Annotated in this window: 103 protein-coding genes, 1 tRNA gene, 1 other RNA gene and 1 pseudogene (2 of these 106 only partly in view); 51 read left to right on the top strand and 55 right to left on the bottom strand. The window is 42.0% G+C overall.

The window, feature by feature from the left end; translation table 11 throughout:
• The 14 genes from DIU38_RS09230 to DIU38_RS09165 form a co-directional block, all read left to right on the top strand.
• A protein-coding gene (locus tag DIU38_RS09230) for a heavy metal translocating P-type ATPase (RefSeq protein ID WP_112652497.1) crosses the window boundary here: on the top strand, positions 1-1,427 show its 3' portion. Its footprint begins 694 nt before the window's first position; 1,427 of the gene's 2,121 nt are visible here — the last part of the coding sequence; its start codon lies beyond the left edge, outside the window; the stop codon is at positions 1,425-1,427.
• A gap of 1 nt (position 1,428) precedes the next feature.
• Positions 1,429-2,748: an Nramp family divalent metal transporter gene (locus DIU38_RS09225; protein WP_112652498.1), complete on the top strand. Its 1,320-nt coding sequence runs from the start codon at positions 1,429-1,431 to the stop codon at positions 2,746-2,748.
• A gap of 59 nt (positions 2,749-2,807) precedes the next feature.
• Positions 2,808-3,425, top strand: a complete 618-nt coding sequence (locus DIU38_RS09220; RefSeq protein WP_146750381.1) for a hypothetical protein — start codon at positions 2,808-2,810, stop codon at positions 3,423-3,425.
• Positions 3,422-4,153 (top strand): ZIP family metal transporter, encoded by a 732-nt coding sequence (locus DIU38_RS09215; protein WP_112652500.1) that lies wholly within the window; start codon positions 3,422-3,424, stop codon positions 4,151-4,153. The genes DIU38_RS09220 and DIU38_RS09215 overlap by 4 nt, the downstream gene beginning before the upstream one ends.
• 6 nt (positions 4,154-4,159) lie before the next feature.
• Positions 4,160-4,339, top strand: coding sequence for a hypothetical protein (locus DIU38_RS09210; RefSeq protein ID WP_112652501.1), 180 nt, complete (start codon positions 4,160-4,162; stop codon positions 4,337-4,339).
• Positions 4,340-4,341: 2 nt separating this feature from the next.
• Complete coding sequence (locus DIU38_RS09205) at positions 4,342-4,950, top strand: hypothetical protein (RefSeq protein WP_112652502.1); 609 nt, start codon at positions 4,342-4,344, stop codon at positions 4,948-4,950.
• On the top strand, positions 4,947-6,293 hold the full coding sequence (rseP, locus tag DIU38_RS09200; protein ID WP_112652503.1) for an RIP metalloprotease RseP: 1,347 nt from the start codon (positions 4,947-4,949) through the stop codon (positions 6,291-6,293). The genes DIU38_RS09205 and rseP overlap by 4 nt, the downstream gene beginning before the upstream one ends.
• Positions 6,290-6,919, top strand: coding sequence for an HD domain-containing protein (locus DIU38_RS09195; protein WP_112652504.1), 630 nt, complete (start codon positions 6,290-6,292; stop codon positions 6,917-6,919). The genes rseP and DIU38_RS09195 overlap by 4 nt, the downstream gene beginning before the upstream one ends.
• Positions 6,900-7,514, top strand: coding sequence for a hypothetical protein (locus tag DIU38_RS09190; RefSeq protein ID WP_112652505.1), 615 nt, complete (start codon positions 6,900-6,902; stop codon positions 7,512-7,514). Before DIU38_RS09195 ends, DIU38_RS09190 begins: the two co-directional genes overlap by 20 nt.
• A gap of 98 nt (positions 7,515-7,612) precedes the next feature.
• A complete protein-coding gene (locus DIU38_RS09185; protein ID WP_112683110.1) occupies positions 7,613-8,191 on the top strand; it encodes a hypothetical protein in 579 nt (192 codons plus the stop codon).
• Positions 8,191-8,880 carry a DUF1345 domain-containing protein gene (locus DIU38_RS09180; protein ID WP_167516126.1) on the top strand — a complete coding sequence of 230 codons (690 nt, stop codon included), beginning with the start codon at positions 8,191-8,193 and terminating at the stop codon, positions 8,878-8,880. The genes DIU38_RS09185 and DIU38_RS09180 overlap by 1 nt, the downstream gene beginning before the upstream one ends.
• 20 nt (positions 8,881-8,900) lie before the next feature.
• Positions 8,901-9,488, top strand: a complete 588-nt coding sequence (locus DIU38_RS09175; protein WP_208057542.1) for a D-sedoheptulose 7-phosphate isomerase — start codon at positions 8,901-8,903, stop codon at positions 9,486-9,488.
• 44 nt (positions 9,489-9,532) lie between these two features.
• Positions 9,533-10,423: a bestrophin family protein gene (locus DIU38_RS09170; protein ID WP_112652507.1), complete on the top strand. Its 891-nt coding sequence runs from the start codon at positions 9,533-9,535 to the stop codon at positions 10,421-10,423.
• Between the two features lie 68 nt (positions 10,424-10,491).
• Entirely contained in the window at positions 10,492-10,740 is a 249-nt protein-coding gene (locus tag DIU38_RS09165; protein ID WP_112652508.1) for a hypothetical protein, read from the top strand.
• Positions 10,741-10,759: 19 nt separating this feature from the next.
• Here the strand turns inward: DIU38_RS09165 and DIU38_RS09160 are convergent, their stop codons facing one another.
• From DIU38_RS09160 to DIU38_RS09120, 9 genes are all read right to left on the bottom strand, one after another.
• Positions 10,760-11,518, bottom strand: a complete 759-nt coding sequence (locus DIU38_RS09160; protein ID WP_146752287.1) for a hypothetical protein — start codon at positions 11,516-11,518, stop codon at positions 10,760-10,762.
• A 283-nt stretch (positions 11,519-11,801) separates the two neighbouring features.
• Entirely contained in the window at positions 11,802-14,054 is a 2,253-nt protein-coding gene (locus DIU38_RS09155; protein ID WP_112652510.1) for a S8 family peptidase, read from the bottom strand.
• 11 nt (positions 14,055-14,065) lie between these two features.
• Positions 14,066-15,172 (bottom strand): AAA family ATPase, encoded by a 1,107-nt coding sequence (locus tag DIU38_RS09150; RefSeq protein WP_112652555.1) that lies wholly within the window; start codon positions 15,170-15,172, stop codon positions 14,066-14,068.
• Between the two features lie 282 nt (positions 15,173-15,454).
• Positions 15,455-15,724, bottom strand: a complete 270-nt coding sequence (locus DIU38_RS09145) for a hypothetical protein (protein ID WP_112652511.1) — start codon at positions 15,722-15,724, stop codon at positions 15,455-15,457.
• Positions 15,725-15,789: 65 nt separating this feature from the next.
• Positions 15,790-16,050: a hypothetical protein gene (locus DIU38_RS09140; protein WP_146750382.1), complete on the bottom strand. Its 261-nt coding sequence runs from the start codon at positions 16,048-16,050 to the stop codon at positions 15,790-15,792.
• Between the two features lie 209 nt (positions 16,051-16,259).
• Positions 16,260-16,796: a helix-turn-helix transcriptional regulator gene (locus DIU38_RS09135; RefSeq protein WP_146750383.1), complete on the bottom strand. Its 537-nt coding sequence runs from the start codon at positions 16,794-16,796 to the stop codon at positions 16,260-16,262.
• Positions 16,741-17,331, bottom strand: coding sequence for a hypothetical protein (locus DIU38_RS09130; protein WP_208057544.1), 591 nt, complete (start codon positions 17,329-17,331; stop codon positions 16,741-16,743). Before DIU38_RS09130 ends, DIU38_RS09135 begins: the two co-directional genes overlap by 56 nt.
• 108 nt (positions 17,332-17,439) lie before the next feature.
• Positions 17,440-18,762 carry a phage integrase SAM-like domain-containing protein gene (locus tag DIU38_RS09125; protein ID WP_112652513.1) on the bottom strand — a complete coding sequence of 441 codons (1,323 nt, stop codon included), beginning with the start codon at positions 18,760-18,762 and terminating at the stop codon, positions 17,440-17,442.
• Positions 18,763-18,949: 187 nt separating this feature from the next.
• A tRNA-Ile gene (locus DIU38_RS09120) sits at positions 18,950-19,023 on the bottom strand.
• A gap of 65 nt (positions 19,024-19,088) precedes the next feature.
• Between DIU38_RS09120 and DIU38_RS09115 the strand changes: the two genes are divergently transcribed.
• On the top strand, positions 19,089-19,721 hold the full coding sequence (locus DIU38_RS09115) for an HAD family hydrolase (protein WP_208057546.1): 633 nt from the start codon (positions 19,089-19,091) through the stop codon (positions 19,719-19,721).
• Between the two features lie 25 nt (positions 19,722-19,746).
• Here DIU38_RS09115 and DIU38_RS09110 read toward each other — a convergent pair whose 3' ends face one another.
• Positions 19,747-20,955, bottom strand: coding sequence for a proline dehydrogenase family protein (locus DIU38_RS09110; RefSeq protein WP_112652514.1), 1,209 nt, complete (start codon positions 20,953-20,955; stop codon positions 19,747-19,749).
• Positions 20,956-21,013: 58 nt separating this feature from the next.
• Here DIU38_RS09110 and DIU38_RS09105 point away from each other — a divergent pair, with 58 nt between their 5' ends.
• From DIU38_RS09105 to DIU38_RS09060, 11 genes are all read left to right on the top strand, one after another.
• Entirely contained in the window at positions 21,014-21,220 is a 207-nt protein-coding gene (locus DIU38_RS09105; RefSeq protein WP_112652515.1) for an RNA-binding S4 domain-containing protein, read from the top strand.
• 2 nt (positions 21,221-21,222) lie between these two features.
• The gene (gene aroB / locus DIU38_RS09100) at positions 21,223-22,281 is read left to right on the top strand and encodes a 3-dehydroquinate synthase (RefSeq protein WP_112652516.1); all 1,059 of its coding nucleotides are present in this window, start codon (positions 21,223-21,225) and stop codon (positions 22,279-22,281) included.
• A gap of 1 nt (position 22,282) precedes the next feature.
• A complete protein-coding gene (locus DIU38_RS09095; RefSeq protein ID WP_112652517.1) occupies positions 22,283-23,209 on the top strand; it encodes a sterol desaturase family protein in 927 nt (308 codons plus the stop codon).
• 42 nt (positions 23,210-23,251) lie between these two features.
• Positions 23,252-24,124 carry a hypothetical protein gene (locus DIU38_RS09090; RefSeq protein ID WP_112652518.1) on the top strand — a complete coding sequence of 291 codons (873 nt, stop codon included), beginning with the start codon at positions 23,252-23,254 and terminating at the stop codon, positions 24,122-24,124.
• A gap of 248 nt (positions 24,125-24,372) precedes the next feature.
• Positions 24,373-25,281: a prephenate dehydratase gene (locus DIU38_RS09085; RefSeq protein WP_090525832.1), complete on the top strand. Its 909-nt coding sequence runs from the start codon at positions 24,373-24,375 to the stop codon at positions 25,279-25,281.
• A gap of 91 nt (positions 25,282-25,372) precedes the next feature.
• Positions 25,373-26,503 carry a chorismate mutase gene (locus DIU38_RS09080; RefSeq protein WP_090525833.1) on the top strand — a complete coding sequence of 377 codons (1,131 nt, stop codon included), beginning with the start codon at positions 25,373-25,375 and terminating at the stop codon, positions 26,501-26,503.
• Positions 26,504-26,511: 8 nt separating this feature from the next.
• Positions 26,512-27,834, top strand: coding sequence for a 3-phosphoshikimate 1-carboxyvinyltransferase (gene aroA, locus DIU38_RS09075; protein WP_112652519.1), 1,323 nt, complete (start codon positions 26,512-26,514; stop codon positions 27,832-27,834).
• Between the two features lie 249 nt (positions 27,835-28,083).
• On the top strand, positions 28,084-29,178 hold the full coding sequence (gene aroC, locus DIU38_RS09070; protein ID WP_112652520.1) for a chorismate synthase: 1,095 nt from the start codon (positions 28,084-28,086) through the stop codon (positions 29,176-29,178).
• A 150-nt stretch (positions 29,179-29,328) separates the two neighbouring features.
• A complete protein-coding gene (locus DIU38_RS33910) occupies positions 29,329-29,919 on the top strand; it encodes an MFS transporter (RefSeq protein ID WP_244311275.1) in 591 nt (196 codons plus the stop codon).
• Positions 29,850-30,560, top strand: a complete 711-nt coding sequence (locus tag DIU38_RS33905; protein ID WP_244311274.1) for an MFS transporter — start codon at positions 29,850-29,852, stop codon at positions 30,558-30,560. Before DIU38_RS33910 ends, DIU38_RS33905 begins: the two co-directional genes overlap by 70 nt.
• Positions 30,561-30,569: 9 nt before the next feature.
• Entirely contained in the window at positions 30,570-31,196 is a 627-nt protein-coding gene (locus DIU38_RS09060) for an HAD family hydrolase (RefSeq protein ID WP_112652522.1), read from the top strand.
• On the opposite strand, the gene DIU38_RS09055 is transcribed toward DIU38_RS09060, so the two are convergent.
• Both DIU38_RS09055 and DIU38_RS09050 read right to left on the bottom strand, forming a co-directional pair.
• The gene (locus tag DIU38_RS09055; RefSeq protein ID WP_112652523.1) at positions 31,183-31,698 is read right to left on the bottom strand and encodes a DinB family protein; all 516 of its coding nucleotides are present in this window, start codon (positions 31,696-31,698) and stop codon (positions 31,183-31,185) included. The two genes, DIU38_RS09060 and DIU38_RS09055, sit on opposite strands and share 14 nt — an antisense overlap.
• Positions 31,698-32,708: a glycosyl hydrolase gene (locus DIU38_RS09050; RefSeq protein WP_112652524.1), complete on the bottom strand. Its 1,011-nt coding sequence runs from the start codon at positions 32,706-32,708 to the stop codon at positions 31,698-31,700. Before DIU38_RS09050 ends, DIU38_RS09055 begins: the two co-directional genes overlap by 1 nt.
• A 225-nt stretch (positions 32,709-32,933) precedes the next feature.
• On the opposite strand from DIU38_RS09050, the gene DIU38_RS09045 reads away from it, so the two are divergent.
• A complete protein-coding gene (locus tag DIU38_RS09045; RefSeq protein ID WP_243770880.1) occupies positions 32,934-34,376 on the top strand; it encodes a L,D-transpeptidase scaffold domain-containing protein in 1,443 nt (480 codons plus the stop codon).
• A 63-nt stretch (positions 34,377-34,439) separates the two neighbouring features.
• On the opposite strand, the gene DIU38_RS09040 is transcribed toward DIU38_RS09045, so the two are convergent.
• From DIU38_RS09040 to DIU38_RS09030, 3 genes are all read right to left on the bottom strand, one after another.
• Positions 34,440-35,231, bottom strand: a complete 792-nt coding sequence (locus tag DIU38_RS09040) for a murein L,D-transpeptidase catalytic domain family protein (RefSeq protein ID WP_112652526.1) — start codon at positions 35,229-35,231, stop codon at positions 34,440-34,442.
• 222 nt (positions 35,232-35,453) lie between these two features.
• Complete coding sequence (locus tag DIU38_RS09035; protein ID WP_112652527.1) at positions 35,454-36,032, bottom strand: nitroreductase family protein; 579 nt, start codon at positions 36,030-36,032, stop codon at positions 35,454-35,456.
• A gap of 70 nt (positions 36,033-36,102) precedes the next feature.
• Entirely contained in the window at positions 36,103-38,538 is a 2,436-nt protein-coding gene (locus DIU38_RS09030; RefSeq protein ID WP_112652528.1) for an alpha-ketoacid dehydrogenase subunit alpha/beta, read from the bottom strand.
• A 136-nt stretch (positions 38,539-38,674) separates the two neighbouring features.
• On the opposite strand from DIU38_RS09030, the gene DIU38_RS09025 reads away from it, so the two are divergent.
• The 4 genes from DIU38_RS09025 to DIU38_RS32975 all read left to right on the top strand — a co-directional run bounded on the left by DIU38_RS09025 (position 38,675) and on the right by DIU38_RS32975 (position 41,335).
• Positions 38,675-39,073 carry a DUF1573 domain-containing protein gene (locus DIU38_RS09025; RefSeq protein ID WP_091168388.1) on the top strand — a complete coding sequence of 133 codons (399 nt, stop codon included), beginning with the start codon at positions 38,675-38,677 and terminating at the stop codon, positions 39,071-39,073.
• A 135-nt stretch (positions 39,074-39,208) separates the two neighbouring features.
• Complete coding sequence (locus tag DIU38_RS09020; protein WP_112652529.1) at positions 39,209-40,438, top strand: pyridoxal phosphate-dependent aminotransferase; 1,230 nt, start codon at positions 39,209-39,211, stop codon at positions 40,436-40,438.
• Between the two features lie 128 nt (positions 40,439-40,566).
• Positions 40,567-40,935, top strand: a transfer-messenger RNA (tmRNA) gene (ssrA, locus tag DIU38_RS09010).
• A 256-nt stretch (positions 40,936-41,191) separates the two neighbouring features.
• Positions 41,192-41,335: an Arm DNA-binding domain-containing protein gene (locus tag DIU38_RS32975; protein ID WP_167516125.1), complete on the top strand. Its 144-nt coding sequence runs from the start codon at positions 41,192-41,194 to the stop codon at positions 41,333-41,335.
• A gap of 421 nt (positions 41,336-41,756) precedes the next feature.
• Here the strand turns inward: DIU38_RS32975 and DIU38_RS09005 are convergent, their stop codons facing one another.
• From DIU38_RS09005 to DIU38_RS08995, 3 genes are all read right to left on the bottom strand, one after another.
• Positions 41,757-42,938: an MFS transporter gene (locus DIU38_RS09005; RefSeq protein WP_112652530.1), complete on the bottom strand. Its 1,182-nt coding sequence runs from the start codon at positions 42,936-42,938 to the stop codon at positions 41,757-41,759.
• A 64-nt stretch (positions 42,939-43,002) separates the two neighbouring features.
• The gene (locus DIU38_RS09000) at positions 43,003-43,458 is read right to left on the bottom strand and encodes a heme-binding domain-containing protein (protein WP_112652531.1); all 456 of its coding nucleotides are present in this window, start codon (positions 43,456-43,458) and stop codon (positions 43,003-43,005) included.
• Positions 43,459-43,467: 9 nt separating this feature from the next.
• A complete protein-coding gene (locus DIU38_RS08995; protein ID WP_112652532.1) occupies positions 43,468-44,169 on the bottom strand; it encodes a VIT1/CCC1 transporter family protein in 702 nt (233 codons plus the stop codon).
• A 237-nt stretch (positions 44,170-44,406) separates the two neighbouring features.
• On the opposite strand from DIU38_RS08995, the gene DIU38_RS08990 reads away from it, so the two are divergent.
• Entirely contained in the window at positions 44,407-44,889 is a 483-nt protein-coding gene (locus tag DIU38_RS08990; protein ID WP_112652533.1) for a 5-fold beta-flower protein, read from the top strand.
• 343 nt (positions 44,890-45,232) lie between these two features.
• Here the strand turns inward: DIU38_RS08990 and DIU38_RS08985 are convergent, their stop codons facing one another.
• Positions 45,233-45,646: a hypothetical protein gene (locus DIU38_RS08985; RefSeq protein WP_146750384.1), complete on the bottom strand. Its 414-nt coding sequence runs from the start codon at positions 45,644-45,646 to the stop codon at positions 45,233-45,235.
• 338 nt (positions 45,647-45,984) lie between these two features.
• On the opposite strand from DIU38_RS08985, the gene DIU38_RS08980 reads away from it, so the two are divergent.
• Positions 45,985-46,887: an ISAs1 family transposase gene (locus DIU38_RS08980; protein WP_149354068.1), complete on the top strand. Its 903-nt coding sequence runs from the start codon at positions 45,985-45,987 to the stop codon at positions 46,885-46,887.
• Positions 46,878-47,105 carry a transposase gene (locus DIU38_RS08975; RefSeq protein WP_149354067.1) on the top strand — a complete coding sequence of 76 codons (228 nt, stop codon included), beginning with the start codon at positions 46,878-46,880 and terminating at the stop codon, positions 47,103-47,105. The genes DIU38_RS08980 and DIU38_RS08975 overlap by 10 nt, the downstream gene beginning before the upstream one ends.
• Positions 47,106-47,192: 87 nt before the next feature.
• Here DIU38_RS08975 and DIU38_RS08970 read toward each other — a convergent pair whose 3' ends face one another.
• Together DIU38_RS08970 and DIU38_RS08965 are read right to left on the bottom strand one after the other, a co-directional pair.
• A complete protein-coding gene (locus tag DIU38_RS08970; protein ID WP_112653641.1) occupies positions 47,193-48,077 on the bottom strand; it encodes a PNPOx family protein in 885 nt (294 codons plus the stop codon).
• Between the two features lie 215 nt (positions 48,078-48,292).
• On the bottom strand, positions 48,293-49,873 hold the full coding sequence (locus DIU38_RS08965; protein ID WP_112653642.1) for a GMC family oxidoreductase: 1,581 nt from the start codon (positions 49,871-49,873) through the stop codon (positions 48,293-48,295).
• 483 nt (positions 49,874-50,356) lie between these two features.
• Here DIU38_RS08965 and DIU38_RS08960 point away from each other — a divergent pair, with 483 nt between their 5' ends.
• Entirely contained in the window at positions 50,357-51,154 is a 798-nt protein-coding gene (locus DIU38_RS08960; RefSeq protein WP_112653643.1) for an alpha/beta hydrolase, read from the top strand.
• A gap of 673 nt (positions 51,155-51,827) precedes the next feature.
• Positions 51,828-52,478, top strand: coding sequence for a Crp/Fnr family transcriptional regulator (locus DIU38_RS08955; RefSeq protein WP_112653644.1), 651 nt, complete (start codon positions 51,828-51,830; stop codon positions 52,476-52,478).
• A gap of 41 nt (positions 52,479-52,519) precedes the next feature.
• Here DIU38_RS08955 and DIU38_RS08950 read toward each other — a convergent pair whose 3' ends face one another.
• The 3 genes from DIU38_RS08950 to DIU38_RS08940 all read right to left on the bottom strand — a co-directional run bounded on the left by DIU38_RS08950 (position 52,520) and on the right by DIU38_RS08940 (position 55,053).
• Entirely contained in the window at positions 52,520-52,981 is a 462-nt protein-coding gene (locus DIU38_RS08950; RefSeq protein WP_112653645.1) for a cupin domain-containing protein, read from the bottom strand.
• A 150-nt stretch (positions 52,982-53,131) separates the two neighbouring features.
• The gene (locus tag DIU38_RS08945) at positions 53,132-53,926 is read right to left on the bottom strand and encodes an MBL fold metallo-hydrolase (RefSeq protein WP_112653646.1); all 795 of its coding nucleotides are present in this window, start codon (positions 53,924-53,926) and stop codon (positions 53,132-53,134) included.
• 251 nt (positions 53,927-54,177) lie between these two features.
• On the bottom strand, positions 54,178-55,053 hold the full coding sequence (locus DIU38_RS08940; RefSeq protein WP_112653647.1) for an alpha/beta fold hydrolase: 876 nt from the start codon (positions 55,051-55,053) through the stop codon (positions 54,178-54,180).
• A gap of 568 nt (positions 55,054-55,621) precedes the next feature.
• Here DIU38_RS08940 and DIU38_RS08935 point away from each other — a divergent pair.
• Complete coding sequence (locus DIU38_RS08935) at positions 55,622-58,078, top strand: M1 family metallopeptidase (protein WP_208057548.1); 2,457 nt, start codon at positions 55,622-55,624, stop codon at positions 58,076-58,078.
• 298 nt (positions 58,079-58,376) lie between these two features.
• Here the strand turns inward: DIU38_RS08935 and DIU38_RS08930 are convergent, their stop codons facing one another.
• The 10 genes from DIU38_RS08930 to DIU38_RS08885 all read right to left on the bottom strand — a co-directional run bounded on the left by DIU38_RS08930 (position 58,377) and on the right by DIU38_RS08885 (position 73,251).
• Positions 58,377-59,951: a S1 family peptidase gene (locus tag DIU38_RS08930; RefSeq protein WP_149354066.1), complete on the bottom strand. Its 1,575-nt coding sequence runs from the start codon at positions 59,949-59,951 to the stop codon at positions 58,377-58,379.
• A gap of 171 nt (positions 59,952-60,122) precedes the next feature.
• Positions 60,123-60,680, bottom strand: a complete 558-nt coding sequence (locus tag DIU38_RS08925; protein WP_112653649.1) for a TlpA family protein disulfide reductase — start codon at positions 60,678-60,680, stop codon at positions 60,123-60,125.
• Positions 60,681-60,689: 9 nt separating this feature from the next.
• Positions 60,690-62,570 (bottom strand): protein-disulfide reductase DsbD domain-containing protein, encoded by a 1,881-nt coding sequence (locus DIU38_RS08920; protein ID WP_112653650.1) that lies wholly within the window; start codon positions 62,568-62,570, stop codon positions 60,690-60,692.
• Positions 62,571-62,576: 6 nt separating this feature from the next.
• On the bottom strand, positions 62,577-63,701 hold the full coding sequence (locus DIU38_RS08915; protein WP_112653651.1) for a TlpA disulfide reductase family protein: 1,125 nt from the start codon (positions 63,699-63,701) through the stop codon (positions 62,577-62,579).
• 148 nt (positions 63,702-63,849) lie between these two features.
• A complete protein-coding gene (locus DIU38_RS08910; RefSeq protein WP_112653652.1) occupies positions 63,850-65,286 on the bottom strand; it encodes a PKD-like family lipoprotein in 1,437 nt (478 codons plus the stop codon).
• An 11-nt stretch (positions 65,287-65,297) separates the two neighbouring features.
• Positions 65,298-66,152 carry a DUF4843 domain-containing protein gene (locus tag DIU38_RS08905; protein WP_167516123.1) on the bottom strand — a complete coding sequence of 285 codons (855 nt, stop codon included), beginning with the start codon at positions 66,150-66,152 and terminating at the stop codon, positions 65,298-65,300.
• A 19-nt stretch (positions 66,153-66,171) separates the two neighbouring features.
• Positions 66,172-67,665: a RagB/SusD family nutrient uptake outer membrane protein gene (locus DIU38_RS08900; protein WP_112653654.1), complete on the bottom strand. Its 1,494-nt coding sequence runs from the start codon at positions 67,663-67,665 to the stop codon at positions 66,172-66,174.
• Positions 67,666-67,674: 9 nt separating this feature from the next.
• Positions 67,675-71,106, bottom strand: coding sequence for a SusC/RagA family TonB-linked outer membrane protein (locus tag DIU38_RS08895; protein ID WP_112653655.1), 3,432 nt, complete (start codon positions 71,104-71,106; stop codon positions 67,675-67,677).
• Positions 71,107-71,328: 222 nt separating this feature from the next.
• Positions 71,329-72,495 carry a FecR family protein gene (locus DIU38_RS08890; protein ID WP_112653656.1) on the bottom strand — a complete coding sequence of 389 codons (1,167 nt, stop codon included), beginning with the start codon at positions 72,493-72,495 and terminating at the stop codon, positions 71,329-71,331.
• Positions 72,496-72,672: 177 nt separating this feature from the next.
• The gene (locus DIU38_RS08885) at positions 72,673-73,251 is read right to left on the bottom strand and encodes an RNA polymerase sigma factor (RefSeq protein ID WP_112653657.1); all 579 of its coding nucleotides are present in this window, start codon (positions 73,249-73,251) and stop codon (positions 72,673-72,675) included.
• 353 nt (positions 73,252-73,604) lie between these two features.
• Here DIU38_RS08885 and DIU38_RS08880 point away from each other — a divergent pair, with 353 nt between their 5' ends.
• Complete coding sequence (locus DIU38_RS08880; protein ID WP_091164385.1) at positions 73,605-73,964, top strand: DUF1304 domain-containing protein; 360 nt, start codon at positions 73,605-73,607, stop codon at positions 73,962-73,964.
• 218 nt (positions 73,965-74,182) lie between these two features.
• Here DIU38_RS08880 and glgP read toward each other — a convergent pair whose 3' ends face one another.
• The gene (gene glgP / locus DIU38_RS08875) at positions 74,183-75,847 is read right to left on the bottom strand and encodes an alpha-glucan family phosphorylase (protein ID WP_112653658.1); all 1,665 of its coding nucleotides are present in this window, start codon (positions 75,845-75,847) and stop codon (positions 74,183-74,185) included.
• Between the two features lie 587 nt (positions 75,848-76,434).
• On the opposite strand from glgP, the gene DIU38_RS08870 reads away from it, so the two are divergent.
• The 5 genes from DIU38_RS08870 to DIU38_RS08850 all read left to right on the top strand — a co-directional run bounded on the left by DIU38_RS08870 (position 76,435) and on the right by DIU38_RS08850 (position 83,557).
• Positions 76,435-76,821 (top strand): DUF302 domain-containing protein, encoded by a 387-nt coding sequence (locus tag DIU38_RS08870; protein ID WP_112653660.1) that lies wholly within the window; start codon positions 76,435-76,437, stop codon positions 76,819-76,821.
• 344 nt (positions 76,822-77,165) lie between these two features.
• Positions 77,166-77,549: a hypothetical protein gene (locus DIU38_RS08865; protein WP_112653661.1), complete on the top strand. Its 384-nt coding sequence runs from the start codon at positions 77,166-77,168 to the stop codon at positions 77,547-77,549.
• A 93-nt stretch (positions 77,550-77,642) separates the two neighbouring features.
• The gene (locus tag DIU38_RS08860) at positions 77,643-81,995 is read left to right on the top strand and encodes a CusA/CzcA family heavy metal efflux RND transporter (RefSeq protein ID WP_112653662.1); all 4,353 of its coding nucleotides are present in this window, start codon (positions 77,643-77,645) and stop codon (positions 81,993-81,995) included.
• 10 nt (positions 81,996-82,005) lie between these two features.
• On the top strand, positions 82,006-83,139 hold the full coding sequence (locus DIU38_RS08855) for an efflux RND transporter periplasmic adaptor subunit (protein WP_112653777.1): 1,134 nt from the start codon (positions 82,006-82,008) through the stop codon (positions 83,137-83,139).
• 34 nt (positions 83,140-83,173) lie between these two features.
• Entirely contained in the window at positions 83,174-83,557 is a 384-nt protein-coding gene (locus tag DIU38_RS08850) for a hypothetical protein (protein WP_091164374.1), read from the top strand.
• Between the two features lie 309 nt (positions 83,558-83,866).
• Here DIU38_RS08850 and DIU38_RS08845 read toward each other — a convergent pair whose 3' ends face one another.
• The 7 genes from DIU38_RS08845 to DIU38_RS08815 all read right to left on the bottom strand — a co-directional run bounded on the left by DIU38_RS08845 (position 83,867) and on the right by DIU38_RS08815 (position 90,595).
• Entirely contained in the window at positions 83,867-84,913 is a 1,047-nt protein-coding gene (locus DIU38_RS08845; protein ID WP_112653663.1) for a response regulator, read from the bottom strand.
• 368 nt (positions 84,914-85,281) lie between these two features.
• Complete coding sequence (locus DIU38_RS08840) at positions 85,282-86,130, bottom strand: universal stress protein (protein ID WP_112653664.1); 849 nt, start codon at positions 86,128-86,130, stop codon at positions 85,282-85,284.
• A gap of 34 nt (positions 86,131-86,164) precedes the next feature.
• A complete protein-coding gene (locus tag DIU38_RS08835; RefSeq protein WP_112653665.1) occupies positions 86,165-87,001 on the bottom strand; it encodes a universal stress protein in 837 nt (278 codons plus the stop codon).
• Positions 87,002-87,341: 340 nt separating this feature from the next.
• Positions 87,342-87,845 carry a DUF3943 domain-containing protein gene (locus DIU38_RS08830; protein WP_167516122.1) on the bottom strand — a complete coding sequence of 168 codons (504 nt, stop codon included), beginning with the start codon at positions 87,843-87,845 and terminating at the stop codon, positions 87,342-87,344.
• A gap of 78 nt (positions 87,846-87,923) precedes the next feature.
• Positions 87,924-88,604, bottom strand: a complete 681-nt coding sequence (locus DIU38_RS08825; protein WP_112653667.1) for a BON domain-containing protein — start codon at positions 88,602-88,604, stop codon at positions 87,924-87,926.
• Between the two features lie 232 nt (positions 88,605-88,836).
• A complete protein-coding gene (locus DIU38_RS08820) occupies positions 88,837-89,259 on the bottom strand; it encodes a helix-turn-helix domain-containing protein (protein ID WP_112683112.1) in 423 nt (140 codons plus the stop codon).
• A gap of 232 nt (positions 89,260-89,491) precedes the next feature.
• Positions 89,492-90,595, bottom strand: coding sequence for a S1C family serine protease (locus DIU38_RS08815; protein WP_167516121.1), 1,104 nt, complete (start codon positions 90,593-90,595; stop codon positions 89,492-89,494).
• A 474-nt stretch (positions 90,596-91,069) separates the two neighbouring features.
• On the opposite strand from DIU38_RS08815, the gene DIU38_RS08810 reads away from it, so the two are divergent.
• Together DIU38_RS08810 and DIU38_RS08805 are read left to right on the top strand one after the other, a co-directional pair.
• Entirely contained in the window at positions 91,070-91,924 is an 855-nt protein-coding gene (locus DIU38_RS08810; protein WP_112653670.1) for a universal stress protein, read from the top strand.
• A 280-nt stretch (positions 91,925-92,204) separates the two neighbouring features.
• Positions 92,205-93,215 (top strand): metal-dependent hydrolase, encoded by a 1,011-nt coding sequence (locus DIU38_RS08805; RefSeq protein ID WP_112653671.1) that lies wholly within the window; start codon positions 92,205-92,207, stop codon positions 93,213-93,215.
• Between the two features lie 108 nt (positions 93,216-93,323).
• Here DIU38_RS08805 and DIU38_RS08800 read toward each other — a convergent pair whose 3' ends face one another.
• A complete protein-coding gene (locus tag DIU38_RS08800) occupies positions 93,324-93,770 on the bottom strand; it encodes a pyridoxamine 5'-phosphate oxidase family protein (protein ID WP_112653672.1) in 447 nt (148 codons plus the stop codon).
• A gap of 344 nt (positions 93,771-94,114) precedes the next feature.
• On the opposite strand from DIU38_RS08800, the gene DIU38_RS08795 reads away from it, so the two are divergent.
• The 3 genes from DIU38_RS08795 to DIU38_RS08785 all read left to right on the top strand — a co-directional run bounded on the left by DIU38_RS08795 (position 94,115) and on the right by DIU38_RS08785 (position 97,344).
• Positions 94,115-95,647: a sensor histidine kinase gene (locus DIU38_RS08795; protein ID WP_112653673.1), complete on the top strand. Its 1,533-nt coding sequence runs from the start codon at positions 94,115-94,117 to the stop codon at positions 95,645-95,647.
• A gap of 481 nt (positions 95,648-96,128) precedes the next feature.
• A complete protein-coding gene (locus DIU38_RS08790) occupies positions 96,129-96,797 on the top strand; it encodes a BON domain-containing protein (RefSeq protein WP_112653674.1) in 669 nt (222 codons plus the stop codon).
• A 55-nt stretch (positions 96,798-96,852) separates the two neighbouring features.
• A complete protein-coding gene (locus DIU38_RS08785; protein ID WP_112653675.1) occupies positions 96,853-97,344 on the top strand; it encodes a hypothetical protein in 492 nt (163 codons plus the stop codon).
• Between the two features lie 306 nt (positions 97,345-97,650).
• Here DIU38_RS08785 and DIU38_RS08780 read toward each other — a convergent pair.
• The 3 genes and pseudogenes from DIU38_RS08780 to DIU38_RS08770 form a co-directional block, all read right to left on the bottom strand.
• Positions 97,651-100,030: pseudogene (locus tag DIU38_RS08780) on the bottom strand (phosphoketolase family protein).
• Between the two features lie 240 nt (positions 100,031-100,270).
• Positions 100,271-100,855, bottom strand: coding sequence for an HdeD family acid-resistance protein (locus DIU38_RS08775; RefSeq protein ID WP_129570057.1), 585 nt, complete (start codon positions 100,853-100,855; stop codon positions 100,271-100,273).
• A gap of 78 nt (positions 100,856-100,933) precedes the next feature.
• On the bottom strand, positions 100,934-101,365 hold the full coding sequence (locus DIU38_RS08770) for an Hsp20/alpha crystallin family protein (protein WP_091164265.1): 432 nt from the start codon (positions 101,363-101,365) through the stop codon (positions 100,934-100,936).
• Between the two features lie 223 nt (positions 101,366-101,588).
• Between DIU38_RS08770 and DIU38_RS08765 the strand changes: the two genes are divergently transcribed.
• Positions 101,589-102,449, top strand: a complete 861-nt coding sequence (locus DIU38_RS08765; RefSeq protein ID WP_112653678.1) for a universal stress protein — start codon at positions 101,589-101,591, stop codon at positions 102,447-102,449.
• 90 nt (positions 102,450-102,539) lie between these two features.
• Here DIU38_RS08765 and DIU38_RS08760 read toward each other — a convergent pair whose 3' ends face one another.
• The 5 genes from DIU38_RS08760 to DIU38_RS08740 form a co-directional block, all read right to left on the bottom strand.
• Positions 102,540-103,727 carry a PAS domain-containing sensor histidine kinase gene (locus tag DIU38_RS08760; protein WP_112653679.1) on the bottom strand — a complete coding sequence of 396 codons (1,188 nt, stop codon included), beginning with the start codon at positions 103,725-103,727 and terminating at the stop codon, positions 102,540-102,542.
• A gap of 28 nt (positions 103,728-103,755) precedes the next feature.
• Positions 103,756-104,487 (bottom strand): LOG family protein, encoded by a 732-nt coding sequence (locus tag DIU38_RS08755; protein WP_112653680.1) that lies wholly within the window; start codon positions 104,485-104,487, stop codon positions 103,756-103,758.
• A 357-nt stretch (positions 104,488-104,844) separates the two neighbouring features.
• On the bottom strand, positions 104,845-105,723 hold the full coding sequence (locus DIU38_RS08750; RefSeq protein WP_112653682.1) for a universal stress protein: 879 nt from the start codon (positions 105,721-105,723) through the stop codon (positions 104,845-104,847).
• A gap of 28 nt (positions 105,724-105,751) precedes the next feature.
• The gene (locus DIU38_RS08745) at positions 105,752-107,116 is read right to left on the bottom strand and encodes a L,D-transpeptidase scaffold domain-containing protein (protein WP_112653683.1); all 1,365 of its coding nucleotides are present in this window, start codon (positions 107,114-107,116) and stop codon (positions 105,752-105,754) included.
• 108 nt (positions 107,117-107,224) lie between these two features.
• The gene (locus DIU38_RS08740; protein WP_091164247.1) at positions 107,225-108,043 is read right to left on the bottom strand and encodes a universal stress protein; all 819 of its coding nucleotides are present in this window, start codon (positions 108,041-108,043) and stop codon (positions 107,225-107,227) included.
• Positions 108,044-108,190: 147 nt separating this feature from the next.
• Between DIU38_RS08740 and DIU38_RS08735 the strand changes: the two genes are divergently transcribed.
• Positions 108,191-109,060 carry a universal stress protein gene (locus DIU38_RS08735; RefSeq protein ID WP_167516120.1) on the top strand — a complete coding sequence of 290 codons (870 nt, stop codon included), beginning with the start codon at positions 108,191-108,193 and terminating at the stop codon, positions 109,058-109,060.
• Between the two features lie 97 nt (positions 109,061-109,157).
• Here DIU38_RS08735 and mgtA read toward each other — a convergent pair whose 3' ends face one another.
• The 4 genes from mgtA to DIU38_RS08715 all read right to left on the bottom strand — a co-directional run bounded on the left by mgtA (position 109,158) and on the right by DIU38_RS08715 (position 114,615).
• Positions 109,158-111,695 carry a magnesium-translocating P-type ATPase gene (gene mgtA, locus DIU38_RS08730; RefSeq protein WP_112653685.1) on the bottom strand — a complete coding sequence of 846 codons (2,538 nt, stop codon included), beginning with the start codon at positions 111,693-111,695 and terminating at the stop codon, positions 109,158-109,160.
• A gap of 337 nt (positions 111,696-112,032) precedes the next feature.
• Positions 112,033-112,581: a hypothetical protein gene (locus DIU38_RS08725; protein ID WP_149354065.1), complete on the bottom strand. Its 549-nt coding sequence runs from the start codon at positions 112,579-112,581 to the stop codon at positions 112,033-112,035.
• A gap of 109 nt (positions 112,582-112,690) precedes the next feature.
• A complete protein-coding gene (locus DIU38_RS08720; RefSeq protein ID WP_112653687.1) occupies positions 112,691-113,941 on the bottom strand; it encodes a sensor histidine kinase in 1,251 nt (416 codons plus the stop codon).
• Positions 113,941-114,615: a response regulator transcription factor gene (locus DIU38_RS08715; protein ID WP_091164237.1), complete on the bottom strand. Its 675-nt coding sequence runs from the start codon at positions 114,613-114,615 to the stop codon at positions 113,941-113,943. Before DIU38_RS08715 ends, DIU38_RS08720 begins: the two co-directional genes overlap by 1 nt.
• A gap of 141 nt (positions 114,616-114,756) precedes the next feature.
• Between DIU38_RS08715 and DIU38_RS08710 the strand changes: the two genes are divergently transcribed.
• On the top strand, positions 114,757-115,343 hold the 5' portion of the coding sequence (locus DIU38_RS08710) for a cytochrome b/b6 domain-containing protein (RefSeq protein WP_112653688.1). Its footprint extends 76 nt past the window's final position; the window shows 587 of its 663 coding nt (coding positions 1-587); the start codon lies at positions 114,757-114,759; its stop codon lies off the right edge, out of view.

Here is a 115,343-nt window from a genome sequence, read left to right as displayed (position 1 = left end):
AAAAGCGTCCAGTGAGTGATGCTGATAAAGATTACAGTTCAGAGAAATCAATCAAACCAGAGTACCGCGTATTCGCCGGCACCATCAATGGTGGTTCAGCATTAGAGGTAAAAGTGATCCGTGAAGCAAAGGATTCAACCATCAGTCGCCTGGTAAAAATGGTGAATGAGGCGGAAAAGCAGAAATCCCCTACTCAGTTGTTCACAGATAAGTTCGAGAAATATTTTGTTCCTGCTGTATTGGTACTGGTAACAGCCTTGTGTTTTGCTTTCCTGGTCATCGATGAACCTTTCAGCAAAAGCTTTTACCGGGCTATGTCTGTGCTCGTTGCAGCGAGTCCCTGCGCTTTGGCAATTAGTACGCCAAGTGCCGTGTTAAGCGGAGTAGCCCGTGCCGCGCGCGGAGGGGTGTTGATCAAAGGCGGACGTCCGCTGGAAGATTTGGGAGAACTGCAAGCCATCGCGTTCGATAAAACAGGTACGCTGACCGAAGGGAAACCCAAACTTACGCAGGTCATTCCTTTTGAAGGGGCCACAGAAGAAGAACTTCTGGAAACTGCTATCGCGGTGGAGCGCCTGAGTGATCACCCCCTGGCCGAGGCAATCGTTAAGGGCGGTATGGAGCGGCTTAAGAAAAACCACAAGATTCCAGATGCCAGCAGTGTAAAAGGTATCGTTGGCAAAGGTGTTCAGGCAAAGGTCGGCAATCATGAAGTATTGATCGGTAATCTGGCCCTATTCGGAAAAACGATGCCCGAGGAATTGATGAAGCAGGTTGAAGTACTGGAAAAAGGTGGTAATACTACCATGACGGTAAAATCTGGCAAAGAGTTCCTGGGAATTATCGCATTGATGGATACCCCGAGAAAAGAAGCCAAAAATGTGATCAGCCAATTAAAAGAACTGGGCATTAAAAAAATGGTGATGCTAACCGGTGATAACCAGCAGGTGGCAGAGGCCGTTGCTAAAGAAGTTGGGGTAACCAATGCCTGGGGTAACCTGATGCCGGAAGATAAGGTTGCAGCTGTTCAAAAACTCGATAAATCAGAGAAAAAAGTGGCGATGGTTGGTGACGGCGTTAATGATGCTCCGGCCATGGCTAAAAGTACGGTGGGCATAGCAATGGGTGCAGCAGGTTCTGATGTAGCATTGGAAACCGCAGATATTGCTTTAATGGGTGACAAACTCGAAAGCCTGCCATTCGCGATTGGCCTTAGCCGTAAATCAAGGGGTATTATAAAGCAAAACCTGTGTATCAGTCTGGGTATGGTCGCTGTACTGATTCCGCTGACCATATTAGGAATTGCATCCATCGGCCCGGCGGTTGTTGCCCATGAGGGATCTACACTCCTGGTAGTTTTTAACGCTCTTCGCTTGCTGGCTTACGATAGTGGTCATAATAATTCGGCAAAAGGAAAAAAGAAATAAGATGTTTAAAAAGATAAGGAAGTTTTTTGGAGCACTGGGGCCAGGTATCGTGACCGGGGCAAGTGATGACGACCCTTCGGGAATAGCTACCTATTCGCAGGCCGGTGCAAAATATGGTTTAACAACCTTATGGACTGTCGTCATTACTTTTCCTCTGATGGCAGCGATCCAGGAAATGTGCGCCAGGATCGGTCTGATTACTTCCTCGGGTTTGACCACAACACTAAAGGCTCATTATGGTAAGCCGGTTTTGTACCTGATGGTGATTTTTAGTGTACCTGCGATAATCCTAAACATCGGAGCGGATATTGCCGCAATGGGTGCTGTAGCAAATTTGCTTGTCCCATCGGTGCCTGCCATTTATTTCAGTATTCTCTTTACTGGTCTTCTGCTCTTTTTTATCGTTTATCTGCCATACCAAAAGTTCGTTGCAGTATTAAAATACCTGTGCCTTACACTGCTGCTTTACATCGCGGTGCCTTTTTTTACAAAACCAGATTGGTGGCAAGTGCTAAAACAAACGATTATACCTACGTTTCGGTGGGACAAGGATTTTATCGGCGTGCTGGTTGCGATACTGGGCACTACTATTTCCCCTTATCTCTTTTTCTGGCAGACGGCAATGGAGGCCGAGGACGTAAAAACTGTAAAACGGCAATTGATCGTCAACAAACGAAGGCTAACGCTGAGTGATGCCCATCCTGATAATGGTGTGAAGCGGGAGCGAAAATTACTTGGTTTGCTTATCCAAAAAATGAGCATCGATGTAAATCTCGGTATGTTCTTATCCAACCTGATTATGTTTTTCACGATCCTGGCAACAGGTACCGCGCTTTATTCGCATGGGGTAAGAAATATTGATACCGTTGAACAAGCCGCTAAAGCATTAGCGCCCGTTGCCGGAAGGCTGTCGTATCTGTTATTTGCAGTAGGTATCATCGGAACCGGTTTTCTTGCTATTCCTGTCTTAAGCGGATCGCTTTCTTATATCGTCACGGAAACTTTCGGTTTAAAAGGCAGTCTTGACAAGAAATTTCATCAGGCAAAAGCCTTTTATGTGATACTGATCATTTCGGTATTGTTGGGACTGGGTATTAATTATTTCGGCATCAACCCGGTAGATGCCTTGCTTTACACAGCAATTCTTTACGGTGTCACCTGCCCTGTAATTATTGGTATAGTAATGCATATTGCCAATAACAAAAACATTATGGGCGAGTACACCAATAAAACATTGTCCAATATTTTGGGAACACTTTGTTTGCTGGTGATGACGGTGGGCGCTTTTTTTTTGATTTACCTTGAATTTTTTAGCAAATGAAGTTCAGTAAATATAATTCAAGAACATTTCAGATCGTTTGCTTGGCTACCATCGGGGCTATGAGCTGTTTTTTAATTTCTGTGCTTTTTACGGTTTTCCATGTAAACCTCGGGGCAGTAAACGGCTGGCTCGAAAAAACAGTACAGCAAATCAGATGGCAGCAAGTTCGGAATATGGCACCCCTTTTTATTAATACGCCCTATTGGATTCCATATTGGTGTGCAGTTATACTGATGTTCCTATACAAAGAGCGCGTACGGTTTATGTTTTGGTTAAACAGGTTTTCCTTATTTGGAATGCTGCTCACGGCAGTTTTGCTTTTGTTTAACCAGGCTTTGCGTTGGTTCTGGCCAGCACTTTGCGGCAGGTCGATCAACTTTGTGCATCCCAAACCCTATGAAAGTTGTCAAATTCTCTTTGTTAGCGGGGCTGTCGTAACGGGTATGTGCCTGTTGGCTTATTTCTGCTTACGTAAACGGCATTGGATGGTAAAGGTGATGCTGACCCTTTGCAGCCTTGGGCTTAACCTGGCCGCCATAATGGAAAAAAAGTTTTTCCCGTTACAAATAATAATTGCTTTAGCAATTGCCGCTGGCGCAGCGGGTATTACCTACGTCAGGGTTACCCTGGCCAGTGAAGAACAGTTTCCGGAATTATATAAGTATATAAAATTATGAACCAATTAGAAAAAGAGATCCTGTTTACCTTAATCCCTGTTGTCCTCCTGATCGCGGGCGGAATACTGGGCATCTTCCGTACAGCCAGCAGCGCCTTTAAAAGTATGACGTTGCATTTCGCGGCAGGTGTAGTTTTCTCGGTCGTAGCTGTAGAGTTGCTGCCGGATATGATCAAGATACATGACCCTTTGCTGATTGTGGTTGGGTTCGTATTTGGTATTGCATCGATGCTGATCGTCAAGCAGGTAACTGAAAAAATGGAAGAAGCGGCTGTTGACAAAGATAAGCCGGGAAAACTACCATGGGCAGCGCTTAGCGCAATTGGTATCGACTTGCTCATCGATGGAATTTTACTGGGCATAGGATTCGCTGCCGGACAAAAAGAAGGAACGTTGCTGGCATTCGCGCTGGCGCTGGAATGTTTTTCATTAGGTATCGCAGTCATTAGTACTATACGATCATCGGAAGTAAGTCGGGGAAAAATGTACCAGGTATTGATAGGCCTCGGAATTGTATTCTTGATTGGAGCTGTAGCCGGATTATTCTTATTACATAATGCGCCTGATCAGGTGATGGAATTTATCCTTTCGTTCGGAGCTGCGGCACTAATGTATTTGGTGACCGAGGAACTTTTGGTTGAAGCGCATGAGGAAAAGGATTCGCCTGTTTATACAGCATTGTTTTTTGCCGGGTTCCTGATCTTTCTGATTCTGGGCATAATCTTATAAAAACTTATGGAACAAGATCAATCAAAAAACGAGCAAACACCACTTAGAGACCTGGAGCCTGAAGTAAAAGCGAAGGTGCTGGAGATCGAGGCTAATTTGAAAGAAGACGACATCCCTGAAGGAAGTACCAGGGAGAAAGAGGCTGTAAAACAAGCTCAACAGTGGTTTTTAGATTTGGAGGGGTAAATATGGATTTTCCGTTTAAAGTAACCCAGGAAGCTGGTACCTACCAATTCCTGCATATTAAAGTCAACCCGGATAACCGGACTATAACGGATAGTAACCTGCAATTGCAGGTTTACCTGACGCTGGCGCGCAAACTTTCACTGGGGCTGAACTGCTATGCCCTGGTTCCTTATTCACCAATCATTGTTGAGTTATGGCCCCAATCTGTCAAGGTGAGTTACCGGTACCGGTTATTGGTGGATGATTTCAATGGAATGGGTATCGACCGAGGGTTTCAACCGGTTAATAATAACACACCTGAAATGGCCCTTGTTGCCCTCAAAGATCTGAAGACCCTCCGTAGTATTTCGGAAGATAGCTTGGGTGAGTATGCCTCCGAGGTATCCATCTTCCTGTTACACCCGGGACGCTTATTAGCGCTGACTAATTTGTTACGGGCAGAGGTGGCACCTTTCATGCCGCGATTCCTTCAAAATAATGAATTATTCATCCATTTAACCTGCGGTAAGGCACAAGGCTATTACGATGGAATTTTGATCCGGTCGTTAACCGATGTGAGCCAGCAAATTAATGGAGCAATTCAATTAACACAAACTGGCAATCTCCTATGAGCATCCTGATCATGATCACGCAATTTCTGGCTGGGCTGAGCCTGCTCGTCTTCATCCACGAGCTGGGGCATTTTCTTGCGGCCAGAGCTTTCGGTATCAGGATCAAAAAGTTTTACCTTTTCTTCGATGCTTTCGATAAGCGATTGTATCGATACAATTATAAGGGAACGGAGTTTGGTATAGGCTGGCTGCCTTTTGGCGGTTACGTTCGGATGGCCGGAAGTCTTACAGCCGTGGATGAGGATGAGGCCGATGAAGATGCGGAGGTTCCACAAGGTCAGCTGTATGGAGATAAACCAGTTTGGCAGCGCCTGATCGTTATGTCTGCCGGCATCGCAATGAACCTCTGTCTGGCGCTGATTATTTACTGCGGGATTTTTCTTTATTATGGCCGGAACCAGGTCACTGCTATTGGCCGGGATTTAATCATACTTCCCGGTGAGTTAGGGTTACAGGCCGGTTTACAGCCAGGCGATGAAGTTACATCGATCAATGCCGACTCTTCTCTATATGAAGACGAGTTGCTGAGTACACACCTGATGAGAGGTAATACTGTTTTATCCATTGTCCGTCATAAAGGCAAGGAAAAAATACACATGCACGTTGCCGTCTCGCCAAAGATCATGCAGCTTGTCGCAGATAAAGGGTTAACTCAATTTTTTTCGATAAAAGCAGGATTTCAGGTAGATTCTATTTACACGAACATCGATCTGCGCCACAATCAGACTTTTAAAAAATCGCATATCGTCGCTCTTAATGGGGATTACGTACAATCATATAATGATTTTATCATTCGATTAAAGGAGAATAAACAGCGGCAGCTTTATCTGACGGTTATTCATGACGGCAAAACCAGCACTATGCTGGCCCATCAGGAAAAAGACGGCCATATCGGCTTTAGCGTGGATAACAAACTGCCTCTGGTAAAACCCCAAAGGATTACATTAAGTCAATCCCTCTCCGCAGGGACTAATAAAGTTTGGAACACCATATCTGAAAACTCCAGCGGATTAAGCCAACTGGTATCAGGTGAGGTAAAAGCCAACGAAGGACTTGTAGGACCCGTACGTATCGCCACACTTTTCAGCGGAAATTTTGAACCCAAAAGGTTTTGGGAGCTTGTAGCACTTCTTTCCACTGCGCTTGCACTGTTCAATGTAATTCCGCTACCACCGATGGACGGCGGGATCTTGTTATTACTCATTTACGAGGGATTTACCCGTAAACCTGTCAGCCGGACATTTTGGGCCTTTTTCTCCCTCAGCGGATTAGTGATAATCCTTTTATTATCCGGCTATGTACTTTTTAATGACATCCGCACACTAAACACAATGCATCCATGAATGAACTCATCAAAAAAACTGAAGAATATATAATCAATCTTTTAGGACAAAAGCTGGCTGTCGGCATGGTCTATCATAATCTCGATCATACCCAGCTGATGGTAGCTGCAGTGAATGATCTATGCACCGAAATGCACCTCAATGAATGGGAACAGGAAATATTAATGGTTTCGGCCTGGTTTCATGATAGCGGATATTGTTATACCTATCAGGGGCATGAAGCAATTAGCATGACAATTGCCGGTGATTTTCTGCGGAGTATGGGCAAAAAAGATTTGTTCATTAACCCAGTTAATGAATGTATACGGGCCACACAGATGCCACAAGAGCCTAAAACCCATTTCCAGGCGATTATGTGTGATGCAGACATGCGTCATCTGGCACTCCCTGATTTTGCGATTCATTCTGAACGCCTCCGAGTGGAATGGGCGAATGTATTAGATAAAGAATATAGCAATTCGGATTGGGTTCGTCAAAATCTGCAATTCTTGAGCGATCATACCTATTTTACCGCTCACGCGAAGAAGCATTGGGAACCTGTAAAACAAAGGAATATCAGTCAATTAAAATCATGGCTTACAGACCAGGTACAAAACGACTTTTCCGATGGAGATCAATCAAATTAAATCAAGCAACGTTTGCCAAACTGTATTAATGTTCCTCCTCATTGTGTTTTTAGAAGTCCATCCTTTGCTGGCGCAACCCCTAACGTCCAAAAAAGCATTGCCGGACTACCTGACACAAATTCAGCGAACAGCAGATTCGGTGCTGAAATTTTCACCTAACAACGCACGTAGCTACTACTTTAAAATCACCAGATCCATTTATGACCGGGCTTTAAAGATTACGATGACGGAATCGGCAATACAGAGCGGTACAGGAAATTCAGGATTTACGCGAGCTATGGTTCAATTACAATACCAGCTTCGGGCGGATCTTTTTCCTTCGTCCTGCAAACAAACTGTCACCCCAATACCCGATTTGTTTCAGCGGACCGTTGATGCTGCAATGCGAAATTTTAGTAGGTATCAGCAACCCAAAGGTTTGGATCGGGAAAGATTGTACCTGTGGGTGATGATTCAGGTATTTGAAAACTTGAACCAGATCAATGCCGGTTTTTTGCAGGTAGGTCTCTCAACTAAAGAAAAAGACCAGGTATGGCAGCGTCTAAAGATGCAGCAGCAAATGATCGTACAGTTGAAATCAAAATATGAAAGATAATACCACCGTCAATGGTAACACATACGTTTAGACCCCAGGCAGATCCCCGGAACCCCATAGCCAGGCTATGGGGCGGGGTAAGCCCATTTATTTTGCTCGTGTTCCTTGGCTTTTCTTTAAATGCCCAGGCGCAAGCCAATGATCATACAAAATATCCCGCAAAACATCAATCAGCAGATACTTTACGGGAAGAACGTTTCCGTATTTCCTATGCTTTAAATGCATTTCCGGTTAGAACAACAATGAAGTCTGACGGCCGCCTATCGTGGATTAATTACGGCTTGCAGTTCGGCGTTTCTGTGCGGTTACACCGGGAATGGTTTTTGCAAGCAGAAGCTGCAAAGAATTTCGGGACGAATAATACATATTATAGGCAGTACGGTCTGCATTTAGCCTATGATATTCATAACAAGCGAGCGCCTGATGCATTGATTTTAACACCATACCTGGGTGTCAATTTCTTCAGATTCCATCAGCCTGCTAAAGCATTAAAAGGAAGCTCTAATTACCTGATTGGCGGTTTGAATTATAACCTGTCATTAAGCAACCGCTTATCCCTTTATGCTTCTACCGGCCTTAGCGATCTTAAATTGCAAGGAGACCAATTATTATACCCTACCAATCTTTCAGCGGCCATCGGGATGACGATTAAATTATTACCACATCAATTAAAATAATGACCAAACCAATAAAATTAAATATTACCCGGCTCGATGCCCACCACAAATTATATGTAGCGCTGACTTTGGCAGCAATATGCTGGATTGCTATTCGTGGGGCAGTATCCATCTCGAACCAGTACTTATTAACCTGGCTGACATATTCGCTGGTATCACTGACACTTTCTGCGTTGACGATCTTTAAAGTTCACCCGTCTACCATGCACCATGATGCACATGCCCAGGATTCGAGTAAAACCCTCGTTTTCCTATTTGCCATATTTGCATCTGTAGCGAGTTTATTTGCCATTGTATTATTATTAAAAAATGGTACAGAGAACGATCTGCGACAACTAACCTTTCATGTGCTTTTGTCATTAGCCTGCGTTGTTACTTCGTGGATATTAGTTCACACCATTTTTACTTTTCGTTATGCCCACTTTTACTACTGTGATGTAGAAGATGGTTCGGACAACAAAGCATTTAAGCCAGGAGGTTTAGAGTTTCCGAATGAGCCAAAACCTGATTATCTGGATTTTGCCTATTTCTCTTTTGTGATCGGTATGACCTTCCAGGTATCTGATGTACAAGTAACTTCCCGGCGTATTCGCCGGCTTGCCCTTTTGCACGGGTTACTGGCATTTTCCTTTAACACAATTATTGTAGCGCTGAGTATTAATGTTATCGCAGGCATTGTTCAAAAATAACCACCAAATAAAGCTTACTTATGGAAAATCACCAACACATGAAGGCCGAAATTCAGGAACACCTGGAGGCGGCTGGAACGCTAAAAAATCCTGAGTTTTTAAATAAGCTTGAAAAAGCTGCGGAATTGATTATTGAAACCATTAAGAACGGAAAAAAATTACTGCTCTTTGGTAATGGAGGTAGCGCAAGCGATGCACAACATATCGCGGCTGAATTCACGGGACGCTATGTAAAAGAGCGGCGGGGTTTACCTGCAATCGCTTTGACTACCGATACATCAGCTCTAACCGCGATAGGCAATGATTATGGTTTCCCGGCAGTTTTCTCCAGGCAAGTTGAAGCACTGGCGCAGCCCGGTGATTTAGTGATAGGAATTTCAACAAGCGGGAATAGCGAGAATGTTGTTTCTGGTTTATTAGAAGCCAAGAACCGGGGATGCCGCTTGATAGGTCTTTCGGGTGCCAACGGTGGCATGATATCCGTTGTTTGTGATATTACCTTAAATGTAAATAGCGATATTACTGCCAGGGTACAGGAGATGCATATATTGATCGGTCATCTTTTATGCAGCGCTGTTGACCGGACATTTGCTTCGGGTGAAAAATAATTATTGTTAAATTACTTTCAATTTAATTAAAACTTTAATCTACCATGCTATTAAAAAAAAGAATCTCGATCACCTATTTTTTGAACCTGATCAAATATGACATCATTGCTGTTGCCGCTTATGCGATTTTGGCTGGCACGTTCGATCATTACTGGTTATTGAAAGAAGTTTCTATTCCACTGGCCGTCTCTGCCTTTGTGGGAACCTTATTATCATTGCTACTTGCATTCCGTACGTCTCAATCATATCAGTTATGGTGGGAAGCGAGAATAATATGGGGAGGTATAGTAAATGATAGCCGCACACTGATCAGGCAGGCAAAACAATTTTTTCCTAAAACCAAAGATGGTGAAGAATTGGTGGCAAAACTTGCAGAGCAACAAATATTATGGTGTTTTGCACTGACTGAAAATCTTCGGAAAGTCCCCTTTACCGGACCAGTGGCTGAATATGTAACGGTTAACCAGGTTAAAACGAATAACCTGCCAAATCATTTGCTGGATAAACATGCTGATTTGTTGGCTAATGCATCTGAAAAGTTCAACATTAATGCCAATAAGCAAGTTCAAATTGATTCGACCATAGCACGACTATGTGATGGAATGGGTAAATGTGAAAGACTTAAAAATACTGTTTTCCCGAGATCCTATAGCGTAATGATCCATTTTCTAATTTATGTGCTCATGACTTTGCTTCCATTCGGACTTGAGGATAAATCAAAATTTATAGAGATCTGTCTCACTTTTGCCATTCCAGTATTATTCATTGCCATCGAACGTACTGCGATCCTTATGCAGGACCCTTTTGAAAATAAACCGACCGATACCCCAATGACAACGTTGAGCAGAACTATTGAGGGCAATTTGCGGGAAATGATTGGACAACCCGCTGCTTCTGTTCAACCGTCACAGCCGGAAATTTATTACATCATGTAATACAAATATTTCCTGAAATTTAATTCGAAACCATTGATTTCTACTGGGAGAACCTTGGCTTATCGTTAATGAGAAAAAAGAAAAGGAAAAGAATAAAAACTTATAATGAGTCAAAAAAATTAGGTGAGCAACATGGCCTGACCATAAGAAGGATCAAAAAGAAAAAGTCTAAAGATCCATTATGGCAAAGGATAACAGTTTGTTTTTTGGTAACTATCCTTCTGCTATTTTTAATTTTAAAAATATATGGGAGTTTAAAAGCATCTTTAAGATTTCGGGACCAACTTAGAAAGTTGGATAACTTACAAAATAAATAATAGTTAAAATCACTGAATATCAATCGCAAATAGGTTTGATAGCGGTATTTTTTTGAAAGTGATCTACAGCTGCTTGCAACCGCTTGTATGTATCCCGGAGTTTCCCTGCATAATTATTAAAGACGGTAGCATATCCTTCATGGCTCGCTCGCCATTGCATATAGATTACCGAAATTACGCTGATAGCAGCCATGAGGTCATTAACCTGAGTGTCTTGTGAGGGAGCAGTTTGAAAATATTGGTTCAAAGCTGTCGTGTTCGGTATGATCAGATTGTTATATATTAATGTAGTATTTTGAGGATTTTGAGCCGAAATCAATAGCCAAGCTGCAGCATTATCACGTAGTTGATTTTCCAGGGTTTGACGTTGTTGACTCTTAATTGTTAGTTCACTGAATAATGCAGTTGTATTTTTTGTGAGCGTCATGAATGCGGTATTCCAGTCATTCATAAGGTTATTTGCTTTCGCATAGTGCTCTTGATATTTTGCTTCAATCTCGGGGCCAAGCCTGTGGAGATAATCCAGATTACTTGTTAGATAAAACAATTGTTCATTATTACTGGCCTCTTCGCCGGTACTATTATAAATAAAAGCTTTCACAAGTTGATGAATATCAATTGCTGCTAACTTATCAGTGTTCAACGACAAAAATCCAAAGGCTTCCGCAGCAAGACGTTCGGATGCAATTAGTCGTGCCGACAAGTCAGCACAAGATAAAGCAAAGGCTTCGACTGGAGCTGAGAAGTTGGGTACCCAAGTATAGAATAAGGCTTTCAATTGTCGATATTGTCGTCTCCGTTCTAAGTTAAGTTTGAACCAAGTCGCAAATATGCCCAGCCCAAAGACAAACAAGGTTACGCATGCGGGTATAAGGTACTTGAGCACATTATCACTTAGTAAGGGTTCGGAGTGTTGTGTTTGTATCGCTAAGGTCATTACTAATTCGATTGCTTCATCGAAGATAATTATATAGTTGCGGATTTAAATTGGAAAAGGCGATTCCTATATTACCAGCATTAAATCACCGACGAGCGGTAATCGATAACAACTGCTTCCCAAGCTAAGGCCTCCTAACTTTTAATGGTATATCAATCACTGGCTGCAATTGTTCCAATTGTGTCGCATATCTTCGAACAACCTGGTCATACAAATCTGTGACTTTAGGCGCTTCGACAGTAATTACCAAAGCATATTGTAATTGCTGGTTCTTCGTATCATTATGACCTTCCGCTCTCGCATTATAATGAATATCAAATACTGGCTCATTAAGGCTACTGCCCCGGAATTTATTAACTGCATGTACGCAATTCTCCCATTTCCAGGCATCTCTGCGTAATTCGTCTTCAGTCTGCGCTGCTTTTGAAGCGTTGCCAAAAAAAGTTTTACTTATAGCATGCATCGGTTCATTTTCCCCCTTGTTAACTTTACGCCGAGTATCCTTGTTTGGTCGAAATGTTACTTCTAAACCACTACGTGTATAATTACCAGGATGATGTGGATCTACATCAGTGGCATAGCAAAGGGTAGCTTTTATATTAACCATACCAGATAATACACCAGGTGGCAATGGTATAGGTACTCGCACATATTTTGATGCATTTATGCTTCCTTGAAACACAACACGCATCACATGATCTTCACAAACAACGATATCGTCCAACTGGCGAGCAATACGTCCCCACCCAACCTCAAACATAGGCAGATCAGCTCGTTCAGCGGAATGGATCAACAAGGTCTTGATTGCCAGTGCATTCAATGAGTTGCCAAAATGAGCCCTAACTCCTGCACCCAAACGCAAAGTGGCTGGAGAGGAGAAACTTGTTCCGCCGGTAGGTGTTAGTTTTGAGCCGTCAATATGATCTAATGTTAGGAATGGCCTTTGTATCGAGCCTCCAAAATCAACCAAGTCAGGCTTGATTAATCCGGGACTTCTACCTGGGCCAACTGAACTATATGGCGCACGCTGCCAATTGGCATCGGGCACATCACAGGCACCTACAGCAATGGCATTTACACAATCTGAAGGTACTTGAACTCTATTGGCACGTATCAACGGATCTCCTTCGCCATCGTTGCCAACCGCAATCGTTGCCAATGTTTCTCCATCTGCAAGATAAGCATCCAGCACTGCCGTCCAGGCATGCACTTCGTCATCGTCTATTGGTACGCATGGACCTAAACTCAGGTTTATAAATTCATAACGATTGGTTGTCAGAATATTTTCTATACGATTAAGTACCTCATATAACTCATATGGGTTTTGGCCTGGAGTATCATCCAACACACGGTAATGATCTACATACGAGTAAGGCTGTGATAGTGCGCTTTTAGGGTCAATGTGACCAAAAAGAAAAGCGGAAGTTACGCCAACACCGTGCGCCAGTAATTCATCCGATGCGGGAAGCATGCCAGGATATTCATAAGGCGTCGCCCATTCGCAAAGCTCATGATCTGGGGGTATACCACCATCAAATATAGCGACCTTGATATTAGCATCTACCGGCCCTACTTCGGGTAAGTTGATGGACACACGTTTCTCGGTACCGGCAGATCGGATAGTAGGCCGGAGCAAACGCAACTCAGGCATCTTTCTCATTACGCGGATCAAGCTATATTCCGCTACCTGTTCAGCCAAAACAGCAGATGTCTCGATCTCCAAAAAACATAATCCACCCGCATAAAACCTCCGTTCAAAACCAGGATTGATATTTAGTGTATTTAAGTATTTCCTGAAGTTAGCCAATTGAAAGCTTTCTGATATGGCTTCGTTCATGTGTAACACGACCTCAAAAACAATTTTATTGCCATCATCTTCAAAATCTTTGATTTTTCCTGAAGGTTCGGGAAAAGATATTTCCTCAATCTCTACGATTTGTGCAGCACCATCTTGGTATTCGCTCCATCCTGAGAACTCGGTAGCCCATTTGCGGAAAGCCTGCCGTTTACCATACACGAAAAGCTCGGTCGTTAATGCATTTTCCGGCTCTCTACCCTTGCTACGTTTAGCAGGTATTACTTGCCTTGGTTTACTACCCACGGCTTCAAGACCGACAGCCCGAAGCAATTCTGCTGGATGATAAGATTTGGCTATGTACTCCGGATTCAAAGTAATGGTTGCCACAGCGTAATCGTTTGGGCAAGCATCATCTGGCAGATCTGCAATCTTTTCGGCAACTTGCAACAACATGGGCTGGAGACGACTCTTCGCCTCTGAAAAAGTATATGGTGCAGCTTTGGGACCACCACCGCTTATCACCTTTACATCTTCCGTTAAACGCTCACCCTTGCCCAAAAGAAAATTGATCTTTGCCATAATATTTACTATTAAATTTTAATCTTTTTTACATTTTTCCTGATCGTCTCCCTGGCAACCCCAGTAAGTTGCTGCGCCCTACGTTGTGATACAACACCACTATCATATAAAGCACGGGCAAGATCGATCTTTTGTTCTTTTGTCATATCGCTCCCCAATGTGACAAGTTGCTCCAGTTTTGTATCCAGGGAAGCATCCTCAATAGCAGCTGCTTTTCTTAATTGATTGATCTGCCTTTCTATTTCACTAAAAGAAGCTCCAGCGAATACATAGGATAAAATTTTACTCCATTCTCCAGTTTGCTCCAAGTGCCCGCATAAAAGACTATCTACCTGCTGTTCAATTTGCGCTGTTGTCGGGTTGGTAAAGTTGAGAACCATTTCAAATCTCCTCCAGACAGCAGGATCCAAAAGATCAGGGTGATTCGTTGCTGCAATTAAAAGTCCGGAAGCTGGCCAGTCGTCAATCTCCTGCAATAAAACGGTTACCAAACGTTTCAATTCACCGATCTCGGTACTATCATCCCTGCGCTTAGCTATCGCATCCAATTCATCAAGCAACAATACACAGTCGGTGTTCTTTGCATAATCTAAAACAAAGCGGATGTTATTACCAGTTCTGCCCAAAAAGCTACTCATAACCGCAGCAAGGTCTAATATCAGAAGTGGTTTGTTCAATTTAGCGGCAATCCATTTTGCGGCCATGGTTTTGCCTACTCCAGGAGGCCCATTAAATAATACAGACTTTGTTGGAGCGAGGCCATGTTTCAAAAGAGCCGTTGTGTTTTTTCGCTCTGAAACCACTTGGCTTAAGCCAGCTTGGATTCTTTCGGCTAATATTGGCTCATGATCTGGCGCACTACTCTCTAACCGAAGTAACTGTAAACGAGAATCGAGGTCAACCGGTAGCGGCGTTTCTGCATGTTTTCTCAGTGGAGTTGTTCTTGTCGGGGATTCTTTTAACAAAGCAATCAATGCATCTGTCAAGTCAGGATTGACCGATTTAAATTTTTTAGAAGCCCGATGAATTAACAGTTGAACGTCTTGCTGCCTACCCGTCAGAGCTGTTCTGGCTAATTGAATAAAATCATTTGAAAGGTCTTTGAATGATGCGTCCATAGTTAAGTTGAGTATTGGAAGAATTTCGACAGTAATTAACATCGCCTCTTCCAATTACTAACAAAAATAGCTAATTAGAATTTAAAAATGCAATTCTAAATGGAAGATTTTTTAACAAAAAATTTAAATTTCTTCCATTTAGAATATAATCATCTATCAATCAAACATATAACCAACGATCAATCGGAAGATAAATTTCCACTCATGCTACTGACATAACTGGTTATTAAAGAGGCTATATTTTCAATACACTGAGTTTACAAGCCGCTAAATAAACAGACTTTAAACATATACTAATAATGCTTCAGCTTTATCAATGATTTCCAGTAATAATCGGTCAAGACGCCAGGCTGCCGAATGATCACCATCTTTGATAAATTGAATATACCCTGCATTCAACCATCGTTCAACACGCGTGCGACCGTAAATTGAAAAGGCCTGCGACTTATTAATATAGGGTTTAAGGTGTCCTGTTTTAATGAGTGCCGAGATAGCCCCTAATTTTGTCGACTCATTTGCTATATGCTGTAATATTATAATTGAAGTTTCCATGTAGCGGAAGCGGGTAATGAACCCGAAAATTCTCTTCTGCCGCTATTTTAAAATTTTGCCAAGCCTCATTGTCTCTCCAATGTAGGCAAATAAGATCTCCGATTACTGGAAGCGGCGATTGCCTCAATGGAAGTACGATCAATTTTCCTATTGGTAATTTTTAACAATCCTTCTTTAACCCAGCGGTCAACATTGCTGCGTCCATATCGTTTGTAAGCTTCTGTTTTGGTTAATTGTCCGGAGAATATCCTCTGGTTTTGGATAATTGATGATTCACTATTTACTAATGCACTATGCAACAACAAAACAAGATTTTCCAGCGTCATGCTGCCAAAAGTGAGATTTTTAGGGTCTATGTATTCAGGAGATTTTCGGTACTACCTAAAAATAAATTTCACCAGAATGCGAAATATCAGGAGAGATTAGGAATTGAGATCCAGTAACATTGGCTAATCAATGAAATTCCAAACCAATAGTACATTTCAAATTTAAAACAATAAAGGGAGCTTAAAACTCCCTTTGCTATACTTATTACTTACGCAATCTGCAATAATTTCTCGTAATCGTATTTCCGATATTTATCACCTGCCTGCTCCTCATGCTGTAAGATCAATATTTCATTTTTGGATTGAATCTGAAGCCAGATATTGGCAGGTGTATGAAAAAAATGCCCAAACTTTAACGCAAGCTCTGAATTAAACCGCCTTTCACTTGAATAATATTTGTTCAAATTGGAAACATCCATGTCAATAAAACGGGCAAATGCCGTTTTGTTAATACTCAGCACGGTTAAAAACTCTTTAACAAAGTCTTCAACCTTACAAAGGTTATCAACTGTAATTTCATTATCCTGGATATACAGCTCCATTCGATATAGAACTGCGAGCATAGCATTGCGCCTTAATCTCGCAGGCGAACGGTTAGCATTATGGGCTTTTGCCAAAGCTGCAATCTTCGCAGCTTTGGCTTTAGTCCGATCATGGCCATCTATCGGCCCGATGGTTACCTCGACAATATTATTGTTCGGCTGTATTGTCGTTTGTGTCAGGTTTTTCTTTTTCCTTTCCATCATCAGTAGTATCTTTTTCAGTAGTATCTAATATCAAGTATTTTGTCACTAAGGATTCGCCATCCTCATCCATAATGACCATAGTAGTATCGTCCCAACGTTTGGCATTGTATTTACCTGAATACACAGCCATCAGTTTAATAGCATCTTCTTTTTTCTCTTCCAGTACGTCGAATTGCAGCATACTGTTATAATCGCCCTTTCCCTGGATAACACTTTGTTGGAAGGCGTATGCGATTAAACAGCCGGCTACCTGCTCATATTTCTTAGGATTGCTTCGATTATGGGGTGCAACCTCCAGGTATGCCATGTAGGGCATTACCTTATCGACCAACTGAAAAATCAACGCCCCCTCAATAATATCGGGTGTTTCCTCAGTTACGAGTAAATACCCGGTGGCGTTTTTCAATTTCTTAATCAGCTTTTCAAAATTAAACCTCCATCCATCTTGCATGGATGGCAACTCTTTTGCTTTTCCCTCTTTAATAAGGGCTTTAACTTCTTCGGCTGTTTCGACTTTTATCAGCTTGACTTTCATGTAATTTAATACTATTCATAATGCGTCCGATCTTTAATTTACATAAAGATACAAAATTAAAATTACTGGTACAAATCGTACCAGTAATTTATCACTTAACTTAGACTTTCAGGCACTGATCACCCGCATCGACCGGCGTGATTCCGTAGGGTCAATATGAAAAGCTGGCGGGTCATAAACAGGCTGTTTTATCAATTGTATAACCTGGCATTGAACATCATCGACAATTGACCAATCCTTATCGATATAAATATCGGTTGTCTTATGGCCGTTATCGATATGGTTAAGTGCGACTGCAACGTCATCAACACTCATCCGACATTTATTTCTTGCAAGTGTTCCGAAAGAATGCCTTGCCCAATAAAGTGTTAACTCAGCGTGTCCGACAATTTCTCTTAACCCTTTCATTCCTTTATGTAATGCCCAATCCAGGTAATCGTAAGCACCATAGCGCAAATTGAGTTTGCCAAGATATTTTTCAAGGAGAGGTTTTGCATCTTCAGGGATGCTAATACTAATAAAGGCCTGATCTTGTCTTCGGCTTTCGGTTTTAGATCTATTATATTCAAAACGTCCCTTTACTATACTTGCAGTCGTAGCGTGATAGAAGTCGACCGCATTAGTCCCACATAAATAGAAAGACAACATAAACAGATCCCTTGCTAATTCAATCCTGGTACCTTCCGGAACCTTACAATCACGTATTTCCCGAATTAATTCAATGTCTATGTTTCTTTTACGGGATGGCGGCGGTGCTCCAACTTTATATTGTTTAAAAGGATAATGTTTGATCTTTATCAGGCCGATATTTTCATTGTTGTGTTTATTCCTGGCTTCGTTAAACAAAGTCCTGAGATCCCTCATGTGGGCTTGGAGGCCGCCCTTTGATAAGGCCTTTTCCATTGTCGTGACTTCCTTACCCAATTGATTAATTCGAGTTTGTACCCTGGATTTTTTTAAAAAGCGCTCATAGTCATAAAGCATATTGGCATGAATCTCATTAACAGAGATTTGGTCACGCCCGAAATAATCAATGAGACTATTTTTGATCTTGCGAAAAGTCCGGGAATAGGGTTCCCGATTTTGCTCCTCACTTTTTAAAAACTCGATATGAGAATTTGCAAATTCAACAATATCGATCTCTCGGTCACTGTCCCTCACATAATCCCGAAGTTGTTCGCAGGAAAGAAACTCAATCTGATGCTTCAGGCTGCTGATGAACAGGCGATAATCATCAAGTTGCTCATCGATCCATTTAAGAATTACTTTATCCTTGATTTCGTAATCCTTATTGATCTGTCTCCGGGAAACAAAATGGGGAGAGTCGATAAATTTTCTTTCCCCTTTGTGGTAGACGACATACTTTACATTGAAAGTGCCGTCGGCCTTTTCGTGGTGCTCATAAATCTTTGCACTTACGGTCGTAGCCATAATTTCATCCAATTATGACGCAAAACCCTGTTACGTATTTGTTACATGGAAGCGTCAAGTTCAACAAAAAACTATGTAAATCCCGTAACAACTATGTAACAGTGACGGTGCCGCAGGTGATCCTAACCCGCTTGTGCAAAATGAAAAAACCCGCTCTACGTATGTAAAAAGCGGGTTTTAAACGATGTGCGCCCACCTGGGCTCGAACCAGGGACCAAAAGATTATGAGTCTTCTACTCTAACCGACTGAGCTATAGGCGCGGTTATTTTGTTTTTGTTTGCGGGTGCAATTTTACATATTTGCGGCCATATCTCAAACTCTTTTTATGGAAAATATTAAAAATATCATCTTCGATTACGGTAACGTTATTTTCAGTATCGACTTTCTCCGGGTTCAACAATCATGGAATCAATTAGGTATAAGTAACCCCGAAGCGTTTTTTGGCCACAAAACTCAAGATGAAATTTTTGATAAATTTGATCGTGGCGAGGTTACCGCAGCACAATTCAGGGATTACGTAAGGGAAAAAACAAACAACCTATCCCTTACGGATGATCAGATTGATGCCGCATGGAACAGTATCCTGGTCGGAATTGCCGAAGGAAATCACGAATTACTGTTAAAGCTGAAAGACAAATACCGTACTTTTTTGCTTAGTAATATTAACGCTATCCATTACGATTATATCATGAACTATCTTAAAACCGATTTCGGTTTTGACGGAAACGATCACCTGTTCGAAAAAACATATTACTCGCACCTTACAGGCAAACGCAAGCCAGAGCCTGCCATTTTTGAACAGGTACTTAAGGAAAATAATTTAATATCCGAAGAAACCTTATTTATTGACGATAGTCCGCAGCATTTGGAGGTCGCAAAAAAGTTGGGTATCCAAACCTTTCTAATGACAGCTCCAGATACCATACAGTCCTTTGCAAAAAGAGAGCAATTAATTTAATAAATGCCCTCTTTGTATGGTAGTTTTATAAGTTAGCGCTTCGGCGCTTTCTTTCTTTTGTTATTAAACTTAACTCGCGGCTCATTTGCCCGGCTATAGCCGTATTTTCCTGTGCACGGCGAAATAAATATGGCAGTACAGCCTTCACCGGTCCATAAGGCACATATTTGGCCACATTATAATCGGCATGGGCGAGGTTAAAGCTTAAGTTATCGCTCATGCCCAGCAATTGCGAAAAATAAACATGTGGATGCTTATGATCAATGCCTTTATTGTCCAGTAATTCGGCCAGCAAACGGCAGCTTTCTTCATTATGTGTACCTGCAATAAAAGCTATTTCATTGATATGACTGGTACAATAATCAAGCGCCGAATCATAATCAAGATCAGCAGATTTTTTATCGGGCTGAATTGGCGATGGGTAACCCTTTTCTTCAGCACGTTTACGTTCTTTTTCCATGTAAGCACCGCGTACTATTTTTGCTCCCAATATAAAGCCTTCGCTTTGAGCAATGGCATGATCATTTAACATCGAGGCCAGTTTATCATGCCTGTACATTTGATAGGTATTATAAACTATCGGCCTTTGCTTGTTAAACTGAGTCATCATGGTAAGCGCCAAAAGATCAATGGTATCTTGGATCCAGCTTTCTTCGGCATCTATCATTACAGGTACGTTGTTTTTGAACGCTTTGTCACAAATGGCCAATACCCGGGCTTGTACACGTCTCCACTCCTCTTCCTCAGTATCGTTTAGTTTAAGGCGCGCATCCAATTTTTCAAGTAGGCCAAAGCGGCCTACACCAGTTACTTTAAATACGGTAAGGGGGATGGCTTTATCTTTGGCGGCGCGGTCAATGGTACGGATAATTTCATCGCGGGTATTATCAAATACGGTTTCTTCCTCTTCACCTTCTACCGAGTAGTCCAAAATGGTACCCACCCTGCCGCTGTAAAGATTTTTAATGGTATTATCACATTCGGCAATGGTTTCACCGCCGCAAAAATGTTTAAATATGGTAGCTTTGATAATATTCTTTATCGGCAAACCAATCTTCATGGCAAAATTGGTAACTGGCGGGCCTATCTTTACCAAAAAGTTAACATTGATCATCCTGAACAGCCAGTAGGCCCGGTTAAGATCGGTATTTGATGAATGGCGAAAAGCTATTTCTGTATTTTCGAACGAGGGCGTGTTTCGTCCTTGATTATTGTTAGTTTCAAAAGAGGTCATCTGCAAAATTATAAAATGATAACTCATAATTGCATGAATAGTTTATTTTTGCCATCCCATGATCGAATTTAAGTTAGAAGGGGACTTTATCCCCATGATCCAGCTACTCAAGGCTGCGAACTTAGTGCAAACCGGCGGCGAGGCGCAAATAGTTGTAACTGAAGGCCTCGTGAAGTACAATGGTGTAGTTGACTACAGAAAACGCCTCAAAGTAAAAAGAGGTGACACGGTTGAGTTCGATAGAAATAAAATTATAGTCATATAATAATGAACACTATTTTAAGCGATAATTACTCGGTTTATTTTGATAATAGCCTTGATAAATTAGTTGATTTTGTTAAAAAAGGCAACTATTCAAAATTCTTTATTTTAACCGACGAAAATACAGGCGAACACTGCCTGCCCTTACTTACCAGCAAACTTAAAGATTTTAATAATTACGACCTGATCGAGGTTTCGTCGGGCGAGGAAAGCAAAAACATTGATTTTTGTGTGGGCGTTTGGAAAATGCTGATTGACTTTGGTGCCGATCGTAAAAGCCTTATGATTAACTTAGGTGGAGGTGTTATTACAGACATGGGAGGCTTTGCCGCTTCTACCTATAAAAGAGGGATAGATTTTGTACAGGTGCCAACTACCCTCCTTTCACAGGTTGATGCCTCTGTGGGCGGCAAAACAGGTATCGATGTTGACGGCATAAAAAATATTATCGGGACATTTACTATGCCTAAAGCTGTGTTTATAGCGCACGAGTTTTTACAAAGCCTTCCGCCTCGCCAGATCCTTTCGGGTTTGGCCGAAATGCTTAAACATGGTTTAATTGTTGATTGCAATTATTGGAATCAACTTAAAAACAGCGATCTGAAAAATCCTTCGGTTGAACTTGTTCACCGCTCCGTAGAAATCAAGAATAAAATCACTATTGAGGACCCGCACGAGAAAGGCATCCGCAAGGCACTTAATTTCGGGCATACCATCGGACACGCGGTTGAAACCTATTCGTTATTGCATGATGAAAACAGCCTTTCGCACGGAGAAGCTGTAGCTATCGGCATGATTTGCGAATCGTACCTTGCACATAAAAAGACGGGCCTATCTTCAGATGAACTTCATGAAATTGTTAAGGTATTAACCGATCTTTACCCTAAATATACTATTAAGGAAGAAAGCTTCGATGAGTTGTTCCTGAATATGAAAAAGGATAAAAAGAACGTGGGCGACGAAATTAATTGCACCTTACTGACACACATAGGTCAGTTTAGTATTGACAACGTATGTACAGCCAACGAACTTTGTGAAAGTTTGAGATACTACATTAACTTGTAACATGCTGCAGCATATAGATCCGCGAAATCAGGCGGCCCTTGTTTTAATGGGCTTATTGGTTGTTTTAACCCTGGTTGAAATGGCTTTAAGTTACTGGGAAGATCGTAAGTATTATGAAACGCGCGACACACTGACCAATATTTATCTTACCTCGCTGGCTGTTGTTACCAACCTTTGTGTTAAGGTATTTACATTCTTTATATTGGATTATACCTACCAGCATTACGGGCTTTTTGAAATCCGGAATATTTTTTGGTACTGGTTTGTGCTGGTTGTTGTACAGGACTTTTTATATTGGGTGCTGCATTACACCGGCCATTATTGCCGTATGTTTTGGGCTATGCATGTTACCCATCACTCATCCGAACATTTCAATTTTACAACAGGCTTCCGCTCTACCGTTTTTGAACCTCTTTACAGGGTGTTCTTTTATTTGCCTTTGGCCGTAATGGGTTTTACCGCTTTAGATATTCTATACGCTTATTTGATAACGCAGCTTTACGGCAACCTGGTACATACGCAGTACAAGATCCCGCTGCCAAAGTGGTATGGATGGATTTTTGTTACACCTGCTCATCACAGGGTGCATCATGCCTCAAACATTCCCTATCTCGACAAAAACATGGGCATGATGCTTATTATCTGGGACAGGTTGTTTGGTACTTTCCGGGATGAGGATTTACCGGAGCCTGTTAAATACGGCTTAACCAAACAACCCGAAGATATGGGCCCCGTAAATGTTTTATTCCATGAGTGGAAGGCATTGCTGCACGATGTAAAGAATGCGCCTGACCTTAAATCAAAAATCGGGTACTTTATTTACCCACCGGGATGGAGCCATGACGGTAGTAGCCAAACTGCGCGTGTGCTGCAACGGGAATATAAGAAAATGGAAGAGGCTCATAAAAAACACGAAACTGCCGCATAACAACATTATATTTGGCGTGACACTTTTGTGTCGCGCTAAACCATGTTGCAATTAATATCCAAACTACAGCATAATACTTACGAAAAAGGCGAATATTCTGAACAACAGCCCCGTAGCCTTGATGATACCATTCAACTCATTAAGGATTTCCCATGGGACACTGAACGCGCATTAACTGATATCCAGTTAACCGGGCCATCGGTAGTTATACAGGATAATAACCTGAACTACCTCAAGCTTGGCCTTTACTTTAATAGTAAATTCTGCGTTTATTATCTTGATAACGGTAATCATTTATATGAATATCATGCCTCCACCATTGATAAGGCTTGCAATCTGGTAAAAGACTTTTTTGAACAGACACTCAATCTAAGTTCATTTGAAAAACACTTCTTTAATATCGGGAATCAACCACATTTCATAACCACTGACTTTATCTATAGAGTTAACCCGGTGAGAATATTTGTTCTTGCAGCTTTTTTCTCAATATACCTATTATTTGCCATTTCAGTATTTTGTGCAAGCATACTTCATATTGGCGGTGGTTCGTATCCCATAGCGCTTCTTTTATTAATTCTTGGACTGGGGATATTTATTGGCAGTGTAGCTTCTGTAGCGGTAAAAGGCCGTAATCAGTATTTGCGAATATCACGTGGCAATCACATATTCTGTTACGGGGTTGACGAAAAACACATTAAAGAGTACAATAAAGCCGACGTAGCAGAACTTGCTCATAGAACAGCGATGAGCGACCGGAATATGGGTAACGTACAAATCAGGTTCAAAAACGGAGAATTTATACAACCTAAAATGTTAATCCATGATATGGATCTCATTCAGAAGTTTCCGGAAAATTTGGGAATAAAGATAATCTATCCCCCAAATTCTCTTTTCAAACGCTCCCAAAGCGCCTAATACAGAATTTAATTTGGTTGATCTATTATTTTTTACAAAAAATAAAATTTTCTATTGACAAACTCTTTTTTTACCGTACATTTACGTCGTAATAAAAAAACAACAAATGAAATTAACAGGTGCATACTTCTTTGGCTACTACTTTTACTTTACCAGTGAGAGCCGGGACTAATATGTACAAAACAAACATATAAAGAAACTAAAAAGTCCCGGCCTACCAGCCGGGACTTTTTGCTTTAAGCAGGTTTATGAAAATAGAACAACCAAAAGTCGCAATTCAGGGTATCCGGGCCTCTTTTCACGAAGAAGCTGCATTGAAATACTTCGGCGAAAACACCGAGACCATTGAATGCAACTCTTTCAAACAAACGTTTGAAAGTTTAAAAAACCGTGAGGCCGATTATGTGGTAATGGCTATCGAAAACAGCATTGCCGGCAGCATCCTGCCAAACTATACCTTATTGCTTGATTATGGCTTTCCCGTAGTTGGTGAAATTTACCTGCCCATCCAGCTGCACCTGATGGCTTTGCCCGGAGTAAAATTCGAGGATATTAAATATGTAACCTCCCACCCCATTGCCTTACGCCAGTGTGTTGATTTTTTTGACGAATATCCGCACCTCAAAATTGTGGAGAGCAGTGATACTGCAGCCTGTGCTAAACGCATCAGGGATGAGCAACTAACAGATACGGTTGCTATTGCAAATTCCTTAGCCGCGAAACTTTACGGCCTGGATGTTTTGGAGCGTCGAATCGAATCGAACAAAAGAAACTTTACCCGTTTTCTGATCCTTACCCATCATGATAATATCGAGAAGAAACCGGCTAACAAAGCTTCTTTATGCTTCCAGGTGAGTAACAAAGTTGGTGCATTAGCTAAAGTGCTTAATATTTTTGCCGAAGAAGGCGTAAATATGAGCAAAATTCAGTCGATGCCAATTTTGGGCAAGCGCAACGAGTACAATTTTTATGTAGACATAGAATGGGAGGAGCAAAAACAATATGACGCTTCCATAAGGCAAATCCTTAAGTACACCCATAACTTCAATATCCTTGGCGAGTACGAAAGGCACGATGATGAGCATGCGGTGAGCCCAAAACCTCGCCGGGCCGAACGGAGTATCCGCAAGTATATCAATATCAGGCGTAATGTATAATAAAGACAATTGGCAAACAGAACCCAAAAAACTAATATAATTTAAATTATCAACTAACATTCCCGGCTACCACCGGACAAACAAAAAAACGATGAAACTAAATTTAAACATACAGCCGCTTAATACCTGGATTAAAACAGGTAAGGAACCTCTGGTTATTTCAGGCCCTTGTAGCGCTGAAACAGAAGAACAATTAGTAGCTACAGCTCATTTATTAGCCCAAACCGGTAAAATCTCAGCTTTGCGTGCAGGTATTTGGAAACCACGTACCCGTCCGGGTGAGTTTGAAGGTATTGGCAGCATTGGTTTAGAGTGGTTAAAACGCGCCAAAGAAGAAACAGGCTTGCCAACAGCTGTTGAGGTTGCTACTGCAAAACACGTTGAAGAAGCTTTAAAAGCGGGTGTTGATATCCTTTGGGTAGGCGCACGTTCAACCGCTAACCCTTTTACAGTTCAGGAAATTGCTGATGCTTTAAAAGGTGTTGATGTGCCTGTAATGGTTAAAAACCCGGTAAATCCTGACCTTTCATTATGGGTGGGCGCTTTAGAGCGTATCAACAACGCAGGTATCACCAAATTGGCTGCCATTCATCGTGGTTTCTCATCTTATGAAAAATCAGCTTTCCGTAACGAACCGATGTGGGATGTTGCTATCGCCTTAAAAACCCTGGCCCCTGAACTGCCTCTTATTAATGACCCGAGCCATATTTCAGGTAATCGCGATCTGATCGGTTATGTTTCACAAAAAGCATTAGACCTGGATATGCAGGGCTTAATGATCGAATCACATATTGACCCAAGCGTAGCCTGGACAGATGCTAAACAACAGGTTACCCCTGCTGCTCTTGCCGATATCATTGACCACTTAACTTTGCGTAAAGCGGAAGTTAGAAATTCTGAAGTAAACGATAAACTGGCCGAGCTGCGTAACCAAATCGATAAGATTGATGACCTGGTGATCCAGAAAATTGCTGAGCGTATGCAGATTGCCGAAAAAATCGGTCAGTACAAAAAAGATAATAACATTACCATTTTACAGGTTGGCCGTTGGGATGAGATCCTTCAAAAACGTACAACTTACGGTAAAGCATTAAAATTAAGCGCCGAGTTTACTGAAAAATTGCTTGAATTAGTTCACAACGAATCTATCCGCAGGCAAACAGAAGTAATGAACGCTGACGCCGCTCAGGGCCAGGCAGCAGAAAAACTTACACACGCCTAATATTTTAAATGATGCATAACATCATTCTGAAAAGAAACAACAAGTTCATTAACGGCACGGTTAACCTCACCGGTTCAAAAAGTGAGTGTAACCGTGCCCTGATCATCGAAGCGCTAAGCAAAGGCAAAGTACACGTTGAAAATGTATCTGATGCTGCCGATGCTGTTTTATTGGCAGGTATCTTAAGGAAGAGTCAAGAATCAAGAGCCAAGAGTCAAGAGGTTTTGGTAGGAGATGCTTCTCCTAATAATTCCGAAATCGAAAATTGCAAATCCGAAATCATTGATATCGGCCCTGCAGGCACGGCTATGCGTTTTTTGACTGCTTATTATGCTATTCAGGAAGATGAAGTGATCTTAACCGGCAGTAAACGCATGAAGGAAAGACCAATAGGCATATTGGTTGATGCATTGCGCGTGCTGGGCGCCAATATTGATTATGAAGAGAATGATGGGTACCCTCCTATCAAACTAAAAGGCGGCTTTAAACAACAAACCGGTCAAATCAGTATCAAAGGCAATATCAGCAGTCAATATATTACCGCTTTGTTACTTATTGCCCCGGCTTTACCTTTAGGCCTGGAGTTGCATATTGAAGGAGAGTTAACTTCACGTCCTTATGTTGAAATGACCCTGGCTATGCTTGAAACTTCTGGTATCAAGCACACTTGGGAAGGTAATGTTATTGCAATTTCAAATCAGGAATTCACGACAACATCATTGTACGTTGAACCGGACTGGAGCGCTGCCTCATATTGGTACGCTATTGCAGCACTTGCTGATGAGGCCGAGCTATTTTTAACTGGCTTAACACCATATAGCTTACAGGGCGACAGCGTGATCACCGAGATCATGGCTAACTTTGGTATCACTTCGCAATTCAGGGACGGCGGTGTTCATTTGAAAAAAGAGAACAAACCTATCTCCCGCCGTGAGTTTGACCTGAAAGAATGCCCCGACCTGGCACAAACAGTAATTGTTGTTTGCTCAGCGCTTAATCATGAAGCGTCTTTTACCGGCCTTGAAACTTTAAAGATCAAAGAAACCGACCGCATCCTGGCCCTGCAAACAGAGCTTGGCAAAATGGGTGTTAAGCTGATTGAAAAAGATGAAGTTTACACGCTTGATTGCAGCGGGAAATTTATCCCTGATAGTATCTTCATCAATACTTATCATGACCACCGAATGGCAATGGCCTTCGCGCCGCTGGCCCTCGTTCTTCCGCAAATGGAATTTGAGAACGGGCCGGTAGTTGATAAATCATATCCCGCTTTCTGGAATGACCTGGAAAAGCAAGGGTTTGAAGTGGAAGAATTTGAGGGGAAGGCCTAAAGGCGAAGGCTGAAAGACTTTTTCCGTCACGTCATTGCGAGGTACGAAGCAATCCCCGATTAGCAGGTTCGCCCTGTAAAGTTCGCGATTGCTTCGTACCTCGCAATGACGATTATAAAAAGAATCCAGACTTACGAAGTTTTAAAAACTTCGTAAGTCTGGATTCTATAACGACATTTATAAACCCAATTAAAGATATTCAGATACGATTTTCTCATATCTTATATCTAACATCTCATATCTAAAACTATGGCAGGCAATTCATTCGGACAATTATTCAGGATAACCACTTTTGGCGAATCACATGGCGAAGCTATCGGCGTAATTATTGACGGATGCCCGGCCGGCTTACAGGTTGATCTTGACTATATCCAGGGCGAATTGGATAAACGCAAACCTGGCCAGTCAAAGATCACTACCCAACGTAAAGAAAGCGACACGGTAATGATCCTTTCGGGTGTATTTGAAGATAAAACTACGGGTACCCCTATTGCTATGTTGATTCCCAATGAAGATCAGCGTTCAAAAGATTACAGCCATAACGTGGATGTATATCGTCCGTCGCATGCCGATTATACCTATCAAACTAAATATGGCATCCGCGACCATCGCGGCGGCGGCCGCTCATCTGCCCGCGAAACCGCAGCCCGCGTTGCTGCCGGCGCTTTAGCTAAACTGCTGCTTAAAACACAGGGTATAGAAATTGTTGCCCATGTTAGCAGCGTAGGTAAAATCAATGCACCAAATGTATTTATTAACGATCCGCTTGAGTTTATTGAGGAGCGCGAAAAAAATATAGTACGCTGCGCCGATCCGGCAACTGCCGAAGAAATGATCGAGTTTATTGACGGCGTACGCAAAGATGGCGATACCGTTGGTGGCAAAATCAGCTGCTATGTAAAAAACTGCCCGGTTGGCCTTGGCGACCCTGTGTTTGATAAACTGCATGCCGATTTAGGCAAAGCGATGCTAAGCATCAACGCCGTCCATGGTTTTGAGTTTGGTTCAGGCTTTGAAGGCAGCGAAATGCGCGGGTCTGAGCATAACGACATCTTTGTAAAATCACATCTGGGTGATATACAAACAATTACCAATTTTTCGGGCGGAATCCAGGGAGGCATCAGCAATGGTATGCCTATCGAATTTAAGATAGCCTTTAAACCCGTAGCCACCATCATGAAAAACCAGGCAACCATCGACAGCCAGGGCAATGCTGCTGAAATATCGGGCAAAGGCCGTCACGATCCTTGTGTGGTTCCGCGCGCCGTACCTATCGTTGAAGCCATGGCTGCCCTCGTATTGGCTGATCATTGGCTTAGGAACAGAAACGCTAAGTTAAGCTGAAAGCATTTTTTTTAGCTCAAAGCAAAAGGCCGAAAACTTAAAGCGTTCTACTGAAAAGCTTTGAGCTTTCGGCTTATTATTTATCATATTTTCTTTGCTTTGGGCTTTCTGCTTTAAGCTTTTCGCTCAATAACCTACCTTTATAAAGTCATGCTTACCTCAATTATCCAATTATACAAACAAGCCTATAGCGGACTTTCAAAAAACAGCTGGTACCTGAGCATCGTAATGCTTATTAACCGCAGCGGTACCATGGTTGTACCTTTCATGACCATTTATACCATCAGGCAACTGCATTTTACCATTGAACAGTCGGGTTATATCATGGCAATTTTTGGCGTGGGTGCTGTATCCGGCGGCTTTATTGGCGGTAAGCTGATCAATAAAATAGGCTTTTATGATTTACAGGTGGGTGCATTACTTACCGGTGGCTTGCTTTTCCTGGTACTGGGTTACCAAACAAGTTTCATCAGCATGGCTATCTTCACGTTAGTTTTAAGCATCTGCAATGAATCGTTCCGGCCCGCAAACTCAACTGCTATAGCGCACTACAGTACTGAAGAAAACAAAACGCGCTCCTACTCGCTTAACCGGTTAGCTACAAACTTAGGCTGGGCCTTTGGCGGCGGTTTAGGGGGATTATTGGCGTCTATAAATTATCATTTACTTTTTTGGGTAGATGGTTGTACCAATATAGCAGCAGGCATACTGTTGCTTACTTTGATGCCCGTTCAAAAGTAGCCAAAACCATTAAAGAAGCAGTGGCCGGTTTTGATGAAGTGGTTTCATCGGCTTATAAAGATGGTGTTTACCTGCTGTTTATCCTATTGGCAACCCTGTTCGCAACTTGCTTTTTCCAGTTCTTTATTATGCAGCCTGTATTTTATAAAATACAATGGCATTTTAATGAGCGTTTTATCGGTTTCCTGCTGGCTTTAAACGGGATACTTATCGTTTTGATTGAAATGATATTGATTAACTGGCTTGAAGGCAAACGCCATGCCCTAACCTATATTATCTCGGGCATCCTGGTTACCGGAGCCGGTTTTGTTTTGCTTAATCTGATGCCGCATGTGCCTTTGGTAGCCATATTAATTGTATGCATGATAACATTGGGTGAAATGCTTTCCATGCCATTTATGAACACGTTTTGGATAAGCCGTTCAAATGTGCGCAACCGGGGTGAGTATGCTGCGCTATATAGCATGTCATGGGCCGGCGCACAAATCATTGCTCCATTTTTGGGCAGCCAGGTTATCGCCTACGGAGGGTTTGAGCTTTTGTGGTGGCTACTTGGCGGTGTCTGCCTGATTGTGGCCTGCGGTTATTTGATCATGAAACGTTCAATACATACCACTAAACGAGTGCCTGTTTTACCTTAATTTGCTATCATGAAAAAAGCCATCATATTAGATCTTGATAATACCATATACCCTGTAAGTTCCATTGCCGATCATTTGTTTAATGAACTGTTCAACTTTCTTGATCAGCATATTGCCGGCGAGGGTATCGAGTATATCAATAAAGCAAAGGAGGATTTAAAGAGGATTCCCTATCAAAAGGTGGCAGACAAATATCAATTCAGCGAACTCGTTAAAAACAAAGGGCTCGAACTATTAAATAACATCGAGTACAACCGGCCGATGCAGCCTTTTGATGATTATAAACAGATCCGCGAAGCAGAGGTCACCAAATTTTTGGTTACCACAGGTTTTACCAAACTGCAATGGAGCAAAGTTAAAATGCTGAACATTGAAGCAGATTTTGAAGCCATCCACATTGTTGACCCTGAACTTTCGCCCCTAACCAAGAAAGATATTTTCGCGTCAATATTAGAGAAATACGGTTATAAAACGCGAGACGTACTCATTATTGGTGACGATCCCGAATCTGAAATAAAAGCTGCAAGCGACTTGGGTATCGATACTTTTCTATACGATCCCGAAAATAAACATCCAAACGCCCAGGTAACCTATCGCTCACAAAATCTTAAAGACGCGGCCGCTATTGTTGCTTAAGCACCTTTACCGTAACCAAAAGCTGCCCAAGATGGCGCATGGTATGCTCAGCCGAATGCGTGTACAAGCCGATAACTGTGGATGGTAATTGCCCCCGGCCTACTCCTCGCCATTCGGTTAATATCGCCTCGTCGGTAGCTTTGAGTTGATCGATAGCATCGTCAACCTGGGTATTAAACGCTTTTATCAAATCAACAACGGTAATTTCATGTTCACCAGGTTCACCTTCGGCTGCAAGATAATTTAGTTGTGCCGCGCTAAGCCCCTCCCCTTTTGCATAGGTAAAAAGTCGGTTAAGTACCCCGGTGAGGTGTTGCAAATGAAAACCCGGCGAAGCCATGCCGGCAAGCTTTTTCCATAGCAGTTTGCCCGGAAAATCGATCATCAATTCATTAAGTTCTTCCCTTGCCTGTAAAAGCGCGTGTGCAACAGGTTGAAGCAGGGACGGCACATCATCCAGCGGCCCGCGAAGCCAAACTTCAGGTATTTTTTGAGTAGACATTAGTTTTTATTTAACATAGTTTTCACTTGTTCGTGATTTAACGTTTGAGGCAGACCATAAATGGTTCTTACACGCTCATGTGTATTATCAGTCCAAAGCCAGCTCGTCCACACCATAAACCAGGCCCATTCGGGTTGGGCTGCCAGAATTTCGGGTTTTGGAAGTTCGCCGGTTTCTGTCAGCGCAATGATCTTGCCATTAGCAACCTTTAGCAAATCGTTATAATCTCGTTGCTCATAATCGAAATGATAGATATCAGCACCTAAGATATCTACATAGTCAGCTCCTGGATAAAAGTCTTTATAGTCATACGCTTCATCTAATGGCAGGTCGCGCAAACCATTAGGCCCCCATACCCAAATCAGGTTGTTTAAATGGTGATAATTGGTATACCTGTCGTACATCATTTTCCAAAGTTTAATGATGCCGTCATTACCTTTTTTGTTTCCCCACCAAAACCATACACCATTCATTTCATGGTATGGCCGCCACAAAACAGGTACATGGGCATCTCTTAGCTGTTTCAGGTAACCGGCTACCACATCAATCTGGGCAAGCCATTTCTTATTTAAATCTGTATTAGGGGTTATCAGTTCTTTCCATTTAGCATCAGTCAACTTTCCCTGGATACTTTGTTTCCAATCGTAGGGAGGATTATCAATCGGCCGGCCCTGGTGCCACATGAGTGTTACGAGGTAACCATCCTGCCATTTTTGTTTTGCTTCATTAACCAAATGCTGCCCCAGGTCCTTATCGCCCCAAAGCATGAAATCTGAACCCCACACAGCTGGATAATGTCCTGTAATGGCTTTAGCACTGTCTGAAAAAACGTCACGGTCACTGTTGTAATTTTGTTGGCCCGATAAAATATGTTTGCCTTTTATACTATAAAGGAAGCTAAGCAATTTATTTACCTCAGGCGATGCTTCTTTATTTACTGGTTTAAAACTTTGTGCTAGTGCCATGAAAGGCAATGATATGATTAAAGTAAGCGGGAGTAGTTTTTTCATTTTAATTAAACAGGCTATTCGGCTTAAAGGCGATAACGGGCTTTGTTCAAAAATAAATAAAAAGCACGGCCGTTTATGGTATGGCTATTGCTATTCATAAGCAATATTTAACTATCTTTCGTCTATATGATACCTATTCCCTTTAGGAAACACTTTATCCCGATTATACTTTCCGCGTGTTTGGTTTTACCTGCTGTATTACAAAGCTGCAAGAAAAAGCATGAAATGATTGCTGAAGATATGTTCAGGATCACACAAAATGAAATTTTCAAAAAGGCCGATGCTGAAGGATACATTCCTGTTTTTAAAAGAATATTCACAAAATACCGGTCTAAGACTGCCAATCCGCTGGTTATCGAATCGTTTTTCAAAAAGAACGAATACCAGCCACTTTTAGTTATAAACCATTTAAACAATGGCGATCTCGAAGCTTTACCAGAGTATCTTGATAAGATCAATGAACACGGTCTTGATCCAACGATATATCCATCGGCAGAGATCAAAGCACTTGTAGCCAAACTTAAAGACAAAAAGGCGATAAAAACAATTGATGAAGCCTATGAAACTGTTGCCAAACTTGAGGTGTTAACAGCGGGCGCATTAATAAAATATTCCAATGCCCTGCAATACGGTGTGATCAATCCTAAAAAGATCTACTCGAGATATTTTATGGCCACCCGCCGGCCCGATAGCACAACGATGCTTGCCACTTTAAACCGGGCAGACTTTAAGACATTCCTTGACAGTATCCAACCCAAAAGTCCTCAATATTTAGCGTTGCAAAAAGCATACAGGGACAGTGTAACTATCGAAGGCCTTTCCCGCGAGGAGAGCAAACGCTACTTATTGGTTAGCCTGGAGCGGCTGCGTTGGAGAAATAAACCTTTCGAACCCAAATACGTGATAGTAAATATCCCCGATTTCAGGCTCGACGTTATCGAAGATGGCAAATCGGTTTTAAATATGAAAGTTTGTGTAGGCCAGGGACGAAACATGAAAAACCAAAACACGCTTGAACATTTTGATGATACAGCGAGGGCCGATAAACCTTTTCCGCGAGAAACGCCGATACTGAACAGCCTGATCCATAGCGTTGAGGTAAATCCTATTTGGAATATTCCCCGCAGTATTGCAACAAAAGAGATCATTGTTGAGGCTGCCGACGACCGTTACTATCTCTCAAATAAAAACATAGATGTTTTTAAGGACGGTAAAAAGATTGAGGATCCGGAAACTATCGACTGGTCGCAGGTTACGCCCGACAATCTGGAATACGAGTTTAAACAACGCCCCGGAGAAGACAACTCGCTGGGTAAAATAAAGTTTCTGTTTAAAAACCGCAGCAGCGTTTACCTGCACGATACACCTAATAAAGAAGCATTCAGGCATGCTATGCGTGCAGTAAGTCACGGCTGTGTACGATTAGGTGATCCGCTTGGCCTGGCACAAAACCTATTTGGAGAAGGTGCAGACCTCGATACCATTTCGAAAGATATGGTTGAAGATAAACCGAACCCTACCAATATCGGCTTGCCAAAGAAAACGCCTATTTACATCACCTATGTAACCTGCTGGGCAGATGATAATGGCACCATTCAATACCGCCCGGATGTTTATGGTTTAGATATAGTGCTTTACGCACATCTGCAAAGTTTTTTGGCCAAATAAAAAAAGCCCGGCAAACTTTTCGGTAAGCCGGGCTTCATGATTTGGTTTATAGTTGGGTTGGATTTAAAACTTTGTAAAATTGAATGACGTATCGGTGCTCGCCATTAAGTTAAGCGGCCCCGTTTCATCCAGGTATTTTGAATAGTACGACTCATCGTTTCCATTAATAAATAAAACGGTTTTGCCGGCAATGGTATTGATAACTTTATTAACCACTTTCGGCGATACAGCAGGGCAACCAAAGCTTCTGCCGATATATCCCTGCTCATTGATAGCAGCCGGCCCAACATAATTAGCGCCATGTACAACAATGCTGCGCATACGGGCATTCCCGTTAAAGCCTTCATCCATACCGTCAAGGTATAGTGAACGGCCATGTTTACCATTATAAACCTTATCAGTTACATAAAATCCGAGACTACTTTCATGTGAATCGTTAGCATCCGAAAAATGATTTGCCATTTCCTGACCGCTGCCTGATCCATGTGCAACCCATGTATTGAGCACCAACTGCTTGTTTAACAAATTTATAATCCACATACGCTTTTCACGGCTTGATTTGGAGAAATCAACCACGGTAAGCACCTCACTGCTTTGAGGTACTAAATGTGAAAGCTTTAAATTGGTATAACCAGTAACCGCTTTTTCAAATACCTTGAAAGCTAAACCGGCCTCCTTAAGGCGCGCTGCCTCGTATAAATTATTAACGTATTGCTCAAATAGTTCTTTTGTTGTATACGCTACATTTTTTTTCTTTACACTCACTGATCTATTTGCACCATCCGATCTCCAGCTTAAAATTGTTGCCGAAAGGAAAAAGATCGCCATAGTAACCCACAAAAAATGTTTCCTCATACGCTTGCCTGAGTTTAATTTAATTTTAATTAATTAGGGTATAGTAACAGGGTTTGGATAAAAGGTTAACCTGCCATTAACAGATTAATACAAAAATATACTTTAAAACTTGAAATCCAAATTAGTAATATGATATATTTACTAAAATGAAAATAAATTTAAAAATAAGCAATATTTTAAACTCTTATACGGAGCGAAAAAAGGAAAGGTTATAGATTAAATTTATTTAACCCATTTAATTTTATTTTCAAGCGGAATAGTGCGTTTACCTTCGGGATACTGGTCGGCATATCCAAGATATAATACGCCCATTACATAATCTTCATCCCGCAAATTTAAAAATTTTTTAAAAGCAGGTTTTAGAATAGCACCACCTGTGCTCCAGAATGAAGCCATATTTAAGGCTGTAGCACCTAAAAGAATATTCTGAATAGCGCTCGATACAGCTGCGACTTCCTCGAACGGTGGAATTTTAGGCAGATCGCCGCGCTGCATTACCGTAATAATTACATGCGAAACTTTGTCGCCAAGGGTTTTCAGATTATTGTATGCAGCCTCATTAAATTCTTCGGCAGATACACTCTGTTTATAAACTTCGGCATGTTCGGCACAAAACTGCTCAGGATTTTCGTAAACAATAAAGCGCCAGGGCTCGGTGAAACCATGGGTTGGTGCCCAATCAGCAAGTTCCAGAAGTGCAGCGATATGACCATTTGGAGCCTTATGACCATTCATCATGGCTGGTTTTACGGTACGGCGGGTTTTGATATTCTCGGCGACTATTAAAAAAGCATTGTCCATAAACAGATAAAAAACGGTTGTTGAAAGCGGGATTATGAATCACTGATTTCAACAACCTGTAGTTATGTTATTAATAAATAGCGGGATATTTTGAAGGGTTAGCCTCATTCATCATAGCGTAAACGGTTTCAACAACATCATCAACAGAAGGCTTGCTGAAGTAGTCTCCGTCCGAACCATAAGGCGGTCTGTGTTCTTTTGCGGTAAGCGTTTTTGGCTGGGCATCAAGTGCATAATAGCCATTTTGGCCTTCCATTATCTTTTGCAGGATATAAGCTGAACCCGCTCCCGGTAAATCCTCATCAACTACAAGTAACTTGCTGGTTTTCTTTAACGAAACAGCACAAATCCCCTCTGTATCAAAAGGGTATAAAGTTTGCGGATCGATAATTTCGATATTGATACCCATTGCTGCTAGCTCTTCCGATGCTTCCTGCACGATGCGCAGCGTTGAACCATAAGATACAACCGTAATATCGTTGCCTTCGCGTAAAACCTCGGCTTTACCAAGCGGTACAGTAAATTCGCCGACATTGGCAGGTAACTTTTCCTTCAAGCGGTAACCGTTCAGGCATTCTATTACCAGCGCAGGTTCATCCCCCCTTAACAGCGTATTGTACATACCTGCTGCCTGGGTCATGTTACGGGGCACACAAATATGAAAGCCGCGCATCGACCCTAGAATAACACTCATTGGCGAACCTGAATGCCAGATCCCTTCTAAACGATGACCCCGGGTACGGATAATCAGCGGAGCTTTTTGCCCGCCCATAGTACGGTAACTTAAACTTGCTATATCATCACTGATGATGGTTATGGCATAGATCAGATAGTCAAGGTACTGGATCTCTGCAATCGGCCTTAGGCCGCGCATAGCAAGGCCCATACCCTGCCCTATGATACTTGTTTCGCGAATGCCCGTATCTGTAATGCGGATTTCGCCATATTTTGCCTGTAAACCGGCGAAACCCTGGTTAACATCGCCTATCGCACCCAAATCTTCGCCAAATGCAACGATGCTTTTATCGCGTGCAAAATTGGCGTCGAAAGCTGCGTTCAATACTTCTCTTCCGTCCAATAACTTTGCATCATCGTTATAAATAGCAGGCACAACAGGCACATACAGAGGTGATTCAGGAGTTCCGGTAAACAGCTTTGAGTTATAACGTTCCGTATTTTTTGCTTTCTCAACTTTTAACCATTCTGTTAAAAGCTGGCGTTCAACATTATTTTCGGTAGTAGTTAACCGTAATGCTTTGCGGATGGCTGAAAAGATTTCGCGACGCCCGGCATCAATACTGGAGCGCAAACCAATTGATAATGCTGATATTGCTTCTTTTTTACCCGGTACTGTTTCGGCAAAGGCTTCGATCAATGCTGCAGCTTCTTCTATTTCGCTTTTTATTACGACTGCCAATTCATTAGCGGCCTCACGCTGGCATTCGCGCACATACCTTTTCGCTTCAGCTTCAAGCTCTTCCAGTTCTATTTCGGTCGAGATAGCCGATGTAATCATCCACTCGCGCATTTTTAACAAACAATCGTGCTCATCTTCCCAGGTAAGGCGTTCCCTACTTTTATATCGCTCATGTGAGCCCGAAGTTGAGTGCCCCTGTGGTTGGGTCATTTCGGTAACATGGATTAGTACAGGCACATGTTCCTCACGGCAAATATTAATGGCACGCTCGTAAGTTTCGCAAAGGGCGATATAATCCCAGCCACGCACTTTAAAGATCTCGTAACCGTTGCTTCCGTTTTCGCGCTGAAAGCCTTTTAATATTTCAGAAATATCTTCTTTGGTGGTTTGCAGGTTCGCTGGCACCGAAATAGCATAAGCGTCATCCCAAATAGAGATGGCCATAGGTACTTGTAGTACCCCCCCTGCATTAAAAGTTTCAAAAAACGAACCCTCGGATGTAGCGCCGTTACCAACGCTGCCAAAAGCAACTTCATTACCATTAACCGAAAATTGTTTCAGGTAATCCAGTTCTTTATTTTGGCGATATAGCTTTGACGCGTAAGCTAAACCTAATAGGCGAGGGATTTGTCCGGCAGTGGTTGAGATATCCGACGAACTGTTCATCGTTTCGGCCTGGTTAACCCAACTGCCATCAGTATTTACAAAACGTGTAGCGTAGTGGCAGTTCATTTGTCTGCCGCCAGAGGCCGGATCTTTTTCAATATCGGGGTTAGCATATAACTGGGCAAAAAACTCTTTCATATTGCTCATGCCCGTAGCAAACATAAAAGTTTGATCGCGGTAGTAGCCCGCACGCCAGTCGCCGGCACGGAAAGCCTTGGCCATCGCCAGTTGCGCAACCTCTTTACCGTCGCCGAAAATACCGAACTTTGCCTTGCCCGTTAGCACTTCCCTGCGGCCTATTAAACTGGCCTGACGGCTCTCATAACCAATGCGGTAATCATCAATAACAATCTTCTTGAAATCATCAAAACTGAGCTCGGCAGTATTAAATTTACTGGTAGCGCGTGTTGTAGTTTCAGGCATATAAAATTTTGTTTAGACGGTAAAAGTATAAAATTCTATTCTGTATTAAGCAAACTAACAGATAAAACCCGAGTTTGAGTAATAGTTTTGTAATTACATTAAACCTTTTATATTTGTAATAATTCAAATATAACGTATGAAAAAGATATTAATGATTTGCGCTGTAATATTAGGCTTTGCCTTCACCGCATCAGCACAAGATAGCGGAAAAGCTGAGTTTAAATTTAACGAAGAAAAGCATGATTTTGGTAAAATACCACAAGGCACTCCCGTTACCACCGTGTTTGAATTTACCAATATTGGTAAAGAACCGCTTATTTTAACAGAAGTAAGGCCAACCTGCGGCTGCACCATCGCCGATTACACTAAAACACCGGTAAAAAGCGGTGATAAAGGCATGATCAAGATCACTTACAATGCTGCTGCTGCTGCTCCATTTAACAAAACTATCGTAGTTAAATCAAACGCAGTAACGCCCGAAAAATATTTGAACATTGTTGGTGAAGTAGTAGCTAAACCCGCGGCGAGCAAATAACTGATTACATGCTTGATATATCCCGTATATCAACCGGGATATTTAAAAATAATATTTAAAAGACCCGGTTTCGGGTCTTTTTTCGTTTACAAAGGTTTTACAAAACAGTATTTTGATTTTTAGTAATTTTGCAGGATGCCAAAAATATCTGAAAAAGGGCAACGGATGCCCGCATCACCGATAAGAAAATTAACACCTTACGCTGATAAAGCTAAGCAGGATGGAAAAAAGGTGTATCATCTCAACATCGGCCAACCCGATATTGCCACACCCGAAGGCATGCTGAATGCCATTAAAAATATTGATTTTAAGGTTTGGGCTTATACCCCGAGCGAAGGCACATTAAGCTATCGCAAAAAGCTTACTGAATATTATAACAAGCTGGATTATAATATTACTCCCGAGGATATTATTGTTACCACTGGAGGCTCAGAAGCAATTACTATTGCCATGATGGCCTGCCTTGATTCGGGCGATGAAGTGATCATCCCTGAACCTTTTTATGCCAATTATAATGGATTTGCAAGCCAGGGCGATGTTGTGGTTAAGCCTATATTGTCATACATTGATAATGGTTTCGCGCTCCCTCCCATCAGCGAATTTGAAAAGCTAATAACGCATAAAACCAGGGCCATCATCATATGCAATCCTAACAACCCTACCGGGTATTTATACTCAAAAGAAGAGATGGAAGCATTGAAGCAATTGGTTTTAAAGCATGACCTGTACCTGTTTTCGGACGAAGCTTATCGCGAGTTTTGCTATGATGGTCGTTCATTTATATCACCGATGCACATGGATGGGCTTGAAGAAAACGTTGTAATACTGGATACAGTAAGCAAACGCTATAGCGCGTGCGGTGCCCGGTTAGGATGCCTGATCACTAAAAATAAAGAGTTGCGTGCCACAGCTTTAAAATTTGCCCAGGCCCGTTTAAGCGCAGGCATGGTAGAACAAATTGCAGGCGAAGCTGCCGTTGATACTCCGGATAGGTATTTTGAAGCTGTAAATAAAGAATATACGAGCAGGCGTAACACACTTGTTAGTGCATTAAACAAAATGGATGGCGTTTATTGCCCTAATCCCGGCGGGGCTTTTTATGTGGTTGCCAAACTACCTATTGACAATGCCGACAAGTTTTGCCAATGGATGCTTGAATGCTTCAGCCTCAACAACGAAACTGTGATGATGGCCCCTGCCACTGGCTTTTACAGCACACCGGGCGCGGGACTCAATGAAGTGCGTATGGCATACGTTTTAAATAACAACGAACTTGAAAAAGCGATGATTTGTTTGGATGAAGCATTGAAAGTTTATCCGGGCAGGACGGTTAGCAGTGAGCAATTATCAGTTGGCAGTTTGTAACAGGCGGTTGCAGCAGGCAGTCGCTTAATTTATAAATGGGAAAACCACTGCTTAAAACTGCGAACTATTTCCGTATATTTGTAACCGCTTTACTGCAACTGCCTACCGGCTAATACAAACTAAAAAATGGGGTCGACCGGAATTGACAGGATGGAGATAAGTAGGTAAGCATGCAGCGCGTTGGGTGAATTAGCGCTTTAATCTGAACGCTCAAACTTACAAATGGCGAAAATAACTACGCCTTAGCTGCCTAATTTAGAATTAGCATAGCTTTTGTCCCGCCGGTTTTCCGTTTCATCGGATCGGCAATCGGGGCATCGAAAGATGAAACTGGCCTGCTTAGGGTGTGATAACCGGGTAAGATAAAGCACCTAAGGAAGACGGTACAGGTAAGCGGCTGACCTTCCCCTTCCCTACAATTAAACAGAAGCTAAGCATGTAGAAAGCTTACCTTATACCATGTTTGGACGAGGGTTCGAATCCCTCCGGCTCCACCCGAAGGGATTTTCTCAGGAAAATCCCTTTTTTTATACAAAAAAGCTGCCCCTTGAGACAGCCTCTTTCTGTTTTTAGACCTCACCAAACTAAACCAATCAATCGCCTTATTCTAGTACCCTATAGGTGACCTTTTTCAAGGTAATCTTACTGGTTACCGGAATCCTTATAAGTCACTTTTATTGAGAATTTTCAGTATTAAACGTCTTGATTTCAGCAGGATATGTAATTAATTTCATTCACTTAAACGCTTCAACGATGAACAAAGCATTTAACCTTCTCTTTTATGTAAAGAGATTAAAAACAAATGCCAAAGGCCTCGCCCTCATTTACCTGCATATTACTGTTGATGGCGTGTACATCGAAATCTCCTCTAAACGTTATATCAATCCCGACAAATGAAATACAAATGGACAAAAGTTAACCGAAAATAGCGAAGAAAAAAGCCCATAAATGCCTACCTGAAAACTTTAGAACACAAGGTGTATGATGTTCACCGGGATATGACAGGGCGAAAGTTGTTCATCACCACACCAAATTTGAAAGACAGATCTCTTGGTGGCAAACCTTCACCTGACAAAAAGCAGGTATCTATATTTCAGGAACGCAACCGGCAGGTTGCCGCGCGGTACATTTCTACCGTTCATTAGGCAATGGCAGGAACTGATGTTACGGACCATCAGTGAGTTAACGTAAGATGATCTATAAGAATTTGAATAATACTTTTTCTTAGCTGGGCAGATCATTTAAGAATTTGATTTTCAATTGACTATACAATTTCAACTACACGATAGCAAGAGGAAAGAATCCGTTAATATATACTTTACCCAACAGCTTTCCAAGGTTCAGCCATGGCCCGTGAAAGATAAAAAGCAACAATCAGCGTCATTAAAGCTGAAACTGTAAATGCAGGCCCGGCCCCGAACCGGAACCATAACCAGCCGGTAAGTGTGCTGGCCAACATTGTGCAGATGCTTTGGAATCCTGTATAAGTTCCAATGGCGGTTGCTGTATCCTTCTTTTCAGTGATATTGCTTATCCAAGCCTTAGATATACCTTCAGTCGCGGCTGCATACAGGCCATACATAAAGAATAGGAGGCCATACCAGTACCAAACCCCGGTTACCGTCATGCCGCTATACACCACCACAAAAAGTAGTAGTCCGGTAATAAATACTTTCTTCAGGCCTATCCTGTCTGCCAGTATACCAAGAGGAAAAGCTGCAATAGCGTACACTATATTGTAAAAAATATACACCCCTATTGTGGCCGTGTCACTTAGTCCGGCCTGCTTTATCCTCAACAGAAGGAATACATCAGAACTGTTGAACAAAGTAAACATCAATAATCCGCCAACCAGTTTTCGGTAACTGGCGGGGCTGGTTTTCCAGTATTGTAAAAAAGAAAAAAATGAAACTGAAGCCTTATCCTCTTTTGGCTTTGCTTTGCTGTCTTTTAAAAAAAATGACAAGCCTATAGCCAATACTCCGGGAATAAATGCCAGCAGGAACAGAGGGCGATAACTGGTAGGATAAACATATAAATACAATAATGCCAGCGAAGGGCCGGCCACAGCTCCTATTGTGTCCATCGAACGATGAAAGCCAAATACACGCCCCTTTGTATCTGGCGTGGCTTCATCAGACAACAGGGCATCTCGTGCACCAGTTCTTATTCCTTTTCCAAGGCGGTCAACAGTGCGGGCAAGAAAGATCCATACCGGAAAAATAGTTACGGCCATCAAGGGTTTTGACAAAGCGCTTAACGTATAGCCCAGGCGGATGAATGGGGCACGTCTTCCGCTACTGTCAGACACCTTTCCAAAATAACCCTTGCTCAATCCTGCGGTAGCCTCGGCAATCCCCTCTAATATGCCAATTAATAATACAGAAAAGCCTATACTCTTCAGATAAATGGGCATAATAGGATAAAGCATCTCACTGGCAACATCCGTCAGCAAACTTATAAAAGAGAGAATCCAGACAGTCCGCGTTAAAAATTTCATGTAGGTCTATTATCCGGGATATATAAACAACACTTCCATTGGGTAGATGCCGGTTGCACAGCTGTTAATTCAATGTACCCTTCAGGCTATCGGCCCAGGTAATAAGCCTTTGCTTTTCAACCTGTGAAAGAACGGCATTGCGATGAATTACTGTATATATGCTCATTGGCATTTCTCCCTCCTTCACCTCTTTGGAAAGATCGCTTAACTTATGCCGTTTTTGGGAAAGGCTATAGTTGTTAAATTCGTCGAAATTAATTTCCTCCTTACCTTCATTAACGTCATGTGCAAGCAGCCAGGCCACCGGCTGGATGTTATTGTACCAGGGATAATAGGTATTGTTTGAATGGCAATCGTAACAGCTCCGCTTTAGCACAACCTGAACATCCTTAGGCACGGTATAGTGTTTATCTATGCCATTGGCATACGACCCGGAAGAAATATTTTTCTTTGGGTGGATGAATTGGATTGCGACCAGTATCACCAATAGCCCAAGGACTATTTTTTTTATTGCTTTCATAATGTATGCCTAAATTTTCACACCAAATAAATAACCGACTATTGCAGATAGTCCCATCGCCAGTGTTCCCCATATCGTGATGCGTAAAATTGCTTTACCAATGTTTGAACCTCCGGTTCTTGCTGCTATGGCACCCAATATGATTAGGAAAATAATCGTGAACCCGTACAGGTAATATTCCATTTGTTTGACTGGAGAAAGCAGGATCACCAGCAGTGGCAGCACACCGCCTGCTGTAAAAGACGCCCCGGACGCTAATGCAGCTTGTATTGGTTTGGCCTGGCTGATCTCATTAATTCCAAGTTCATCACGGATGTGCGTGCCTAGTGCGTCTGCTTCCGTCAATTCCTTTGCCACCTGCATGGCAGTTTCTTTTTTTAGTCCCCGTTTCTCATAAATCTGCGCCAGTATCCTGAGCTCATCTTCCGGCATCTCCCGGAGTTCCATCTCCTCGCGTTTTATGTCCGCCTTTTCTGTGTCAGTCTGCGAACTAACGGAAACGTATTCGCCTGCGGCCATGGACAACGCACCTGCAACCAGGCCGGCAACTGTAGCCAAAACAATAGGCTCTCTGGTACTACTTGCTGCCGCAACGCCGATCGCAAGACTCGAGATGGAGATGATCCCGTCGTTGGCACCTAAAACTGCAGCCCGCAGCCAGTTACTCCTATGGATATAATGGGATTCCAGGTAATTATCTATCGTTAACATAAATGATGATTAAAGTGTTACGAATTAACGGAAACTATATCGCATTTTTCATGACAAATATTTGTACAATAAATGACAGTTAACAGCCTCCGGAGTAATTTACCCAGATAGTTATCAACGTGATTGAAAGAAAAGCAACAAAATCAAATACCTTTTATGAGCAATATCATTTTTTACAACGTTGGCAGTCATACTTTTAACGATGGGTGGTTGCTTTCTTTGTAAAAAACTCTCATCATGAAAAAGCTAAAACACCTACTCACCGTGACGGCAATTATAGTGTTTGCGGCGGGTGCATTTGCTCAAAAAGCAAAAGATTCAACCAAGTATAATTTTATCACCATTGATGGCAAAGGCGGTATACATAACCACGCCGGTACAAAACTTGGTTACATCACCAAAGACAACATTGTTAATGACAACCAGGGCCACAAATTGTATTTTATCGACCGCGACGGCAACGTTATAGATGCCAAAGGCAACAAGCTCGGCAAGGCTGCAAAAAACGGCAATTATTACAACAATAATGGCGAAGAAATATTGCAGTTAAAGAACGTTGACGAAGCAAAATGTGAGATACTTGACCCCAAAGGTCATAGCTGGGGCTATGCTCACCGAAACTATAAGCTTCACGCTTGCGCTGCACATTGTTTTTTCCTGGAAAAGAAAAAGTTGGAAGAAGCAAAAAGAGATTCGTTGGCTAAGAAAGGTAAGAGCTAATTAAATCCCATTTCAAGGTGAAAAGAGTTTATCTGATAGCACTCAAGGTGCTCTCCATTGCTTGATGTAAGAGAAACAACGTAATAACGTTGTTCCCTTCATTGATACAATGCCGGGCGACGTCAAGAAATTCTCTGCCTTGTCCTCCCCATCTTTTCCAGGCTGTCTCCATTTCTTCGATGCTAACCTCTTTATCAATAGGTTTTATTTGTGGAATTAAAAAGTCATCCGACTGGTATGAGGTTTTGGATTTGACTATCGCGTTTGCTAAAAGCCTATTGCCTTCTTCGAGCCCTCGGATGAATTGATTTGCTTTGGATAAAATGACATATAGGTTCACGTACTATCTGCAACTATCCTCTATCCTATTCGCAATCTCATGCTCAGGAGATTGATTATCGGCTACAACCACTAGTAAATAAAAAGCCGCAGGGCTGGGATGTGTCCCTAGGCAGATAATGAGTTGAACAGTTGGCATCCTGCTCACTATAAATTTTACAAGCTGATCTAATCCTAAGGCAGTCTCCGGACTGAGCCTGTCGTTAAAAGTACAATTGCTGCTGACCAGCGGAAAGTTTTGTGTTGCTATTTGCGGTGTAAACGAGGTAGTATTTTTTTTCGAAATGCTGTTCTTGACAACAGGCCTGATCTCCCGCTGGTGAATGATCCATGCCGCTTCATAAAGCTTTTGCATGTTTTCGTAAAAGTAAATTACATCGCTCATATCCAGATCATCGTCAATCGTACTTATCGACAATCCGGCCTCCAACCATTCGTACAGAAAGGTTAGGTAATGGCTACGCCAGAGTAAATTGTTTATAGGTGCTTAAACATAGCGATTATTTAGATGTCCTGATCGTTGTTTATTGTAACTTTTTTAACCTCAAATCAATTTAAACTTAGCTGAATAACGACGCCCCCTCAAGATAGCAATAAATTTTTAACGTTTATGATACTTCTCCGGGTAAACAGGGCTGACGTATAAGAAACGGTAAAAATGAGTAGTGTTACCAACAAAATGTTGGTAAAGAGGGAATAAGTTTAAATGTTCGGGGGGGGTAAAGGCTTTTAGAGTTTTTTCTTTGTAAAAAGAATATGACAACCTCACTCCATGATCATTTCAGATGGATACCCGATCCGCGCACGGGCAATAATAAGAAACATAATTTACTGGAAGTAATAATCCTATCGGTATTGGCGGTTGTATGCGGTGCGGAAAGCTGGTACGAAATGGAGGAGTTTGGCAAGGAAAAAGAAGACTTTTTAAAACAGTTGCTACCGCTTGAAAATGGCATACCGAGTCATGATACGATCAATCGCGTTTTTATGATGATCGATGCGGATGTTTTTGAACGCTGTTTCCGCGCCTGGACGGCGGAACTTGGCCAGAGCCTTCAAACAACAGGTACATCTGGCGAAAGGGAACTGATTGCTATCGATGGAAAGAGCGTCTGCAATAGCGCCTGCAAGCATCAGGGATTGGGGGCATTACATTTGGTAAGTGCCTGGTCAGGCCGTAATCAGTTGGTACTTGGGCAACAAAAGGTGGCTGACAAGAGTAATGAGATTAGTGCCATCCCGGCATTACTATCTTTATTGAACATTAAGGGGGCAGTAGTCAGCATCGATGCGATGGGCACCCAAAAAGCAATCGCTGAAAAGATTATCGAAAGTCAGGGGGATTATATCCTGGCCCTGAAGCAAAACCATGAAACGTTTTATGACCAGGTAACCAACCAGTTTAACTTCAGGGAAGACAGTTACAGCCAGCATCTGGATAAAGGGCACGGGCGGTCTGAGATCAGAACCTGCAAGGTCATACATGAACTTAACTGGATTGACGAAAAGGAAAATTGGAAAGGAATAAAGAGTATTATCAAAATCACCTCCGAACGCATAATTGGGGACAGCCGTACTACACAAAATCGTTATTACATCTCCAGCCTTCAGGCAGACGCTGCCTATTTTAACCAAGCCATCCGCACACATTGGGAATAGAAAACCAGTTGCACTGGCAACTGGATGTTGGTTTTGCCGAAGATTATAATACCACACGAAATAGTCAGGCTGCACAAAATCTTGCTGTAGTCAGAAAGATAGCTTTAAATATTCTAAAGGCTGACAAAACCAGCAAAGCCAGCATAAAGGCCAAAAGAAAAATGGCTGGGTGGAATCACAAGTTTCTCCTAACACTTATAGCTAACAAAAATTTCTAATGCGTCGGCCCTGGCATAAGCAGGAAGTATTTACGGCCTGATAAATATTTTCAGCATATTGCGTGCATTTTCTTCCGGGTGTTCATTTCATGGATTATATGGTGAAAAATCTATGAACCGCGACGTAAAGTGAGTTAAAGAATTGCCCCTCAGGACTTGATCAATTGAAAAATCCCAAAACCTTTCAGTCCCGCCGGTTTCTATACCTGCTTCCTCATTGACATGAACTATGGCTCTGCCGCTCAATTGTATTGTTTCTCCGTTTGTAAAATCAAGCAGTAAAATCCCGGCGGGAGGATTAACGTGAAAATTCCCAAGCGTATTAAACATACTGTTGCCGGGGTAATCGGGGATTCGTAAAGTACGCTCATCTTTAAGTTGTATAAAACCGATATTCCCTCCCCTGTTTGACATATCGGCGTTTCCCTGGTCGTCCGCACTGGCGACAAATATCGTATCGGTCCTGCTGAGCCAATCTTTTAAATCACCTGTATTGTTTGTGGGGTTAACCCGATCATAAAAGAGGTCTCTTCGCTGTATGTATTTCGGACAAACAGGATATACCTGGCAAATCCTGATCACTAACAAGTCGCCGTTTCTGCTTATACGCCCGTTGATACGTAAACGGCGCCGGCTCACCATGTCCATGCATAAAAGCCCTATGCCTGACTTTTCAGTAATATTTGTCCAAAAAATATCAGATCTGTCCGACAGAATCAAAGAAAGGTTAATAGTCAGATGTTGGTAATCTGATAACGAGATAAAGCCCTTTGACCCGGACAACACAGATGCCCATAATCCTCCCTCCGCGTCCACCGATGCTGCATAAATAACCTGTTGCTCTTGTAGGAACATGGCTGAGCTACCTGTAATTTTATCGCTTATCATTGCTGCATTGCGGGAAGCCATCGCACTTTCACCTGATTCCCTTTGAATGTATTTTTCTCCTCTGTGAAATATGCTGCTTGCCATCTTTCAGATTTTAAATAATGATTTAACTGTTACCTGTTCCGTTTCAAAAGCAGGTGATCCTAAATGTTAAAAAACAGCTGTAGAATATCAGTCCCGTTCTGTCTATTGTTTGTTTGATAGTAAATCAAAAAAACGTGCCTGAGCGACCGAGGCGGGTATTGCTCCTTTCTGTTCTTTTTTGCCGGAATCAAAAAATCGCTGACCTGCAAAACTTTTCATCTTATTCCAAGCAATACTTCTGCTGCAAATTCAGCGATCATCAGGGTAGGTGCATTGGTGTTGGCTGTGGGTATCCGGGGCATGACTGAAGCATCTGCTATGGTAAGCCCTTCCACTCCATATACTTTAAGCCGATCATTGACGACCGCATCGCCCCCTTTGCCCATAGAACAGGTACCTGCAGGATGAAAATAGGTAGAACATGCGTCACGCAGGAAGTGTCTGATCTCACTGCGGTCAAGTCTTCTGTCCGGTGCCACCCAGCTCTTCAGGATCGCATTCAGTTCGGGTTCTTCTGCCAGATCCATGCAAAATTCAATTCCTTTAACCAATGCCTCAAAATCGTCCGGATCCTGCATTAAATTCGGCTGGATTTCAAGGGGAGAGTCAGGCGAAGCGCCGGTCATCCTGATATATCCCCTACTCTTGACATCGACGAGGGTTACAAAAACACTGAAGGCATTTTCGGGAACCGGATATCGTTCAGAAATTTCAGCCGTCAGAATAGGATACTGGATCGGAATTAGCATCAGATCTGCTTTTTTTAATTCCGGATTGCTTTTCCAGTACAGGTTAATTCCGCCGAGGTTGTAGGTGAGTTCTCCGAGTGGCTTTAAAAACTGATAGGTTACCGAAACTAACGGATGATCCTGAAAATTCTTACCAACACCCGGCAGATTTACTTTGGTTTCGATACCTGTTTTTTTCAGTTCGTCTGCATCACCGATTCCTGAGAGCATGAGTATCCTCGGGCTTTCTATAGCCCCCGCACACAGAATGGTCTCTTTCAGCGCCTGCACATTAACAACCTCTCCGTCTTTTATAAAAGCCAGCCCGGTGCATTTTTCGTTATCAATAATCAATTTAATGACTCTTGCTCCCGTGAGGATAGTAAGGTTTTCAGCATGCATGACAGGTTTCAGATAACCGGTAAACGGACTGCTCCTCGTACCCTTGTCAATATTCATACTCATTGGGCCGGCACCCAACGGTTCAGCGATATTTGAATCATCCATATAGGGCAGCCCATAGGTTCCCGCTGCACGAATAACTGCCGCATCTATCTGATGAAGATTCGCAGGACGAGCTACGTGGATAGGACCTCCAGCTCCGTGAAGAGCATTTGCCCCGGTATCCCAGTCTTCGATTTTTTTAAACAGGGGTAAAACGGACCCGTAGTCCCAACCCTGGTTGCCAGCCTTCTCCCAATCGTCATAATCGTGCTTGTTGCCCCGCGCCCAGACCATTGCATTGATGCTTCCGGAACCACCCAGCAACTTCCCTCTGGGCGCGTAAATAATCCTGTTATTAATTACCGGTGTTGGCTGATATTGATAAAGATAATCCTGGGCAGAGCCTATGTTTTCCAGCCAGCGGAGCGGGTTTTTGATCCGGTCCAGATCGTCAGCACCTTCGCCGGCCTCCAATATCAAAATATTTGCTTCTGTACTTTCGGAAAGACGTCTTGCCAATACGCACCCCGCCGAACCGGCGCCCACAATAATGTAGTCATAACTGATAGTCAGCCGGGATTTACCCTCAGCTGATACATTCACTGTTTCTTCCAACTTTTTCATAAACAAATACCTAGTTGATATAAACTGAATGAATACCGTACCAAAAAAAACAAAAATTTGATTATCAACTACTTAAACAAACAAAAGAAATGTGTAACTATTGAAATACAGTAATTATACGATCTATTAACTAAATATCGATAGTTTATAAATGCCGCAAACGGCCTTTAATTGCAGATAATTTTTGCACCGATCAACCTTAAACATGCTAAAACACTAAGCCAAATCTAACGGTTAAATATCGCCACTATCAGTATCGATATTTAACTAATTGTTTCGCGATTTTACTTTATATCACGAATTGAAAAACAAGAAAATCAGCAAATCACTACATATCAATTAATTACAAAAAAGGCATTCAATTTGAATACATAGCGAAAAAATAGATCTGACATGCGTTGAGCGCGAAAAGCAAGCTGCCTTAAAAAACAAGCTCATGCGTATCAGCAATTAATCACAGTTATACATATCAATCAAAAAGTCATGAAAAAGACATTAAAAAAAGGAATTGCAAGACACCTCATTACGGTTTCAGCCATTATTCTAACCGCTATTTTTTACGGAATCGATGTGGCGGCACAAGAGCAGCCTTCGGTTAAGAACATCGTCATCGTGCATGGAGCACTCGCTGATGGCTCTGGATGGCAGGGCGTTTTTAAAGTTCTTACTAAACAGGGCTATCATGTAACCATTGTACAAAATCCGTGTACTTCACTGAAAGCGGATGTTGATGCGACTAACTTTGCTGTAAGCAAGATGGATGGCCCTGTAGTTTTAGTTGGCCATTCCTGGGGTGGCACGGTGATCACTCAGGCAGGAGTCAACCCTAAAGTAAAAGCCCTGGTTTATGTAAATGCTTTTCAGCCTGAGCTTGGTGAAAACACGGTCAGCCTGGCCACCAGTCTGCCACCCAAACCCGAAAATGGCTTGCTTCCACCCGACTCCAGTGGTAATGTTTACTATGACAAAGCGAAATTCCATGCAGGTTTTTGTGCAGACGTACCTCAGGATTTAGCCGATTTCATGTTTGCTTCCCAGGGATTTATACCGGGAGCCGCATTTGGGACACCGGTAACCGAAGTAGCGTGGAAAATGAAGCCGACTTTTGGTATTTCATCCTATGATGACAAAAGCATCAACCCTGACATTACGATGAACATGTACTACAGATCGAAAAGTATCATAACCAGGATCAAAGGCAGCCATGTAGTCTTTATTACGCACCCTAAGGAAGTTGCAGACGTGATCATAGCGGCTTCAGTGAAAGCCGGTTCAAAATAACTTGTGATGTCTGGCAGTTAAGAGGCTGGCATTTTTTCAATCTGTTTTACGGAGCACTCTTTTTGAAAAAACTCATCATTTAAAAATGATTGGTTAAGCTCAAAAATAGTAAATGATGAGTGCAGCCGCACTTTCCTGACTGAATCAGGAGAGAACAGTGTATCGCCTGTTATGTTTTCATACCTAGGTAATCGGCTCAATAATAAAATTGTTTACGTATCGCTACCGGGTTCATTATATGAGCGGATGGATATATCAGAAAAGGGGTTCTACGCTTCAGATTTGAATTTTATTTGCAGCTGAAAAAGGCACGAAAGTTTCCTGACGATTACCGGGCCTGATCATGTGCATCTGCGCGTTATGACCGAATGGAGACAGCACAACGCTTCATTTTAAACCCGTGAACCGAGGCGCGATCCGTGATAAATCAGGTGTATGGGTGCTGGTTATAACCGGTACATATCTATCAATAGCAACGACACTTTATCTCAAACGGAAGGGTAGTTTTGCATTGTAGTAAATCACAGATGTATTGAATACGGCATAATTAGGCCATGTCGTTTAAGCACAATGATCAATACTGATAGCACCGGCTGAAAAGCTTTTGGATAACTTTATTAATGAATACAGAAATGTTCAGGCAGACCCGATTCTCACATTCAAAACCAGGCACATGATAGATTTAAAAAGTAAATATGGCTTTTCTCTGATTGAGTTCATTAATCGCGATCTCCAATTAGATGAATATACTATTAATTTAATAAGCGACAATTGCAAGGAATTAACTTTTGCTAAAGGTGATATTATTTTAAAACAGGGCGAAGTAAGTAAATATGCTTACTTCATCGTTTCCGGAGAAGGCAGATCTTTTTACACAGATTTTACAGGAAAAACCACCACCTGGCTGTTCCATTTCAATAATGCGTCAAGTAATATCAAAAACTTGTTTATGGTAGATTATAAAAGCTTTCTGACCGGAAAGCCGGGAACTTTGGGAATAGAAACCCTTTCCGAAGTTAAAGCCGTACGTTTAAGTTATAAACAGGTAAGACTTTTGCTTAAATATTCACCGTTATATGAAAAATGGACCAGACTGCTTAATGAAAAAGTTTTTATAGTGGCCTATAACAGGGTCTTTACTTTACTGACAATGAATGCCACTCAGCGATATGAAAAACTACTCGCTGAAGAGCCTCACCTTTTAATTTTGTTTTCGAACTATTATATTGCTTCTTACCTAAACATAACCCCTCAGTCTCTCAGCAGGATTAGAAAAAACCTTGTGAAAATTCCCATTTCCGGGCATGGTCACGTATCTCATTAAAAAACAAAAGATTGCGTTTGCAATCTTTTGTTTTTTTCATCTTAATTCACCTGATTGCCCGGTCTTGCCCCCGGCGGACCCAGGATCGCGTCACCGAGTCTTTCAGAAACTGCCATAAACAATTCGATATCGGTTTTTTCTGAGCCGTCAGACCCAGGTTTATACGGAATACCCGTCAGTCGGATCAGTTCTGCAAATCCGCTGGGAGATGAAATAGTTATACCTCTGCTGGGCGCAGGGGCCGAAGCCGCAACCACGTGCGGTGCTCCTTTAGGTATAAAGGCCGTTTCACCTGGTTTCAGTACGATTACCTCTTCATCCAGGTATACAGTAAACTCACCTTCCAATACATATATGCTTTCGGAGTATTGATTGTGCACATGTAAAGGTGTCTCAACTCCGGGGGAAAAGGTTCCCTCGATCAGGTCGTAAAGACCGCCGGATTGCTTTTCGTCGCTCAGGATCTCAACACCGGTTCCGAATAACCAAAATTTTTGTTTCATATCAATTAATTTATAACATTGTAAATCGGACTATTACACGGATCAACTATAGTGTCCGAGATAACGTAAGACGTGGCAAACATCACTAATCCTTAAAACTGAAATATTACCTTATGGTAATAAATGAAACAAAAGACTGAATATTTCCCACTAACTAAACTTAAGGCGGGTCGGCTTTCCTTTTTCCAGAATCATGAGCCGACTGCCAATATCAAGTACAGAGAACGCAGTCGCTAAAACGTCTGCGCCTTCCGTATAATGGGACCAACCTTCGTGGTGCAAAGGGATAATTCCGGCACGCGGAAAACAGAAAGCGGTATCAATCGCATCGTTCGTGTCCATGGTTACATTAAAAGGCCCCTTGGGCTTTGCCGCTCCGGCGAAGATAAAGACGTAATCCGGATCAAAACGTTTGGCAACTTCCAACACCCCTTCGTAAAACACCGTGTCACCCGTGATGTAGAGACTAAACTCTTTTGAGCCATTGACCTGCAACACAAAACCGGTCACATCACCCTGCATTTCATCGGTACCGGATGGACCGTGCCTTGCTGGTGTAGCGGTTGCCGTCATTTGCCGGCCGTCTGGCAAATCTATTTCGACATTTTCCCAGGGGGATAAGCCTAAGGCTCCATTTTTCAACCGCTGGGCAGCGGCCGGCGTGGTAATTGTATGTCCTACTTTAAACATTAATTCCCGCCCCGCATGATCCAGGTTATCCGAATGCTGGTCATGGCTCAAAAGAACAAGATCAATGACACCGACATCATTTGTGGCCGGTCCGGAAAGCTTGCTTATGGTTAGTTTGTTATCAATCTTGAAAGAAGTGCCTTCCGGATCAAGTGTAGGATCCGTAATGATCCTTAAACCTCCAATTTCTAATACAAGAGTCGGACCGCCTATATAGGTGGCCGTCAATTGAGGCTCATTTAAATTTTCTGTCATATCTTTTTTTTTAATGGTTGCTTTTTTCCCGGTTTAATACTTAAGCTGTTGCCGGATTAACTGTTTGTTACAGTTCGGGAGACAACCATCCACCTCAGCGGTTCACACTCCTGCCCGCTAACAACACCATATTCCTGCATCAATTTTGCGAAAAGCCAAAGTGATGCAGGAAATCCCCACAACAAAATCATAGCACCTGCTAAATATTAAATGATGCACCAAATAAATACGGCTACTTTCTATTGAACACTTTAATTCCTTTTGACTTTCCTGTCAAGGAAGTCGCGGATAGCTCCGGCAATTTCAGTACCCGAACTTTCCAATGCAAAGTGGCCTGCGTCAAACAGATGATATTCCAGATTTTTTACATCTTTTTTGTAAGCTTCCGCTCCTGCAACAGGAAATATATAATCGTTTTTTCCATAAACGATTAACATTTCAGGATTTTGGGTGCGAAAATACTCCTGCCATTGCGGATACATCGTAACATTAGTCTGGTAATCGTAAAAAAGGTCGAGCTGGATCCTGCCATTTTCCGGTCTCTCCAGATGGCGCAGGTCAATCTCCCAGTTATCCGGGCTGATGACACTTGCATCAGGCACCCCGTGAGTATATTGCCATTTCAGCCCATCGGGGCTATGGAAACCTTTCAACGTCTCTTCGGCAACCAAGTCGTTTTTATCTTTCCAATATGCTTTAATCGGGTCCCAGAATGCCTCCAACCCTTCATCATAGGCGCAACCGTTTTGTACGATCAAGGTGTCGATTCTTTCAGGGTGTTTATAGGCTAACCGCCAGCCAACGGGCGCACCATAATCCATCAGGTAAAGGCTATATTTATTAATGCCTAAAGTTTCGAGCAACTCTTCGATAATAACAGCGAAATTATCAAAGGTGTAATCGAAGTCCTTTATAGGTGGCTGTTCGCTTCTTCCGTATCCAGGGTAATCTGCAGCGATCAGATGGTATTTGTCAGATAAATCTGCTATTAAATTCCGGAACATGTGAGAGGAGCTCGGATATCCGTGCAGTAATACCAAAACGGGCGCGTCCTTAGGACCGGCTTCCCTGTAAAAAATGTTAACACCTTTGATTTGAATGTACTTGTGTTGAGTTTGATTTTCCATGACGTTAATTGTTTAACAATCAATGATGAATTTAATGCCACAGAACTAAAGCAGTGTTTATCAATTATTTAAAATATAAAAAACATTTTCACCTAACGACATTTCGTGATTCTGCAGTGTAGCCTCGATATAACGACAATTATCTACACTCACTTAAAAGACTTTGTGTATGATAAATTTTTAAGGCCGAGCACTGGCATGCAGGCTGCTGATCCGGAATATTAAAATATGAAAATATTTATCTGAATTAATGAGGAGAAAGTCGCAAAAGTATATTAAACGATCCGCATGCAGCAAATTCACTCCTCTTTCATTTCATCTAAAAGTGTTAAAAGCGGAATAAGGGGTTGGATTGAGATCCCGTCCGGCCCCACCACGCGGGATTCCGCCACAATTTTGACTAGACTGCTCCAAAAGATCGGCCATTTCTCTTTCAATATCGCATTCTCTGTTCAAAACCGGGCGCGAAAGTGAACGTAATGATTAAAACTAATAATTAATATTTATAGTACTATGTTATAAATAGTACTATAAATATTGTATATTGACCCTAATTATTCAGTAGGACATGAAAATATACTATATCCTTTTATTATCCGGAGTTTTTTTGCTGACAATGGTACGTTGCTCATTAGCCCAGGACAACAATTATCGTCAAAGCCCGGCGAGGGTAAATGATTTGGTCCATACCAAACTAGATGTACGCTTTGACTATAAAAAGCGCTATTTATATGGTAGAGAATGGGTTACTATAAAGCCTCATTTTTATCCAACGGATTCATTGAGGCTCGATGCGAAAGGGATGGATATCCACACTATAGGCATCCTGGCAGGTGGCAAGTTAAGCCCGCTGAAGTTTACTTACGATAGCCTTAGCTTGGCGATCAGGCTCAACAGGACTTATAATCGTTCTGAAACCTATACCGTTTTTATCGATTACACCGCTAAACCTAATGAGCGCAAAGGACTTCGCAATAATGAGAAAGGATTATATTTTATTAACCCGGATGGTACTGAAAAGAATAAGCCGATTGAGATCTGGACCGAAGGGGAACCAGAAAGCTCCTCCGGCTGGTTTCCCACAATCGATAAGCCTAATCAAAAGACTACTTCCGAGATCAGCATGACCGTACAGGCTAAATATGTCACGCTATCCAACGGCAGGCTCGCCTCGCAAAAGAAAAACAACGACGGTACACGTACCGACACCTGGAAAATGGAATTGCCCAATTCCCCTTATTTGTTTATGATGGCAGTAGGTGATTTTAAAATTTACCATGATCATTGGCACGGTAAAGAAGTGAACTATTATCTTGAACCCCAATATGCTCCTTATGCAAGGGATATGTTTGGAGATGTGCCGGAGGCCATAAGTTTATTCTCAAAAATTACCGGCGTTGACTACCCCTGGAATAAATATGCCGCCATTGTGGTGCGCGATTACGTCAGCGGTGCCATGGAAAACACAACCGCCAATGTTTTCGGCAGTCAAAGCACCCGGCGCGAATTATTGGATCAATATTACAATTCAGGTGTGGAGCATGAATTATTCCATCAATGGTTTGGTGACTATGTGACTTGCGAAAGCTGGAGCAATATAACTTTAAATGAATCATTTGCCGACCTCGGAGAGATTCTGTGGCTGGAACATAAATATGGGAAAGATGCCGCTGACGAACATTTACACAACGGATTACAGGGCTATCTTAGCAATCCTGACAACGCTAAAATACCCCTGGTCAACTTTCATTACCAGGCTATACATGATGCCTTTAATGGGGTAACCTATCAAAAAGGTGGACGTATCCTCAACATGCTTCGTAATTACCTTGGCAATGAGGCTTTTTATAGGGGACTGAATATTTACCTGACGTCAAACGCTTTTAAAAGTGCCGAAGCACAGCAGTTACGGCTGGCCATGGAACAGGCCTGCGGACTTGACCTGAACTGGTTTTTCAACCAATGGTACTATAATGCCGGGCACCCGGTTTTGGACATCAGCTACCACTGGGATGAAACCGCTAAAACAGAATATGTTTACATCGCTCAGAAACAAGATGGGCAAGTTTTTAAACTGCCAATAGCGATTGATATTTACATTAACGGCAAAACAGAACGCCATAAAATTTGGCTGAATGCAAAGGCTGATACCCTTTCCCTTAAATTGATTGCCAAACCAACCCTGGTCAATGTTGACGCGGATAAAGTACTGGTGGCTCAAAAAACTGATCACAAAACTTTGGAGCAATTTGTTTTCCAGTACTTCAACGCCCCTTTATATCTTGACCGGTACGAAGCCCTTGAAGTTTCTGGAAATAATCAAGGGGATAAAGGCGCTCAAAAAGTAATCTTTGCCGCATTAAACGACAAATTCTCTGGTTTACGCCTCAAAGCCCTGGAAACGTTGGCCAGCGATAAAAAAGACTTTATGACTCTGGATAAAGACCTAAAAGACACCACTCTGCCGCGAGTAATGGAACTGGCAAAAAATGATGACAACACTTTAGTGAAAACTTATGCATTAAGAATACTCGGCAGCTTAAAAAACCTTAAGTATATGGAGATTTTCAAAAAAGCCATATCGAGTCCTTCCTACCAGGTTGACGCGGCGGGGCTTATTGGAATCAATGAGGTCGATCCCGTTGCCGCCCTTAAATTTGCGGTCAGATTTGAGGATGATAATATAGGCGACTTGACGCAAGCTATTGTCAGGGTGTATGCAGCAAGTGGAGGAGATGCCAAATGGCCTTATGTTTATCAGCGCTATGTTAACGGGACCTTGCAGGAACAAATTCATCTAACCGAAAAATTCTCCAGAATGATAGAAAGTTTGAAGAATCCGGAATATGTTCGACAAGGAATTGCCGAGCTCAAGTATATGGGAATAACCTACAAAAAAGACGGTGCAGCTCCATATATTATCAAATATTTAAAAGCGGTTAAAGAAGCACGGGATAAGACAAATGACATAACGGCTTCAAAGGATATTACAGAAGCAATGAAGCTGATCGAAAATGCTAAATAGGCTTTCAATTTCCTGCTCTGCACTGTTCATCTTCCGAACCAGATTTGGTTATCCGAAAGCAACGGTTCTGAATGAGTTAGCAAGATCTAAAGTAGGCCGAAAGAACCTGCAGCAATGCGAACGGACTCTTGTACGGATAATTAATTACCCCCTTTGGTGTCGTAAATTGCAGTTACTATAAATTGATTTACTGCGACGGCTGGTATCGCAATTGTGCTTGTTCTGCTCAATCTTGCTATGTTGATGCCCAAAAACTTTCCGGTGATATCAAATACGGCCCCTCCGCACTCCCACGGTTTTATTCTCGCATCATGAACAAATACATTCCCAAACCCATCTTTTCGTATGCTTTTCCCCCTATGAAGTGGTCGGCCGGATGATTGGTAATTTTTTGGGGTGGATATTTTAGGGCGACTTTTTTTATTAACTTTTCTCCCTTATGATTGATTGTTATTAAAGTAGTATCGCCGGCGCGGAATTTTTGAAGTGCTTTAAACATATCCAGTTCGTCATTTACAGTTTTGTCATCAATTGCTAAAAGCTCATCGCCGGTTGTTAGTCCGGCAGCCTCAGCCGCGCTGTTGGGCTGAATAAAAGTAAATAATAACGCCTGTCCCTTTTGCCGGGCAACAGCTCCCAAATAGCCGTAGCTGGTTTTTTTTGGCAAGCTTACGCCAACGCTTCCCAAAACACTACTACAATACGGAGAATCAGCGCGAAGAGAAATCAAAAAACTACCCAAATCGTTATTGTTAAGTGTATCTGCCAGCAACATTCGAAGTTTGATACCTTCCTTCCCTAACTTTAAAACGGGCAACAATAGCGCAAGGTCATTAATTCTGTCTCGTCTGATAATATTTGCCTTAACAGTCTTGCCGCTCGATAATGTAATAAAAGGTTCCTCGCCAATCATTGAACTTTTAGTCAAAATGATATCTGAATTTTTGAAAGCGGTTTTTACATTGATATTATCTAAAGAAAAAATAGTCCCTGCTATAGTCTGTTCCTTACCATCAATAACACTCTTAATATTTACACAAGTTGTTTTAAAACGCTTGTTCACACTTTTAAAATACTTATCTGGATTTTCAGCTATCGGAAAATTATTGGCCGGCTGATTTTTTGAAATTACATTTGTATCCAAAGGCAGGGAAGTATAATTCTCTAAACGGGTTAGTGCTGTATAATATTTACGATAGGTATCTACGGGGATTTCATAATTAATATCCTCCGACTGTTCGATGCCGCTATGGATTCCGATCAAACGGCCAGACAGATCAAACAGGGGGCCGCCTGAATCTCCCGGCTCCATCACGCAAGTTGATTCCATAAAACCATACCTGTTATTTAAATTGGTGATATATCCAAACCTTACATCAGGTTTGCGTTGTTCCATGCTTTCCGGGTAAGCTATGCTAATACATGGCTGGTTGATTTTGACATCTGAATACCAGCCCATTTCGACAAACGGCCAATCCCCTTTTTGGATTATTTTGAGCATGGCAGCATCCGGCAGCATAAATGTTGGTGCAATGGTAATACGGCCCAAACCACGGGCCAGGCACATTTTCCCATCGGGAAATATTACCTGATAGGTTTTGCCGGGCATTACCACATGTGCTGCGCTTAAGATCTCTCCTCCTTTGGAGACTACAACACCGCTAAACTGCGCACTCATCCGGCTATACTGCAAAGTATCATATTCCCACATCAATACACTGGCAGCATAACCTTTTTTTATCGCAGCTTTTATATTGTCCTGTAGTTGCGTAACTCCGGGCTTTTGCACCCGCTTATCAACATTTTGCGCGTTAGTAACCTGCAGGTTCCATAAGCACTGCAGGAAAAAAAATAATAAAAACCGTTTTGTCATTATACATTATAATTGAACCGTAGCGTTGTCCAAACGCTGCTGTTTAGGGTACCTGCCGATGTAAAAAGAGCCGGTATTAAAACCGGCTCTCCGGAAATTAAACTAAAACTGATGGAAAACGTCCGACCGGGACTGTCTTTACGATAGCCAGTGCTATCCTTTTATAATTTCTTAATTGTTAAAGATCTTTTTGAGCTGTATATCGATATCAGAGGAAGTGGGATTTATTAAAATCACATTCCCCTCAGCATCAAGCACAATTGCAAAGGGTACCGACTGGATACCCAAAGCATTCATCATCACTGATGCATCTTTGCCATCCTCATATTTATCTATTCCCTGTTGCCAGGGCATTGCTTCTTTAAGCATGGCGTTTTTCCAGGCTTTATTGTTTTGATCAATTGAAATACTAACTATCTCGAATCCTTTAGCATGGTATTGTTTATATAACTCCTTAAGGTGCGGAATAGCCGCCCTGCACGGCATACACCACGAGGCCCAAAAATCAAGCAGCACCACTTTACCCTTAACCAACGGTGATTTGATGAAGTTGCCATCGGCAGTTTGTAACGTAAAAGCCGGCAAAGGTTTTCCAGCTATTAAATTTTGACTTGCTGTAACAGTATCCTGCTTTTTTAATGATGAAGCGTTTCCATCCGCCTTCCATCCGGTGCTTAGGGCAAGCGCTACGGGTGTTACCAACAGCAACCTTTTAAAGTTTATTTTCATTGGGCTTGATTATAAAACCTGTATTTCAATTATTTTTCTTTTAGGCGGAAAACATTTGTTGTTATCACAAACCTGGTAATAAAGCCCGCATTTGACTACCATGCCAGCCTTTAATGAAGCTGCACTTATCTCTGTTTTGAATGTTGCTATGCCCTCCCAAACAAACATGCCTTCGCCACCGGTAAATGGTAACCCGGCCGATGTTTGCCACTCGCTGTTCGTGATACCTTTGGGCAACTCAATAATAGGTTGTGCGGTGATAAAAGGGCTATCTTTAGGCACATAGGCGTAAATATGCCAGCCTTGCAAAATATCAGCCTTAACAACTACCTGCTTTTTTCCGTTTGCTTCATCAACCAACGTGGCGCTCACCATCACCGGATCGGTACGGGTTGGTACTGTTACAGCGTTTGCAGCTTTAATGTCGCCGGTTGATACGGGCGCAATTGCCGCTGTTTCTGTTTTGTAGGTATTCACCATAAACTTAAACCCTCCGGCTTCTGTATAATAAAGGTTGGATTTGTTTTTGGTTAGCCATGCACGCCATTCTTTGGCAGATGTGAATTTTTCGGTGGTATATCTTTCCAATACCCTTTGGGCTAGGGCAGGCTCCTCTCCTTTCTCAAGCATATTGATACATTTTTCAAGCAGCTCGATTTTGCGGTTAGAAATCCCCAGCTTCTTTGCATCCTCATCCACCTGTAACGAGTAAGCATCAACCGGATAAAAATACTCGAGGTTATCCCGATAGTACTTATGATAGGCCTCTACGTTAGTACCAAAAGCATCATACATGCCGCTGCCAGTCCAGCTTTTAAGGTATTCATCAAAACTTTGTACATCATCGGATACCGGCATCTTTAAAAACGCCTCGTTACCTTTACCAATATCCTCGCCTTTGGCTTTACGGTCTTTAAGTTCCTGCTGCATTTTTAGCAGGCGTGCATTGCCCTCTTTCCGGGCTATCAGCGTTTTTTGGTATAAAGCTTTATCGCTACGGTAAATCATTTCATTTACCCACTCACGGTTTTCAATCTGTACTTTTTTCATGATGGGTGCCTGGTAATCAAACTTTTTGATGTAGCAAACTGTGTTCACAAATACATCTTTAGCTTCATCGGTCATATGATTTGGCGAAGCAGAAAAGCCCCACATAAAATAATTACCCTGACGGCCCAATGCCACTGCCTCTGCATTTTTTAAGCAAACACCGCCACTTATCGCTTCGGCATCCGGCGAATCGTTAAATCCTTCGCCATGTGCCACCATGCCGATAATGTATTTATCCTTAGCTGTAGGATCTTCTTTGATCACCTTCCACATAGGCAGTTCCTTCGGGGTAGTTGCTCCCTGAAAGCCGTTAAAAAAAGAACCCGGCGTAGGCCTGTTAACTAAAGTTAACTTCACTTTTACAGGTGTATTAAATATGGCATGACTGGTTTTGATGTTCAGCGCATCGTCTTCCAAACACTGACAATACCAATCAAACTTAAGCCCTATCGGCGTGCCCACATCGGGAGCCAGCTGATGCATCAAAATGATAGGCCTGTCAAAATTGGCAGGTAATTTTATCGGCCCCGCATCGGCAATTGTTACGTCGACATTGGCAGACATCGAGGCATCATAATCCCTCACATCCACAACTTCAACTTTGTCAAAGCGCGTTTCTAAAAAAGCCTTAAAATCGGCCATACGGGTTTTCCAGGCCTCATCTACCGCGCCCGCAGCTGTGCTGTAGTAAGTAATATGTTCGGGCTTAGGTTTTGCCGGATCATATCCTACATATAAAACATGGAGTGCTATTTTGCCCGCTCCGTGTTTTATGACGTTACCCAAAGAGGCTACGCTAAACATAACACAAAGCAGAAAAGCCAAAATGATCTTTTTCATACCTGCTTAATTAAAAAGTTCGGCAAGTTTATGATTGAGGTCTTCCCCGCGCAGATTTGTGCTAATAAGTTTGCCGTCGCGGTCTACCAGGAATGTAGCAGGTATAGCCGAAACGCCATAAAGACGGGCAACGCTGTTGTTGTTGCCATTCAAGTCGCTAACCTGCGGCCATGTCATACCCTCCTGTTGCAGTGCTTTCAGCCATTTGTCACGGCTGTTGTCAAGCGATACCGAAAGGATTTCGAACCCTTTATCCTTGTACATTTTATACTGACTTAACAGATTTGGGATTTCCTGACGACAAGGTGAACACCAACTTGCCCAAAAATCGACCAAAACGATTTTACCTTTATAATCGGCTAACGATAAGCGTTTGCCGGCAGGGTTGACCTGAGTAAAAACCGGCGCCGGGCCACCTATTTTTAAACGGTAATGTGCATCAATAAATTCTTTGATAGTTTTTCCATTATCAGTTGCCTGGATTGCCGGACTGAAAGTTTTGAACACCTGTTCGGCTACTGTAACCGTTTTTTCATTAGATGCAGTGCCGAACAGCGCTACGGGTGCAAAGAACGAATCGGGGTGCGTTTTGGCAAAATCGAGATTTTTGCGCTGAAAATCGGCAATCATTTTATAGTGATGGCGGGCAACCGAGTTGGTAAATGCGGTATCATTCACCAACTCGGGCGCTGCCGCAATTTCAGCATTAGAAATATGATCGATGTCCCATGGCATCGGTCCTACAGCTTTCACATAAGCCGAATATTCATCATATGTTTTGGATCCGCTCATCTGGGCGTTTGCCAGGGAATCTTTAGAAACTATATTAAGCGTTTCATTAGAAAAATTAAAGTAGAGGATATCGCCGCCATGGGTGGCAATTTCCCGGCCGGCGCCTTTATGATCAAGTGCGAGGCGTACAGAACTGTATGGGTTCATCCTACCTGTGAAATGAAAAGCGCCGTTAACTAATGTGGTCGAATCTTCATGCCCCTTGCCGTCTGTCATAAAGCTTAAATAAACTTTCTGACCGTTGAGATTGCCAATCTGCCCATTAATAGCGAACTGGTTAGTTTGGCCGGCGGCGTTCAACGCAGCCATGCTCAAAATTAAGTTTAGTAATTTTTTCATTTCTTTATATGTTATACATCGAGTCGACAGGTTACGTTATACTTTTCAAGGATGAAACGCTCTTGTTAATGTCATGACTGCGGCCAACAACACAAAAATCATTCATGCTGTTGGTTAATCTTTTATATGGTTTTGATTAGTTAGTTTTTTATCTGCTCACAATGTCAACCGGTTCGCCCGGAATACCGGTTATTGTTTTGGTGATATTACCGGTTTTAGAAACACTTACGTCAAGCGTATAAACTGCCCCGTCTGCGCCAACAGTAAGGGTGTCGTCATCCAAACTTATCTTCATCATGGATACCTTTTTACCGCCAAAGTCTGCGTCGAGCTGTCTTATATCTTCATTAATTGGGTTATAGCGGTAAATTTTCCCTTTTGATGAAAAATAAAACACATTTAAGCTATTCACCACCCATTTGGTATTATCATCAATTAAGGCGCTGCCTTTGAATGTGCGTTTGCCCACGCCTTTAAATGTCCGGTCATCCCCCATAGGGTAGCTAAAACTTAGTTCGGTTATGGTACCTGTCGCTGTTTTAAAGAAAGCATAGGAAGGGCCACCTTCTGTAGGTTTCATGAACAACAAATTATCGTATCCTACATTTTTTGGATCAAAACCGGTACTTGCAGCATCAACTTTATAATTGTTACCTGAGTAAGTACCATCGGCGCCAAAAGTGATAAAAGCCTTTCCTTTAAGATTGTAACCAATAAAAAATGAGCTGCCGTGAGTAAAATATTTCGACATCGTGTAATCTCCGCCTTGTTCGTTGGCAAATTTGCCGTAGTCATCAGCAAAGGGCGCTGTTGAGGATACACCTACATACAGCTTACCATTGATAACACCAGTTGGCACTGTTCCCATTTGTACAGGGCCTAAAAATGGCTCCAGGTAACCTGTATTGATAACAGCCGGCGGCGAGAAGAATTGCGCTGCAAAATCTGTTCGTTTTAATAATGTGCTGGCGTCAAGCACCACCCCGCTTTTATTAGGATCGTTGCTTAGCACCCAATATTCCTCCTTGGTATTGGGCTGATAAGGCAATGGTTTTGAATAGTACAATTGAACCGGATTGATAGGTAAATCGTCTTTATTAAGTGATTTATAAATATCGCCCAACACCGTTTTATCCGGTTTTACGAATGATAATTTGGTAACGCCATTATCGTTACTCAGCACCAAAATACCTGCCGAAAACTGCGTCGTACCTGTAATTTTGAAAGGGAACGTATAAAATAACCCATTCCGTTTGTCGGTAATGGTGAGTTTACAAGCACGGTCGCCGGGGCCTAAATTGTAGACCATTTTCAGAGGGTAGCCTTTGTAAACTGCTTCCCGCAGTTCTTCTTGTACGGTGATGTGCCATTCAAAATCAAGATCCTTTAAGGGATCAGCACCGGCCAAAGTAACCTTGGGGTTTATGGTGAGCGTATCGCCCAGCAGGGCTGCAAATGTTGCATTATTAATGCCGGTAACTACCGGTTCTGAAGGTGGCGAGTATACATAATTGCCCAGGTCTTTTTTACATGAAGTATAAAGTACTGTTATGAGCGCCAATATAGCTATCGATTTAAATTTCATGACCTAAGTGTTTAATTGATAATAACCTGTTGACCATTTTCATCAACAAAAAAGTACTTGCCTGCCTGCGCGTAATATCTGAGGTAAAACTTCTTACCGGGCGAAGATGTGTTATAGAAATCATAGTCATTACTTCCGTCGGCCCGCTTGGTAAGCACATAACCTTTTTCCGGGTATCTTGCTACCCATGCAAACGGATCATTAATAAAGGTCCTCACGTTATCTATATAATACAGTGTGCGCGGGATCTGCAGATAAGCGTTCGGTTTTGACATATCAACCAGATCGGTAGTGCCCGAAGAGATCAGGAACAACTGGTGTTTTATCCTGCTGTAAGGGCCCAGGTTACCCATCCAGTAAATCCACCAGGCCGGTTGCTCCAGCCGCGACGAGTAAAGGATCGACTTTTCCCGTAATGCCGCCGGGAGCGATGAGTTAAAATCCTGCCCACCCGAAACAAGAATGGTAAGCATTACTGATTGATTTGCAAGTTCCGGATCACTGTTTTTGATGATCACCGGTACCTTTATAGTGCCCGAATCGGCAGGCATTGTGTATGATGGTTTAAGCGCCTCATAGTGCAAACCGGCTTTGGCCGTGGTAGCGGTGTCAACTACGGATATCACAAACCTTCTTTCGGTTTTAGACCTTTGCCCCGAAATTATTACAGGTACCCAAATGGTATCCTGCGCCAGGGTAGGATTATAGGCAAAGGAATAGGTTAATATCGAAGTATCCTGGTTGCCGTCTTTATCCTTGTAATTCAGATAAATATTATCCCTGGAGCCATACGTAAGTAATTGGTCTTTTTTGCAACCGAAAAGAGCTGCAACGACCACTAAAACATAAAATATCTTTCTTTTCATTGTTATAAATGGTATGGGATCAATTATTGTAAGCTTTTTCGTCGTCGGGAACCGGGAACACGTAAATACTGTTTGATGCCGGATAGATCTGGCCATTGGCCGCTACTATATCAAGGTTCAGGCGCTTATACATATAAAATATCTGGCTCTCTCCATAAAATTCTTTACGGGCTTCTTTAACCAGCTCATTCATAAATGCTGATCTGCCTAAAGTAGCGGGCAACAGATCAATAATACCGCGGTGCGTACGGACGGTATTTAAGTACTCTATTGCCTTGGTCGGGTTGCTATCATAAATAGCCTCAGCAGCTATGTAATATGCTTCTGTTAAACGAAAACCCGGGGCCATCAGCGGGTGCAGATTTTTTAGCGGCGAACTGTTCACCAAATATTTAACCAAGTAGCTGCGGTTTGGGGTTACATCTGTGGCTGTAAAAAACCATTGCCTGTAGCGCCAGTCTTCGGCACCCACTGTATTCTTTTCATAAATGTTATCTAACTGCATCGGTGTTGGCTGATACTGTGCAATGTTGGCCGCGCTGAACAAGGTGACGAGTGCATTGTCGTCATTAGCCTGGGGAGCGTACCAGCCAAATACCAACTCGTTGTAAAACACCCTGTCTTTTTGCTCAACGTTATTGTTAAAAGCGTCGTCCTTTTGTGTCCAGGGAAATTTGTTGGCGTTTATTACGTCGGTAGCGTTAGAGAGGGCATTTTGATAATCATTTTTATACAGGTAAACCCTTGCAAGTTCACCGCACACTGCATAATAATTAAGCCTGTGCCTACGGTTTTGCAAAAACAAGCTGCTAACCATTGTTTCCGTTTGCTTAGGGCCAACATAGCCGTCGGGATAGGTTTTATTAGGATATCCGACAATGTAAGCGGGTGAAAGAATTGGATCAGTAGTACTTAGCAGCGCACGTGCATTACGCAGATCAACGATGGCGTTGTTAATTACCTCACCTACTGATGAAAACGGTGTGCTTTTAATACTTACAGTAGTTACATAAGGTATGCCTTTAGCATTTGGGTTAGATTTATACGAAGCCCCAAACATGCGTAAAAGATCAAAATGCAGGTACGCGCGCAGGGCAAGTGCCTCGCCTTTAATGATGGCATAGTTATTACCTGAAAATACGGCCTTTTGCTTATCTATTACCTGCAGTATCTCATTGCAGTTGCCGATGGCATTGTATACCGACGACCAGATCTGGCTATTTTTATCTTTTAAAATGTTTTGGCTATACTGAAAAGAAGCGATCTTCTGAAAATCGGTATTGGAGAACGTATAGTTCTGCGCCATGATATCCAGGTTGCTGAACGTAAGGTTTCCTGCATACAGGTCTGCCTTTGTGCACCTGGAATAAACACCATTTAAAGCCTCTTCAAAACCATCTTCGGTATTAAACAACTGCTCTTTATCTACATCAGATTCCGGCTGTACATCCAAAAACTTTTTACATGATGTAAACATCAGCAAGGGGATTATAAAAATTAAATATCTTTTCATGGTTATGTGTTAAAATGAACCCAATAATGAAAATGTTAAGCTGCGGGCGAAGGGATAATAGATACCCCGTTCTGCCTGAATAGTTGAAGCCCTGAAAATATCGTTCGCTGTGGCTGCCAGCCTCAGATTTTGAAGTCCTAAACGGCGAATGGCATTTGGCTTAAAATCATATGACAGGTAAAGCGACTGCAGTTCGATCAGGTTATCTTTTTGTATAAACCGTGATGATACATAGGTGTCGGTGAGGTCGGTAATGTTTTTGAAAAACGTGTGGTCGCCAGGTTGTTTCCACCTTTGCTCCAGTACGCGGCTATCTACGTTAAAGCGAGGGTCGGCATTTTCAACCCTGTCAATAAGGGTTTGGTTAAAGGCCTGCCCGCCAAAACGGTAATGGAAGCTAAAGCTTAGCATAAACCTTTTGTATGATACCGTGCTGCCAAAAAATCCTTCGGCTTTTGGCGTAGTATTACCTACATCCTGCACATCCTTAACATCCCATATATAAGTTAGGGTTCCATCTTTTTTCACCAGGATCTCCTTGCCGTTTTCAGGATCAATACCCAATGACTTAACTGCATAAATGGTATTCAATGATTTGCCTTCAACATACCGGGTTAGCGGCGTTGAAAAAGCGTTGTTGTCCTTGTTGGTTTGGAAGTTATCTATATTGCTGTTAAATGCCTTCAAGGCATCAGATATCCTTACTATTTTGTTAACGTTGTGAGCAAGGTTACCCGTCAGGTTTATATTCCAGTCCGATGCGTGAAAAACCTGTGCTACAAGGTAAAGCTCATAACCTTTGTTTGACATATCGCCAAGGTTATCTTTATAAGTGCTGAAGCCCGTTGATGGCGCAAGGTTGATATCGGTGATCAACCCTTTGGTGAGCTTGTAGTAGTATCTTGGCGAGATGACTATCCTGTCTTTAAACAAACCGATGTCCATACCTACATCGGTTGTGCGGGTTTTTTGCCACTCCAGGTTGCTGTTACCATAGCCTAATATAGTAGCGCCAATACCTGTGGAATACCAGTGTTGTGTATCATACAGGTAGATTGAACGTGATTGGTACGCCGGGAAGCTGATAGAACCAAGGGTAGCAATACTTCCCTTAAGACGCAACTGGCTTATTACATTTGCCCCCCGGAAGAAGCTTTCCTTATGAATGTTCCAACCAATCCCAAGGGATCCGAACGGAGCGTAACGCCTGTCGGCGCCGAAAGCCGATGAACCATCAACCCTTACGGATGCATCTAACAGATATTTGTTTTGGAACGCATAGTTGCCCGAAAAGAAAGCGCCGGCCGTTCTTGACCTGGTTACATCGCCATAAGGGCCTGAGTTTTCTTTATAAATGCGGGCAAAACCTATATTGGTGAACCTGTCGTTTGAAAAACCCTGGGCCGAAAATGATTTAACATCAGCCTTTGAGGCTAAAATATTGGCACCTAACACAAGGTTGAAATAATGATCGCCCAGTTGCTTGTTATAGCCGATGGTTACGTTACCGTCGAGGTTAAGGCTGGCATTGGTACCATAATCGTAGGTTCCTTTGTTATTCGCCTGATCGGCGGCAAAATTGTAAAAAACACTGCTTAACGGTGATACATATTTATCAGATGTTGTGCCGGTTTTATTTACGCTCATTAATGCCCTCAAACGCAAACTTTTTGATAATTTATAATCGATTGAAAACGACTCCAGGATCTCCGTATATGCCAATTTATCAAAGCTGCTCAGGCTGGCTTCATATAAGGGATTAAATACATTTTCGGTAATGTATTGATCTTTTCCCTCACGAAAAGTATTTACACGCCAGTTGGCAAGTTCCTGCACCAATCTGCCTGTACTGTCCCTTATCGGGAAATATGGGTTGGCGTTTACATATGTCGAAAAATCGCCATATGGAGAATTGGCCTGATTAACCTGCGTAATGGTCAAATCATTCCTGATGATAAGTTTTGAGCTTGGATTATAGGTAAAATTTACACCGCCGCTGTACCGGGTATTATCCGAGCCTTTCATAACGCCAGGCTGTGTCTGGTAACGCAAATCGATACCATACCTGAATGACTGATCGCCGCCCTGCGCGTATACCGAATGTTTTTGCTGATAGGCATTTCGTAAAGGCTGCGACAACCAATAAGTATTAACACCGCTCGCTACATTTTTTAGGCGCGTGAACAACTGGGCATCAAGCTCGTCCTGTTTGGTATCACCACTTGTAGATGTCTTTGTATCATATAAACCAACAAGCTGCTCGTAAGCTACCTTTTGTTTTGCGTTAAGCACGTGATAGTCGGACAGATCGGGGCCATTGAAAGTAAGCTCATAATTGTATGATAACTGCAGCTTTCCTGCAACAGGCGCTTTGGTAGTGATCACCATTACACCGTTGGCTGCCCTTGAACCATAAACCGCGGTAGCTGCACCATCTTTCAATAAGGTAACCGATTCGATCCGGTTAATATCCAGGTCAACTACTTTTTGAAGCGATACTTCAAAGCCATCAAGGATAAAGGCCGGCAGGTTATAATTGCTTGAAAGGTTGTTACGGTCAAGTATTTTATCATTGATGGAAGGGATAGCTGTGGCGCCCCTTACGTTGATCTTTGGCAGCTTGTTTGGATCCGAACCGATAAAGTTATTATCAAGTACTTTAAACGACGGATCAAACGAGGCTATACTTTTGATCACGTTTTGCGGATTATTACGCTTCAGATCGGCACCACTTACTGTGATGGCGTTACCGGTATAATTATCTTTTTTAATAACCTGGTAACCGGTTACCACAATGTCTTTAATGTTATTAATATCAGGCAAAAGCCTCACTACAATCGATTGCCCTGCTACCACCTTAACTTCCGCCGATTTGTAGCCCATAAACGAGAATATTAATGTTTGCCCTGCATCTGCCTGTACATTAAACTCACCCTTATCATTGGTTTGGCCTATTACTCCCCTGCCCCCTTTAACGGCAATATTTACGCCCGGTAAGGTGGTTTTACTTACCGAATCCAACACACGGCCACTCACCGAAACCTTGTTGATAATAATCGGTTCCGGCCGCGGTTCGGGTATCTTATTTTGAATTACGATAGTTTTAGATACGATGGTAAAACTCAGGTCGAAGTTTTTAAGACAGGCGTTGAGCACGTCAACAAGCTGCGTGTCATGAAAATCGGCATCAACTGTTTTGCCTTTTATATTCACTTTTTCGCTGTAAAAAAACAAATAGCCTGTTTGTTGTTTTATATCCTTAAAAACCGATTCGAGGCTCTTATTTTTACCGGATATGGTTACCGTTTGAGAATAACTTGCAGCCGATAAGTGCAACACGCCAACAAGCAACAGTATAGTGGTGAGTTTCAATACTAATAAGAATTTGCACTTTACCCCCCGTATTGCGCATACGGCGTTGTAAAGAAAAGTTAATTTCATATTTTTGAATAAGATTGGGTTAATAAAATGCAGCCCATGGCTTCAACATCTTGTGCTGCCTGACCTATTTTAAACCGGAAGCGGTGAGAGGCTTCCGGTTAATTTTTGGTCTGTTGATATGAGATTGGTCTGAGATTTATCGTAGTTGTTTATCCATTAAGTTTTGTTTTAGTGATTAGCATTAGTTTGTTTAGTTGTTAGTATAAAGTTTAAGGTTAAATATTATTTACTGTAGGATACCTTTACTGTTTTGCCCTCCACCGCAAATTTCATGTTGTTAAGTTCCAGGATCCTGAAAACGTCGGTTAGTTTACTGTTCCTTGAAATTTCGCCGAAAAATTTCTCTGTTGGCATATCGCCTTCATAAACCACATCAATATCATACCAGCGGCTTACCTGGCGCATAACCTCGCGGATATCCTCATCTGCAAATGAAAATACACCGTTTTTCCAGGCTACTTCTTTGTCAAGGTTCACTTGTTGTTTACTAATAGCACCGTTACCTGTACGGCTTATTACCGCCTGCTCACCGGGAACAATAAGTATTGAGTTTGTTGCTGATGTTACCTTTACCGAACCCTCCAACAGCGTAGTTTTAACAAAACCCTCATCGCCGTAAGCATTGATATTAAAATGCGTACCGAGCACTTCGATAGTTTGCAACGCCGATTTTACCCTGAATGGCATTGCTTTATTTTTTGTTACTTCAAAGTAGCCTTCGCCATTGAGTGTTACTTCACGTTCCGGCCCCTTAAACACGGTTGGATAAGTTATTGACGATGCCGCGTTAAGCCACGCGTTAGTGCCGTCGGGCAGGATGATCTTGTACTGCCCGCCGTTAGGTGTGGTAACTGTGTTTTGAACAGCTTGATTCTGCCCGGTTGCTTCGGCCTGGTAAACGATCTGCCCATCGGCCGTTTTGGTAATTTTTACCCCGGCCTGTTTAGCTATTTGTCCGTTGGCAGCATCATCAAGCGATATGGTTGTGCCATTGGCCAAAGTAAGCGTAGCTTTGTTGGTACCAGGCACTATCCCTTTGTAAGAGTTTGCGGCCAAATTATCGGCCTTATACCGGTTACGAATAAAAAAATAAGCACCAACCGAAATAAACAACAGAATTGAAGCGGCCACGGCATATCTGGTCCAACCCGATCTTAAAGGCATGGTAACCGGCTTTTTTTTGTATTGCGCTATCCTCCCATCAACCTTTGCTTTAATAGCATCTTTCAGATACAGGTAGTCGGCCTCATTTTCATCAGTAATGAGGTCATCGTTCAAATCAAACAGGTTATAGTACGATTCCAGGAATTTAATTTCTTCCTGAGTAGCCTCGCCCCGTTTGTATTTTGTTAGTATTTGTATAAAATATTGCTTGTTCGCCTCGTCCATTTACATCCTTTATATATACATGAGTCGGCAAAATGAAAATAGCCCATGTTAATTGAAAATATTTTTAATGTTTTATTTAAAAATAATGCAGGTTTAAAATCAAAATGATAAAATATCATCAACCAATCATCATAATTGATAAAAATAGGGCATCTTCATTAAAGAAAAAACGTTTTATCAACCTTGTTGATAAAAATAAAGCAATACATGAAGTAAGAAAAGTGATTTACGAAGTGTTGCAAGGGCCTTCCCCATTTGGTTACGAACAGTTTTAGGGGAGATTTCCAGTTGGTCGGCAATTTGCTGACTTGAGAGGCCTTCATAAAAGCGCAAATTGAATATGATACGCTGTTGAGTTGGCAAGGTATCAATAAGCTCATTGAAAGCTTTCAAAAATTCGTCATGAAGCACATTAGCATCGGCGCGGCCAAGATGGCTTTCAATTTCATGGACGGTGTCGGGTAAGGCCGCATAGCGCGATTCCTTTTCCATATATTTAAAAACGCCATTGCGAGCGGCAATCAATAAATAAGCAGGCAGGTTTTCAATCGGCGATTTTGACGCACGCACCCATAACTGCACAAATACGTCCTGAGCAATATCCTGAGCGCGTTCTATATCGTTAACCCGTTTGTATGCTGCGTTATAAACCTGTTTCCAATATTTGGTATATAACACATCAAAGGCAGGTTTGCTGCCTTCGCTAATAAGTTTCAGAAGTTTGGCATCGTCGTCTGACAAGTCAAGAGGGGCCATGCGTTATTTTAATTTCCTATATTGATCAGGTTAATTACACAAACATCATGGTGTTTTAATGCTCATTGTATATGTGTCAAATCCAAATATAGAAATTATCTGGCAAAATAAAGTCTTATAAACGGGTTTAACCCCGATGGCAGAGAATTATCAGCTTAGGATGGCAAGAATGCTCCGATTAGCCTTAATCTGATGGCCGCTTTCTTAATTATTGTAATTTACACGGTTATTCATTTGTATTTGAATGCCCCCTACAGAATAAGTTTAAGGTTTAAGGCTTAATGGCGTAACAGAATCCCGGTACAATATATCCTATAACATTTACTAAATTTATACTTAAGACATCAAAATCTATGGATCTTATTATCAAAGTACTCATCGGCCTGGTAGCCTTTATCCATTGTTATATATTATGGTTGGAAATGTTTGCCTGGACAACCCGCGGCCCCAAGGCATTCAACAAATCATTGCAGGAACTGGAAAACAGCAAAGTTTTAGCGGCTAACCAGGGTTTATACAACGGATTTTTAGCAGCAGGTCTGATCTGGACATTTTTTATCAGCGACGCACAATGGCATAACTATGTGGCCCTGTTTTTCCTGAGTTGTGTTGCCGTAGCTGGTATTTACGGGGCACTCACAGTAACCAAAAAGATCTTCTATATACAGGCTGTACCTGCAATACTGGTCATTGTATTAATCATGATGAGGTGAGCGCATTTATCAACCTTACGCAATCTTTTATCCGGGCCACAATGGAAAAAACTATGAAGGGATTGGTCTCGCTATAGCCGGTTACAACAAACAATTCACGGTTTCGATTGCTGCCTGGATAAACACCAACAACGTGTCGAAATTACGACGTAGCATCAGTCCCGAGGTTTTTGATCCTACTGCTCAAAAGGTTATGGGAAGCAGTGAAGAAGCCCATATTAACAAATATCAGTACCGTTAGTATAAAGCTGTTTATAATACTCTTTTGCCATCCGGTTACTGTCAAAGTGAGGGAATATATCCTGCATGCTGTGCCTAATTATTTCAATCCATTTATCCGGATGATCATAATAAAGGGGAATGACTGTTTTTTGCAGCAAATTGTACAAGTTATGCGCATCGGTTTCATCCTGTTGAAATTTATGTTCACTAATTTCAGTATTTGGTATAACAAAACCGTTCACGCCATCCACAACAAATTCCGGAAACCAGCCATCAGGAATCGAAACATTAATACATCCGTTCATTGCAGCCGACATCCCGCTCGTACCTGAAGCTTCGTGGGTCAGCCGCGGCGTGTTGAGCCAGACATCTGCCCCTTGTTTAAGCAGTCGTGATAAACGCAATTCATACCCTACTAAAATCGCGCAGTTAGGGTAATACTTACATAAGTTTACGATCTTATCAAAACTGGCTATCGCATCATAATCCATTGGATAAGGCTTTCCTGCCCATATCATTTGGATCGGCATTTTATTGTTAGTTAGCAGTTGGTGAAAAAAGTCCATATCATGCAATAGCAATTCCGGCCTTTTGTACCCGGCAAACCTTTTCGCAAAAACAATGGTGAGCACTTCAGGATCGAGTAGAACGCCGCATTGGTCCGCTACCTCGTCAAAAAGTGCACGCTTACCTGCCTTTTTCTTTTCCACCAGCTTTTGAATCTGATTAGTTTCCAATGCCGCATACATTTCCTTGTCTGCCCAATAAGAATAGCTCTGGGCATTGGTTATAGAAGTAAGTTCACAAATGCCGTTATTTCCATTCCATATTCCCTGTAGTGTGTTTAAATGCATTTTTGACACAGCATTGGCTTTGCCGGAGAACCTAAACGCAGTTAAGGTATGATCCATAACGTCGCCCTGACAACCCGCTATTTCCTTTACCTCATCTATCGGAATATCCCCCCAAAAACCCATTTTATTAAGCAGAAACAAATCAGACCGTTGGTTGCCGCCAGGTTCGGGTGTATGGTTAGTGAAAACCAGTCTTCTTTTTACTTCCTCAACGGATTGATATTTTTTATATAAATAAAATGCGATGGGTAAGGCATGTGATTCGTTCAGGTGATAAATATCCGGTTGGAAATTGATTGCTTCTAATAAGCGTGCCCCGCCTTCGCCCAGCAATATCGCAGCAGCAGTCCCCGTTTCAGGATTACTGTCATAAAGCTTATGTGAAATGGTTTTAGCCAGGTAGTCATTCTCCGGCAGATCTGTTGTCAGGAAAAATATAGGAGCTGTTTTAAAAATTTCAGGCTTCAGGTAAAATGCTGTAACCCAAACATCATGGCCGGATACCTTGATAGTAAATTTAATGCCGGTATCAATGAGGAAGTGATATATTTTTTCCTGGAAGAGTACCTCCATGGTTTCATCGCCCTTTCTTCCCTGGTTATAATACCCATATTTCCACAAGATTCCGATACCTATAACGTCCTGCCTGAGTTCATAGGCGCTCCTCATGAAAGAGCCTGCAAGATAGCCGAGGCCACCTGAGTAGGTTTTAAGGGGCTGATGGACGGCATATTCCATGCAAAGATAAGCGACCGGCGTTTTGTATTCCGGGTTTATTGGGTAAGGATGCTGAAAGGAGAAGTTCATATGATTTTAAAAAAAAAGATCCGTAGCTATTTTAAAACTGACGAGTATATTAGTATTGCAGACTATTTTAAGTTCTGTTTTTCACAAGTTCTGATGAATGTTTTTTCAAATGTTGGTGTTTCTCTGCTAACCGGGAATGATACGGATCAGGGTAATATATGACAGTACGCACAAAACACTCAAAATCAAACGATGGATTAACAGCCAAATTTGAAACCTGCCCGCAATTGACTTTAATAAGTGACCTCACTCCTACATCCTTTAAAACAGAAAGCTGCTTTTGATACTTCCGTTTACAACAATTCTTTCACAATGATACCCTTCCATGTCAGCACTTTTCGTCATTCCACCATTTTCCAGTCTTGGGTTTTGGTTTCTTTAGGGTTTAAAATTGGCCAGCAAAGGCAGGAAAATCAGGCATTAAAAACAATGAAATCAGCTTTATTCAAACTCAATTCACCTCCGCAGCCAATGATTTGCCACCGATGATTTACATCAATCTCATAAATGAGCTAAGTCATTTATTTTGAGTCATTAAACCAAGAAATTTAAAGGCATAAAAAGTGTAGTAATAAATCCACAAAAAAATGAAATACTATTTCAACAAGAAAATAACCGGAAGTTTTGAGGAAGCTATTCAACGGGTTACGAGCGCCTTAAACAACGAAGGGTTTGGCCTATTAACGGAGATTGACATAACGGCGACATTAAAGAAAAAGCTGGGTGTAGATTTTTACAACTATAAAATATTGGGTGCATGTAACCCGTCATTTGCTTACAATGCCCTATTAGCCGAAGATAAGATCGGTACCATGCTGCCCTGTAATATAATTGTACAGGAAAAAAAACCTGGCAAAGTGGAAGTATCCGCCATAAATCCGGCAGCATCCATGAAGCTCATACTAAACAAAGATTTACATAGGATCGCAACTGAAGTTAAAGACAAACTAAAAAAGGTTATCAAGGAACTATGAATTATGCACCTTCAATACAGGGATATATCATTAATACACGTCATCATTAGGCATGCTTCGCAGGCAATCCCAATGACCGCTAAATGAGATATAATTCCCACGAGTGACAAAGAAATCGCCCGGTATGACAGTTATTTTTTTAGCGGGCTTCAGTATATGAAGAAATACAGCCTGGTATCGTATTGGAACCGAAGGCTGAATATGAAAAAAGGACCAAATGCGGCTGTGAAGACCTCCGGACCTCATTTTGAGCCGATCGCGCATGTTAATAAATGATTAAAACTAAATAATCATATGATCTGCGTCAAAAACGATTGTTTATTAATTGTTACTTTTGTATAGTTTTGAAAAAGTTCACGGCCATATTGCTTTTAACAACCTTCCTGTTCTCAACAACAGAACTCCACCAGTTGCTGAAATTGCCTGTGTTTTTTGAACACTTTGCCGAACACAGGAAGGAAAACAAGAGCATTTCAATCCTGCAATTTCTGGATATGCATTACATGCATGGCAACCCGAAAGATAAAGACTACAGGGAGGACATGAAGCTGCCATTCAAAACAGCAGATAATTGCACAGCGACGATATCACCGGTGCTGGTTCCTCAATTATTCCAGCCACTCGTCCCCCCCCTGGCATTCTCAACGAAAACGAAATTACATGCCTTCCATCAGTGGTTTAACCACTCTACTTATTTATCCAGCATCTGGCAGCCGCCAAAATACTAATTAGCGGTCGTTTCTATGTTGTTTGCAGCGCTTAGCCTGGCTATTCCTGCTATGCGCTGCTTTTTGAATTACTAATTTTCAAGATCTTATTTTATGTTAAATCATATTATCGCTTTTTCCGTAAGGAATAAGCTGATCATAGGGCTTTTTATTATCGCCCTGATTGGTTATGGCAGCTACCAATTTACCAGGTTGCCTATTGATGCCGTACCCGATATTACCAACAACCAGGTACAGGTTATTACCATCGCCCCATCATTCGGAGCTACAGATATCGAACGTTTGGTTACCTATCCAATAGAGCAGGCGAACAGCAATATTTCGGGCTTAAAAGAGATCCGAAGCTTTTCCAGGTTTGGCCTGTCGCTGGTTACCATTGTTTTTGACGACGCTACAGATGTTTACTGGGCGAGGCAGCAGGTTGCCGAACGTTTGCAGAAAGTACAAAGCCAGATACCTGCCGGTATCGGTACACCCGAGCTTGGCCCGGTAAGCACCGGGCTGGGCGAAATTTACCAATATGTAGTGCGCCCTAAAAAGGGCTATGCCGATAGGTATAACGAAACCGAACTCCGTACTATACAGGACTGGATAGTACGCCGCCAGTTACTCGGTGTCAAAGGCGTAGCCGAAGTGAGCAGCTTTGGCGGGAAGCTTAAACAGTATTCTATTGAAGTTGATCCTAATAAACTGCTTTCCCATAATATTACCATAACCGATGTTTTTAAGGCCCTGGAAAGTAACAACGAGAACACCGGCGGCGCTTATATTGAAAAAGGCCCAACGGTGGTGTATATCCGTAGCCAGGGACTGATTGGCAATATGGAAGATATCAATAATACGGTAATTAAAAATACGGCCGATGGCTCGCCGCTTTTTATTAAAGACGTGGCCGATGTTAAAATAGGCTATGCTACCCGTTATGGTGCGATGTGCTATAACGACGAAGGCGAAGTTGCGGGAGCGGTTGTCATGATGCTGAAAGGTGCCAACAGCAGCGAGGTGATTAAAAACGTAAAGGAACGTATAGCACAAATCCAGAAAACTATGCCGGAAGGCGTTGAGATTGAACCTTTCCTTGACCGTACCAAAATGGTGAACAACGCCATCGGTACTGTGGAACGCAACCTGTTGGAGGGGGCACTCATTGTGGTATTTGTACTGGTATTATTCCTTGGCAATTTCAGGGCAGGTTTACTCGTTGCCTCTGTGATCCCGTTGTCGATGCTGTTTGCCATTATTATGATGAACCTTTTTGGTGTAAGCGGCAACCTAATGAGCCTTGGTGCGCTTGATTTCGGTTTGATCGTTGATGGGGCCGTAATTATTGTAGAAGCCGTAATGCATACCCTTAGCCATAGCAAACATTTTACATTAACTGACAAGATTGGGCAGAAAGAAATGGATCAGGAAGTGAACAGTTCTGCCAGCAAAATGATGAACAGCGCTGTTTTTGGTCAGATCATTATATTAGTAGTATACCTGCCGATCTTCACTTTGCAGGGAATCGAGGGTAAAATGTTTAAGCCTATGGCGCAAACCGTAGCATTTGCGCTGTTGGGCGCTTTTATTTTATCACTCACTTACATCCCTATGATGAGCGCCGTCTTCCTGAGTAAGAAGATCAAGCACAAGCCCAATTTTTCGGATAGGTTAATGGCGAAGGTTGAAAGAACCTATCAAAAAACATTAAGCGGGGTAATTGCATTTCCCAAAGCTGCATTATTAACTATTATCGGTCTGTTTATATTTTCAGCCTATATTTTAACCACACTGGGCGGTGAGTTTATACCTGCACTGGAAGAGGGTGATTTTGCGGTTGATACACGGGTGCTAACCGGCAGTAGCCTGAATACTACTATTACCAATACCCAAAAGGCCGCCCACATCTTAAAAAGCCAATTCCCCGAAGTTGAAAAGGTGGTGACCAAAATAGGCAGCGGCGAAGTGCCGACCGATCCTATGCCGATGGATGCAAGCGATATGATGGTGATCCTAAAACCCAAGAACGAGTGGACATCGGCTAAAACCTTTAATGAATTGTCTGAAAAAATGGGTAAGGCCTTACAAGCGGTTCCGGGTGTTACCGCAGGCTTTCAGTACCCGGTTCAGATGCGTTTTAACGAACTGATGACCGGTGCACGTCAGGACGTGGTTTGTAAAATATTCGGCGAAGACCTGGATACCCTCGCTGCTTATGCGAATAAGCTGGGTAAAATCATCAATACCGTTGATGGCGCTAAAAACCTGTTTGTGGAAGCAGTTGCCGGCATGCCGCAGATTATCATTAATTATAACCGCAATGCCATAGCACAATACAACCTCAATATCGCCGATATTAACAAGGTGGTTAACACCGCACTCGCCGGACAAAGCACCGGAACCCTGTTTGAAGGTGAAAAGCGCTTTGAAGTAGTGGTCAGAATAAGCAGCGAACAAAAAAAAGACTTGAAGGATATTCAAAATTTACTCATCCCGACACCGCGGGGTACACAGATCCCTTTATATCAGCTGGCCGATGTACAAATCAAGGATGGCCCCAACCAAATACAGCGCGAGGATGCCAAACGCCGTATCGTAGTTGGCTTTAATGTGCGCGGCCGGGACGTACAAACAATCGTAAACGAGCTGCAGGCCAAGGTAGATAAACAACTTAAATTCCCGGCGGGGTATTATGTAACCTATGGTGGTGCCTTTGAAAACCTGAATGCTGCCAAACAGCGCCTGATGATAGCCGTGCCGGTTTCGTTACTGCTTATTTTCTTACTACTCTATTTTGCTTTCAACTCCATTAAGCACGGATTATTGATTTACTCCGCAATTCCATTGTCAGCTATCGGGGGCATCCTGTTCCTTGCTTTGCGCGGTATGCCTTTCAGCATCAGCGCAGGTGTTGGCTTTATCGCTCTGTTTGGCGTGGCCGTGCTCAACGGTATTGTATTGATATCGGAATTTAACCGGTTAAAAAAAGAAGGTATGACCAATTTGAAACGTATTGTGTTATCAGGCACCAAGGTAAGGCTAAGGCCGGTACTGATGACAGCATTTGTGGCTTCCCTGGGTTTCTTTCCCATGGCTATCAGTAACGGTGCCGGTGCCGAAGTACAAAGGCCGTTAGCTACGGTAGTAATAGGTGGCTTGCTGATCGCCACTTTCCTCACCTTGTTTGTATTGCCCGTTTTATATATCATGTTTGAAAAAGGCTTTAAAACAGTGCTATCGAAGAAAACGGGCACTGTACTTTCCATCACTTTGCTGACTGTAATAAGCCAAACCTCGGGGGCGCAAACACCCATTACCCTTAAAGCCGCTATAGATACTGCTTTAAAAAACAACTTACAAGTTAAACATGAACAGTTAAAGTCGAAGTATCAGCAGGTACTTATCGGCACATCAGCCAATATTTCGCAGGCTACGCTGTTTGGGGAAGTTGGACAAATCAACAGCAGCTACAACGATACCAAATTCGGTATTACCCAGTCTTTCACCTTTCCGACTGTCTATAGCAGGCAGAAAGAGCTTTTGCAAGAAGACTGGAAAAACAGCATACTGAATATCGCGGTAAATGAGGTGCTGTTAAAAAAGCAGGTTAGCCAGGTTTTTAACACCCTGGTATATCTGGAAAACAAGCGGATGTTACTACAGCATGCCGATAGCCTGTATTTGAGCTTTTATAAAAAAGCCGAGTTGCGGCTGGCCAAAGGCGAAGCCAATATACTGGAGAAAACAAGTGCTGAAACATTATTGGGACAAGTGCAGATGCAGCTAAGCCAGTTAAAGGAAGATGTGGCCATCATACAACTGCAATTCCAGTTATTGCTTAATTCTACAGAGCCCTTAACACCAGATAAATCCGACTATAAATTAGCCGTTACATTGGCTTCAGACATATTGACCTTGAAAAACCACCCGGTAATAAAACTAATAGCTCAGCAGCAGCAAATTGCAGACGCTGCTATCCGCATGGAAAAGAGCAAACTTTTGCCTGATCTGGCCATAGGATATAACAATACCAGCATCAAGGGTATTGGTGCCGATAACAAGCTTTACAATAGCTCAAATCGGTTTAACTCAGTGCAATTGGGTATCGGCATACCTATTTTTGCCGGGGCGCAAAAGGCGCGGATCAACAGCGCGAGAGTAAACAAACAGATAGCCGAAAGTAGTTATGCTATGGAACTTCAAAGCATGACAACAGCTTATCAATCTGCCGTTTTTCAATACCACAAATACCTGCAAACGGTTCAGTATTTTGAAAGCAAGCCGTTAAAAAATGCCGCTTTAATAACCGTTACCGCCAACCAGCAAATTGCCGCCGGAAACATAAACTACCTGGAATGGACACAACTGATTAACCAGGCCACTACTATTAAAAATGATTACCTGGATGCTGTTCGCAACCTTAACGAGGCCATCATTCAACTCAACTATTTTTCAAACAACTAAAAATATGATCATGAAACCCATTATATATTTATCAGTCATCATTATTCTGCTATCTGCCTGCGGCGAAAAAAAACCGGCAACAGATAATACAGGTAAAGCAGAGAATACTAACATCGTAACCCTGACGGATGCGCAGCTAAAAAATGCATCGATACTTACAGGCAAGCTTGAGCAAAGGGAAATATCATCTGTGTTAAAACTCAATGGAAAAATCGATGTTCCGCCGCAAAATATGGTTTCCATTAGTGTCCCCCTTGGTGGGTATTTAAAATCAACCAAGTTGTTGCCGGGCATGCATGTGAATAAAGGTGAAGCCATAGCGATGATAGAGGACCAGCAATATATCCAGTTACAACAGGATTATCTCACAGCAAAGGCCCGGATAGGATACCTGGAAAATGAATATAACCGCCAAAAAGACCTTAACCAAAGCAAAGCGAGCAGTGACAAGGTTTTTCAGCAGGCCGAGGCCGAATACCGCAGCCAGCAAGTGTTAATTAGCTCATTAGCTGAGAAATTACAACTCATTGGTATCAACGTACGAACTATCAGCGCTTCAAAAATATCAAGGAGCGTAAATATATACTCTCCTATCACCGGCTTTGTATCTAAAGTAAATGTCAATATCGGCAAATACGTATCCCCGACGGAAGTGCTGTTCGAGTTGGTCAACCCAACAGATATCCACCTGGCGCTAAAAGTATATGAGAAGGATCTGGATAAATTATATATCGGTCAAAAACTGGTGGCCTATACCAACAACCAACCGGCAAAAAAACACGAAGCCGAGATATTACTGATTGGCCGTGATCTTTCTGCCGACAGGAACGCAGACGTGCATTGCCATTTTGAAACCTACGATAAAACACTGGTTCCGGGTACTTATATGAATGCAGAAGTACAAGTAAAAAATACTAAGGCATATGCCATAGCTAACGAAGCCATTGTTCAGTTTGAAGGTAAACAGTATATCTATAAAGTTATCGGGAACCGACAGTTTGAGATGACCGAGGTTAATATAGGCGAAAGTGAAAACGGCTTTACCGAAATACTGTTGCCCACAAAGGATATGACCGCGAACGCTGTTTTTGTAACCAAAGGTGCGTATTCATTATTAATGATGATGAAGAATAAGGCGGAATAAAATTAAATAAAGTTTAAACTAAGGCCTGTCAAATATGAAAACTAATATCACGATGAAATTAGTCATCTCAGTAGTCACCATCACTATATTATCATCATGCGAAAAAGCTATTGTATATAATGGGAATGTTAATGTTATGGTACAATACAACCAACAACCTGTGCCAGATATTCCTGTTTATTACTATGCCGGGATGCCTGAAAAAGACAACTCAGGCAACATTACATATCAAGGAATGCAGCTTTCCGCTATTGATGGAAGTGTAACTTTTAGGCAATTACCCCCTGGGCAATATCACTTTACAGCATCTGGTTTTTTGAATCCTGCCCATAAAGCAGTGGGAGCGGACACTGATATTACTGTGAGAAAGCGATACCGGGACGAAAGTAACTATCAAATACTACTCCCCCTTCGTTAAATTAAGTCCGGAAACAGAAAATGCCTCTTGGCATTTTCTGTTTCACTCGGCTGTTGTCGTAATAGAATAAATTGCTAAGCACTGCAGATTGCAGATCGATTTTTGCAGTTTGGCTTTTCTGGTGTAAAGAATTACATTATGTCCTGATCTGCGTATTTATTTGATTCAAGGACCGCAGTCATTAACTGGTTATTATAGTGATTAGATTGAGCGCACGTGCACCTTCAACTGCTTCGGTGTTCCGGACCAGCGAAACAAGGGACATCGGCATGTTGCGTTATCTGAGTGAGAAAAATATCCGAAAGTAGCTTAGTGTCTGGCTTTTGCAAAATTTATGGCATCCAATATCCGTATATGGCTGCCCTTTCTTTCAATTAAGCCTTCTTCTTTAAAATCGCTAAGTGTACGGCTAACGGTTTCTGTAGCCATACCAGCCATAGCTGCTAATTCATCACGCGATATTTTAAAATCATTATGATCCGGAAATTGCGACTGGAGGCGCAATAACACTTGTAACATTCGGTTTCGAACAGAAGAGTATGCAAATTGCAGCAATTGCTCTTCTTTTTCACGAATATTATTACATAAAATTCTCATAAATTGCTGACTAATATCCGGATATTGTGAAATCAGATCCATGATCATATCCTTGGGCAGGAGGCACACCACCGAATCATCTATCGCCTCAGCGGTGTCGACATGTTTGTCTGTGAATAACTCGTTAATCCCCACATATTCTTCCGCTTTGTAAAGCCCGGTCACTAATTCGCGGCCATCTTCAACAAGCTTAAACGTCTTGACAAAACCCTCCAATACCAAATAAATGCCTTCTGGATTATCGCCTTCATAGTACAAAATATGTTTCTTTTTAAGCTGCCTCACTTTTCGTTCGGCAATCAATCTTTTTAACTCATCGCTACCAAGAACATGTTCGGAAGCCAGGCGTTGTAAACTTGTCAGAGAGCGACTATAAAATGTCTTGAGGTTTTCCTGCTTCTGAAGACGGCAGTCGATTGCGTGCAGTAGTTCTTTATCGTCAAACGGTTTGGTCAAATAATCGTCAGCTCCCATAGCCATCCCTTTTCGCAGATCTGGTTTTCCGGTTTTAGCTGTTAAAAATATAAAAGGAATAGTTGCTGTGTAAGGGTTTTTATTCAGAATGTTCAGTACACCATATCCGTCAAGTTCAGGCATCATGATATCGCAGAGTATCAGATCCGGTCGCTGCCTGACGGCTGTCTTAACGCCGCTTTTTCCATTTTCGGCCGTGATTACTTTGTAACCGCTCATCGCGAGAATTTCAGCAGTACTCTCCCGAATATCGCTATTATCTTCAATGACAAGGATTGTCTTCATAATATTATAATCAATTTAACAAATGATTTATTAAATATTCTAATGCTTTTTCCTGGATAAGTAAAGACGCTCTGATGATATTATGTGATCTTCAACTTATTTGAACAATAAACTATTTCCAATAAACAGAGAACATGCAAAGCAGGAAAAAAAGAAAATTCGTTACTGCAACGTAATCAGCACCTGCATTTTTAACTATACCGATTTACCATTTTTAGCGCGGTACCGTCTATAGTTGCATTATGCTGCCGCTGCCGGCCAGCCCAGGCACCACTATTCCATTTCGTCCCTGATCGGTGCGGAGGCTGCCCGCTTATCCTATACTTGATTAATCTTTTTTCCTCTCAGTTTAATTTCAAATTATCTGCCTACTTTACCACCAATAAAGGCACTGGCATGTGGCCTGCCGATTGTTGTGTCCGACTTCCATGGAAAAGTTGGTCAAAAAAACCATGTTGATGATGAGCCATTGCAAGCAGGTTTATGTGGGCGTGAGCTATGAGCCAATTTAAACCATTGGCGACATGCTTACTGTTGACTGTTCTGACACTGACTTTTTCATAACCGTATTTGGTCATGATTCCGTCTTTTAAAGCATCAATCACCAATCTGTAATCCTGATCATCAACATCCCAATGGATATGCGCTAACATTAATTCTGCGCTTAAGGATCTTGCCAGCAACACCACATTCTTCAACGCGTCCAAATCGTTGTTAATATGTTTGAGGTCGGTGGCAAACCCTATCCTCATGATTGGCTGAAACTTCGCGCCTATCGGAACCAGTAATAAGGGGCGTACAGCCGACTCTATCATTTTGCGGCTATGGTTACCAACCATCCAGGTCCCTAAATGGTCGTTACTGTGGGCGCCAACGATAATCAGGTCTGCCTTATACCGATCAGCTTCCGTATTTACAACATCAGTAACGAAACCAGGGCCCTGAATACACAATATCTCTGGTTTATAGTTGTCAATGTTTCCTGTTGCATACATATCCTCTTTCATTTTGGAAAGTTGCAGCTTGCTATCGCGGTCTATATCGTCATAAACTGCCTCCGGCCAGGCAACAGTTCCGCTTTGTGGTACTTCTGCAGGTACATTCAAGGTATGGCAAAGTAATAACTTAGCCTCCAGGGCTTGTGCAAGCCGGTAAGCGTAATTTGCAACATGACTGGAATTAGCTGAAAAATCAGTCGCGATCATCAATGTCTTCATAATTGTCAATTTAATAAAATAAATAGCTCCGTTTTTATTTGCTATGTGCTATAAATAACGGCAGGTCCAAAACTTCCATTAGTTTATTAGCCATACTACTGTTGAACATGCGGGAAACAGCTCCCCGGCTATAAGCCCCCATTACCACAACAGCTCCCGGATCGACTTTTTTCAACCGGTCAAGCAATACATCTTCCGGATCGCCTGTCAACTGCGTTGTTACCAGGTCATCGTAATGACATCGTACATATTCACCAATCAGGTTTCCATCGGGTAGTAAAGCCAAGGGGCGTTGGCTTACGCAAACAACCTCGGCGGGGTATTTATTTGCCCATGGAAATAAAGAATTGAATGTTTTTAGCGCAAATACAGAGGACGGATGACCGTCGTACAAAATAATTATCCGTTTGATTGAATGATAAACCGGCGGAACAACCAATACCGGGCTCTGAGCACCGGCCAGGAACTCTTTAATAAAGGGTGCAGGCCTTTCCTGATGATAGTGATTTAAAGTTTCGATAACGTTGATAACTGTAAGGTCGCTGTAAATACTTTCTTTGATCAGCTCGTTGATCGCAAAACTTTTGTCTTTATGCACTACATAACTAACCTGCTTTTCAGCGCATATCTTTTTAAATAGGGCGATAGTCCTATCACAGGTTGCCCGGTCTTTTCTAAGCAACCGGTTCAGCTTATCTCCTGAAACACCCTGACTTCCCACCATGTCAAAAATATCGAAGCTATGATAGAGAAAGTCCTCCAAAAAAACCCCGTTAATTACCATATGGTCGCGGTTTGCCAGTTCAATAGCGTAGTCAAGGGTTGCCTGTGAGAATTTCAGGCCGTCAAATGCTGCACTGATCTTTTTCATATTATTTCTATATGATATGTCAAATGTAATTTATTGAAGGGCAGTGCAATATGATTACAGTCAGCAGTCACAGTGATCTGCGTCATATCCGTTTTAGTTAAAATTCAAGCCGTACCGGCAAGAAAACCGGAGATAGGGATAGGCCCGCCGCCTGTACTCGCTGTGACTTGCAACCGCATGCTCAGTGTAAAAGCTGAAATCCAATTCAATTTGACACTTTGCGCTAATAAAAAAACCTCATTGTGGATATAGTCATAATTTGCGGATAAGGTAAGGAGTTGAGGATCAAGCTCAACTTTGCTTAGCCACCATCAGTGCTAATATTTCGCTAAACTGCCGCTTAAAACCGCGTATGATTATTAACAATCTGATTAGATAAACGGTGGGTCATTTCACCGAGGACGATACCGCCGAAACTGGTATTGATCAAATCGTTCGGTGAAGGGTATTGTTTTTCGGAAGCGGTCTCCCAAATATAACTGCCGACGAACGTTGGCGGTGCCGACTGCCAGAATGTATAACCATTTGCACGGAACGCACTAAAATAAAGACTGCCATGGTAAGGATACGCGAACTGATTTGTGCCGAAAGCGCCGTTATCCCAGGTCCAGGTCGACGATTGCAGATTATGAGCCACAGTGCTGAAAGATATATAGGCGAAATCAACATTTCGCACATACCGGTCAACAGACCAGGGAATAACCTCACCCAGCGCCAATTGAAACGCAGCGCGCTTAAAATGGGTTTGCGTGGCCGTATCTGCTACAGTAGTTCCGTTTGATGAATATCCTGGATTAAATAACGGAAAATTCCGTTGGCCGGAAGCAACCGTACTGACCATCATCAGGCATAACAGTAAACAAACCGGGCGGCACATAGTTTAAACAACAAGTTGCGGCTACATGATTACTTGCATATTCTCTCAGATGGGTGACTGCAACATTAATTCAGGCTCTTCAACAATCAACTTACTGTCCAGGCTGGTAACTCCGGGCGCAGCCCACACGATATCTTCCGCCTCCTCCTTTTCGGCAAAAGAGCGCACTTTGCCGGTAAGTGTCGCTTTATTCCCGCTTACAGAAACTGTAATCCTGGCGGCATCTATTGCGGCCCTGCGAAGAAAAGCTTCACTTATTTTCTTTGCCAAATCATCAGCGCTTACCTTTGGGCGTATGGTAATAGAATTATTTACGGCTTTTACACCGTGGAGGTGCTGTATAGCGGTGCTGGCGCTGTTACGCTGAACGTCCCATTCCACCTCTCCTTCTAACATCACAATACCATTTTCCACTTTTACTTTAATACTATCTTCAGGAATCCCTGTATGCCATTTAAGGGCATGCAGCACGGCCTCGGCTATTACCCCATCGTTTGTGTTGTACGCAGGAGATACTCCAATCTGGATATTCTCAGCCAGCGCTTTCACGCCGGCTACCTTTCTGGCAGCGTTTTCAGCAGCTAATTTCCTGCCATACGTATCCACTTGCCCGCAAAGTGTTACTACACCTTTTTTTACGCTTACTTTGATTTCTGCATCATGAAGGATAGGATGCCATTTAAGCTCGTCCATCACATCTTTCTGAATTTCAAGATCTGTTTTCATGTTTTTTTGAATAAATAACTTGTAATTGCTGAAGTAAATAAACCGTAAAGTAACGAGAGTTGACATGACCGGAATCACCTGGCGACCTGACCTTGATCAGCTTTGGAAAGTGTCCGTGGCGTAATATTTGACGCCCCTCAGGTAGCGAAATTAAAAGCCTTGCCCGGTAAAAAAAATAATGAATAGCCAATCTGCCCTGTAAATACATGGCAAATCAAATTTTATTATCAAACTATCGGATCAGTTTTTTTCCTGACATAAGTTTTTCATTAAATGCCTCTAATAACTTAATGTATCTTCTCATCCAATAATAAATCGGATCATCCGGCTTTTCGCTACCTTCATCTAAACCGCCCAATGTTTGTATGTTGACAGCCCCTAACCTTTCGGGCAGTTCTTGAGGAAACTCTTTTGTAAAATCATAATTTAAGACATATCCTATTTTGCAAACAATTTCAAAATCCAGATCCTCTGCTTCAAACCAATTGTAAAGCGTCCGGCGACTTACCTGCAGCGCCCTGGCAATATCGCTGATGCTCGCGGAATTCCGGCGTATGACGAGTTCAACCACACGACCACGATGCAGGGACCCCCTATTGTTGCCAGGGCTGTTGTTCCCAAATTCGCCAGCCATTGATTTTTTTTCACTGTTCATAAAGAATAAATTATTGCCCCGCCAGGCTTCCAAATCAAAAATTAATATTTAATAAAATATACTTATGCCAACTAAAGATTACTTCAGAATATTGGGCAAGTTGTATCACCATATTTGTTCGGACCAAAAGATCAAGCAAATAACCTTCGTCAATTTAACGTCTCTCATACACACCGCACTTCCATAAATTAGTTCGGCCGCTTTTTCCAAACAAATCATACTCAAGCTTGATTTATTTTCTATGTACAGTGCGCAATAAAGGCCATACATCGCCTTTGCTGCCTGCGACATTCCGGCTGTTATTATCCACCGAAAGCTTAACAGGTAGCGATATTTGCCCGTTATCTCGCCAAATAACCAGGGTAATGCGATCTCCCGGAGCTCGTTCCGCCAGCATTTCTCTGCATTGGGCGGTATTTTCAAGCGTAATTTTATCGAGCATCAGCAGAATATCGTCTTTCCGAACACCTGCCAGATCCCCCGCTCCTCCCTTTGTCACGCCTTTTACCAGCACACCGTTTACATTCTTCGTCTTTAACCGGCCCGCCTGTTTGGCATCCATATCGCGGAGAACAATATCAAGTGAAGCATGGTGAACCTCGCCAAAGGCAACCAAATCCAGCCATGCCTTTTTTACAATCCCCGAGGGAATGGCAAATGAATAACCAGAGAATGAACCCGTAGGAGAAAGTATTGCAGCATTTATACCAATTAATTTCCCTGACACGTCTACGAGTGCGCTACCGCTCATGCCTTCATTACTGGCAGCGTCTGTTTGCAGGTATGAATTAACGCCCGACGCAGCGCCCAGATCGTCGATTTCGCGGAAACGGGCACTCAAAATGCCGGCTGTAACCGTTGAGTTTAATTCCAGCGGATTTCCAACAGCGAGTACAGGGTCTCCGATGCGAACCAAGTTGGAATTTCCTATTTCCAAAAATGGTAAGCCATCAGCCTGTATTTTTAGTAATGCCAAATCCGCCGCAGCATCTATCCCGAGCACTGTTGCGTGGAAAGCCCTGCGATCTTGTAATATAACAACCACGCTATCTCCTGCCGCTATTACATGGGCGTTTGTTATAATGTAGCCGTTAGTACTTAAAAGTACGCCTGAAGCATCACTAACAGGTGTATCATAAGCAGATCTGTCGAATCTTTGACCAATCTGCGCGGGCAATTGCGGGCGCCTGGATAATAAGCTGTCTGAAAGGTAAGAGGTAACCCTTACCACCGCGGGCAGCGCTCTTGCGGCTGCCAGGCTTAAGTCGGTCATTGTAGCCTGGGCGCTTCCCCTTGCAGGTAACATCACTAACAAGTAGATAATAAGCCTCTTCATTTTATAGTTAATAAAATTAACAGCTGCACAATTCTGCTTTTGCTTTATCGGCAGCAACTCTGACTGTATTGGCGAATTCATTCTTTGAATTGATACGGGTTTTCATGGATAGCCAAGCGCGGTAATGCACTGTATTGATTATCTCACGAATTTCCGGGTTGAGCGTTATAGCCATATTTGTCTCTTTCAAGCCCAAATTAAACATAGTTACAAACCGGTAACAATGACCCCCATCATCCAAATAGATAACTTTGCTCACATCATCTTTGTATTACGCTGAATATCATTTTTTTTTATGCTGATCATCATTTATAATCAAACTGCGCGTAAATATATTTGATTGACTTAAAAACCTGTCAACCAGGAGCGAACGCGCAGGTTACCTTTAATAATAACCGCCTGCGGTAAACTGCAGACGAAGCATGAAAAATGCGAAAACACATGTACAATAACAGCACTTAAATTAAGATTCAAATGAAAAAGCTACTGGTTCTCACGGATTTTTCACCGAACGCTGCACATGCGGAGGCTGCAGCATTAAGGTATTCGGCCAAGCTTGGCTGGGGCATTGTTTTGTATCATACCCTGCCGTTCATTCCGTTGATTCCCAGTGACACTGCGGGTCCTTATGTCACAGAAACCACGAGCATGCTGTTTGCCGATGCCAGGGAGAGATTAAGTCTCGAAGCCGATCATCTGAAAAAACTTGCCGGTAGTGTACCGCACTACCACCCGGATATTGAGATAAAAAACGGCGAAGGTACCCTGAGCGACGTAATAGAAGAAATTTCCGGCCAACGTGAAATTGAAATGGTAATTATGGGCGGAAGGTCCGACAGCGCCCTGGAGCACTTATTGACGGGCAGCGATACAGCAGCGGTTATTCGCAAGGCTGTCAAACCTGTGCTGATTTTACCGACAGGCGCTGAACAGTATATACCTCAATACGTCGTTTTTGCAACCGATTTTAATACCGCTGATTTGCCGGCGATAGATTTTTTAATTGATTTATCTGAAACGCTCGGTTTTCATCTCGATGTTGTGCATGTTGTACAGTCCAATGAAGTGGCTGCCGATATTGTCCCGGAAGTTACCTTCAGTAAGTTTCTTGCCCAACGCGGACTCAGTTGTACCCAAATACCTGGCAAAAACGTACATAAAGGCTTGCATGAATATTGCCGGGCACATCAAGCTAATGTATTAGCAATGACTCATGGTCGCCATTCTTTAATTTCGAGACTTTTTAGCCAGAGTGAATCCTTAACCGCAATCACCGACAAACAATCGGCGGTTCTGGTTTTTCCGCCTGCTTTTAACAAGTCTGTCTGAAAGCTGTTGTTTCTGGCATCATTAGGTCATAATTGATGATTTAACTTTGCTAACATTATTTGTCAGCCCGTAGCATGCCTGCAAACCTAAACGATAAAGCCACCGATAAAGCATCTTAATCCACATCTATCTCGATATCTGTAAGATGGCTCAGCGGTCCATTCAAAGTACATTCAAGTTAATCGTTTTATTAAAATATTTTTTAAAATGATTATGCTCATCCGATTTGATGTTCTAAAGCAGCATATCACGCGGTACTTTTTAATATTTTAACACTGCTATGGATACACTAACACATCTTACGATCGGCGCCTGCGTAGGCGAAGCGTTTGCCGGCCGCCGGTTGGGTAAACGCGCAATGTTATGGGGAGCAACAATCCATAGCTTGCCAGACATTGATTTCCTGAACGCGTTCTGGTTCTCCACCCCAAGAGCGCTGTTGGCGCATCGCGGCTTCACCCATTCTTTTTTGTTTTGTGCGATGATCTGCCCTTTGCTGACGATTGCTGCCAACCGTCTGACACCGAGCTCAAATATATCCCGGCGGCAATGGTGTGTCTTCTTCGTGTCGCTTTTATTATTGCACGATGGGTTGGATGCACTCAATAATTACGGAGTTGGCTGGTTCGAACCGTTTAACGAAGCCCGTATAGCGTTCAATCTAATTTACGTCGCTGATCCCTTTTTTACTATTTGGCCGCTCGTTGCATTCCTCGCATTGCTTTATTTAAAACAGGATTATAAGAGAAGAAAAATATGGTATACGGCAGGCTTGGGTATAAGTTGCTTTTACTTGTTATACTGTTACAAACACAAATTGGTGATGGACCTCTCGGTTAAGGCGCTGCTAAAAGAGCAAAACATCCGGTACACAAGGTATTTTACCACTCCGGCCCCCCTTCAAAATTGGCTATGGTACGTTACCGCGGGGACAGATAGCGGTTATTATACCGGATACCGATCTGTATTTGATCGAAAACAACATTTAGCATTAACTTATTTCCCACGTAACACGCATTTACTTAATAGCACTAAATATCAAAAAGATATAGGCAGGCTCCTGCAGTTTTCACAACAATTTTATACTGTGGAATTACGGAAGGACACAACTGTGTTCAATGATTTACGTTTTGGTCAGATTACAGGCTGGCAGAACCCGAATGCCGGTTTTGCATTCCATTATTTTATCCAATACCCTGAGCAGAACAAACTCGTTGTACAGCGCGGCAGATTTGCCGACTGGAACTGGCAGGCTACCAAATCGCTATACAGGCGCATTAAGGGAGACTAAATCATGTAAAATCTATAAGCATTATTGTTAGGAGGCCTGCGTAGTGTTTTGTCGGGAAAACAAAAATTATTTGTCAACTGAATGTTTAAATTTATTGTGGGATGCCTGTTAATTTATTTCATAACGACCGGTCTTGTTGATAATTCTAATTCTATACCATATCGCTTCACGTACAGCAGCAGCCTGTGCATGCTCAATCGCACCATGGGCAGGCAAACTACGACGTTCTTCGAGGAGTGTCATTATTTTTTCTATTAGCAATTTTATAGCTTTTTCTCTTTCGTCTCCGTGAATCTCCTCAAAACGTCCCCAAATAACCACACTCCACCAAGTTGCAAGGTTTAGTATCTCATCAACCTGAAAGCAAACATCCGGATTTTTATTCATGATCGTCGTCTTCATACCTTCCTTTGAATGCGCATAGATAAATTCGCCATCATAAACATAGGTGACGGGTACAATATAGGTGACGCCATCAGCATGGCAACCGATCCTTCCAACGATTTGTTCGCTTAACAACTGTGTTATTCTCTCTGCGTTTAGTTCTTTTGCCATAACATTTATTTTTGCGTTAAGGTTATAGTACAAAACCCGTTACGTGACCTATGGATAAAGACAAAATAATGGTTAACCATACTTACAAATTTAATTTAAACTGAACATCCATTCAATGATTTCTGTCACGTTTGATATTTTACGTTTGATACCTCATTAAATTTTTTTGGAAAAAATCAAGTTAATATTTATATTAGTAAACGACCTCAGATCATACCGTAAAGCCCTTTAAACACAATAAGGCCCGATTTCATAAGTTTACATAAAGTGAGAAATCCTAACAACTCCATATATATATAACTATTTTTATAAATAAATCCGACCTCTGTTAAATATTATTTACGATGAATGATGAACAAGCCACCTTCATTCAATACTATGAGCAATTACCGGTAGCGGTTTATTTATGCGATCGAAACGATTTGCTCTTAGCATATAATACAGCTGCTGCCACCCTCTTTGAAATAGAACCGCTTAAAGGTAACGATGACTGGTATCCGACTTTAACCAAATACGACCAGGAAGGGCATCTTATTAATACAAATTATAATCCATTGACTACGGGACTTAGAGTCCGAAAGGATAGTGTCCGGCAAGAGATCCGGTTTCAGTTATCAAGCGGCGCCGACTGCTACATCCTTGTATCGTCTATAGCTGTACGCGATAAAGATGGCAATTATGATGGCTCCATCCATACCCTCAGTGACATTACTACCCAGCGCAGGTATGAAAAACAACAGGCCCTGCTTGCCGCAATAGTAGGTTCATCCGAAGATGCTATCATCGCCAAAGACCTGTACGGGCAAATCACCAGTTGGAACCGTGGCGCTGAACGGATTTTTGGCTACAAACCTCATGAAGTAATCGGAAAACATATCGGACTTATCATTCCAAACGACAAACTGGCCGAGGAAAAACGTATTATCAAAGCAATAAGAAGCGGTAAGACGGTAGAACATTTTGAGACCTTGCGTAAAACAAATGCCGGTGTCATTATTCCAACTTCACTGACTATTTCTCCAATACGTGACGCCCGGGACCGAATAATAGGCGCATCAACGATAGCCCGTGACATCAGCAGGCAAAAAAAAGCGGAAGAACAGATAAAAAATTACACTTTACACCTCGAAGATATGGTTGCCCGGCGTACCGCAGAGCTTAACCTTTCCCTGCAAAAAGAAAAGGAGTTGGGGCTGTTGAAAAGTCGTTTTGTGTCAATGGCATCCCACGAATTCCGCACACCCTTAAGCGCCATAAAACTTTCGGCTTCCCTCATCAGCAAATATGCTGAAACCTATCACGACCTGAATATTATCAAACATACCGACAAGATCAAGAATGCTGTCAACGACCTTTCCGCCATCCTCGGCGATTTCCTTTCTCTGGAAAAACTGGAATCTGGTAAGGTCAGCATCTCGGCATCTGAATTTAATCTTGCAGAATTTTGCCGGGAAATCATTTTAGAAATGCAGGTGTTGGCCAAACCTGGTCAAAAACTTATTTATACACGTTCCGGAAGATTTCAAATAGTAACGCTCGACCAGCAATTGTTAAAAAACTGCCTCAATAACCTTTTGTCAAATGCAATCAAATATTCCGGTGAAGACACCCTGATCCGCCTTGATACAGAGCTTAACTCAAAAGAATGCAGTTTATCAGTTACAGATCAGGGCATCGGAATTCCGGAAGCGGATAAGGCACATTTATTCAGTGCTTTCTTTCGGGCAAGTAACACCGGTACAACCCAGGGGACGGGCCTTGGCCTGAATATTGTAGCGCGGTATGTAGGCCTGATGAATGGAACTATTAAATTTGAAAGCCAACCCGGATTAGGAACCGTTTTCACACTTCGTTTTCCCCGGCTGAGCGTTAACTAAAGCCGGGATTACGTATAAATGAAGGTACCACACAGATGAATGATATAGGTTAGCGCATTCGCCCCATCAATACATGTCGTTGTCAAAAAATTGGATCATTGATTATGATATGGCGCTTTTGAGACTTTTCCTATGCGCCATCGCATTGCAGTTTTTAGGCTATCTGAACAAAACGGCTATGCCAACAGCTTTCAGGCGGATTCACTTACTGGCATAACCTACTGTTTTTAAAACTGGATCCTATATACTTTCAGATGATTGGACAGGTGTTGCACTTACTTGTTTGCGCTAATTGCAGCTTAGCTTGTAAGCAATAACCAATAATCTTTACCACTGTTAGCGGGGTGCTTAATGGCTTATCTGCAGCACCCGTAAAGTTGATGAACATCATCGAAATCACTGATTTGAATCATGGCATATCACACTGTTTTACAAGTACTTTGAGGGACAATAAACAATTTCTTAACTTAATCATCAAGTCATGAAAACAGACAGTCAAATTCAAAAAGATGTAATGGATGAATTGAAATGGCAGCCATTTCTAAACTCATCTGCAATTGGTGTGGCCGTTAAAAATGGCATTGTAACCCTTTCGGGTACAGTGGATACATTTTCAAAAAAAATAACGGCTGAAAGGGCAGCTAAAAAAGTTATCGGAGTTAAAGCTATAGCAGAAGACATCCAGATCGGCGTTTCGCCGGTATACCGGAAAACCGACACAGAGATAGCTGAAGCAGTGCTAAATGCGCTCAAATGGCATTCAGCTGTGCCTGATGACAAAATCAAAATCAAAGTAGAAGATGGTGCCGTAACTATGGAGGGTGAACTGGAATGGGAATATCAGAGGGTTAGCGCGAAGACCGCTATTCAAGACCTCACCGGCGTGCGTTCGGTCATCAATCTTATAACCCTAAGGCCCAGGATATCTCCTGCCGAGCTGGAACAAAAGATCAGTGCTGCTTTTCAGCGCAGCGCAAACATTGATGCAACTAAGGTACATGCCGGCATCAGCGGCAACACTGTTACTCTAACCGGCAGGGTACGTTCATTTGCCGAAAGCGAAGATGCTGCGGATGTGGCCTGGGCTGCTCCAGGCGTATTTCATGTGGTCAATAATCTTGACATTGAAGAACCAGAGCTTGCCTTTTAATCCCAGAAGCGCCGCCTGTTAAGAGCGGCGCTTTACTACCCATAATCTCATAGATATGGAACAATCTCCGATGCTCCTGGTAGCGTATGGCTTTTCAAACATAATTGGACTGCTGATTCTTTGGTCATCTTTCCGAAAACCCTGGATAACGCGCCTGACCCTTGCATTACTTTTTGCCTGGGCGGCCTGGACAAATTATACGGTTTGCAGGGCACATCCAAATACGTACCTTGGTTTTAGCAGGTATGCATTTGGTTATGTCGGTTTCATAAATGGCTGGTTCAGCTTACACATTATTCAAATGGTTACGGCAATTGCCATTGGCCAGGCCTTGATTGCCATTGGTTTGGCATATAAAGGAATTTGGGTAACGCTCGCCTGCGCCGGAGCTATTATTTTTTTTCTGGCAATTACGCCTTTAGGATTTGGTTCGGCATTTCCTTTTCCACTTTTAGTAGCCTTTGCCACGTGGAAAGTAATTGGCACAGACAAGGGCAAACTTTTATGGACACAACTTAAAGGTGAGTCACCTCAAAAAGAGTTTTAACCGGATATAAAGGTTCGGCTCTTGTGATCAAGGTGCCTTGTGGCCAGCCAGTAATGCAACTTAAATAATGCCTTTTGCTTTGACCATAGCCTGCCTTATCTTTATACTGAAATATTTTAAAAAACAGGCCTTAAAACACAGCAAGCATTATACTTTACATGCAATCCGCATGCTTAACGGAGCCGGCTTTTGGAAAACTTCATTGCTGTTTATCAATAAAAGTTGTTGCTTGCCGGTGAGCAAAGGCGTACAAAAAACCAAAAAACTATCAGAAGCCCAAACTATTTTTTCGGAAGTAACCGCCTTTCAAGCTTTCCACCGCCAATTTTTAATTTCAGGCATATCCTCACCATTCATATTGATGTATTGTTTGTGCTCAACCAATTTGTCCATTAGGTTTTGTTTGAGATATAAGCCTTTACTACCCAAATGCGGCAATCGATCGATTACGTCCATTACGAGATGAAACCTATCCATTTCGTTAAGTACGGTCATGTCAAAAGATGTCGTTATTGTGCCTTCTTCTTTGTAACCTCTTACATGAATGTTGTTATTATTAGTCCGGTTGTAGGTAAGCCTGTGAATAAGCCATGGATAGCCATGAAAAGCGAAGATAACGGGTTTATCGACAGTAAAAAGTGCATCAAAATCATGGTCGTTCAAGCCATGCGGGTGGCTGGATTGCCTTTCCAGCTTTAACAGGTCCACAACGTTTACAACCCTTATCTTTAAATCCGGAAAATGTTCACGTAATATGGATACAGCAGCCAGTGTTTCTAATGTAGGCACATCACCGCAGCACGCCATGACAATATCCGGATCGCAGTCCTGATCATTACTTGCCCAATCCCATACCCCAATGCCTCTTGAACAATGAACCACAGCCTCATCCATACTTAACCATTGAGGAGAAGGGTGCTTCCCTGCTACCATAACATTTACATAGTGTTTGCTGCCCAGGCAATGAGCCATAACCGACAAAAGGCAGTTAGAATCCGGCGGCAGGTAAACCCTCACAATTTCTGATTTTTTATTGATGACGTGATCAATGAATCCCGGATCCTGATGGGTAAAACCGTTATGGTCCTGGCGCCAAACGGTTGAAGTAAGCAGGATATTCAGGGATGCTATCTTTCTCCGCCACGGTATCTCCCGCGTCATTTTCAACCACTTGGCGTGTTGGTTAAACATCGAATCAACGATATGTATAAACGCCTCGTAACAATTGAATAGCCCGTGCCTGCCGGTTAGCAAATACCCTTCGAGCCAACCTTCGCACTGATGTTCGCTAAGCATCTCCATTACCCTCCCCTTTGGAGCAAGATATTCATCGTTTATATTAATATCAGCGTTCCACTGACGGCTGGTAGTTTCAAAAATTGCCTCTAACTTGTTTGAGACAGTCTCGTCGGGGCCGAAAACCCTGAAATTTTGAGGATTAAGTAATGTTACGTCGCGCAAAAAGCGGCCGGTCACATGCACATCTCCTTCACCCATAATACCGGGGCAATTCACGTTAAATGCGTAGCGCTGAAAATCTGGAAGAATTAATTCTCTGAGCAAAAGCCCCCCATTTGTGTGAGCATTTGCTCCCATCCTTCGATTGCCTTTTGGTGCTATTTCCGCAATTTCTTTCTTTAAGCAACCATTAGTATCGAATAACTCTCCGGGCCGGTAACTCTTCATCCAGCTTTCGAGCATTTGCAAATGACTCTCCGGGCTTGACTCAGAAACGGTAAGCGGTATTTGATGAGAGCGAAATGTGCCCTCTATCTGCTTTCCATCAACAACCTTTGGCCCGGTCCATCCTTTTGGTGAATTTAATATGATCATTGGCCATTTTGGTCGCTCCTGCCCTGGATGCTCTATGGCATTATATTTTATTTGCTTTAGAAAGTGTACCGCTTGCTCTAAGGCCGCAGCCATAGCCTGGTGCATAATTGCAGGATCCGAACCTTCGACAAATAAAGGGAAGTACCCATAACCATGAAATAATTGTTCGAGCTCGATGTGAGGGATACGGGCCAAAACCGTAGGATTTGAAATCTTATAGCCGTTCAAATGCAAAATTGGTAATACAGCGCCATCGGTAAGCGGGTTCAAGAACTTATTAGAATGCCAGGCAGTTGCCAGCGGACCGGTTTCGGCTTCTCCATCGCCTACAACACAGGCAGCAATGAGGTCCGGATTATCCAGCACAGCGCCAAATGCATGGCTTAACGAGTATCCAAGTTCGCCTCCTTCATGCATTGATCCCGGTGTTTGGGGAGAGGCATGACTGGATACACCACCTGGAAATGAAAACCGTTTAAACAAATTTTTCATCCCGCACGGTCCTGGCTAACTTCCGGATAAACTTCACTGTAGGTCCCTTCCAGGTATGTACCTGCTGCTACTGCAGGTCCGCCGTGCCGGGTCCTGAAATATAAAGCATATTTAAATCATATCTGTTAATGATCCGGTTAAGGTGAGTATAAATAAAATTCTGCCCCGGGGTGGTACCCCAGTGACCTAACTGCATTTTCTTGAGATGTTCTATTTTTAAGGGCTCTTCCAAAAGCGGATTATCGCAAAGATAAAGCTGGCCAACAGACAAATAATTAGCTGCGCGCCAATAAGCATCTAATTTTTCCAAACATTCACCGGTTAACGGCGCGTTATCGATTGATGTGATATCAGTTATCATTGTCATTTTAATTGCTTTAAATAATTTTAAATGTGGATTATTTCATTCACAATCTGCGCCATCATCAGTTCCTCATCAGTTGGTATAATATAGACATTTACCCTTGAATCATTTGCAGATATATTTTTATTTTGGTTAGAATTCATTATCCACTGATTTAACATTATCAACAAATATCGAATGGCTGGGATCCTCAAAACATGACCGCCATCACTAATTCCGATGAGTAACAGCATTTAGTTAACTTTTGGCTTTACCCGAAGAAAGACTGATGATATGCCTAACCTTAAACGAAATAACCACCCTGAAAATACCTGCTCCCAAGAACGCCATTCCTGTCCATACGATCAGGTTCGCGATACCAAAAGCAGGATAAGCAAGAATGCCAACTGAAAAGAAAATGATCACCAAGCTATTAAACATGATCCAGCCCCAACTCTCGATACCGTAAGCACGCATATCAAGCGCGCTTCCTATACCCATTATGCCTCTTACAAGCAACCAAAATCCAACAATAATCGGAAGCAACATCATAGTTATTGTTGGGTAGGTAAACAAATAACTACCTATAGCTAAATCAATCAGTCCACTTGCCAGCAGCCATCCCCAGCGTTCAATATGCCGGATACTTATCATTGCAAAAACAGTTTCAAAAAGGCCGGTCATCATCATTCCTGCGGCAAACGTAATACTAAGAGAAAGATACGACTGCAGCGGCGATAAAATCACCCAAAAACCAAGAACACAAAGCAGGATACCAGATAACAGCATCAATATCCAATATCTGGACGGGACAATTACCCTGTTATAAACTACAGCTTCCATAGTTTGATATTTTTTGCGGCGTTTGATCAAAGAAGAAGTTGCACCTGTACAATCAAAGTACAGGCGCAACGCGGTTGATCAGTCAATGTTAATTTTCTTTTTCTCTGCAACAGCAGGGGTTGTTTTACGGATATCAATAGTCAGCAACCCGTTCTTGTAATTTGCTTTAATGTGTTCATCGTCCACATCTTCCGGTAAGTTGAAGCTTCGGGTGAAGGAACTGCTTGAAAATTCTTTGCGGGTGTAATTCTCTTTTTCCTCATTATGTTCCTCTCTGGTTTCGGCGCTGATAGTTAGCAGACCATTTTCAATACCGATATTGAAATCATCTTTCTTGAAACCCGGGGCGGCAACTTCAAGTTCATAGTTCTCTTTCTTATCACGGATGTTTACCGCGGGCAATAGCTCCCGATTAAAGAAAGGATGATTAAAGAAATTGTCGTTGTTCCAGAAATCCTCCATCATTGAACGCAATGAGGGGATGTTGTTTGATTTTACTAATGTTGACATAGCGTTGTATATTTAAGTTTATGGATCAAAATTCGGAATGGATTATTCAACCTCACATGACCTTGCTCACAAAGAGCTATGATTGTGAGCATTAAATGCAAGCTGCATTTAACCATTCATGTTTAAAGTCAAGCTCAGTCATGATCATGGTCATTTATAATGAGGAGTGAGATGTGAATATTTGTGCAATCAAATCAGTTACTTAAAAACTCAATTCATTATCATGAAAACTATCCTCGCACTCACCGATTTTTCCGATAATTCATCAAACGCTGCAAATTCGGCTGTACTACTGGCAGGTAAACTGCATGCCAACGTACTTTTGTATCATAACTATGAAACCATAGCGGTAGCGTCTACTTTTTCAGGAGGCCCCTACGTAGAAGAAGAGTTTTTTTTAGCCACTACCGAAACAAAGAAAAAACTTGATCATCAATTAAATACGCTACAATACATTGCAGATGGGATTGATAAAACCGAACGAAAGCCAACGCTCAAAGGCTTAAGCGGTGACGGTAACCTGAAAGATAATCTCAAACAAATAATTGATGAAAACCAAATTGTGTTTATAACGATGGGGGCTCCGTCAGGTACCTCTATCGAACACTTGTTTTTCGGCAGCGAAACCAATAAAATAATTCAACATACACAACGCCCGGTATTGGTTGTACCAGCCAATACCAGTGTTAACAATATTAAAAAGATAATATTCGCTACTACCTTCGATGAAGCGGATATCACGCCACTCCATTTCTTAATTGGCCTGGGAAAAATCTTCAAGTTCAGTATTGAAGTAGTACATGTAAACCAGCCGGTAAAAGATAAGAAACAGCAAATTGAAAAGGAAGAAGCTTTCCAAAAACATATTGCCAAATTCGGGTATGACCATATTTCGTTCAAGAACCTCGGAGGCCGCGAAGTTGCGGACCGGCTACACCGTCATTGCGCTGAAGAAAAACCTGATCTCCTCGCGGTAGTTCATCACCAACATTCTTTTTTCAGGCGCTATTTTGAACATAGCACTACCAAAGAAGCTCTTAGCGACCTAAAATTGCCGCTGTTCATTTTCCCGACTATTATTTAAACCCAGTTCAGTTTATTAAAAGCGGTCCATTCAAAAATGGGTACAATCCATACTTTGAATGGACCATTGGTATCAATTACATGAAGCGGCTTATTGAGCCGGAAATTTCATTTCGAACACGGTGCCATTTCTCAGACTTGTATTAAAGCTTATTCTTCCGTTCATCAGCTCAACATATCGCTTCACAATGTTAAGCCCCAGGCCAGTCCCTTCTATGTCAGTTGTATTACCGGCCCTGAAAAATGGCTGAAATATACTATCACAATCTTCGGTTGGAATTCCCATACCATTATCCCGTATACTAATGGTGCAGGCGCCTTCTACAAGCTGGGCATTTATATTGATTATACCGTCTTCCCCGGAATATTTAATAGCATTGGAAATGAGATTAATAAGACAATCCCTGATCAATTGATTGTCAAGTTTTACATTGATGGTGTCGATATCGTCATTAACAATAATTTGCTGATTGGCCTTTTTCAGCAATGACATCTCCGCAGCTATTTCTTTTATCAGAGCTCCCAGGTTAAATATTACACGATGAACATTTACACTGCCGGATTCAATGCGTTCGATTGACAAAAAATCATTCAGGATACCGGTAAGATCTGTTACAGCTCCTTTAATTTTAGCAAGATGCTCGAATATTTTGCCCTTGTCCAGCCTTTCAAAATACCTTTCTATCAGCGATGCAGATAACTGAATGCGGCTAAGAGGGGTCCTGAATTCATGTGAAGCTATAGATACAAAACGGGTTTTCATTTTATTAACCTCTTTCTCTTTATTCAAAGAGGCGTTTACTTCTTCTTTTGCCTGTTCAAGCGTCTGGACGATATTCTTCAGGAAGGTTGTACGCTTTTCGACAATTGTCTCGAGCTCTGAAGTATATTGCCTTTGCTGTTCTTCAACTTCTTTTTCGAGGCTAAGGTCATGAATTACACCGGCGTACACCGCTTGCTGCTTAAATAAAACCTCACTTACTGAAAGTCTTGCAGGGAAGGAACTTCCGTCTTTCCGTAATGCTACAATCTCCCGGCCTTTATTAATTATCTTCGCATAACCTGTTTCTATATAAACATCTATACTGCGATTGTGTGATATGCGCGCCTGTACGGGCATTAAATAGTCAACATTCAAACTGCACAGTTCACCCGACTGATATCCAAACAATTCGTCAGCAGCTGGATTGGCATAAATGATCTGTCCGGTTTTATCAATTATAATAATACCATCTATCACATGCTGTATTACGGCTTTTAAGAAATTCAGATCATTCATATTGATAGTGATATTGATAATAAAACTATTAAATGTGTTCCAAAAGCCACTTTATAGGAGTGATTGGATTTGCCGGCTTTAGCCCAAACGTTTTGATGCACTTTTCGGAAATTAAACTAACGGCTTCTGCTATGTCATCAGTTATCAAATACAACTTCATATCACCAGGCCCTATTGTTCCATTAGCCTTCATGAGATCGATATGTTCAACAAGTTTGCAATAGTATTCTTTACCGAAAATAATCACCGGGAAGTCTTTTATCTTGTGTGTTTGGATCAGGGTAAGCGCTTCAAAATATTCGTCCATTGTACCATATCCCCCAGGCATAACAACAAAGGCAAAAGAGTATTTGACCAATAACACCTTCCTTACAAAAAAATGTTTCATGTAAACCCATTTATCGAGGTATTGGTTAGGCTTCTGCTCTACAGGAAGCTGGATATTACAGGCAACAGACCGGCCACCAACATCCTTAGCTCCCCTATTCGCCGCTTCCATAAGTCCAGGCCCTCCCCCTGTCATAATTGTAAAACCGAGTTTCGCAAATTCGGCAGCAGCTTTCCGGGTCAGTTCATAATAAGGATGGTCTTCCTTAAATCTGGCCGAACCAAATACCGTAATGCAGGGGCCAATAAAATGTAATGCACGGAATCCTTTTATAAATTCCCACATTGTTTCGACTGTAAAACGTAGCTCTTCAAATCGCGAATGGGGCCCCTCCAGGAATGCGATCTCAGATTTATTGCTCTCTTTAGACATCACTAATTATAATTAAAACAAAGCTTTATCTTTATTCCATTTAACCTGCCGCAACATTGAATATATGCCAACGCCCTCTCTCTGATAGCAATTGGCCTTAAACTTTTCAATTTCACCATTAGTGACGTTACATGTTAAATTAATCAGGTCATCAGGTTTATTAACGATTCCATAGGTTTCGGTAGGCTTACAAATTGACAGAACAAACAGTGGGCTTACCATATATTACCGGCCATTATTAATATGACTTCATGTTGCTTTTTTGAAATTGCAAAGCGCCTGTTAAGATGTGCGTGGAATTTATAATATATCCCTGCTGCGTAAAAGTTTTCGATCCTAATTCACGGTCTAAAAACACTAAAAATGTACGGCAGATAATCCCTCAGGCAGCACCAGCAACGGAATCTCTATATGATGTGAAAGTTTTTGGGTATAACTGATGCCAAAAAGCTTTTCAAGCGAATTTACTTTACGGTGCACCATAACAAGCATATCAACTGTGCCATGTTCGCTTAGCCAGTCGAGGCCATGCATTACATCTACACTTTTTATATGTCTGTAATAAACTTTAGCGTAATTGGCTTTGCAGGTAACCTCCTTCAAAAAATCATCTACCTTACGCTTATCATCTCCCTCTTCAATTTTATCATCGGTAATATGTGCTATTAATAATTCGGCATTAAAATAATAGGCAAGGCTTGCTACCGAATGAATTAGTTCAATGTCGTTATCGTTCAGATCTGTAGCGAAAGCGATTTTAAATATGGGATGAAAGTGAGCATTTGCCGGGATCAGCAAAACCGGGAAGGAAGCTTTATTGATCACGTCCTGTGTATTGCTACCCAAGAAAAACCTGCTTATGGCCCCGGCTCCCGACATGCCCATAACCACCATAACGCATTTTTGCTCTTCTACCACGTTTCTGATTACATCCACCACATCACCTGTAGCACTACGCGTGTTTATAAACTCCCGATCGCCGACCGCTTCATCTGAGTGGATGTCATGCAATAATGCAGCCGACAAGCTTTGCAGTTCCTGCGTTGTCTCTTCTTTGAGGGAATTATAATCTTCGAGCGGCCAGGCCACCTGATTTGCCATCGGTGATTCGTCAGGTACTTTTATAGCATGGCATAATATTACGCCTGCTCTGATAATTTGCGCAATATTTACAGCATAACTTGCCGCATTTTTTGCCTGCGCCGAAAAATCTGTTGGAACTAAAATCGTTTTCATAATTTTTCAAAATCATAATTAAAACCGCTCACTTTGTTTTATTTACGGGTTTAAGGCCATAAAGCTGATTTTCGACCTTGCTGTCAAGGTTATATATATCTTCATATTTTACAATCTGGCCATCCACAATAGCAGTAGTGATATAAGTGATCCTGATTGGGACAGGCTTTTTAAGTTGAAAAACTTTAATTTCCCGATCCATCAGGGCTCGGTGCATGGATTTTATGTCTGTTTTATTTCCGGCTGTAGTTAATAACAATTTGGCAAGTTCTTCTCCCCGCTCAATTCTTATCGCCCCGTTACTCGTCGCTCTTTTTTGCTTCTTGAATAAATTCTTGTCAGATAAACCCAACAACTCTATACCTGCCTTATTGCCGGGCATGAAATAGATGTAAGTACCATTTTTTTGATTGCCTGTTTTTTGTTTAAAAAACAGATTATACGGAATCATTTTGTCTCTCTGATTAGTTTTGGGATTTACAGCGCCTGTTCCGGTAGCAAAATCTGTAAGCGTACTTACCATTAAGGGTGTTGGTGTAGCAGGAGCCCCTACAACTATTTTGAAATTAAACGTTGTATCCGGCAGGACTAATTTTAATGTATAAGTTGGAATATTAATCTGGATATAAGTACTATCGTTTATTTCGGCCCACCGTAGCCGCTCCATATTCACAGCAATTTTTCTCACATCGGCTTCAGGCGTTTCATAGCAGTCTCCTTCATAAAGCCCTTTAATCAAATGCAACTGATGTTGAAATATTGCGTACTCTTTGTTTAAAGGTTGCACTTTTACTACTGCATCCATAAAGGCAGGTAATTTGAGCGCATTAGTTAATATTTCTTCGCTGTTAAACCCGTTAATGGTTGCCCTATCAATTTTTGCTGGCGGATAATATGGGTTCAGTTTGCCGAAATGCAGGTTATTCATAAAAGCGAGCATAGCGTCGGTGAGAAATATCTCAAACCGGGCCTTTTGCTTGTTGCTTACTTTACCGGGTTGTTCGAGTATAGTGTGCAAGGTGGTATACTGCAGCTCTTTAGGATGATAATCTTCGTGCCTTAAACCAAATTGCAACACACAATCAATCAGGAGCATGGCAGCCCATGTTTTATTTTGATCTTTTTGTTCAACTGTCCATACCGGAGCAAAAGCCCGTTTTTCGTAAAACCGCTTAGCTGAAACAGGAAAATACAAGCCATTATTCAATGCCTTATCATTCAGTTGCCCGGCGATCTGTGCTGTGATCGAAGTATCACTTGTATTGCAAATAATGGTTTTTGCTGGTGCATAGCTTTTTGACATGGCTCCTACCGGCATAAAAAAAATACACAAAACAAACAGCCAAATAAGGGTTTGTTTACTGACGGCACAGCTTATTTCAACTATTTTCATAATATCTTTTTTATGATGTAAAAATGCAATGCCTGGTAGGTTAAATTAGTGACGACGGTCATTTATCCAATTGATCCTGAACACTCAAAACAGTTTCAACTTTGTAAATCAATATGGAAAGACAAGCACCGGGATGCCTACTTGTACAGGAACAGAAGTATCGCTCCCCTCGGTTCTCAACTGCTCACAATGAAATCGGTGATGTACAACCGCCAGCAGATCGGCATGCATATTATGTATCATAACATCAACAGCCCGTGACATATCACGTTCTTTTGTATTACTAAAAAACAGCCTCTCATAGCCGATTTTTTTACTTATCTCGTCGCTAAAGAGTGTTAGCGCATAATTTTGTTCTATATGGGGCAAACCCTTTGCCGAAATATGAGCAAGTAACAGATCTGCCTGAAAGGCCTGGGCCAAAGAAGCAAGATGTTTCAAAACATTTAACCGGCAATATCGTAAATCAGCGGTGTAAACCAAGCGCTCAAAACCACCATCAAACTTCAGGGGAACAAGCATCACCGGACAAGATATCCGGTTTAAAACCGCCTGCACCTTAACGTCCCGATTAAATGGTGCCGATTCCGGTAACCCTTTTATAACCATCCAAACGCAATTTTTATTGATGTAAGCAATCAATTGCGCTTCCGTATCGCTTGATACTTCAAGTTCTTCAATTAGCGGCATATGTTCACCTTCTTTTACGGAAAAATTGGCCGGTTGGCCCCGTAACGGACCGGGTATGTAACCATCTGCGGCAACGTGCCCCGCCAATTGCAATGCTTTAGAAAACGATGGTTGTTTTACCGGATATATCCGGGCCAAAACTAAATTAGCTCCAATGTGCTTTGCTATGTTGAAGGCAAGATGCGTGGCATTTGTAGCAGACGCAGAACCATCGTCAATTACCAGGATCGTTTTCATAGGCTGTGTTTTCAGGTTAATAATTGAAGTACAATAGCAAAATTAGGCATAGGCACATTTTATCCACTTGATGTAAATCAACGATTTACATGATTTTCCTCATACATTTTGCAGGCCTTATCCTCCACATTTATATCAAAAATGGCAATGAAAACAATAATTTCCCTTACTGATTTTTCTCCCAACGCAACGCATGCAGCGAATTATGCTTTAAAAATGTCACTTGGTTTAAAAGCTGATTTGGTATTATGTAATGCTTGCCTGTTGCCAATTGATATACCGAGCCCTTATACCATCACATGGCCGATTGAAGAATACGACATGTTAAGCAAGGAAAGTACCGATATGCTGGAATTGCTAAAAAGCCAGCTTACAACCTGGTCAGAAACTTTGAACGTCGATAATAGATTCAATCCACGCATATCCATTAAGAGTTCTTTTGGAGACTTGAATAACATGATAGAGGCCCTATCCTCCACAAATGATATTGTCATGGTGGTTGCCGGCACTCATGACAAAGACGGCTTAAATACGCTTTTACAAGGGAACACGGTAAAAAACATGATGAACAGCTTTGATTTCCCGTTATTGCTTGTTCCACCAACTGCAGGATTTAATGACATAAAACGGATCGCGTTTGCCACCGATTTAACTTGTACCAAGGATGATATAATTGCTCTTGAATCTTTAAACAAATTGATAGAACCACTCACTGCGGAACTAATTTTAACATCAATCAACAACCACCCGGGCCATACTGGCTTAAACGAACACTTTATAGAGCAAATACTTGATGCTATTGCCAATCAGGAAAAATGCTCTTTCTTGAGTAAAAGAATTATAAGAGCCGACAAAATCGAGACTGGGCTTTCAATGCTTTGCGCAAACGAACGTATAGATATGCTGGCAATGGTACATCACCATTTTAACTTCATAAAACGACTTTTTCATGGTAGCCATACTCTTGAAATGGCTAAGAACATTAATATTCCGTTGCTGATATTAAATGCGAAATAGAATTTAACATGCACATTACCACATACGGGTACAATATCATATTAAGCTATGATATTGATTTGCAGACAGCTATTACTATGTACATCGGACAAAGAGGTTATTTAATTTTTTTATAAAACCATCTCTTGGCAAGTTCAGCCGATAGAATATATGCAGTAACAGTTGCAAGCATCAACATATAGTATTTCCAGGACAGTGCTACGAAACCAAATATTGACGCCAATGGCGAATATGGAATCATTAACACCAATAGCAATATTGCGATGGTAGTTATCGATAAATATTTGCCGGGAAGGCTTTTAAAAAATGACAGTCGGGTACGTACAACCAAAACAATTAAAACTGCAGAAACCACCGATTCGGTGAACCACCCTGTTTGAAAAACTTTTTGATTAGCATGCAAAATAAAAATTAACACGGCAAATGTCAAATAATCAAAAACGGAACTCAATAAACCGAAAACGATCATAAATCGTTTAATAAAACCGAGGTTCCACCGTTGCGGCGTTTTAAGATTAATATCATCAACCCTGTCTGAAGATATGGTCATTTCAGGAAAATCGGTCAACAGGTTGGTAAGCAATATCTGCTTTGGCAACAAAGGCAAAAAGGGCAAAAATAACGATGCACCGGCCATACTAAACATATTACCAAAATTTGCACTGGTGGCCATAAAAATATACTTCATGGTATTTGTAAATGTTTTACGGCCTTCTATAATCCCGTCACATAACACATTTAGGTCCTGATCCAATAAAACGATATCAGCTGCCTCTTTTGCAACGTCAACCGCCGAATTTACTGATATACCCACATCGGCTGTGTGCAGCGCTGGCGCATCGTTAATACCGTCTCCCATAAAACCAACTACGTTCCCTGCTTTTTTTAAAACACTTATGATACGTTCTTTCTGGCTGGGCTCAACCTCCGCAAAAATATGGGTCAGGGGCGCCTTATGACGCAATGCCGCACTACTCATATTACGTATTTCCTGACCGGTAAGGACCTGTGCGGATGAAAGCCCAAGCTGTTTAGCCAGGTTTCTGGCTACTGGTGCGTTATCCCCTGTAATAATCTTAAGTCTGACACCGAGATGCTGCAGCTTTTGAATAGTATCAAACATACCGGCACGCGGAGGGTCAAATAATGTTATAAACCCAAGGAAAATCATATCATGCTCATTTTCCCTGGTGAAAATTTGATCCGGACCCACTTCCTTATATGACACTCCAAGCGTGCGCAATCCCGAATCACTTAGAAGCTGATACTGAGCTAAAATCGCTTCTTTATGATCGCCTATATCCGCAAGAATACCTGCCGATATTTCAACCCGATTGCAAATATCAAGAACCTGACGCACAGCACCTTTCGTGATGGCTATATTAGCTGCCGGGATTTTCACTTGTACTGTAAGCCTTTTACGTACAAAATCATATGGCACTTCTGTAATTGCCGAAAAATCCTTCGCTTCATTTCCCTCATAATGAACAGAACAGATGGCTTTATCGATCGGGTTGACAAACCCTTGCTGGCAGCTGGCATTAAGCCAGGCATATTTAAAAACTTTATCACTATGTACACCTTCAAAATCGAGTGTTTCTTTTAAAGTAACTTTACCTTCTGTAATTGTCCCTGTCTTATCAGAACACAAGATATTCATGCTGCCAAAGTTTTCAATAGCGCTCAGCCTTTTTACAATCACCTTTTGGCTGGCCATGCTGCGGGCACCAACTGAAAGATTAACGCTAATGATGGCGGGCAACAATTGAGGTGTAAGCCCGACCGCTAACGCGAGTGAAAACAAAAACGAATCAAGCGCCGGCTTATGCAGCAACACATTAACGGCAAAGATCACCAACACTAACAAAAGCGTGATCTCCATTAACATATATCCAAATTTTCTTATCCCTTTTTCGAAATCAGTTTCAGGAATTCTTAATGACAGCTTATCTGATATTTTCCCAAATTCGGTTTGCTGGCCCGTTGTCACGATGAGTGCCTTTCCAATACCGCTTACCACGCTCGAACCCATAAACAGGCAATTGTTGCGCCTGGCTAAGGGGGCGTCAACACTTTCAACTCCTGGATTTTTTTCTACCGGGTAAGATTCGCCGGTAAATGCCGCTTCATCAACAAACAAGGCCTCAGATTCTAAAACAAGGCCATCGGCAGGGATAATATCTCCCGCGGAAAGGCAAATCACATCTCCGGGTACAACAGCAGTTACCTCAAGCTCCGTTTTCCTGTTATCCCGTAGCACGGTGCAGTGTAGCTGAACCATCTTTAACAGTTCACTTACCGCACTTGCTGCACCTCTTTCCTGCCAGAAACCAAGAAGGCTGCTGATCAGGACAATGATCATAATGATTAATGTGTCGGCGGTATCTCCCAGGGCTGCGGAAAGCAAAGCAGCAGCTATAAGCAACAATGTTACCGGGCTTTTAAACTGAGAAAATAATATGATCAGGTTATTAAATCTATTAGCTTTTTTTAACGTATTGGCACCATATTGCTTAAGCCTTTTAATAGCTTCGGCAGTGCCAATACCTGTTGCCTGAGTTTCAAGAAGTTTAAATGCGTCATTAATAGAAAGTCGCCAAAAGTTACTCAGTTGATCGTTAGTTTTGCTTTCCATCAGTTTGGGCTAAAAGAGGTTAGAAAATTCTAAACAAATTGAGCCATTGCGAATTAAAAACTGAATGCTTCTGATCAGTCCGAAAAATGATTCAGGTCACTATTAGTTATCAGAACATTTTAATACACCTAAAATCTTCTGCCAATAATTATTTTGACAATGGCACGGTCCGAATTCGATGTAAATCCATAGCCAATTCCTCCGTTAAACTCCCATTTAGGGTCTGCATTGAGGTCCGTGGCTACAAACAACTGGTGATCTTGTTGTTTAATTGGGTCGTAGTGAAAAAATGGGCCGGTACTACCATAATATTCGAGGCCAAGGGCAACCACTTTTGTTACATCGTAACTCCCTTTAACATTTGGTGAAAAGGTAAATCCACGGTTTTGATCGGGCCCTTGAAACTCTTCTCGAGGGTAGGATTTAAGGACACATATAACTTGTTCCATTTTTTATCTACGATTGGCCTGATTTCCAGCGTGGAGGTATTTGCCGAGAACGCAGCTTTCTGAAAGCCAAATTCTGTAGATATACTTACCCCCACGGGCCAGTTCCAGCTTGAAGGAGCGGCAACCCTGGGCCTGATGTGAGAGCCGACGTAAGCCGTCCGGCCCGCATCTCCAATAGAGTTAAAGATATAAAAACCTGTTTCAAACCAGGTTGTCCAACCATGGGTGATCTCTACCGTTTCATGTACAACGTGGTTGGTAGGAAGTTCTCCGCTGGTTACAGTTTTACTGCCGTTTAATGTATAATTGCTATGCAATTCAAACATTGTTTTACCCTTTTCAACGGTTTCAGAACCGTAAACCTGAATCTCATAATTATCTTGCGCCTTAAGTTCCAGGGCGTAAAACACTAAGATCAATAAACATAAATATTTCATCAATAGTCGGTTTTAACTTGTATACAAATAGTATAGCGCTAAAACTATCGGGACAATCTGAAGTAAAATTGGAGTTAAAGCTTATGTATAAGAAACGTGACAAACGAAATTAAAAGGTTATGACAAACGTATGCTTTCCCGCGTCATATTGGTATTGGATGCCATACCCGTAGTGCTGGCAAATATTTTTAACCAGTGTTAATCCCAGTCCGGCACCTTGTGAATCTTTGCTTTTGTGAAAACGTTCAAAAATTTGTTGCCCGTTCAGCGCATTTGCAATACCGGTATTTTTTATCGAAAGTTGGTATGGGTCAAGACCAATAAAAATTTCACCACCCGGCACATTATGGCGGATTGCATTACCAAACAAATTATTTAGTAAAATATCTATCAGGTATTTACTGGCCGATATCTGCTTCGGGTGCAGCTTATACCGGACAGTAAGGTTCTTATTTTGCATAAGTTCCTGAAATTGGAGCATTTTCCTTTCAAGTATTACATCGAGTTCAATCGATTCCTCTTCAACGATCAGCTTATTTTCCAGTTTAGCCAGTAGTAATAATGAGTGGTTAAGCCGACTGGACTTGTTTACTGAGCTGTAAATATCTGCGATTTGCGCCAATTGCGCTGCATTCAATGTTTCGTCCTGTATTAGCGTATCCAATTTGGTGGTTACAACAGCCAGTGGCGTCATCATTTCATGTGATGCATTCTCTGTAAATTGTTTCAGGCTAAGATAATCCTGAGTTACCCTTAAAGACATTTCCCGTATGGCATCATTAAGTTCTGTAAACTCGTCCACCTTACTTGGTTTACCTTTAAACTGATCAACGTCGGCGATATTGAACTGTTTGATCTCTTTTAGGGTGAGTTGAAAAGGCTTCCAAAGGCCATTTAGCAGATATTTATTGGTTATAAGGAGTACCGTCAATAAACCGGCAAGTAATGCAAGCGTGATAATAGAAATGAGTTCGATCAGATTTTTTTGCCCAACCCTCGAAATAGTAATTGTAACCTTGTAGTTGCTGTTTTTTAATTTTACGAGGTCTTCTACGGCCCTACCCGCTTCCCATCGCTGCTCTTTCGGTTTTAAATAAATAGTGTCAAAAAAACGCTTCTGTAACAGTTGCTTGTAAGTTTTAACAAATACAGCGTGATCGCGGTCAAGGTCATATTGCTGCGGATTGCCATTGTTGCTCCTGATATACTCTTCAGCCTCTGTTAACTGTTGTTGAAGCGCCCGATCAAGTTGCTGTGTGCCAATGTAACTTATAGCGAAGTAGTAAATCACTGCTCCTATCACTAACACAGCCAGGGTGATATAGAAACTCGTCCTGGTATAATGCTCTGACAGCCTCATCAATCAGTGAATTTATAGCCAAGTCCGTATATAGATGTTAAATAATCTCTTCCTCCCGCATCCAGAATTTTCCGCCGGAGGTTTTTAATATGGGTATAAATAAAATCGAAACTATCATACATGTCCATCTCGTCACCCCAAAGATGTTCTGCAATTGCATTTTTTGAAATTACTTTACCTTTATTGGCAATAAAGTACAGTAACATTTCATATTCTTTTCTGGTTAATATTATCGTATTTTTATTAACCTCGACAGTGCGCCCCTGTATATCAATTGAAATTTCATTAAAAACCAGCTTGCTGCTGGTATTTAGCGCTTTCCTGCGATAAACAGCCATCAGCCTGGCTTTAAGTTCGGCCAAATGGAAAGGCTTGGTCAGATAATCGTCTGCGCCTATGTTGAGCCCCTTTAATTTATCATCGAGCGAGTTGCGGGCAGAAATAATCAGAACAGCTTCGCTTTTTTGTTGTGTGCTTAAGTATTCAAGTACACCAAACCCTTCGCCATCGGGTAAGCCAATGTCAAGCAAAACACAGTCATAATCATAATCAGATAGTTTTTGCAGTGCAGGTGTCAATGCATTACAACTTTCACAGATGTTACCATCTACATTCAAATAACTCGTGATGTTTTCGCGTAAACCTTGCTCGTCTTCTATTACCAGTATTTTCAAAGCTTTTTAATCAAATTTAAAAATTGAAACTGAAGAGAACCTGAAGTATTACCAACACTACAGACTTACTTCAAAATTATCAGGTAATTTACAAACATTTTAAAAGAGGATACAAATAACCCGATTCCAGTTAAAACAACTATGGCAATAATCCAACCTGATAGTCGGCCCCTTACTCGCCGGGTATACTCTGCTCCCTTGCGTTTTTGGCATTGGGCAAACACAATAGTTATTAGTGGTTCATTAATTACTGTTTTGATCAATTCCACTATTACTGACAGAAGATCTTTAACAAAAATAATTAAAACGCAACTGAAAACCCAGGGCACTACCATAACCGATGATCAATCGGGCTCGGTTGCTCATGCGCTCGGCGATAGTGTTTGGAGCATACATACCTGGTTTGGTTATGTATTAGCGGGATTATTACTGTTCAGGCTCATCCTTGAACTTTTTCAAGTAACCGATCAAAAATTCATCCGCCGGATAAAGGACCTCTATCGTCAGTTTCATTCCACAAGAAAAGAGCGTGAACTTGCCAAACATGAGCTCATTGTGAAAGCCGTTTATGCAGCGTTCTATATCTTACTTATTATAATGGCAGTAACGGGTTTATTTCTGGCATTTGAAGATCTGTTAGCGCCATTTAAGGCTATCAGGCATAGTGTTAAAGAAGTTCACAGCTTTTGTATGTACCTGATTATCGCGTTTATACTTGTTCATTTGAC

The organism is Mucilaginibacter metallidurans (assembly GCF_003286435.2).
GTDB lineage: Bacteria > Bacteroidota > Bacteroidia > Sphingobacteriales > Sphingobacteriaceae > Mucilaginibacter > Mucilaginibacter gossypii.
The sequence above is the reverse complement of the archived record's forward strand: the minus strand, read 5'-3'. Positions and strand labels throughout refer to the sequence as shown.

Bases quoted from the DNA above. Each gene is read 5' to 3' on its own strand.
- DIU38_RS08925 (WP_112653649.1), bottom strand. From the start codon at position 60,680: ATGAAAATAAACTTTAAAAGGTTGCTGTTGGTAACACCCGTAGCGCTT.
- DIU38_RS08920 (WP_112653650.1), bottom strand. From the start codon at position 62,570: ATGAAAAAGATCATTTTGGCTTTTCTGCTTTGTGTTATGTTTAGCGTA.
- DIU38_RS09030 (WP_112652528.1), bottom strand. From the start codon at position 38,538: ATGCCTGAAACTACAACACGCGCTACCAGTAAATTTAATACTGCCGAG.
- DIU38_RS08755 (WP_112653680.1), bottom strand. From the start codon at position 104,487: ATGTCTAAAGAGAGCAATAAATCTGAGATCGCATTCCTGGAGGGGCCC.
- DIU38_RS08735 (WP_167516120.1), top strand. From the start codon at position 108,191: ATGAAAACAATAATTTCCCTTACTGATTTTTCTCCCAACGCAACGCAT.
- DIU38_RS09125 (WP_112652513.1), bottom strand. From the start codon at position 18,762: ATGGCTACGACCGTAAGTGCAAAGATTTATGAGCACCACGAAAAGGCC.
- DIU38_RS08915 (WP_112653651.1), bottom strand. From the start codon at position 63,701: ATGAAAAAATTACTAAACTTAATTTTGAGCATGGCTGCGTTGAACGCC.
- DIU38_RS08980 (WP_149354068.1), top strand. From the start codon at position 45,985: ATGACAACCTCACTCCATGATCATTTCAGATGGATACCCGATCCGCGC.
- DIU38_RS08950 (WP_112653645.1), bottom strand. From the start codon at position 52,981: ATGAAACAAAAATTTTGGTTATTCGGAACCGGTGTTGAGATCCTGAGC.
- DIU38_RS08930 (WP_149354066.1), bottom strand. From the start codon at position 59,951: ATGACAAAACGGTTTTTATTATTTTTTTTCCTGCAGTGCTTATGGAAC.
- DIU38_RS08880 (WP_091164385.1), top strand. From the start codon at position 73,605: ATGGATCTTATTATCAAAGTACTCATCGGCCTGGTAGCCTTTATCCAT.
- DIU38_RS09000 (WP_112652531.1), bottom strand. From the start codon at position 43,458: ATGAAAGCAATAAAAAAAATAGTCCTTGGGCTATTGGTGATACTGGTC.
- DIU38_RS08770 (WP_091164265.1), bottom strand. From the start codon at position 101,365: ATGTCAACATTAGTAAAATCAAACAACATCCCCTCATTGCGTTCAATG.
- DIU38_RS09080 (WP_090525833.1), top strand. From the start codon at position 25,373: ATGAAACTAAATTTAAACATACAGCCGCTTAATACCTGGATTAAAACA.
- DIU38_RS08720 (WP_112653687.1), bottom strand. From the start codon at position 113,941: ATGAGGCTGTCAGAGCATTATACCAGGACGAGTTTCTATATCACCCTG.
- DIU38_RS08890 (WP_112653656.1), bottom strand. From the start codon at position 72,495: ATGGACGAGGCGAACAAGCAATATTTTATACAAATACTAACAAAATAC.
- rseP (WP_112652503.1), top strand. From the start codon at position 4,947: ATGAGCATCCTGATCATGATCACGCAATTTCTGGCTGGGCTGAGCCTG.
- DIU38_RS33910 (WP_244311275.1), top strand. From the start codon at position 29,329: ATGCTTACCTCAATTATCCAATTATACAAACAAGCCTATAGCGGACTT.
- DIU38_RS08885 (WP_112653657.1), bottom strand. From the start codon at position 73,251: ATGGCCCCTCTTGACTTGTCAGACGACGATGCCAAACTTCTGAAACTT.
- DIU38_RS08940 (WP_112653647.1), bottom strand. From the start codon at position 55,053: ATGGAAAATCAAACTCAACACAAGTACATTCAAATCAAAGGTGTTAAC.
- DIU38_RS08965 (WP_112653642.1), bottom strand. From the start codon at position 49,873: ATGAAAAAGTTGGAAGAAACAGTGAATGTATCAGCTGAGGGTAAATCC.
- DIU38_RS08765 (WP_112653678.1), top strand. From the start codon at position 101,589: ATGAAAACTATCCTCGCACTCACCGATTTTTCCGATAATTCATCAAAC.
- DIU38_RS09040 (WP_112652526.1), bottom strand. From the start codon at position 35,231: ATGAGGAAACATTTTTTGTGGGTTACTATGGCGATCTTTTTCCTTTCG.
- glgP (WP_112653658.1), bottom strand. From the start codon at position 75,847: ATGAACTTCTCCTTTCAGCATCCTTACCCAATAAACCCGGAATACAAA.
- DIU38_RS08990 (WP_112652533.1), top strand. From the start codon at position 44,407: ATGAAAAAGCTAAAACACCTACTCACCGTGACGGCAATTATAGTGTTT.
- DIU38_RS08960 (WP_112653643.1), top strand. From the start codon at position 50,357: ATGAAAAAGACATTAAAAAAAGGAATTGCAAGACACCTCATTACGGTT.
- DIU38_RS08845 (WP_112653663.1), bottom strand. From the start codon at position 84,913: ATGAAGACAATCCTTGTCATTGAAGATAATAGCGATATTCGGGAGAGT.
- DIU38_RS09055 (WP_112652523.1), bottom strand. From the start codon at position 31,698: ATGTCTACTCAAAAAATACCTGAAGTTTGGCTTCGCGGGCCGCTGGAT.
- DIU38_RS08905 (WP_167516123.1), bottom strand. From the start codon at position 66,152: ATGAAAAGAAAGATATTTTATGTTTTAGTGGTCGTTGCAGCTCTTTTC.
- mgtA (WP_112653685.1), bottom strand. From the start codon at position 111,695: ATGGAAAGCAAAACTAACGATCAACTGAGTAACTTTTGGCGACTTTCT.
- DIU38_RS08805 (WP_112653671.1), top strand. From the start codon at position 92,205: ATGGATACACTAACACATCTTACGATCGGCGCCTGCGTAGGCGAAGCG.
- DIU38_RS08800 (WP_112653672.1), bottom strand. From the start codon at position 93,770: ATGGCAAAAGAACTAAACGCAGAGAGAATAACACAGTTGTTAAGCGAA.
- DIU38_RS08895 (WP_112653655.1), bottom strand. From the start codon at position 71,106: ATGAAATTAACTTTTCTTTACAACGCCGTATGCGCAATACGGGGGGTA.
- DIU38_RS09130 (WP_208057544.1), bottom strand. From the start codon at position 17,331: ATGAAAGTCAAGCTGATAAAAGTCGAAACAGCCGAAGAAGTTAAAGCC.
- DIU38_RS08740 (WP_091164247.1), bottom strand. From the start codon at position 108,043: ATGAAAACGATCCTGGTAATTGACGATGGTTCTGCGTCTGCTACAAAT.
- DIU38_RS09050 (WP_112652524.1), bottom strand. From the start codon at position 32,708: ATGAAAAAACTACTCCCGCTTACTTTAATCATATCATTGCCTTTCATG.
- DIU38_RS09035 (WP_112652527.1), bottom strand. From the start codon at position 36,032: ATGGACAATGCTTTTTTAATAGTCGCCGAGAATATCAAAACCCGCCGT.
- DIU38_RS08830 (WP_167516122.1), bottom strand. From the start codon at position 87,845: ATGATGGTCAGTACGGTTGCTTCCGGCCAACGGAATTTTCCGTTATTT.
- DIU38_RS08810 (WP_112653670.1), top strand. From the start codon at position 91,070: ATGAAAAAGCTACTGGTTCTCACGGATTTTTCACCGAACGCTGCACAT.
- DIU38_RS08855 (WP_112653777.1), top strand. From the start codon at position 82,006: ATGAAACCCATTATATATTTATCAGTCATCATTATTCTGCTATCTGCC.
- DIU38_RS09165 (WP_112652508.1), top strand. From the start codon at position 10,492: ATGAGAAAAAAGAAAAGGAAAAGAATAAAAACTTATAATGAGTCAAAA.
- DIU38_RS08790 (WP_112653674.1), top strand. From the start codon at position 96,129: ATGAAAACAGACAGTCAAATTCAAAAAGATGTAATGGATGAATTGAAA.
- DIU38_RS09115 (WP_208057546.1), top strand. From the start codon at position 19,089: ATGGAAAATATTAAAAATATCATCTTCGATTACGGTAACGTTATTTTC.
- DIU38_RS09205 (WP_112652502.1), top strand. From the start codon at position 4,342: ATGGATTTTCCGTTTAAAGTAACCCAGGAAGCTGGTACCTACCAATTC.
- DIU38_RS08750 (WP_112653682.1), bottom strand. From the start codon at position 105,723: ATGAAAACGATTTTAGTTCCAACAGATTTTTCGGCGCAGGCAAAAAAT.
- DIU38_RS09025 (WP_091168388.1), top strand. From the start codon at position 38,675: ATGAAAAAGATATTAATGATTTGCGCTGTAATATTAGGCTTTGCCTTC.
- DIU38_RS08835 (WP_112653665.1), bottom strand. From the start codon at position 87,001: ATGAAAAAGATCAGTGCAGCATTTGACGGCCTGAAATTCTCACAGGCA.
- DIU38_RS09105 (WP_112652515.1), top strand. From the start codon at position 21,014: ATGATCGAATTTAAGTTAGAAGGGGACTTTATCCCCATGATCCAGCTA.
- DIU38_RS08945 (WP_112653646.1), bottom strand. From the start codon at position 53,926: ATGACAGAAAATTTAAATGAGCCTCAATTGACGGCCACCTATATAGGC.
- DIU38_RS09005 (WP_112652530.1), bottom strand. From the start codon at position 42,938: ATGAAATTTTTAACGCGGACTGTCTGGATTCTCTCTTTTATAAGTTTG.
- DIU38_RS08970 (WP_112653641.1), bottom strand. From the start codon at position 48,077: ATGGCAAGCAGCATATTTCACAGAGGAGAAAAATACATTCAAAGGGAA.
- DIU38_RS09215 (WP_112652500.1), top strand. From the start codon at position 3,422: ATGAACCAATTAGAAAAAGAGATCCTGTTTACCTTAATCCCTGTTGTC.
- DIU38_RS08775 (WP_129570057.1), bottom strand. From the start codon at position 100,855: ATGGAAGCTGTAGTTTATAACAGGGTAATTGTCCCGTCCAGATATTGG.
- DIU38_RS08870 (WP_112653660.1), top strand. From the start codon at position 76,435: ATGAAATACTATTTCAACAAGAAAATAACCGGAAGTTTTGAGGAAGCT.
- DIU38_RS08860 (WP_112653662.1), top strand. From the start codon at position 77,643: ATGTTAAATCATATTATCGCTTTTTCCGTAAGGAATAAGCTGATCATA.
- aroB (WP_112652516.1), top strand. From the start codon at position 21,223: ATGAACACTATTTTAAGCGATAATTACTCGGTTTATTTTGATAATAGC.
- DIU38_RS09225 (WP_112652498.1), top strand. From the start codon at position 1,429: ATGTTTAAAAAGATAAGGAAGTTTTTTGGAGCACTGGGGCCAGGTATC.
- DIU38_RS09095 (WP_112652517.1), top strand. From the start codon at position 22,283: ATGCTGCAGCATATAGATCCGCGAAATCAGGCGGCCCTTGTTTTAATG.
- DIU38_RS09155 (WP_112652510.1), bottom strand. From the start codon at position 14,054: ATGGCAAAGATCAATTTTCTTTTGGGCAAGGGTGAGCGTTTAACGGAA.
- DIU38_RS09020 (WP_112652529.1), top strand. From the start codon at position 39,209: ATGCCAAAAATATCTGAAAAAGGGCAACGGATGCCCGCATCACCGATA.
- DIU38_RS09195 (WP_112652504.1), top strand. From the start codon at position 6,290: ATGAATGAACTCATCAAAAAAACTGAAGAATATATAATCAATCTTTTA.
- DIU38_RS09145 (WP_112652511.1), bottom strand. From the start codon at position 15,724: ATGGAAACTTCAATTATAATATTACAGCATATAGCAAATGAGTCGACA.
- DIU38_RS09060 (WP_112652522.1), top strand. From the start codon at position 30,570: ATGAAAAAAGCCATCATATTAGATCTTGATAATACCATATACCCTGTA.
- DIU38_RS08995 (WP_112652532.1), bottom strand. From the start codon at position 44,169: ATGTTAACGATAGATAATTACCTGGAATCCCATTATATCCATAGGAGT.
- DIU38_RS09150 (WP_112652555.1), bottom strand. From the start codon at position 15,172: ATGGACGCATCATTCAAAGACCTTTCAAATGATTTTATTCAATTAGCC.
- DIU38_RS09170 (WP_112652507.1), top strand. From the start codon at position 9,533: ATGCTATTAAAAAAAAGAATCTCGATCACCTATTTTTTGAACCTGATC.
- DIU38_RS09180 (WP_167516126.1), top strand. From the start codon at position 8,191: ATGACCAAACCAATAAAATTAAATATTACCCGGCTCGATGCCCACCAC.
- DIU38_RS09220 (WP_146750381.1), top strand. From the start codon at position 2,808: ATGAGCTGTTTTTTAATTTCTGTGCTTTTTACGGTTTTCCATGTAAAC.
- DIU38_RS09135 (WP_146750383.1), bottom strand. From the start codon at position 16,796: ATGATGGAAAGGAAAAAGAAAAACCTGACACAAACGACAATACAGCCG.
- DIU38_RS08725 (WP_149354065.1), bottom strand. From the start codon at position 112,581: ATGAAATATTTATGTTTATTGATCTTAGTGTTTTACGCCCTGGAACTT.
- DIU38_RS09045 (WP_243770880.1), top strand. From the start codon at position 32,934: ATGATTGCTGAAGATATGTTCAGGATCACACAAAATGAAATTTTCAAA.
- DIU38_RS09175 (WP_208057542.1), top strand. From the start codon at position 8,901: ATGGAAAATCACCAACACATGAAGGCCGAAATTCAGGAACACCTGGAG.
- DIU38_RS08850 (WP_091164374.1), top strand. From the start codon at position 83,174: ATGAAAACTAATATCACGATGAAATTAGTCATCTCAGTAGTCACCATC.
- DIU38_RS09110 (WP_112652514.1), bottom strand. From the start codon at position 20,955: ATGACCTCTTTTGAAACTAACAATAATCAAGGACGAAACACGCCCTCG.
- DIU38_RS08795 (WP_112653673.1), top strand. From the start codon at position 94,115: ATGAATGATGAACAAGCCACCTTCATTCAATACTATGAGCAATTACCG.
- aroA (WP_112652519.1), top strand. From the start codon at position 26,512: ATGATGCATAACATCATTCTGAAAAGAAACAACAAGTTCATTAACGGC.
- DIU38_RS09190 (WP_112652505.1), top strand. From the start codon at position 6,900: ATGGAGATCAATCAAATTAAATCAAGCAACGTTTGCCAAACTGTATTA.
- aroC (WP_112652520.1), top strand. From the start codon at position 28,084: ATGGCAGGCAATTCATTCGGACAATTATTCAGGATAACCACTTTTGGC.
- DIU38_RS08815 (WP_167516121.1), bottom strand. From the start codon at position 90,595: ATGAAGAGGCTTATTATCTACTTGTTAGTGATGTTACCTGCAAGGGGA.
- DIU38_RS09090 (WP_112652518.1), top strand. From the start codon at position 23,252: ATGTTGCAATTAATATCCAAACTACAGCATAATACTTACGAAAAAGGC.
- DIU38_RS08955 (WP_112653644.1), top strand. From the start codon at position 51,828: ATGATAGATTTAAAAAGTAAATATGGCTTTTCTCTGATTGAGTTCATT.
- DIU38_RS08760 (WP_112653679.1), bottom strand. From the start codon at position 103,727: ATGAATGATCTGAATTTCTTAAAAGCCGTAATACAGCATGTGATAGAT.
- DIU38_RS08910 (WP_112653652.1), bottom strand. From the start codon at position 65,286: ATGAAATTTAAATCGATAGCTATATTGGCGCTCATAACAGTACTTTAT.
- DIU38_RS08840 (WP_112653664.1), bottom strand. From the start codon at position 86,130: ATGAAGACATTGATGATCGCGACTGATTTTTCAGCTAATTCCAGTCAT.
- DIU38_RS08935 (WP_208057548.1), top strand. From the start codon at position 55,622: ATGAAAATATACTATATCCTTTTATTATCCGGAGTTTTTTTGCTGACA.
- DIU38_RS08820 (WP_112683112.1), bottom strand. From the start codon at position 89,259: ATGAACAGTGAAAAAAAATCAATGGCTGGCGAATTTGGGAACAACAGC.
- DIU38_RS09085 (WP_090525832.1), top strand. From the start codon at position 24,373: ATGAAAATAGAACAACCAAAAGTCGCAATTCAGGGTATCCGGGCCTCT.
- DIU38_RS08900 (WP_112653654.1), bottom strand. From the start codon at position 67,665: ATGAAAAGATATTTAATTTTTATAATCCCCTTGCTGATGTTTACATCA.
- DIU38_RS08785 (WP_112653675.1), top strand. From the start codon at position 96,853: ATGGAACAATCTCCGATGCTCCTGGTAGCGTATGGCTTTTCAAACATA.
- DIU38_RS32975 (WP_167516125.1), top strand. From the start codon at position 41,192: ATGAACAAAGCATTTAACCTTCTCTTTTATGTAAAGAGATTAAAAACA.
- DIU38_RS08825 (WP_112653667.1), bottom strand. From the start codon at position 88,604: ATGAAAACAGATCTTGAAATTCAGAAAGATGTGATGGACGAGCTTAAA.
- DIU38_RS09140 (WP_146750382.1), bottom strand. From the start codon at position 16,050: ATGACGCTGGAAAATCTTGTTTTGTTGTTGCATAGTGCATTAGTAAAT.
- DIU38_RS09210 (WP_112652501.1), top strand. From the start codon at position 4,160: ATGGAACAAGATCAATCAAAAAACGAGCAAACACCACTTAGAGACCTG.
- DIU38_RS08745 (WP_112653683.1), bottom strand. From the start codon at position 107,116: ATGAAAATAGTTGAAATAAGCTGTGCCGTCAGTAAACAAACCCTTATT.